The organism is Neorhizobium lilium, assembly GCF_004053875.1.
GTDB lineage: Bacteria > Pseudomonadota > Alphaproteobacteria > Rhizobiales > Rhizobiaceae > Neorhizobium > Neorhizobium lilii.
In genome coordinates, this window is sequence record NZ_SBIP01000001.1 from 1,140,460 (window position 1) to 1,255,469 (window position 115,010).

Here is a 115,010-nt window from a genome sequence, read left to right on the forward strand (position 1 = left end):
GCACAGGTTTCCTACCGATCCAAAGGTCCGGATCGGGCAAAAGCGTCGGGCTGTTTTCGCAGCATTCGCGCTGGATCTATTTCCAGGGATGAATTTGGTCGTACTTGGTTGACACAACAGCGTCACACAACCAAATGTGCAACCGCTGCATAACCGTTATCGAACGCTAGACTTTGGTTGAGCGGCTTGCAAGCGAAACTTTTCGAGTTTTTTACAAGTTTTCGCAGATGCAGCATGCAAAATCACAAACTCTAGCCACTCAAGACATTGTTTTTCATAACATATATACGATGTGAAATTTCGTGAAAAAAATTTGAGCATAGTCGAATTTGGCTAATTTGTGTGCACAACCAATAAAACTCATGGCCAACCACTATTCAACCAAGATGCAATATGGACATATGGTTGCTTCAACCATATACATTGGGTCGCATAAAAACCAAAACGACCGCCCACAAGGCGGCCGCACAATAAGCACAGTTTTCGGAGGGAAGCCGGAGCAATATCCGGCGCGTTCCATTCTGAAAATCTGGAGGAGCACCATGAACGCAGGCATCGATGTGAAAAACTCGCCCAGTTCCATAGAAGAGGTCACCCAGGCCATTCTCGGCCTTGCCGGAAACGGTGATTTCCCACCCGAACGACAGCTTGCCGAGCAGATCGGCGTCAGCCGCCATATGTTGCGCAAGGCGCTTTCAACGCTGCGCGACGAAAACAGCATTCCCGAAAACAAATCCCGCGGCCTGCCGCCATCCAAGGGCAAGGCCCGCAATACAAAACAGGCGATAGCCACCCGCGCCAATATCGCGAGCCGGACGAGCCCGGCGGAATTGTGGGAAGTCCGTCTATTGCTAGAGCCAGAGATCGCCCGACTGGCGGCGATCCGCGGCACGCCGACCGAGATTGACGACATCGTCGCTGCCCATGCGCTGTCCGAACCGACGGTCTTTGATCGCGGCAACGACAATCTTTTCCACCGGGCGATTGCGGTTGCGAGCCACAACATCCTGGCCGCCTACCTGCTCGAGCAGGTGATGGACCTCACCTGGGACGAGACGATCCGTACGCGCCTGCCGGCATACACGAACGAGACCGGCTGGCGGCACCATGAAATGATCGTCGATGCCATCCGCGGCCGCAGGGCCGCTGAGGCGGAACAGGCGACACGCGAACATCTGGTCGCGATCCTGAAATGGCTGAACGGCGGCGATACATCGACGCCTATGGCAAAATAGAAATTCACCAAACCCGAAACAAGCGTCGGAAGGCAGGTGCATGATGATGGACACGATCAAGATCGCCGGGCAGATGGATGCGCCACCCATCGACGCCCAGATTTTTCGGGCGGCGATGAAAAAGGTCGCGACGCCGGTGACGATCCTTGCCACCGGCCATGGCGATCTGCGCCATGGCATGACGGCCTCGGCGGTGTGCTCGCTCAGCGATCAGCCGCCGATGATCCTGGCATGTATCAACCGCAACAGTGCTATCCTTCCACATCTGCGCGCCAATGGCTGCTTCTCGGCAAATTTCCTTGCCGAAGGCCAGGCAGAGCTTGCCCAGTGCTTTGCCGGAATGACGAAAATCTACGGCGCCGATCGGTTTAATCTCGGCACCTGGAACACGCTTGCCACCGGCGCGCCCGTACTTGGCGACGCGCTCAGCGTCTTCGACTGCCGGCTGGAATGCGAATACGATTCTCCCACCCACGCCGTTCTGGTCGGCCGGGTGGAGGCGATCGTCAAGGAAGGCACCACACGGGCACTCGTTTATGCCAGCGGCCAGTTCGGTTTTCCGGCACCAATTTGAACGAAAAGCTTGGAATTCATAAAGACAGAAGTCGCTCTTGCGTCTTGAAAGGACACGAACCGGCGGCCCGCCTATCTACAATAGTGCAACTTTAGACACAAGTAATGGAATTCCTTCGCAGCTTTCATATGCTGCGGCAAAAGCTTAGCCTACAAACTACAGGGCCGTCAAAATACCTCCTCAGCGATATCGAAACTTAAAAATGAGGAAATATGCTGAATTAGCCTCTCAGGATCCGGCGCAAACAACGAAAAAGGCACTATCTTTGGATCTTGCCCGACGTTGCGGGGATGCAGGCTGCTCCCCGCAACCCGAGCGTTATCGTCAATCCGTCCACTTCATCCGGTTGAGGAAGAAGCTTTCATTCGGCGTCGGCGTGAATTCGAGCTTCTTGTTGGCGCCGTAGATGGCGGCCATCTGGTAGAGCGGGATGGTCGGGACCTCTGTTGCGATGAACTGGCTTACCTTCTCATAATCGGCAAGACGCGTTGCTTCGCTTGGAGACGAACCGGCCTGTTCCAGCAGGGCATCGATCTCGGGCTTCGATGTGATCGTCCAGGTGCTGCCCGAATGGAACAGCGAGTTAAGGGCGCCGTCTGCATCCTGGCAACTGCAGGAAGAGGTGCTGATCGCAAGCGTCGGGCCATCGGCCGGACCCTTCTGGATCAATTGCAGGAAGGTCGGCGTATCGACCTTGGCGATCTCCACGTAAAAACCGACATCCTGCAGTTCCTGCTGGATGGCTTCAGCCACGCGTTGATCGAAGAAGGCACCGATGGTGAACTGGAATTTCGGCGGAGCGCCAACCTTGGAAACCAGTGCCTTTGCCTTTTCCGGATCATAGGGAAGGCCGCTCACCCTGTCGCTCCAGCCGAAATGGGCCGGCGTCAGCATCTGGCCGATCGGCTTGTCGAGACCCCCGAGTATACCCTGTGTAATGCCTTCCTTGTCGATGGCATAAGCGAGCGCCTGACGTAGTTCAGGCTTGTCGAACGGCGCCTTGTTCGGATTGATGCGGACATAAGCGAGCCGTTCGGTCAGAACAGGGATGGATTTGGCATTCTGCGAAGCCTGAAGCTGTCCTGCTTGGTCTGACGTCAGAGCGCGTGCGAAATCGACCATACCGGCCTGAATGTCGGCAAGGCGCGTCGAAGAGTCCGGCACGGCGCGGAAGACGGCCGTTGCAAACGGGCCTTTCGTCGCCCAATAAGCGTCGTTGCGTGCGAGCGACACGGCGATGCCCTTGTCCCACTTGGCGAACTTGTATGGCCCGGATCCAACCGGCGACAGGTTGAAGGCGGCATTGCCGACTTGCTCGACAACATGTTTCGGCACGATCGACAGATTGGTCAGGGCCGCAAGCAGCGCCGGGTAGGGCTTTTTCAAGGTCAGGGTGACCTCATGCTCACCCGTCGCCTCTGCCTTTTCGATCTTGTTGAACTGGCTGATCTGCGGGCTTGCAAATTTCGGATCGATGATCCGGTTGACACTGAAAGCGACGTCTTCCGCCTTCAGCGCGGTGCCATCGTGGAATTTCACGTCGTCTCGAAGGGTGAAGACGATCTGGGTGTCGGAGGCATTTTTCCAGGCCGTGGCGATATGCGGCGTGATCTTGCCGCCATTATCGCGCGTGACGAGATTATCGAAAATGTTGCGATAGACGAAATAGCTGTCCGGGTTCCATTGCAGCTGCGGATCGAGACTGGACGGCTCATTGACCAGATCCACGACGAACTGCTGCTTTTCGGCGGCCAGAACCGGCGAGGTAATGGCGAGCAGGCCAAGGCTTATGCTGGCGGCCAGAGAGACGAGCGAAGGCGATTTCATTTTTCCACTCCTGAGAAACGCGTTAAAATAAGGTCGGTTAGTCTGTCGCGCGGCCCTGTCACGGCTTTTGCGAAATCAAATGGGCAAAGCCGGCACGCGCAGATGGCAGGCTGCCTGTTGCATCGGGCGAACCGGCAGCAGCGAGGGAGACGTCTCGCGGCAGATGGGCTCGGCGATTGGACATCGGGTTGAAAATCGGCACCCGGACGGAGGATTGGCGGGGCTCGGCAGATCGCCCTGCAGGATGACGCGTTGCCGCGTGCGTTGCGCCTTCGGATCCGGCAGCGGAACAGCGCTCAACAACGCTTCCGTATAAGGATGGGCCGGGTTGGAAAACACGTCCGCCGTGCGGCCGGTCTCGGCAAGCCGGCCGAGATACATGACCGCGACGCGATCGGCGAAATGTCTTACAACCGATAGGTCATGGGAAATGAACAGGTAGGAAAGCCCGAAACGCTGTTGAAGTTCGAGCAGCAGGTTGAGGATCTGTGAGCGGATCGACACATCGAGTGCCGAAACCGGCTCGTCGAGCACAAGCAGTTTCGGCTGCAACGCAATGGCGCGGGCAATGACGATCCGCTGACGCTGACCGCCGGAAAACATGTTGGGCTTGCGGTCGGCATGCTGCGGATTGAGACCGACAAGCTCCAGAAGCTCCGAGACGCGATGCCGCCGATCCTCGCGGCTTCCGACGCCGTGGATCGCCAGAGGCTCGGCAATGCTTTCGCCGACATCCATGCGCGGGTTCAGCGCCGAAACCGGATCCTGAAACACGATCTGAATGTCGCGCATGCGCCGCCTGGCGTTTGCCCTGCCGTTCCCGTACTCGTTGCCATCAAAGACGATATGCCCTGATGTCGGTTTCTGCATGCCGACGACCGCAGCCCCAAGCGTCGACTTGCCGGAGCCGGACTCACCGACGAGGGCGACGCTTTCGCCTCGCTCGATCTCCAGATCGACGCCGTCAACCGCCTTCAGCAGCCCGGAGGTATCACCGAACGAGCTCTGGCGAATGGGGAAATGAACCTTGAGATCGCGGATGCGAAGCAGGTTATCGCTCATGCCAGACCTCCGATGAGATCCTGGTGCCAGCAGGCGGCATCCCGACCGGGGCCGGACGGCGCAAGCGGTGGCATGCGGCGACACTCCTCATCCACCAGCGGACAGCGTGTCGAGAAGCGGCAGCCTTCCGGCCATTGGCCGATATCTGGCACCATGCCCTTGATCGTCGGCAGGAAGGATTTCGCATCGCTGCCGTCGAGCCGCGGAATGGTGGACAGCAGCATGCGCGTGTAGGGATGTTTCTGCTCGCGGAAAATATCGTCGACGGCGCCGTCCTCAACGATGCGCCCGGCATACATGACCGCGACCCGGTCGGCGATATCGGCGACCACGCCCATATCGTGGGTGATCAGCAGGATGGCGGTTCCGGTCTCGGTGCGAAGGCGCTTCATCAATTCGAGGATCTGCGCCTGAATGGTCACGTCGAGCGCCGTGGTTGGCTCGTCGGCGATCACCAGGCGCGGCCGGGTGATCAAGGCCATGGCGATCATCACCCGCTGGCACATGCCGCCCGATAGTTCAAACGGATATTGCCTGGCGCGTAGGGCCGGTTCAGGAATGCCGACCTCTTCGAGCATGGCGATCGCCTGCCGCTGCGCCTCTCGGCGGCCGAGCTTGCGGTGAACGAGCAGGCTCTCGGCGATCTGGCGCCCGACCGGCATCAACGGATTGAGCGAGGCCACCGGCTCCTGGAAGACCATGGACATGTCGTTGCCGCGCAGGCTTTTCAGCGCCTTCGCATTAAGCCCGTTGATTTGCCGTTCGTCCAGACGTATCGAGCCACCGGTGATCGAAGCGACCGGCGGCAGCAGGCCCATGACGGAAAATGCCGTCATCGACTTTCCGCATCCCGATTCTCCGACGAGACTGACGATCTCGCTCTCCGCGACGGAAAAGCTGACGCCATCGACGACAGGATTGCCACTGATCGCAACACGCAGATCCTCGACGCTCAGGACAGGCTTTTTCATGGCCGCCCCTCGCGAACGGCGGCCCAAGGGTTACGCGGATGCGCCATGCCCATATTGACGCCGTCCTGGCGCATCACCGCGGAGGGAACGGCGAAATTGACGGGATAGAGTGTATCTTCGACCACTTCGACGTCGAATTCGGCTGCGACCGAAGCCGCCACTTCTGCGCTGGCGGAACGGCTTACTCGAATGCCGGCTCCGCTGGCATCGATACGCGGCACCGATAGCGCCGTTTCAAGCGGCATGTCGAAGGCCAGTATGTAGGCGAGGATCTGGGCGACCGCCGGTACGATCTGTCGCCCGCCGGCAGCGCCGAGCGCCAGTTCCGGCCGGCCGTCGCGCGTAGCGATGACCGGGCTCATATTGGAAAGCGGTCGACGTCCAGCCACTAGCGAATTCGGCCGGCCGGTACGCGGATCGAACCACATGACGCCGTTGTTCAGCGCAAAACCGAGATCCGGCACGACGACTTTCGAGCCGAAACGCGACAGCAGCGTATTGGTCAACGAAACCATGGTGCCGTTGGCATCAACGACGCTGATATGGCTGGTGCAGCTCTGCCCGGCAGCATGGCCAAGGTTGCGGTAACGATGTTCGTTTGCCCGGCGCAATGCGCGCGCAAACACCAGGGCAGCCTCACCGGAAAGCGGATCTTTCGGCGTCAGGCTCGTCTCGAGTTCGGCAGCACCGACAGCAATGTCGGCCCGCCGGAAAGGCCCGGCACGGCGTGAACGAGACGGCCCCGATAGGCTTGTGTCTGGGGCGATAGCCAGCGCGGCTGATAGGAAGAAAGGTCATGACCGGAAAGCCGCGAGCCGCCCTGGCGCAGGCCCGAAACGAGCCGACCGGCAATCTCGCCCTCGTAGAAATCGCGGGCGCCGGCCTCTGCAAGCCGCTCGAGTGTTGCCGCCTTGGCGGCCATTGGAAGAAACAGCGTCTTACCGCGTTCCGGCACGCGCGGCGCGCGGCCATCGCGCAGGAAAAGCGCAGAAGAGGCGGGAAACTGCGACAGATTGTGTCCGTCGATGGCAAGCGCAAGCGCCGCATACCAATCCACCAGCAGACCACGATGCGCCTGCTCGATGGCTGGTGCAAGCGCTTGCGCCCAGGATATCGTGCCGAAGCGCGACAGTGCCTCGGCAAGGCCCGCGACCGTACCGGGAACGCAGATCGATCCGTAACCAATCAGATTGCGGTCGCCTTCGACGGCCGGCCAGCTGAACCAGTCGCCGCCATCGCCGCCGACGACTGGATAGTCTGCCGGATCAAGCGCCGCTGGCGAAACGACATTGAAATCGAGCACATCGACATCACCGGAAACGCCATCGGCCCGCAACAAAAAGCCACCGCCACCGATACCCGATAGCCAGGGTTCGACGACGCTGAGGACGAGCGCTGTGGTAACGGCCGCATCCACGGCGTTTCCGCCTTCCGAAAGGACACGCGCACCGGCCTCCGCCGCCAGCCAGTGCTGACAGGCGACAAGCCCATGGCTGCTGCGTGTCTCGGCTTTGCCGATCTGCCAATTCTCACTCATGACGAAAACCCGAAACGGCGCGGACCGATCGCGGCGGGGATATCGGATGTCACGGCAAAATGCCCGGAATTAGCCGACGCAACATGATGGCGGGCAATCTCTTCAGCGGTCGCGACCCACGCGCCGCTCTCGGCGGTAATCTCTTCCAGCAGCTTTTCGAGAAGCGCGATCCTTTGCGCACGGCCGGAAATCCAGTCATGCACCGTCAGCGTGAACAGGCCGCCGAACCGGTGCAGCGTGCGCCATTCCGCCAGCCAGTCGTCGAGAACGGCCGCGCCGGAAACCGGCGCCTGGCGATCGTTGCCGCTGCCTTCAAATTTGTAGAAGATGGCATCGTCCAGCGCCCACTGGACCGGGATCTCCACCACATCGTCGATCTCGTAAGGGTGATCAAAGCCCATCAGCGAGGAATCGTAGGAAAGCCCGAGCCGCTTCACCTCCCGCAGCATATGCGGCGTCATTTCCCAGGCAGGCGAACGAAACCCGACCGGTCGGCGGCCGGTCTGGCGCAGGAACAGATCGAGGCTCGCCTCTATTGCCGCGCTGAACTCGCGATCGTCGACATCGCGCACAAGTTCATGGAAATAGCCGTGCAGGCCGATCTCGTGGCCGGCATTCAGAAGCGCTGGCAGAAGATCCGGATCGGTTTCAGCAACGATGGCCGGCACATAGAAACTCGCCTTCACGCCATAGCGGGCAAAGAGATCCAGCAGCCGTGACAGGCCGGATCGAAGGCCGAAGCGGCGCAGTTCCAACCTTGCAAGCCGCTCCGGCAGGTGATCGCGATGCTCCCATAAGAACGGCGCTGTGGCATCGACATCGACGCTGAACAGCGCGGCACTCGTCTTGCCTTCAGGCCAGGTATAGGCAGGAAACGGTGCATAGGTGCTCTTCATCCGATCAGACATCCTTTTCGTTTCTCAGAGAGGCTGCTTTTTGGCTTGGAAGACGGCGAGCGAACCGATCGAATTGCCGCCATCGACGGTCAAGGTGGCGCCGGTCACATACGAGGCCGCATCCGACGCCAGATAGAGAACGGCATTCGCCGCATCTTCCGGCAGAGAAATGCGGCCGAGCGGGATGTTGCTCGTGACGCTGTCTATGTGTTCCTGGGTCAGGTGATTGACGTCGCTGCCCGGCGCAAAGCCCGGCTCGACGATGTTGACGCGAATGCCGAAGGCTGCAAGTTCGAGCGCCAGCCCCTTGTTCAGCCGGTCGAGCGCTGTCTTCGAAGTGCTGTAGGGCGCCGCAGTCAGTCGCATCTTGCGCGAGGCGCCGGACGAGATATTGACGATCGATCCCTTGACGCCCTTGGCGATCATCTGCTTGGCGACGCCCTGCGACAGCAGGAAAGGCGCGCGCAGGTTGATGTCGAAGATGCGGTCCCAGTCTTCGCCGGTAATGTCGAGAAGGAAGCCGGATGGATAGATACCAGCATTGTTGACCAGCACGTCGGCAGAACCCCATTGCTCGCCGACATAGGCCAGCAGCGCCTTGATATCGGCATCCGAGGTCAGATCGGCGGCATATTGCAGGTGGCTGCCATCGCCGATCTCCGCGGCTGCTGCGGCAAGCCGCCCGGGATCGACATCGGTCAGGATAAGCTTCGCACCGGCCCCGGCGAACGCCTTGGCAATCCAGCCGCCGAAAATGCCAGCGGCACCGGTGACGACGACGTGCTTATCTTCGAAATCCTCGGAAAAATCGACCATTTCAACGGCTCCTCGGATCCAGGCGGTCCCGCAGGAAATCGCCCAGAACATTGACAGACAAAACGAAAAGGAAAAGTGCGGCCCCCGGTATGACCGACAGCCACCAGGCATTCGCCACATAATTACGGCCGACCGAAAGCATCACGCCCCAGCTTGCGGTCGGCGGCTGCACGCCGAGGCCGAGGAAGGAAAGTCCCGCCTCGAACAGCACCATCAATCCGAATTCTAGCGTGACCACCACGACGATCGCGCCGGCGATATTGGGCAGGACGTGATACCTAAGGATGTGGAACCAGCCCGCCCCCATCGAACGGGACAGACGCAGATAGGACGTATTGGCGATTATGAGCGTCTGGCCATAGGCGACGCGCGCATAACGCGGCCAACGCGTCAGCACGAGCACGAACACGACGTTCTGCAGACCCGGGCCGAGCGTCGCGACGGTGATGATCGCCATCAGGATGGCCGGAATTGACAGGACGATATCGACGGCGCGCATGATCACGGTTTCGACCCAGCCGCGATAAAGGGCGGCGAGCATGCCGAGTATGCTGCCCGTAATACCCGACAGCACGACCGAGGCGAATGCGACGAGCAACGAGATCCGCGCGCCGTAGATCAGCCGGCTGAACGTGTCGCGCCCGAGTTCGTCCGAACCCAGCAGATAATGCGTGTTGCGGATGACGAAACCCGGCGGCTTCAGACGCCCGAGCAGGTTTTGCACGTTGGGATCGTAAGGCGCAATCAGCGGCGCGAAGATTGCGGCAACCAGAATCACGACCACTGTCGCGATGGCAAGGACGATCCCGATCGGCGGCCGGCCGAGCACTCGGCCGATGGAGGATAGTGCCGCGCTCATGCGTCCCTCCCCGGCAGTCGGATGCGCGGATCGATGATACTGTAAAGAAGGTCGGCAATCAGGTTGAGAAGGATCGCCGCTGCCGCACCGATGATGACCACGCCCTGCACGATCGAGAAATCGCGGGCGCTGATCGCCTGAATGGTCAGCTGGCCAAGCCCCGGCCAGGCGAAAACGGTTTCGATGATGATCGCACCGGTCAAAAGATTGGCGATTTCGAGCGCCGAGATGGTTACGATCGGAACGGCTGCGTTGCGCATGAGGTGATGGGCGATCAACCGCGACATCGAAAGCCCCTTGGCCAGACCGGTCCGCACGTAATCCTTGCTGAGTTCGTCCAGCACCGAGGTTCTCGTCACCCGCGCGAACGTCGCCATGGACAGGAAACCGAGCGCGAGCGACGGCATGATCAGGCTCTGGAAACCGTTGACGCCGGAGGGCGGCAGCCAGCGCAACCAGACCCCGAAGAACATGATGAGCAGGACCGAGGTCCAGAAAGTCGGCATGGATTGACCGATCAGAACAAGCCCGATCAGCCAGCGAGCCTCGAAGCGGTCGCGCCGGACGGCGATGAGAATGCCGATCGGCACGCCGAGGCCGATCGCAACAACCAGCGCGCCTGCAGCAAGCTCCAGCGTATAGGGAACCCGGCTTGAAATGATATCGACCACAGGAAGATTTTGGACATAGGATCGGCCGAGATCGAACCGGACCAGATCGGCAAGGAAACCGAAATATTGGATATAAAGCGGACGGTCGAAACCGAGCGCCGTACGCATCACGTCAGTATCTGCCTGTGTCGCCCCTTGCGGCACGAGAAGCAAAACCGGATCACCGGTGAGCCGCTGCAGGAAGAAGACAAGCGTGATGACGCCGAAAAGCGCGATCAACGCCTGCACCAACCGCCTGACAACAAACCCGCCCACTTGTATTACCCTTTCCAAAACCGGCGCCCGCCGAAAGGCGGCATCGGTGTCCTTCATGCCCGTCACGATGCGAACGCGGGCATGATTTTCGCTATTCGCTCCAGCTCGCCCGGTTGAGGAAGAAGCTCTCGTTTGCGGTCGGAGACCATTTCAGCTTTTCGGAAGCGCCGTAGATCACGGCTGCCTGGTAAAGCGGCAGGATGAGGGCATCCTTTGCAACCGCGGTGGCGACATCCTTGTAGGCGACGAGCCGCTTGTCCGGGTCCAGCGTGTTGCGTGCGGCTTCCAGTAGCGCATCGATCTTCGGATCGGAGAGCGCCGAAAACGAGCTGCTCGAATGAAGCAGCGGAAACGAGATGCCGTCCGCATCCTGGCAGGCGCAGGACCAGCGGCCAAAGGAAATTGCCGGCTGCTTGGTCTTTTCGCTCTGGGCACGCTGCAGATAGGTGGCGAAATCGACGCTTTCGACATTGATCTTGAAGCCGACGTCGTTGAGCTGCTGAATAAGTGCCTGAACGATGCGCTGATCGAAGGTCGGAGACGTGACGAAGGCGATCGGCTCCGCCGCCTTGGCGCCGGCTTTCTGAACGAGCTGTTTTGCCTGATCCGGGTCGAAGGGCAGGCCCTGGATACCGGCGACGTAACCCTTGTAATCCGGGGAGGCCAGCTGCGAGACCGGCTTGTCATAGCCGCCGAGCAGACCCTCGATGATCGACTGGCGATCGACCGCCTGGGCAACCGCGCGGCGCAGTTCCACATCGTCGAAGGGCGGACGGCTCGTATTCAGCTTCAGATAGGCGATGCGCTCGGTGACGGCAGTCAGAACCTTGACGCCACCCGCTCCTTCGAGCTGTGCTGCGAGATCGGGATCGAGCGTCACCGCCAGATCGGCGGTACCGGCCTTCAGGTTGGCGACGCGGGTCGCGGCATCCGGCACTGCGCGGAAATCCGCGCGCAGGAAATACCCCTTGTCACCCCAGTAATTGTCGTTGCGGACCAGAACGACATCGACGCCACGCTGCCACTTTTCGAACTTGTAAGCGCCGGAGCCGACCGGCGCGAGGTTGAAGGCATCATTGCCGACCTTTTCGACGATATGCTTCGGTACGATGGACAGCTTCACCAGTTGCGCCAGAAGAACCGGATACGGCCCGTCGGTCTTGATGGTCACTTCACTGGCACTGGACGCGGTGGCGGAAAGGATCTTGTTGAACTGGCTGAGCTGCGGACTTGCGAATTTCTTGTCGATGATGCGGTTGATGCTGAAGGCGACGTCTTCCGCCGTCAGTTTCTGTCCGTCGTGAAAGGTGACATCGTCCCGCACGGTGAAGACGATTTCCGTGTCGGACTTGTAGGCCCAGGACCTCGCAATCGACGGGATGATCTCTCCCTTGTCGTCGCGGCTTAAGAGCTGGTCGAAAATGTTGCGATAGACGAAATGGCTGTCCGGGTTCCACTGTTTATGGGGATCGAGCGACGACGGTTCGCTGACGAGGTCGATGACGACCGTTTCCTTGGCTGCAGCAAAACCGAGTGTCGGCATGACGACGCCGATCAATGCCGCGAAAGTCAAAGCGCGAAGCATTTTCATCTACAGAATCCTTTTCGACGTCGCTGGCGGATGAGTAGAGTGCACCGAGGATAGATCCTCACCGACAGCCGTTCTCTTACGTGGTTTGCGGGCAACGGGCATTTCGAGATCGGATTGAAGAAGCTGGGCCTGAGTGAAGGCTGCGAAAGCATCACCCGTCTTGCGAATGAATGCGGCGGCATCCTTGATGCGCCCTGCCTTTTTAGCGTCGATATAGACGCTCCAATCGGCCGGCTTCAGTTTCATCGGCGCGGCGGCCTCTAAGAAATTCAGATAATATTCCGACCGGTCCCAGAGGTTTGCGAGCCAGCCCGCGATCACCGGCGCCTTGATCTGCCCTGCCAGAATATCGAGAATTTCGCGCTCGTAGCGGCGAAGAAGAGAAAGCCGGTCGGCCGACATCCCCGTATGCGAAGCAATCGCCGCCTGCATATCGCAGATTGCCTCGATCCGCTCGATATCGCGCTGAAAAAGATCGACCTCCGCCAGAAGAGGCTCCAATTGCCTTCGGCCGAGCGTGATCTCTCGCAAGCCGATCGCGGTTACCGGCACAACCCTCCAGCCACTACGAGCATGGGAGATCACAAACTCCCTGTGAGACAATCGACTGAGAACGGTGCGGATAATGCCGCGGCCAAACTTGTAATTCCGGCACAATGACTGCTCCGAAAGCCGCTGACCGGGCAGCAATTTGCCAGAAACAATATCACTGAGGATTCGCTGCTCGGCGAGCGTGGCGATATCATTGGGGTTCCTCGGGAGAAATGGACTTTGGCGATCTAGCATAACATGAAACTAACATCTCAGTTCTGGCTTCTGAAGTTCCAGATATGCTATATTCCACTCGATGATTAGATTAATTTGTTCGCTCAACAATTCCGAAGCGAGTGATTTTTCCCGAGACGGAAGTTCTGTCGGGATGCGAGCCTGGCGGCGGCCGCTGCAGCGAATTACTCAATCCTGCAGCGCCCGCTTTTCACCCGAACTGCTCCGCTGGATGTGACGGCGTTCGTCATCGTCGCCAGCGCCGTGGCGCTCCTCCCATGGTTACCGGCCGGGACTTCACAAATAACCATGGCGTCCGCCGACACGGTATTAATGGTTGGATTTCTGGCGATCGGCCCCGGCATCATAGGCCAGAGCTGCTGGACTTATGCGCTCAAGAGCTTTGGCGCGGCGCGCGCCGGCGCTGACGGGTGTTGTCATCGTCAACGTCTGGGGCAGACGCCCGTAAGCCTGCTTTAGATCGATTTAGGGACAGTAACGGTGCCGCAGAAAGACCACCGATGCCGCTTGGGCGCATTGAGGGCTTCAATTTTAACCTGCGAAGCCCTCACCTTAATGCGCCTCGCGTATCAGACTTGTGCCAGACCTCCATCGACGAAGACATCGCCGTCGGTCACAGATCTGGGTCCAGCCTAGTTGATCATCCGAAATGATCCTGTACTCTTGCTGAGAGATGGTTTCGCAACATTGCGCGCCGTTCCCACAACGGAAATTTCGAATGGCCATAAAACTCAATCGAACCGATCCAAGCGCAGCTTCGCGCGTGATTGGCAGACGTAGTACGCAGTTTATAGCCAAACTTTCTAACTGAAGACCAACTTTTAGGAACCTGTTTGGCGAGTGTGCCGCCAGGCATCTGTATCGTCCATCTATCGTATAATGCTTCACATGGGCGTTAGGAAACGACGGCCTTCGAAAGGAAAAACGATTTGAGCGAGCACGTTTACAAGAAAATCGAGTTGGTGGGCACTTCAACTTCGTCGGTGACGGATGCAATCGAGAAAGCCATCGCGAAGGCCTCAATCACCATCAAAAATCTTGACTGGTTTGAAGTCGGTCAGATTAGAGGGCATATCGTAGACGGCGCTGTCGCCCACTACCAAGTCGAATTGAAAGCGGGATTCAAGGTCGACGACTGAGTGATCGTGCAAATCGGTGGTCATCAGTATGGTGTTATACTTTGCACGGCGTTTGCTGCCGTCGTTGAAACGTTCATCAGCCAAGCGCCGTGTGGAACGGATTTGGTCTATGTAATATGCCGGTTTCACGAGAACAGCAGTTAGACGTAAAAGATATGACATGAAGAAAAGAATACCCCGATGAGCATCATGACGCCCAATGCCGCGTCTGCATGGATCGCGCCTGTTTACGTCCGCATCGGAAGTGGGTCTCCAGAACGCATTCGCGGCTCTGTTGACGCTTTGAGTAGCTTGTTGCACCGCTGGCCCGCTGCAAAAGGACAGGCCCACGCTAGTGCTGTCGCGCTCTGCTCCGAATCAGAAACCCACCCTGATCGTTGCCGAGAAGCATTCGTGAAAGCTGCGATTGATGCCGAGATGTTTGATATGTGAGACGATGGCACCTTTCTCAGCATTAGTTTGAACCCTCTCTAGGATAGACAGATGACATCAAGCAATTTCAGACAGTCTGAATTTCCAGTCGACCAGCTTTTTCTTGATCGATGGTCGCCGCGCGCTTTCGACAACGTGGCTTTGCCCGAAAGCGATCTGTTGACAATTCTCGATGCTGCCCATTGGGCGCCTTCCTCCTTCAACCATCAGCCCTGGCGATTTGTTTACGCACTGCGTGAAGCGCCGCATTGGGATGAATTTCTTGGCCTGTTGATCGAGTTCAATCAGAGCTGGGTTAAAACAGCGGGTGCTCTCCTTTTCATCGTCTCGCGCACACAGTCGGGTGAGATAGGCTCGGCGGAACAGAAGGCGATCTACAGCCATTCCTTTGATGCTGGCGCAGCATGGGGGTCGCTGGCTCTGCAGGCCCAAATTCTTGGTTATCAAGCGCATGGAATGACTGGCATTCATTTCGATAAAGCCTATCAAGCTTTGCAAGTTTCCCAAGACGATTTCCGGATTGAGGCAGCGGTTGCAATAGGAAAGATCGGGGACCTCAATCAATTGCCAGAAGGTTTGCGAGAGCGTGAAACCCCAAGTCCGCGAAAACCTCTTTCCGATGTCGCGTTCAATGGGAAATTCGTTTCAAAATAAGCAGCGCGTTTCGCTCCCGATGAGCTAATCGCGTCGACCTTAAATGTGAGCCCGCTTAGAGCACGGCAAAATTGCACGTCGCAACAATGGGTGTGCTGTTGCGGAATGCGATAGCACACCGAGCGTTCTTCGACCTGTACTGAAGCCAAATCAGGTAAACTAATGACGTACGAATGGGATCACCGAAAAGCCCAGCGCGGTTATTTGATGAGACGGCTGGGCGCGGTCATCGGCGCGATAGCGGTGGCTGTTATCTTGGCATGGATCTCGTTGCCAAGGTGAGGGGATCTTAAGCTGTGCGACCGGCAGGCATCCACATTGCCCATAGACATGGTAGCCTGCTTTTATTTGGCACTGCATTTGCGGTGATCAAACTTGCGCATGACGGCGGGTCAGCAGGAACCGTCGAAAAACATCGCGACGATGAATGCCAGAAGGGCTGGCAAGCCGAATGTCATGGCCGCTGGCCCTCAAACACATTGAAAAAGTAAGTCCCGAACTGACCGAGGAAAAGTGCTCCCGAGAGGGAAGCGAGGTTCTTCGCTCGAAAGTGATGTGATTGACCGCGGTTACGGGAAGGCCGAACCTTCCGCCATGAAGAGGCCGACGACTGTTGATTCACTAAAAAACTAACCCGGTATTCCATCGAGAATTCTGCCTGGAACTCAATAGGCTGGCAGAAAGTGACATCAAAATAGCCGAAGCCACGAGGTTAAATCGCCTCTGCTAGCTGCTGCGTACGCTACGGAATGGTTTTCCTGCAAATGACCAGAAGCTGGCAAGCGCTTCCTCGATATTCTCTATGGAGTTTGTAGTCTCCTGGTAGATGCGAGGGACCATGGGCGAGACAGCAGAGAAAATTGAGGCGGACATCCTGGTCATTGGGGGCGGACCCGCGGGGTGCTGGGCAGCTTGGAATGCGGCCGCAAATGGCGCCAGCGTCGTGCTGATTGACAAGGGCTACGTCGGCACAAGCGGTGCGACAGCTGCCGGCAATACGACAACCATCTACACACGGCGCGGCACAGCCGAACGCGCCGCCACGGTGGGCCAGCGGGTCCGTCTGGGGCACGGTTTCACTGAGGCGGAGCGTGTGGAGCGTGTTCTCGATCGAACGCTTGAGAACCTCGATCTCCTCGCCAAGTGGGGCTACGACTTCCCGAGTTATGAGGACGGGCGACCCTATCGCGGGATGCTTCGCGGGCCCGACTATCTCCGTTTCATGCGCCAGAAGCTCATCAAAGCCCGTGTTAAGGTCATCGATCACTGTCCTGTGGAGCAACTACTCGTGTCGGATGGTGCCGTAGCGGGCGCAGTCGCTCGGTTCCGTCGGTCTGGCGAGACACTCGAAATCCGATCCGGCGCCGTTGTCATCGCGACGGGCGGATGCGCGTTCCTTAGCGGAGCACTTGGAACCCACAACCTGACTGGCGATGGATACCTGATGGCGGCCGAGGCAGGCGCCGTTCTTTCGGGGATGGAGTTCTCGGCGCAATACGGAATATCGCCGGCCTATTCGAGCGTGACCAAGGGCGTCGTCTATTTTTGGGGCACCTTCAGCGACGAACAGGGCAACGTCCTGACCGCGCCCGGTGATCGGCAAAGCGTCGTGGCGAGTGAACTCATCCGTGGCCCGGTCTACGCTATTCTCGACAAGGCGTCGCCACGGCTTCAGGAAGGCTTCCGACGCGGCCAGCCGAACATTTTCGTTCCCTTCGACCGCATGGGCATCGACCCGTTCAAGGAGCGATTCCCGATCACCCTTAGACATGAGGGCACTGTGCGTGGAACGGGTGGCCTCAAGATCGACCACCGATCCACAACGACAGTGCCCGGACTTTTTGCGGCCGGCGACGCTGCCACCCGGCAGGGCATGTCAGGTGCTTCGACGGGTGGCGGCGGACCGAATTCGAGCTGGGCGATGGCAACCGGGTCATGGGCTGGCGAGGACGCAGCAAGCTACGTGCGTTCGCTCGGAGCAAACTGGAGAGCGAGGGAAGCTCGCACAACCAACCAGCGTAAAACACCATCATCGCCGCCAAGTAGCGATGATCTAAACTCTGTGGTCGCCCAAACCAAACAGCAGATCTTGCCGCTGGACGGCGGGTACTTCAGAAACCAGGAGAGCCTGTCAAAAGCGTCCAGCATTCTGTCTGATCTATGGGACGACGAAGCCTGGCGATCCGGAGATCGAGCGAAGGTCCGCGAGGCCGAGGCACTGATCGCGACGTCGCGGTGGGCGACAGAGAGCGCCCTCCTGCGCAAGGAAAGCAGAGGCCTTCAGCGGCGAACGGATTTTCCCGATCCCAATCCTTTGCTCGCACGCTCGATCGATTCCGGTGGAACCGACGACATCTGGGCTTCCTTCCAACCTCAACAGAAAATGAGCGCAGCATCATGATCGAGATCGTCAGCGAGGATCGCTGCGTCAAGTGCGACCTCTGTGTGGACGCTTGCCCCGACAATGTCTTCGATGCCGTTCCCGATAGCGCTCCCGTCATTGCCCGGCAGTCAGACTGTCAAACGTGCTTCCTATGCGAACTCTTCTGTCCAACCGACGCCCTGTACGTGTCACCGCTTTCAGAAGCGATTGAGGGCTCGACCGAAACCGATCTGATCGCAAAGGGTGTCATGGGAAGCTTCCGTCGCGAAATGGGTTGGAAGAACGCAAAGCCGCGGGGGACCGCTGGCGACATGAGCTACCGGATCTTCGAGACCGGAACCATTACACCTTAACTGGAGAGACCAATGAGACGACTTCTTTCAACACTCCTGCTGGCGGCGACGGTCGCGTTGGGCGCGGCGGCCGCCAAGGCGGAAGACGCACCCGCGAACATCCGGTTCGGCGACGTCGGCTTCGGTTTTGGCACGCCATTCGGGGTTGGACTTCAGGCCATTGCGGACGCCAAGGGATTCATCGCTGGCGAGTTCAAGGGCACTCCGACGAAGGTCGAGTTCACTTACTTTACTGGAACCGGTCCCGCCATCAATGAGGCACTCTCGAACGGCCAGCTCGACTTTGCATCCTATGGCGCAGTCCCAAATATCATCGGCAAGGCGAACGGCTTGGATACGGTAATCGTGGCCTCCTATGGAGGGACGACGATCTTCGGAGCTGCGCGACCGGATCTGGAAATCAAATCTATCGCGGATCTCAAGGGTAAGAAGGTCGCGATCCAGAAGGCGACCATCATCCATTGGGGCCTCGTCACGGCGCTAAAAAACGCCGGGCTGTCCGAAAAGGACATCACGATCGTCGATCTCAAGAATGCCGATCAGCTTGCTGCGATCGCGGCCAAGAGCGTCGACGCGGTGTTCGGCGCCGACTTCCTGCTTCCGCTGGAGGACAAGGGTGTCGCCAAGATCTTCTACAAGTCATCGGACGCCGGAGCTTCTGGCGATGGCTTCGGCGCATTCCTCGTGACTGACAAGTTCCGCAAGGCGTATCCGGAAGCCACACAAAAGGTCGTGACGGGCTTCGTCAAGGCGGCTCAGTGGCTTGCAGACGACAAGAACCGGGACGAGGCCTTCAAGATCTGGTCGCGCGCCGGGTCGCCAATCGAAGTGATCAGCAAGTCGAATGCCGGGAGTTTGCTGGGCCAGAAGTACAATCCGCACCTCGACGATTTCTTCACGTCACGGTACCAAAGCGGCATTGCTTTCGACCGCGAACAGAAGCTGATCCGTCGCGATGTCGATCTCGATGCATGGGTTGACCGCTCGTACGTCGATAACGCGGTGAAGTCGCTGAACCTCCAGGCCCTGTGGCCGGATCGTTCCGCCACTGGCGCGCTTCAGAACTGAGAGGAACGTTGATGGCAACGATCGGTGCTGAAGAAGACATCCGCGTCGTTCGCAGCGCACCGGATTTGCATCTCGCAAGGCTCAAGTCGTTCTTCGTCAGCGCCGTTCTCATTTGCATAATGCCAGCGGTGCTGCTCGCATTTTGGTGGGCAGCCTCCACCAAGGGCTGGGTGTCCGCACAAGTCCTGCCGCAGCCGGACTGGGTCCTTCAGACCTTCCTCGATCTCTGCGCCAACGGCGATATCCTTGCCGCGGCAGCAGTCAGCTTCCGCCGCATCGCGGAGGGATTTTTGATCGGAGCCTCCCTGGGTTTCCTTTTCGGACTTCTCATTGGGAAGTCGAAGACAGCGGATTCCTATCTCGGGCCAACCTTCAGGGCATTGGCTGCTGTTCCTTCGCTTGGCTGGCTGCCGATACTGATCCTGCTTCTCGGCATCGAGGAAAGCCTGAAGATCGTCATTCTCGCGAAGGCCTGCTTCGTACCAATGGCGATCATCGCTGCCGAGGGCGCAAGAAACGTGCCCAAGGGCCTGACTGAAGTTGCCGATGTGCTGCGTCTTCGTGCAAGCACCCGGTTCTTCAAACTGACCATCCCAGCAATGGCGCCGTTCATTGCCAGCGGTGTCCGACTTTCGCTTAGCCAGGCGTTTGTCTCACTGATCGTGGTGGAGATGCTCGCTGGAACCGACGGGCTCGGCTACATGATGGTCTGGGGAAGAACTCTCTTTCAGCTCGACATCGTCATCGTTGGCATGACCGTCGTAGGCGTTGTTGGCTTCGCGTTGGACTTCGTCTTGAAGCGCGCTGAACTCCTCATACGTCGAGGGAGTGGCGCCAATGGCTGATCCTACTCTACGGGCAGCCAGATTTCCTCGAGGCGCCGTTCTGCCTCTGGTCGCGGCGCTCATTTGGTCTGCCGCTTCAGCCGCGGGAATTCTGTCCGGCCCCATGGCGGTAAGCCCCCTCGAAGTCGTCGTCACGCCTTTCGTCGATCCCTCCGGTCGAGAACTCTGGATGGCCCTGCTCGCGAGCATCGCCCGCGTACTCTCGGGCGGAATCCTCGGTGGCCTTATTGGTTTGGTTCTGGGTTACCTTGCCGGAATGTACAAGACCGCGGCCCTTGGGTTGGCACCGACCGTTCACACGGTTAGACAGGTCGCCCTGTTCGCGTGGATACCCCTCCTCACAGCTTGGTTCGGCAATGGTGAGAGCACAAAGCTGGTCTTCACTGCGTTGTCGACGTTCTTTCCCCTGTTTCTGGCCACGGAACAAGGTGTCAAGCAAGCTCCCTCGCCCCTGATCGAAGCGGCACACACACTCGGCCTTCGTCGATGGACCCGGGTTCGCAAGCTCTACCTGCCCGCCGCATTGCCCAGCATCTATGTCGGGCTGCAGATCGCAGTCCTCTCGGCATGGATCGGGACCATCGGTGCCGAGTATGCCATTGGGAATGGCCGAGGCCTCGGTAGCTACATCGCAAGCGCTCGCGATCAGTTCAGGATGGACATCGTGATCGTGGGTGTTTTTGCGCTCGCTGGCGGCGGCGTCGCGCTCTCCGCGGCAGTCCGGTTCATCACCGCCAAAATTTCACCATGGAGCCAGGAAGCCCGATGAACGCCTTCGCAATTGAGCACGTCAGCAAAAGCTACATCCTGGAAGGTGCCGAGCGACCGGTCCTCAAGGACATCAATCTTCAGGTCGGACACAACGAGATCGTCGCAATCGTTGGGGCGTCGGGGTGCGGCAAGTCCACGCTCCTCAGGCTGGTTGTCGGCCTCGATGCTGACTATCGCGGTACAATATCCTGGGGAAATCACGACAGGACGTCTGCATCCAAGGTTGGAATGGTGTTTCAAGACCACCGTCTCTATCCATGGCTGACCGTCCAAGGGAACGTCGATCTGGCTTTCGACAATACCCGCCTTTCGGCGGCGGAGCGTCGGGATCGAACCAGCCACTATCTTCAGCTCGTTGGTTTGGCTGATTACGCCAAGGCATACCCGCGACAGCTATCCGGTGGAATGGCCCAACGTGCGGCGATAGCCCGTGCATTGGCCCAGGAGCCCGAAGTGCTACTCATGGACGAACCATTCGGCGCACTGGATTCCATTTTACGGATGCGGCTTCAGGACGAACTACTGTCGATATGGGAAAAGAACAAGGTGTCGATCATCATCGTGACCCACGACGTCGAAGAAGCTCTCTATCTGGCGGACCGCGTTCTCGTCATGGAGCCCAATCCAGGTCGAATCCGCGACGTCGTTGAGGTCGACCTGCCTCGGCCCCGGGACCGCAGTGATCCAGCCATTGCCGAGCTCAAGAGAAGGTGCCTGGCAACACTGGTGTAAAGCCGGTGTCGGATGAAGAGCACGCGGGCGGTTATCCGCGTCGGCGGCTCCACCGAAATCGAGGTCAAGGAGAAGAAGGATCGCGTCGACGACGCACTGAATGCAACGCGCGCGGCGATCGAGGAAGGGATCGTGCCGGGTGGCGGTGTAGCCTTCTTCGCGCGAAGACCGCAGGCGTTGATACGATCTGAACCGCTAGCCGGCTTAAGCTTCTCCCGGTATCATTCAGTATTCCCCGTCGCCACTGCGTGCGGAAAACGCGAAGCTCGGAATATCGAAAGCTTCTACCCGCACGGCCTGCCCGTCCCCAAGCCTGCGGATTTCGACCAGACAGGTCTGGGCGCTGCAACCCTGCGACAGCGATGAGGCTGGAACGTCCAGCGTCAGCGCATTCGGATTGCCGTGGCGTTCGATCTGCCTGTCGCGGTCCATATCGAACCATGCGCCCGTGGAAAGCCGCAACACGCCCGGCATCATTGCCTCCGACACGACGGCTGCAGAAATCAGCCGCCCGCGTGTGTTGAAGACCTCGACAAGATCGCCGTCGGCGATGCCGCGCGCTTGTGCATCCACGGGGCTGATATGAATCGGCTCGCGACCTTCCACCTTGCCGCCCCTGCTGTGCGGGCTGGCATCCAGCTGGCTGTGCAGGCGACGCACCGGCTGATCGGAGATCATGTGCAACTGCTCCCCGGTCAGGCCGGTGGCGCCCAGCCATTCCGGCGGTTCGAACCACGTCGGATGGCCGAGACAATCGGCGAGCGAAAAGCCATCGATCGTCTCGGAAAAGATCTCGATCCGGCCGGACGGTGTCGGGACAGGGTTCGCATCGGGTGCCATGCGAAATGCCTCCAGCATGACGACCGGCTTTGCCTCGGAACCAAGATCGAACAGCCCGGTTTCCCAGAATTCATCGAAATCCGGCATGGCGATGCCTTTCGCCGAAGCATTTTCCCGGCTCACGGCATAGATGCGCCGCAGCCAGCCGTCCTCATTGAGACCTTCGGAAAAATCAATGCTAAACCGGCCGGCCAGATCCTCGAAAATATCGAAATCATTGCGGGACTGCCCGAAAGGTTCTTCCACCTTCTTCATTGCAACGATTAGATCTTCCCCACCCGCAGATGCGATATCGTTGCGCTCCAGCGGCGTGGTTATCGGCAGCACGATATCGGCAAGTTTTGCCGTCGGCGTCCAGTAGGGCTCGTTGACGACGATCGTCTCCGGCTTCTGCCATGCCTTCAGCAGCCGGTTGAGATCCTGATGGTGGTGAAACGGATTGCCGCCGGCCCAATACACGAGCCGGATATCGGGGTAGGAATAGGCTTTGCCGTTATAGGTAAAACCTTCGCCTGGATTGAGCAGCATGTCGGTGATACGCGCCACCGGAATGAAGGTCGTGACCGGGTTTGGGCCTTGCGGAAAGGCGCCGAACTTGAGGCGGACATTGTCGTGGCCAACGGAATTGAGCGCACCATAGCCGATACCGAACCCGCCGCCGGCCAAGCCGATCTGGCCCAGCATCGCAGCCAGCGTCACGGTCATCCAGAAAGGCTGCTCGCCGTGTACGGCGCGCTGCAGCGACCAGGAGACGTTGATCATCGTCCGGTTTGCGGCCATCTCCCTGGCAAGCGAGGCAATCCGGTCGGCATCGATACCGCAGATCAAAGCGGCCCAGGCCGGCGTCTTGGCGATGCCGTCCGTCTCACCCAGGAGATAAGGTCTGAACCGGTTGTAGCCGACACAGTGGCTGTTCAGAAATGTGAGGTCGGCGAGACCTTCGGCCTCCAGCACATGGGCGAGCGCCAGCATCAGCGCCACGTCCGTATTGGGACGGATTGCCAGCCATTCGCTCTCCACCGGCATGTTGTCGGAGACCGGGCTGATATTGATGAATCGCGTGCCCGCTTTCTCCATCGCCTTCATGCCGGCAATGACTCGGTGACGGCCGGCACCACCCGGCGACATCTGCGCATTCTTGACCGGCACGCCGCCGAAGGTGACGAACAGCGTCGTATTGTCAGCCATCACGTCGAAGGACGTGTGCTGGTCGAGCAGGATCTCGGTCGAGGCAACCGCATGCGGCAGGATCACCCGGCCGGCGGCTAGACTGTAATTGTCGACATGGCTGACATAGCCGCCCATCAGGTTAAGGAACCGGTGCACCTGGCTTTGTGCATGATGAAACCGTCCGGCACTTGCCCAACCGTAGGAGCCGCCGAAGATCGCCTCGTTGCCGAAGGACGTGCGGATGCGCAGGAACTCGGCCGCCAGAAGATCGAGCGCCACATCCCATTCCACCTCGACGAAAGGCTCGCGCCCGCGCATGTGCGGATTGGCGCCGGGACCCTGTTCCAGCCAGCTCTTGCGGATTGAGGGCTTGGCGACCCGTACCTGCTTCAGCGCATCGGAAGCCATATGGAGGCCGATCGGTGACGGATCGGCATCCTCGGCCGCACCGCGGATCGACAGGCTGCCATCGGTGCCGTTCTCGATCTCGTAAATGCCCCAGTGGGCAGCGGTACGGATCTTGCTATTTGAGTTTTTTGCGTGGTCCATCACTTCACCGCGGCCAATGGCACTTCGCGCCGTTGCAGCGCTTCGATAACAATCCGGGAACCATCGTCGATCGCATGTTCAATCGCGATACGGGCCGCATCCGTGCGCTTGTCGCGCAGGGCCTGCATCAGATCCTCGTAATTCTGGTGATCGCCCGACGGAGCCTCGACCTCGGGATAGAGATAGTTGAAGCCGGGGCCTGCCTTCAGCCACAGCATTTCGATGACGCCCAGAAGCGTCGGCATGCGGGCGGCGGCATAAAGCACGAAACGGAACTCCTTGTTCAGAGCCAGGGCAAGATGCTGGTCCTTTGCCGTCTTCGCCGACAGATATTTTTTCAGGACGACCTGCATCTGCGCGATCTCCTGAGCGCTGATCTGGCTTGCGGCCTTGGATGCGGCAAGGCCCTCGACCGACTTGCGTATTTCGGCAATCTCGGAATATTGCGCCACGCTCATCGTCGGAACGCGAAATGACTGTGCAGGCTCCGCAGTCAGGACGCCCGAAGCTGCAAAACGCACCAGCGCTTCCCGCACCGGGGTGATGCTCATGCCCAGAGAACCGGCGAGATCCTTGGTGACCAGTCTCGTGCCCGGCTCCAGCCTGCCCTCGATCAGGGCGGCACGGATTTCATCCTCGACATGAGTGACCAGACTTTTCCTCGGAGCCGCGTTGAACAAACTTGTACTCACCTCATCCTCATAATTGGAAAAATGCCCGTCTTTTGACAAAAATGCGCAACTGCCTATAACTTCCCCATCAAGAATATATCATATATTTTCGTTGCCAATCACCGCCCTGGAAAACTTGTCGTCAGGGTATCAGATCTGAATTTCAGAGGAAGTGAAGGCCTATGAAAAGACTTGCTGCTTTAACTCTCGCGGCATCCATGCTGATGCCGATAACCACGACGATCGCCCAAGCCACCGACCTCACCGTCGGGCGCGGCGCCTCGACCACCGCGATGGACCCCGGCTTCCTCAAGGAAAGTGCCACCATCGTCGACAACATCTTCGATACGCTGGTGATGCGTGACAAGGACATGAAGCTGGTTCCGGGTCTTGCCACCTCCTGGACGGCAATCGACGATACGACCTGGGAATTCAAGCTGCGCGAGGGCGTCAAGTTCCACAATGGCGAAGCCATGGACGCCGAAGCCGTCAAGTTCACCCTTGACCGCGTGCTCGATCCGGCCGCCAAGTCGCCGACCGTCTCCTATATCCGCACCGTCGACAGCGTCTCGGTCGTCGATCCGCTCACCGTCCGCATCAAGACCAAGGGTGCCGACCCACTGTTGCCGACCCGCATGAGCCGCTATCCGGCCTATATCGTGCCACCGAAATATGTGAAGGAAGTCGGAAACGACGTCTTCGCACGCAAGCCGGTCGGCACCGGACCTTACAAATTCGTTGAATTCATTCCTGACCAGCATGTCATTCTGGATGCCAACAAGGATTACTGGCGCGGCGCTCCATCGATCGACAAGGTCACCTGGCGCGCCATTCCGGACGGCACGGCCCGTATCACGGCCCTGCTTACCGGCGAAGTCGATCTGATCGAGAACGTTCCCGTCGACATTGCACCGATGATCAAGGACAGCCCGGATGCCGACCTCGTGCAGGTCAAGAATGGTGGCCTGACCATCTATCTCGGCCTAGTCATGAATGAAAAGCCGCTCGACAACGTAAAGGTCCGCCAGGCCCTCAACCTCGCCATTGACCGCCAGTCGATCGTTACCAACATCCTCCAGGGCATGGCATCGCCGCGCGGCACCCAGGTCGGCGCCGCCGACTTCGGCTACAAGGACCTGCCGGTGCCGGCCTTCGATCCGGCCAAGGCCAAGGCACTACTCGCGGAAGCCGGCCTGCCGGACGGTTTTTCGATCAAGATGCAGTCCACGCATCGCTACATGAAGGATGGGGAAGTCGCCCAGGCGATCGCTCAGCAGTTCGGCGATATCGGCGTCAAGATCAACCAGGAAGTTCTCGACTGGTCGGTCTACGTACAGCAGGTACCGCGCAGGGGGCCGATCTTCATGCTTGGCTGGGGTTCGACCCAGACGCTCGACGCGGATGCGGCCATCTACGCCATCTTCAAAACCGGCGAGCCCTATTCGACGGCCTCCATTCCCGAAATGGACAAGCTGCTCGACGAAAGCCGCTCGATCGTCGATCCGGCCAAGCGCGCGGCCGTCCTTTCCCAGATCCAGGATCTCGCAACCGAACAGGTTCCAGTGATCCCGCTCTACCAGGAGGATGCGCTCTACGGTAAGGCCAAGACTGTCACCTTCGAAGGTCGCCCGGATGCACGTATCCCGATCTTCGACATCAGGAAGCGATAACAAGGCAGCATGATGCGGTTCTGGAATGTCAGGCACAATGCGGATGCCATATTCGCAACGTTCCTTCTGATCACGGTTCTGGCGCTTTGCGTCCTCGTGCCACTCCTCTGGCCGATCGATCCATTGCGCGGCACACTGACCGCGACATTCAAACCGCCGCTCTCCGTTATCGCAGGAGAGTTCCACCCCTTGGGCACAGACCAGCTCGGGCGAGATCTTCTCGCCCGGCTGGGCCTCGGCACGGCGATCTCGCTGTCGATCGTTGTCGCCGCCTCGGCCATTTCCGTCTTGCTCGGCACGACGCTCGGCATGATTGCCGGATATCATCGCGGCTGGTTCGACATCATCATCATGCGCGCCGTCGACGTGCAGCTCGCCATCCCCTTCATTCTCCTGATCCTGCTGATCGTCGCAGTCATCGGCCCGAGCATGGGCAATCTCGTCGTCGTGCTCGGCGTCACCGGCTGGGCGGTCTTTGCCCGTGTGGCGCGCGCCAAGACGCTCGAGATCCGCGAGCTGGAATATATCGATGTCTCGCGTTCGATCGGTCTGTCGGACATGGTCATCATCTTCCGGCATATCCTGCCCAATATCGTCGGGCCGATAACCGTTCTGATGACGCTCGATCTGCCACGCCTGATCATTCTGGAAGCGTCCGTCGGCTTTCTCGGTCTCGGTGTGCAGCCGCCGACCCCGACGCTCGGCAACCTCATCGGCGAAGGCCGCTCCTTCATCCTGCTCGCCAACTGGCTTGTTCTCTATCCCGGCCTCGTCATCGGCGCGCTGGTGATCGGCTGCAATCTGATCGGCGACTGGCTGGTCCGCCGCGCCGACAGCAGGAATGTTTAAGCCATGAAGACATTCAGCTTCATTTCCGGCCGCGCGCTTCAGGGCATCGTCGTCATGTTCGGCGTCTCGGCCATCGTCTTCTTCGCCCTGTTTTTGACCGGCGATCCGGCCGCCCTGATGATGTCGCCCGATGCGTCTCGCGCCGAGATCGACGCATTTCGTCAGGCCATGGGCTTCAACGATCCGATCTGGGTCCAGTACGGCCGCTTTCTGGCAAGCGCCGCAACCGGGGAACTCGGAACCTCGCTGCGCTTCCAGCGTCCGGCATTCGATCTCCTGATCGAGCGCTTGCCGGCAACGGCGCTGCTTGCCAGCACCGCGCTGGTCTGGAGTTCGCTACTCGGCTTCCTGCTCGGCACGATTGCTGCCGTGCGCAAGAACAGCGCGATCGATTTCGCCATCCGCGTCATCTCGCTGCTCGGCCAGGCAATCCCTGTCTTCTGGCTGGCGCTGCTGCTGATCATCTTCTTTTCGCTCAAGATGCGCTGGCTACCGTCGAGCGGCATAGGTTCCGCCTGGCATCTGATCATGCCGTCGATTGCGCTCGGCGCCTATTACCTCAGCGCCATCACGCGGCTGGTGCGCGCCAGCCTGATTGAGGTTCTGGGCGAAAACTACATTCGCACGGCCCGTGCCAAGGGCATTTCGTCCTGGCGGATCATCGTCCACCATGCGCTGCGCAACGCGTTAATACCGGTCATCACCGTGCAGGGCATGTATTTCGCGTCGCTGCTCGGCGGGGCGCTGGTCACCGAGATCATCTTTGCATGGCCGGGTATCGGCCGGCTCGCTGTGGAAGCGATCCAAAACCGTGACTTCCCCGTCGTGCAGGCGGTGGTGCTGTTTGCCGCGGCCGTCTTTGTCATCGTCAACTTCCTTGTCGACATTGCCTATGTGTGGCTCAATCCGAGGATCAGGCTGTGATTTCGGACGCGACCTTCGATGCAGCGCTGGACCTGACGCGCCAATGGTGCGGGATCCCCTCGATTAAGGGTGACGAGCCGCAGCTCCTGCGCCAGGCGGACGCGGTCACCGAATGGCTGAAGACCGAACTCGTCGCGACGATCGTTTCCGCCGCCTCTTCCAAAAGTCGTCCGCCGGTCATCCACGCGCGCATCGACGTGGGTGCTCCAAGGACCGTCATTCTCTACAACATGTATGACGTCATGCCGGCCACATCGGAAGGCTGGTCCGTCGATCCGTTCGAGGGCGGCATCGTCGATCTGCCAGGGGTCGGACAAAGCTTCGTTGCACGCGGTGCCGAAAACAACAAGGGTCCCCTCGCCGGCATGCTTCTGGCGGTGAAGGCGCTGGCGGATGCAGGCACGCTTCGCGTCAACGTCGAATTGCTGATCGAAGGCGAAGAGGAAAGCGGCAGCCGCGCGATGCGCGATTATCTCGCCGATGCCGCCTGCCCCGTCGGGGCAAGCGTTGCGGCGATATTCCCGTCCTTCTGCGAATATGGCGGCGGGCCGCCGCGCCTCTATCTCGGCTTTTCCGGCATCGCCAAGGGTGAGGTCCGGGTCGAGGGCGGCGCGTGGGGCGGACCGAAAACGGCCATTCATTCCAGCAATGCGCCGTGGATCGCCAACCCCGCGAGCCGCCTGATCGAGGCACTTTCCCGGATCGGCAAGCCGCCGACCGGGGAACTGGCAAAAATCGCAATCGACGACGAAGCCGCCGCCATCATCGCCACGCTTGCCGCAGTCTTCGATCCCGTAGCCGAACTGCGCTTCCGCAAGACGGAAAAATTTTCGCTCGAAGGCAATGCGCAGGCCCTGCTCGAGCGCGTGCTCTCGACAGCATCCTTCAATATTTCCAGTCTCGAAAGCCTGCCGCTCGGCGCGGATGGCGTCATCCCGCATGGTGCTCGCGCCGGTTTCGAACTGCGCACCCCGCCGTCGCTCGATCCTGACGATTTCCTTGCCGCCTATAACGCTGCGCTCGCGGCGGCCCCCGGTGCGGTCCTGACCGTCGCGGACAGCTATCCGGGCTTCCGCTTTCCCGCTGATGCACCCGGCGTTGCAGCGCTGCTTGAGGCCTACCGGCAAACGGCCGATGCCGCCCCGCAGATCTGGCCCTGGGCCATCGGTGCGGCACCGGCCTTCGCTTTCGCGCCGCATGCTAAAGCCTTCCTCCTCGCTGGCGCCGGCCGTGGCGGCAACGCCCATGGCATCGACGAATTCATGACGCTCGAAGGCTTTCGGCGCTTCATCCAGTCGATCGCTCTGTGGCTGGATCTCATCGCAGACGAAACGGGTGCGGCATGAGCACGATCCGCCACCTTTCCCGCATCGGTGTCATCGAAGCCGGTGCGCTGGACTGGACAGCCGCGCTCGAGGACGTGCTTGCAACGATCAGGCTTCTGCGCAACGGCGAGGCCGGCATGGTTGCGGAAAGCGTCATGCCGCTTGGCACGCACCCCCGCAACAAGGCCTATGGCCTGCCGGCCTTCGTCGGTGGCGCTTATGACGCGGCAGGGCTGAAATGGACGCTGCACCGGGCCGAGCCGATCGGCGATATCCCCAGTATCAGCAGCACCACGATCATCAACCGGCTTTCCGACGGCGCACCCGTCGGCAGTGTCGAGAGCGCGCTTCTGACCCGGATGCGGACAGCCGCCGTTTCCGCCGCAGCAATGCGTGCATTAAAGCCGCGTGGCGTGAAGACTGCTGCGCTGCTTGGCGCCGGCGCCCATGCGCAGACCCATCTCGACATGCTGCTCAACCTTTTTCCGGATCTCGAAGCCATACATCTCTGGAACCGCACCCGTGGTCGTCTCGACCGGATGATCGAGCAAACGCCGGCCGGGACATCGACGCAGGTGCAGCCCCACGACCATCTGGACGACGCGCTGGCCGATGCCGGTGTCGTGATATGCTGCACCTCCGCGCTGCAGCCTTTTCTCGACGTCTCGGCTGTTCGGCCAGGACGGCTGATCATGCAGATCGGCTTTCATGAAGTGACGTTCGAGGCGATAGCCGCAACCGATATGGTGACTGTCGATCTCTGGGGCGAATTTGCCGAGAAAAGCGCAAAAAGCCTGTTCCAGATGTATCGTGCCGGGCAGTTTTCCCCATCCTCGGTTGCCGCCGACCTGCCGGCGCTGCTCGTCGATGGCTGGGCGCCGCCAGCCGATGCCTCGCTGTATTTCTCCAGCTTCGGCCTCAACGTCTTCGATATCGCCTTTGCCGCACGCATCCTGCGCCATGCGGCCAGACACGACATCGGCACGATGCTGCCCTCCATCTGACTGCAATGCAAGACAAGGAACCGGTCATGATCATTACCGCCGCCGAACTCATCAACGGGCTGCCGGAAGGCCGGTTCGTCCCCGTCGACGTCCGCCCGGAATCCGCATGGCGGGAAGCCACCATTCCCGGCGCGGTAAGCCTCAACGTCTATGATTATTTCATTCCCGAAAGCGACGAGGCAGGGATAACCGGAATGGCGGCCGGTGCGCGCGAGGCCTTCGAACGGCTGGGCTTCGGCGAGGATCGCATCCCCGTCTTCTTCGAAGAGCAGACAGGGATGATTTCGCCCCGCGGCCTGTGGTTCTACGAACTTGTCGGCCTCAAGGGCGGGCTCATCCTGGATGGCGGCATCAGCGCCTTCAAGGATGCCGGCGGAGAGACCACGACGGGGGTTGGCACGGCGGATGCAATCCGGCAATCCGACAGCAAAGGCGTCGTCTTCGACCGCGAGCTTGTCGCCTCGACGGATGAGGTTTTGCGGCACGAAGCGGAAATTTTCGACGTGCGCCGCGCCTCGGAATTTCAAGGCATATTCGCCCATCCGTGCTGTGCAAGGCCCGGCCGTATTCCGCATGCGCATTTCGCCTTCTACGAAGACTTTCTGATGGACGGAAAATATCGCCCGGCATCCGAAATCCGCGCGATCGCCGAAAAGGCCGGGCTTTCGCCTGAGCACGACATCATCACCTATTGCCATCGCGGCGCCCGAGCGGCCACCGCACTCTACGGCCTGCGGCTTGCAGGTTTCGACAGCGTGAAGATCTATGTCGGCTCCTGGCACGAATGGGCCGGCAATGCCGCCCTGCCGATCGAAATCGGCCCGGCTGAGGAAGTTTAGAACAGACCGCACAAGATATGCCCCGGTGCGACGACCGTACCGGGGCATATCTTGCCATTTACAAACTTTCGGTCTCAAGCCGCGGCTGCGGCATGACCCCATTCCTCGCCGAAGATCTGGACCAGATGGCCCGGCGAAACTTCCCGGTATTCGCGCTTCGGCGCCACATAGGAAAGCGGCCGGACCGGGCTTTTGATCTCGTCATTGCTCAAACCCCGGCGGATGCCGCGGCGGGCGGGATCCGGCACCGGCACCGCTGCGAGCAGGCGTTTCGTATAGGGATGCTGAGGGTTTTCGAAGATCGAACGGCGCGGGCCGATTTCCACGATCTCGCCGAGATACATCACCGCAACACGATGGCTCATCCGCTCCACCACCGCCATGTCGTGGGAAATGAACAGGTAGGCCAGCCCCATGCTCTCCTGAAGATCGAGCATCAGGTTGATCACCTGCGCCTTGATCGACACGTCGAGCGCCGATATCGCCTCGTCCGCGACGATCACCTGAGGCGCCATTGCAAGCGCACGGGCGATACAGAGGCGCTGCCGCTGGCCGCCCGAGAATTCGTGCGGAAAACGGCTCGCCATCTCCGGCTGCAGCCCAACCTTCAGCATCAACTCGGCCACCCGCGCGCTCGCATCTGCCTTGCCGGAGGCGATGCCATGCGTCAGCAGCGGTTCCGCCACCGCATCGCCGACCCGGATGCGCGGATTGAGACTTGCGAACGGATCTTGGAAGATCATCTGGATATGCCTGCGTATGTCGCGCATGCCCTGGCTGGAAAGGCCGAGTATGTCCTTTCCGTCGAGCTGTACCGAACCGGAATGGGCATCGGTCAGGCGCATGATCGTGCGGCCGGTCGTCGACTTGCCACAGCCGCTCTCGCCGACCAGTGCCAGCGTCTCGCCTGCCCTCAGATCGAGGGAAACGTTTTCCACCGCATGCACTCGGCCGGAGGTGGAACCGAGAAAACCGCCGGCGATATCGAAACGGGTGACGAGATCGCGCACCTGAAGAAGCGGCACCGGCTTTGCAGAGACCGTATCCCCGACCGTCGCCATCTCGACCGGCTCGCCGCTTACCACGTCGATCAACGGGAAACGGGCCGGGCCGGTCTTCCCGTTCATCGAGCCGAGTTTCGGGACGGCGGAAAGAAGCGCCCGCGTATAGGCGCGCTGCGGACTGGCGAAAATCTCTTCGGTGCGGCCGCGCTCGATCGCGTCGCCCTTGTACATGACGATGGTTCTGTCCGCGACTTCCGCGACCACGCCCATGTCGTGGGTGATGAAAAGGACGCCCATCCCCTCCTCTTCCTGAAGCAGCTTGATCAGTTCGAGGATCTGCGCCTGGATCGTCACGTCGAGCGCCGTGGTCGGCTCGTCGGCGATCAGTAGTTTCGGTCGGCAGGCAAGCGCCATTGCGATCATGATGCGCTGGCGCATGCCACCGGAAAGCTGGTGCGGATATTCCTTCATGCGGTTTGCGGAAGAAGGGATGCGAACCTTTTCCATCAGCCCGAACGTTTCCCGGGCCGCCTCCGTAAAGGACAGGCCGCGATGGGCGACGAGCACTTCGGAAATCTGGTCGCCGATCGTCAGCGACGGATTGAGGCTGGTCATCGGCTCCTGGAAGATCATCGCAATGCGGTTGCCGCGAATATCGCGCATCCTGCGCTCGGAAAGCTTCAGGAGATCTTCGCCCTCAAGCTTGACCTCGCCCTCGATCCGGCAGGTATCCGATGCGTAAAGCCGCATCATCGACATTGCCGTAACGCTCTTGCCTGAGCCGCTTTCGCCGACCAGCGCCACGGTCTCGCCGGCTGCGACATCGAAAGTGACATCGTGCACCACCGGCAGCCAAGCGCCCTTTCTGCGAAACGATGTCCTGAGGCTGGAAACGCTGATTACAGGTTCTGCCACGCCAAATTCCTTCGAAGTCAACAGGCGGGCGAAAGACGTCGCCCGCCTCGATATAGCGATGCCACAGATGAAAGCGGCTTGCCATCATGTCTACGGGATATATGATATATCTTCTGTGGATTTTTAGAGCAACGGTGATTTTCCGAAGCTATCGACGTAAGGACATCAGCAATGAAGCTTGAAGACATTCCGCGCCTTTCCTTGGGCTTTCTGCCAACTCCAATCGAGAAGCTGGAGCGTCTCAGCAGTGAACTGGGCATCTCGCTGTCCGTCAAGCGCGACGATTTCACCGGCTTCGGCGGTGGCGGCAACAAGGTGCGCAAGCTCGAATATCTGATGGCCGATGCGGTTTCGCAGGGCGTCAAGGTGCTGATCACCACCGGTGGGCACCAGTCGAACCACGCCCGCATGACGGCGGCTGCCGCTCGCAAATACGGCATGAAACCGATCCTCGTTCTGCGCGGCAACCGCCCGGAACTCTATCAGGGCAACCTGCTTCTCGACCACCTCTTCGGCGCCGAGATCGACTTCCTTGATCCCGATGCCTATTTCACGGAAATCAACCCGCGCATGCAGCACCATGCAGACGCAGCGCAAGCCCGTGGCGAGAAGGCCTATATCATCCCGCTCGGCGGCGCCTCCGCGCTCGGCGCAATGGGTTACGTCAACGCCGTGAAGGAACTTGCCGAGCAATATGCCGCCTCCGGCCTTCCCACGCCGGATCACATCGTGGCACCCGTGGGATCGGGCGGCACGCTCGCCGGCCTGCATGTGGGCTGTGCCATGTATATGCCGAGCACGGAAGTCGTCGGTATTGCGGTCACCGGCAGCGCCGTGCCGTTCAGCGAGCGTATCGCCGTGATGGCCAATGCCGCAGCCGAACTTCTGGGCTACGATCGCCGCTGGAGCGCCGAGGAAATCCGCATCGAGAACGATTATATCGGTCCGGGTTATTCCATCCCGTCGGAAGCCGGAAATGCGGCGATCAAGCTTGCCGGCAAGAGCGAAGGCGTTTTGCTCGATCCGGTTTACACCGGCAAGGCATTCGCCGGCATTATCGGCTGCGTCGAGAACGGCTCGATCAAAAAGGACGCCAACGTTCTGTTCATTCATTGCGGCGGATCGCCAGCGCTCTACCCCTATGCTGATCAGTTGACCAGCGACCTTCCTCCCGACACGGCGAGCTGACCCACGATATATCGTATCGTGACGTCGGCGACACGTACGTCGTTGCGCCGACGGTTCGAGCCGCTGGCTTTGTGATTTTGCACTAACGTAGGTCTTGAGGAGATTCGAACCTACGACCGGCAGGTTTAGAGGCTAGTCGACCCAGGGATTGATCACTTTCAATCCGGCGGCCTCAAATGGGCTTGTATCTCGCGTTGCGACCGCAAGGTGGTTCTCTGCTGCCGTCGCAGCAATGTATCCATCAGCCTTACCGATCGCCTTTCCGGAGACTCGGCTGTCGGCCATCAATTCCGCGTAGAATTTCGAGGTACCTACGTTAAAGGGCAGAATGCGCCCATCAAAGTGTGGAAGAACTTCACCTTCAAGGCGATCGTGGAGAATGGTCTGACGTTTCCCTGAGGGCATGGAGGCAATCGCGAAACGAAGTTCCGCAATTGAAATTGCAGAAATGAATAGCGTCTCAATGACTTGTGCATCCAACCAAGTCAGCACGGTAGTGTCAGGAGCCGGTTTCCACGGCTCAGATATTACATTGGTGTCTAGCAAGATCATTCGAAAGTCATCGGTTCAGCTGGTGTCATGTCACGCTGTTGCTGCAGCGTTTCAACGTCACTGTTTGATAATTCGGCTTCACGGCCGATAGCTGCGAGCAATGTCCCGAGTTTAACGCGTTCGGGTGGACGGACAGCGGCTTCAAGAATGTCACGAATTTCCGCTTCGGTACTACGGCCGTGGTATGCTGCTCTTGCGCGTAACGCCCGATGCGTTTCATCAGAGATGTTGCGAATGGTAACCGCCGCCATTTAAACAATCCTATCTTCCTTTGCCGTGATATCAACATAGTCGAAATGATAGCATTTTTTAAGCGCTGCTAAGAGGACCTCCGCGAGGGAGGCGACATGCGCTTGGTTTCAGTAATGAGTTGATCCGACTGTTTCGATCCACGCCTCCGCGAAAGGAATGGCAAAGATGATCCGGTTATGGCCGTGGTGGTTGGCGTGATCGAGCGCAAAACCCAGCGAGGCCAGCGTCTTGCCGCCGCCGGTCGGCACGGTGAGTGTGAAGAACCCCGGCTTTTTCGCCGCGCTAGCCCGCGTATGGGCCAGGATTTCAGCGCGCAAGGTATTCAGCGCCCGCGATTTTTCCGAGGCAGCGGGCCTCCTCCCGAACCGGGCCATGTGGGCGTCGAAGTTGTCGCGAAACTCATCCAGCAGACCGGTCAGCTCCGGCCATTGCGGATCTGCCGCCCGCTTGCCCAGAGACGCATAGAACACTTCAGTATCCTTGAAATCCGCATCTACAAGTGCCGAAAAAACCATCCGGCCCACGAAGGAAAGGTCCCTTCTTCGATGCAATGGCGCCGACAAGCGTTTGGTCACTTAGTCTCACGATTTCCGTCTCGGGTGCGGCTAGTCTCAACAATTCCGTGCCGGGGCAGACGAAAGGGAGCTAAATCGAGCGGCCCACTTCCTTTTAGCGTCCTTCCCCTATGCCTCGACAATGGAAAATGCGAGCCAGCCCGCTTTCAGCCATAGAGGACTCAGGACGCGTTTCGGTATTTTCCATCTACTACGATCATCCGCACCCTTGAAAGCCGCTGTACGGCCAACTGTGAGGGTCGAAAATTCGCCTTCCTAGTTTTTTGAGTGGTCAGGCTGTTTCTTCCGTAGGCCGATGGGGAGGAGGCCCACAGTCGTGCAGTTCCGCTTTATCTTCTTTCGGCAATAGTCGGCGGCGGCCTTTTCGATGCGGGCGATCATATCCTGTGGATCGTTCAGCAATCGGGCGACACTGATGGCCAGCGCGTGACAGGGGGTTCGACATCCTGCCAAGCCAATGGGTCGTGGGGCGGACCCTTCCGATGGATGACCGATATCGACGCCTTGTGCGAGACTATGAAGCCCATATCGATGTCTCCGAGCTATGATCTACGCCGCAATGAGCAGTTTAATCATCAGGCGAATAACGCATTGAAGTTATCAAACAGACTTTTAAGGGAGATGACGGGGAGGTTTCGGGCTTGGGACAGACTTTAGCACAAGAGGCTACAGAATTCCCCAGGCCCTGAACCGTCCCCGGCCGGTCAGCTCGCGCAAGTTCAATTCGGCAGCGATCTTCAGCGCCCCCTGCGGCGTGATCGACAAGGCCTCGGCAATCATGCCTGCCGAGACCATGGGCCGCGACAGAACGAGATCAATGAGCTGCGGGAGCCGGGACGTCTGGCGTCGGCCGACAAGCCGCCGCTGCATCTGTTGCTGGGCGAGAAGGAGCCGGTCATGCTCCTTCAGCCCGGCCTCGGCACCGGCCCGCATGGCGGCGAGATAGGCCGTAAGCCGCTGCGTTCGGGAGCGGCTGGTGCGGTCCTCGCGCGGCACGAGCTTCAGCCCGACACTGATCTCTGGAAGATGCGCCTGCGTCAGGCCTGATTGGCGCAGCAATGCGCCGACGAGAAGACGACCTAGCCAAGGCGCGTGCTGGAGCACCTGCAGAGTATTCCAGGCATCCAGCAGCAGTGCTGCGCGCAGGACGGGCGGCAAGCCTTCCGTGTCTCGCAGCATGGCCTGCCATTCTTCCAGCCTTTCGTCTTCGTCCCAGTCCGGTTCATAGAGGAAAGCGTGCCGCTCCCACCGCGAAGACGGTATGGGCGAGGATTTCGCCGCCTGGTCAAGCAATGCTTCGCTGCGGGCCAGCACGGCATCGATCGCGGACAGATGCTCCGTCAGCGCATCCTCCTCGTCCCCCGGCTGAAGCTTCGGAACTGACTTGGTTTCGAGCCCGGAGAGCGCGCCGGTCGATTGCACACCACCTTCCCTCCCCCGCAGGCTGCGCAAGCCGTCAATGCTCAGCGCCCAAGCCGGGGGATGAACAAGAATTTTCCGTCGCGTCCGAAGCACATCCAGTGCGATGTTCAGCTCATGTGTCGGGGTGCGGACACCCATGCCCGCATCGTGAAAAACCAGATCTTCGAGATGCACAAGCTCACCATCGAGCCAAAGCGAAGCGCAGGCATCGACAAAAGCTGAACGACTGGAATAGCCTTCGCGGAGAGAAGATCGGCTTAGACGTTCATCGAGGCGAACCACGGCCGCAGTCGCATCCGCGATCGGAGAAATCAAGGTCTGCAGTGAAAGTCGAGCCAGATCGTAAGCCATTGAAGCGATTATAGCTCGGGGGCCAATTGAAAGCCAGCAGCGAGTTCTGTTTCGTTACCGGGCATTAACCATAAGGGGAGAAACAGGCGCTTATCCGTTGCGCGTAGATTCAAAAGCAGCTTCACAATATTGGCGCTGCCAAAGTCGCGCAGATCAGGCTTTACAGACATGATTCTAGCGGATTTGTCGTCATCAAGGAAGCTCTAAAGCCAAACATTCACAGCCGCGAGATTTTGGAGTTGAGTCGGTTGACAGCTGTCAACAGCCCTTCCCGCTCCGTTGACAGCTGTCAACAACATGAGCCTTCTACCACCGACTTCCTCTTGCTTGACTTGCCCTTTTCCCAATCTAACTCTCGGCTTGAAATTTATTGCGGAACTTGCCACCTCATCGGCGATGATTTCCCCACCAGGAGAGTTGCGCGCTATGACAGTCGATACCGCAGAAAAACCAGTCGAGAACCATGCCTTCGAGGCCGATGTCGCCCGCCTTCTGCACATGATGGTTCATTCCGTCTATTCGGACAAGGATGTCTTTCTTCGTGAGCTGATATCGAATGCGGCGGATGCCTGCGAAAAGCTCAGGTATGAAGCAATCGCCGCACCCGAGCTTCTTGCCAGCAATCCGGACAACCGCATCATCTTGACGCTGGATGAAGAAGCACTTCGTCTGACCGTCGAGGACAATGGAATCGGCATGAACCATGACGAGCTGATAGAGGCTCTCGGCACGATTGCGCGTTCCGGCACCCGCGCCTTCATGGAGCGGATTGAGGCGGCCAAAAGCGGTGAGGGCGCTCAATTGATCGGCCAGTTCGGAGTCGGTTTCTATTCCTGCTTCATGGTTGCGGATCGGGTCGATGTTGTTTCGCGCCGGGCAGGCTCGGCAGAAGCCTGGCTCTGGTCTTCCGATGGCAAGGGCAGCTATAGCGTCACCGCCGCCGATCTCGCCGACGCTCCGGAAAGGGGCACGCGCATCACCCTCCACATCATGGAAGATGCGAAAACCTACACCTCGAAATGGACTGTCGAGCGGATCGTCAAGGAGCAGTCCGGCCATGTGCCTGTGCCGATTCTCATCGCGGAAAAACCCGGTGCCGAGCCGGCTCAGCTGACAGACGGCACGGCGCTGTGGACCAGATCCAAAAGCGACGTCACCAAGGAAGAACACACCGATTTCTACCGCAGCCTGTCTGGTCAATACGACGATCCGGCGCTGACCGTGCATTTCCGGGCTGAGGGCCGGCATGAATATACCGCCCTCGCCTATGTTCCGGGCAGCCAACCCTTCGACATGTTCGATCCTGACCGCAAGGGGCGCATGAAGCTTTATGTGAAGCGCGTCTTCATCACCGACGATGCGGAGTTGCTGCCGCGATACCTGCGCTTCGTCCGTGGCCTTGTCGATACTGCCGACTTGCCCCTGAACGTATCGCGCGAAATGATCCAGCAAAGCCCCATCCTCACGGCTATCCGCAAGGGCCTCACAAGCCGGATCCTGACGGCAATCGAGAAGCTGGCCGAAAGCGAGGCTGAGACTTTCAAGACGCTCTGGGAGAACTTCGGCGCCGTCCTCAAGGAAGGTATCTACGACGATTTCGAAAAACGCACCCAGCTTCTGGGCCTTGCCCGATTCCGCAGTACGACCTCCGGAGAAAACTGGCGCACGCTCGCCGACTATGTGAAGGATGCCAGGGAAGGCCAGGACGCGATCTACTACCTGGCTGGCACCAGTCTCGACCAGCTTAAGGCATCGCCGCATCTGGAGGGATTCCGCGCCCGTGGCATCGAGGTGCTTCTGCTCTCCGACTCCATCGACAGCTTCTGGACGATGAGCGCTCCGGAGTTCGAGGGCAAGGCATTCAAGTCGGTGACCCAGGGCGCTGCAGATTTGTCCCGCTTCGCCAAGCTGGGGGCCGAAGAGACGGCCACGCCGGAAGCGTCCGGAGAGGTTAACGACTTGTTAACTTTTGCGAAACAAGCCTTGGCCGACCAGGTGTCGGACGTGCGCGCTTCAGATCGGTTGACGGAAAGTGCGGTTTGCCTCATTGCATCCGAAAGCGGCTACGACCGGCAGATGGAGAAGATTCTTCAGAGTGCAGGGCGCATCGACGAGACCGCCAAGCCGATCCTGGAGATCAATCTGGACCATGCGATGATCCGCGCCATCGCCAAGCATGGCGACGATGTCGCTTTCAAAGAAGACGCCGTTCGGCTCCTCCTCGATCAGGCACGTATCCTCGACGGAGACAAGCCGACGGACCCTCGCGCCTTTGCAGAGCGATTGCAGCGTGTGTTCGAGCGCGCAGTTAGCTAAGCACGGCCGGTAGCGAGACACCAACCGGCGCCTGAACCTGGCGCCGGTTCTACAATCCCAAGCCCACGTTTTATCCACGTCCACGAATGGATGGGCTGAACGCCATCAGGCTGAGGATCTCGAACAGGATCTGGGCGCCGGCATGCGCCGTATTGGTGGTCGCGTCGTATTGCGGGGCTACCTCGACCACATCCCCACCGACTATATTGATACCCTTCAGCCCGCGGACGAGTTCCAGCACCTCGCGGGTGGTCAGGCCGCCGATCTCCGGCGTACCCGTGCCCGGCGCAAAGCTTGGATCCAGGCTGTCGATATCGAAAGAGACATAGGTCGGACCGTCGCCGACCACGCGCCGCGCTTTCTCGATGATGGCGGGGAGCCCAAGCCCGGTCACTTCTTCCGCATGCACCACCGTCATGCCGGATTCGTAGGAGAACTCCCACAGATATTCAGCCGCGCCGCGAATACCGATCTGGATTGTGCGCGTTGGGTCGAGCACGCCGTCCAGCACCGCATTGCGGAAGGGGCCGCCATGGTGGAACTTAGTTTCGTCGAAGAAGCCGCTTGTGTCGCAATGGGCGTCGATATGGATCATGCCCACCGGCCCATGTTTGCCGACGGCCTTCAGGATGGGATGGCTGATGGAGTGATCGCCGCCGACCGACAACGGAAGCACGCCCGCATCGACGATCTGACCGATGCGCCTTTCGATATCCTCGTGGCTCATCTCCAGCCGGTAGCGGCTGCGGAAGGCCACGTCGCCGATATCGGCCACGTTCAGCTCATAGGTCGGTGCGCATTCCAGAACATGATTGTAGGGTCCAACCCGCTCGATGGCGCGCAACGCCCGAGGGCCGAAGCGGGAGCCGGGCCGGTTGGTGACGCCGAGATCCATCGGCATGCCGATCAGCGCAACCTGCAAGTCTCCGAAGTCGGGATTTTCAGCATCCAGGGGCATATAAGCGGCGTCGAGCAGGGTAGGGATGCCGGCATAAGGTGCGACGCGGGTGCCGGCCTTGTTGAAGATCTTTTCGCCGACACGTCTGAACTTCGGGTCGAAGATTTCGCCGCCCGCATTATTCAGATATTTCGCCCGCAGTTCTTCCAGCGCCTTTACATCGAATGCCATCTGTGTCTCGCCTCGTTTCCCGTCCGGTCGAACAAAAGCATCCCACAGCCAGCAGAGAAGGGGAGCCGCCCGCATTAGCGGGCGATTCGGCGTCAAGTGCAAGGATGCGAGGGGAGGGGGCTCCCCTTTGAACATCAAGCGTTGCGGAGCGCTTCCACGAACTGCCGAGCCTTCACGGCAACGGCAGCAGCATCCATGCCCGGCTTGTAGAGCGAGCCGCCAATGCCGAAGCCGGCCGTGCCGGCGTCCAGATAGGGCCGCATGTTTTCCGGCGTCACGCCACCGACGGCAAGCACCGGGATATCCTTCGGCAGAACTGCCTTCCATGCCTTGATGACATGCGGCGGAATGCCCTCGGCCGGGAAAGCCTTGATGCCCGTGGCGCCTGCCGCGATGGCGGCAAATGCCTCCGTCGGCGTTGCGACGCCTGGAAGGCTTACCATGCCGGCCTGGCGCGTCGCCTTGATGACCTCGGGATTGGCATTGGGCGAAACGATCAGCCTGGCGCCGGTCGCCGCGACATCCGCTACCTGGGCGGGGTTAAGAACCGTGCCGGCACCGATCAGTGCCCGGTCGCCAAAGCGCTTGACCAGCGCCTCAATGCTCTTCAGCGGATCAGGCGAGTTAAGCGGCACTTCGATGAACCGCCAGCCGGCGTCGACCAGCACGTCGCAGATCGATTCAGCCTCCTCAGGCTTGATGCCGCGCAGAATGGCGACGAGGCTGCATTCCTTCAGTGCTTCTTGAAAATCCATGATAAAACTCCTTCAAACCTGTGCCGATTGCCCGGCAATCATGAGGACGCCGCGCTTGGCCGCATCCGATGGGCTCGCCTCGACCGCAAGACCGAACAGCGGCGCAATGCGGCTGTAGCGAATGTTCAAGACGTTATTGCCGACGATACCGACCGTATCGCCTGTTTTAAGCCACCCGGCGGCACGCGCCTGGCGGAATTCAGAGCCGATCACCAGGCCGGACACGTAATCCATGATGTCCCCCGGCGTCAGTTCGCCGGCTAATATTCCGGTTCGCGCGCTGAAGATCGCCGAAAAGAACGCGTCCGCGGCAAGGTTGTCGCTTGCCGCAAATTCAGCGCCGCGGTCGAAGGCGGACCAGACCGGTTCGCTGCCGGGCTGCGGTTCCTGCGCCTTGGCGATGAAGGAGTGCTTGGTCAGCAGCGAAAAGATTTCGCCCGTTGCATAGGTCTGGAAACCGGTAATGCGGCCGCCTTCGACGCGTGCCCATTTGCTATGGGTTCCGGGAAGCACAAGCGTACGGTCGCGATCGGTGCCGCAGCCGATGATCTGGGTTTCCTCGCCACGCATGACATCAGGAAAAGGCTTGGCAGCCGGATCACGCATGCCCGGCAAGAAAGTGATGGGAGCCCCATTTTCCAGTATCTGCCTGCGGGCACCGGCTGCGAGTTCACTGGCGCCAGCCGGAGCATCCACATAGGCGACTTCGACCCAGCCATTGCGGCTGGTGATCATGCCGCTCGCAAAGACGGGGAGGGGTCCGTGGGCCGAAAACCAGTCGCCGACAACCTGCATCAGGGCGTTCTCGAAGGCCCCGTCCTTGACGAACTGGATGCCGCCGCTCTGTGTTTCGCGGCTGTCGAGGGTCTCGCCCGAGGTCGAGACCAGAGCGGCACGAAGGGAGCTCGTTCCCCAGTCAAGGATGATGGAGGTGGGGGTCTGCATGAAGTATGATCCTACGGAAGAAAACTGACCCTTCGATAACGGTGCGCCACTCTCCTGTCGAGGGGCCTGAACGCCGCGGCTAGATCCTTAAATATAGAGCTTCAGGCTACGCCTTTCACCACCAATGCTGAAAATGATGAAGCGGTCCATGGCCGGAACCGACTGTGAGCCTGCCTGCTGCGGCAATGGCAGCGGCGACATAGGCCTTGGCGGCTGCCACCGCTTCCCCCGCGGCAGCGCCTTTGGCCAGTTCCGCCGCAATGGCACTCGACAATGTACAGCCCGTGCCGTGGGTGTTACGGGTTGCAGTTCGCGCACCCTCGAACCAGCGGTTGCCGTTGACATCTGTCAACACATCCGGGCTTTCATCCGCCTCCAAATGGCCACCCTTGACCAGCACCGCGGCGGCCCCAAGACCGCGCAACCTCTCGGCCTGGCCGACCATCTCCTCGCGCGTCGTCGCAAGCGGTTCGCCCAGCAGCGCTGCGGCCTCCGGCAGGTTGGGCGTAACGACCGTCGCCATCGGCATCAGCCGGTCGCGCAGCACGGATACCGCATCCTGGCTCAGAAGAGGCGAGCCACCCTTGGCGATCATCACCGGGTCCAGCACAATCGCCAGACGGCCTCTATGTGGCTCAAGCGCGTCCGCCACCACTTCCGCAATCTCCGCCGTCGCGATCATGCCGATCTTGACCGCATCGACGCGAATATCGGCAAAGATAGCCTCGATCTGCGCCGCGACGAATGCCGGCGGCACAGTTTGTACCCCGCTCACGCCTTGCGTGTTCTGGGCGGTCAGCGCGGTCAGGACCGCCATGCCATAGGTGCCGCAGGCGGCGAAGGTCTTCAGGTCGGCCTGGATGCCGGCACCACCGGACGGATCGGAACCAGCAATAGAGAGGACGTTGCGTATCCCTTGCCCACTCATCCACGGGCCCTCCTAATTTCCTCCGTCAGCTTCTCTGCGGCGGCACGTGGGTCCCGCTGGCCGCAAATTGCCGACACGACCGCCACGCCATCGGCCCCAGCCGCCAGAGCAGCAGCCACATGCTCTGCTTTCAGCCCGCCGATGGCGACGGCTGGAACAGGTGAGAGGGCCACTAGCTCGGCAAGCCCCCCGAAACCGATAGCCGGCGAATGTTCGGGCTTTGTGGACGTGGGAAACACAGGGCCAATCCCGGCATAGTCCACCAACGCAGCATCGGCGGGCCGTGCACCCATGCCGGTTTCCACGGAGAGGCCCAGGAACATCTCGCTTCCGATCCGGGCGCGAACCTCGGAAATCGTCATGTCGTCCTGGCCGACATGCACGCCGTCCGCACCGATTGCGATGGCCGCCTCCACGTCGTCGTTGACGATCAGCGGCACCCCGGTTCCGGCCAGCACCTGCTTGAGCGCAAGGCCTGTCTCGATCATCTTCGCCGTGCTGGCCCGCTTGTCGCGAAGCTGCACCATGGTTACGCCGCCCGCCACGGCAAGGCGCGCAGTTTCGACCATGCCGAGCGGCTGGCACAGATCAGGATCGAGCACGAGATAGAGCGAAAGGTCGAATTTTTTCATAGGGTTGAGATCCTCATCTGGGCATCCAGTTCCGCTCCCGTCAGGCTGGCAAGCCGGTCGAGAAAGAGTGGCTGGAAGGAGCCGGGGCCGTTTGCGGTGCGCGCCGCGTCCTCTCCGGCTGCGGCAAACAGCGCAAGGGCCGCGACCGTGGCTTCCATGGGCGCTTCGGGTCTTATCGCCGCAAAGGCGCCGACAAGGCAGGTGAGCGAGCAGCCGAGCGCGGTGATCCTCGGCATGACAGGCGAGCCGCCGAGGATGCGGACTGTCCGGCGCCCGTCCGTGACGAAATCCACCTCGCCGGTAACGGCAACAATGCAGCCTTGCTGCTGCGCCAGCGCCATGGCCGGGCCTTCGGCGGCATAGGTCGGATCGCCGCTATCGACGCCCTGGCCGCGCGGGCTGTGCCCGGCTAGCGCCATGATTTCCGAGGCATTGCCGCGGATGATGGTCGGCTTCAAGCCCAAAAGCTCGGCGGTGACCTGTCGGCGGAAACCTGTCGCGTAATGGGCGACGGGGTCCAGAACCCACGGCTTTCCCGCCCCATTGGCAGCGGCTGCGGCAGCCTTCATACCGGCGATCCAGGAGGCGGAAAGCGTGCCGATATTGACGGTCAGGGCACCGGCAATGCCTGCAAACTCGCCGGCTTCCTCCACCGCGCTGACCATGGCGGGCGATGCTCCCGCGGCCAGCATCACGTTTGCCGCTATGTTCATCGCCACGTAATTTGTGATGCACTGGACAAGCGGATTTGCCTGCCGCATCGCCTCCAGCAACTGTCCGGGAGTGTCATTCTGCGCGTTCATCAGTGCCCCTTCTTGACGGGGCAGGCGAAAAGGCGATGTCCCGCACAGGACCTTGCCTCAACGACTCCCTCCGCCAGCATGATCTGGTTCAGGTTCAAAGGGTGCTTCTCAGCCCGGCTTTCACCGGACGCCCCTGTCTGAAGTCAAACCTATACCGGCGCCCTGCATGGTTGCCAGCATTTTTTCAAAAATTCCCCTTGAACCTCCAGTGGCTAGAGGTCGTAGGTAAGCTGAAAAGAGGAATTGACGATGACAGCGGAAGATCAGGTTCGGTACAAAGTCGGCGGCATGGACTGCGCAAGTTGCGCAACCAAGATCGATACGGCGGTGCGTCGCGTTCCCGGCGTTACGGACGTATCCGTGTCGGTCGGTGCCGGCACCATGACGGTTCGCCATGATGGCTCAGCAGATCTTGGCGCCATGGAGCGGAAGGTCGCGGGCCTCGGCTATCCGCTGCGAGCTTTGGGGCGCAAAGCGCCGGCTGCGGGGGAGGATACCGGCAGCATCCATCACGACCATGATCATGATCATCACCACGACCATGGTCATGATGGTGGGCATGATCACGGAACCCACGACCATAAGCACGCTCACGAGGCGAAAATCGAGGGGCTGCATGGCCACGATCACGGACCTATGGATGGTCCGTGGTGGAAAAGCGCCAAGGGCAAGCTGACCATCCTCACCGGCATCGGTCTCGTTGCGGCCTACGGGCTCGGCCACCTCCTGCCTGCCTATCAGACCATCCTGTTTACGGCGGCCATGCTGATCGGTCTGGTGCCGATCGCCCGTCGCGCCTTCATGGCGGCCCGTGCCGGCACGCCTTTCTCCATCGAAATGCTGATGACGATCGCCGCCGTCGGCGCGGTCATCATCCATGCTTCGGAAGAGGCCGCGGCCGTCGTCTTCCTTTTCCTGGTCGGCGAGCTTCTGGAAGGCGTCGCTGCGGGCAGGGCGCGCCAAAGCATCCAGGGGCTGACGGCGCTGATGCCCAAGAATGCTCTCCTGGAACGCGACGGCAAGACTGTGGAAGTCCCTGCGGAAAAGCTTTCCGTTGGCTCCGTCATTCTCGTGCGGCCGGGCGACAGGATCTCGGCGGATGGGGTGATCATCGACGGAACGAGCGCCGTGGACCAGGCACCGGTGACGGGGGAAAGCACGCCGGTCGCCAAGGGCGTCAACGACACGGTGTTTGCCGGCACGGTCAACGGTACGGCGGCGCTGCGGGTTCGCGTCACGGCCGCTGCGGCGGACAATACGATCGCACGGATTGTGCGGATGGTCGAGGAAGCCCAGGAAACCAAGGCGCCGACGGAACGCTTCATCGATCGCTTCTCCCGCTACTATACGCCCGGCGTGGTGGTCGTCGCGGCGCTGGTGGCAATCCTGCCACCTCTGCTTGCCGGTGCGGCGTGGGGAGAATGGGTCTACAAGGGGCTTGCTATCCTGTTGATCGGCTGCCCCTGCGCGCTGGTCATCTCCACGCCGGCCGCCATCGCTGCCTCGCTGTCCTCCGGCGCCCGCCGAGGCCTGCTGATCAAGGGTGGAGCCGTGCTGGAAACTTTGGGTGGGCTTACCGCGATTGCGATGGACAAGACCGGCACGCTCACCTCCGGCAAGCCTGTCGTGACCGACATCGTTCCCTTCGGGCGCAATGCTGACGACGTGCTTCGCCTTGCCGCAGCACTCGAAACCGGGTCCAGCCATCCGCTGGCCGCCGCCATTCTCGCCAGAGCGGCGGAGGATGAGGTCGAAGTTCCATCTGCCGGAAATGCGCTGGCGCTGGCGGGCAAGGGCGTTACGGCAGATGTCGAAGGACTTTCAGTGTTCCTCGGTTCGCCCAAGGCAGCGGCCGAACTGACCAGCCTGTCGATCGCCCATACGCGACGGATCGCGGGTCTCCATGAAGAGGGCAAGACCGTCTCGGTGCTGGTGGTCGGTAGTCAGCTGGCCGGTGCCATCGCCATGCGCGACGAAGCCCGGCCGGATGCCAAGGCCGGTGTCGCGGCCTTGACCGCCGCCGGTATCAAGACTGTGATGCTGACCGGCGACAACGCCAAGACGGCAGCCGCAATCGGGCGGGATCTCGGCGTTGAGGTCAAGGCCGAGCTGATGCCGGAGGACAAGCAAAAGATCGTGCTCGATCTGAAGGCGCAGGGGTTCAAGGTCGGCAAGGTTGGCGACGGCATCAATGATGCGCCGGCACTTGCCGCAGCCGATGTCGGCATCGCCATGGGCGGTGGCACGGACGTTGCACTGGAAACGGCCGATGCCGCCATCCTCCATGGCCGGATCGGCGACATTGCCGCGATGATAAGCCTGTCACGCCGCACCATGCGCAACATCCACCAGAACATTGCAATTGCCTTAGGGCTGAAGGCCGTCTTCATCGTCACGACTGTACTCGGCATAACCGGTCTCTGGCCGGCGATCCTTGCCGATACGGGCGCAACCGTGCTGGTGACCATCAACGCGTTGCGGCTGTTGAGAGCGAGGTAATACGGCCCACGGAATCTGCACGACAATGTCTTGTCTCATGATATGGTGATGACAAAGGAAGAGGCGTTATGCGCGTGAACAAATCCATCACTCTCACTCTTGGCAAACAACAACAGGTTCTCGACTCCCTGCTCGCATCTGGCGAATACGACTCTGCCAGCGAGGCTGTGCGGGCCGCGCTCCGGGCGCTTGAACGGGAGAAAGATGCGCTGGACGAAATCATGCGCATCAAGGTGCAGGAAGCATTGAATGACCCCCGCCCCAGTATCCCGGCGGCTAAGGTATTTTCGGAGCTTCGCGCGCTTCACGCCGAACAGGTGAAAGCCGCCAAGCGTGGCATACGAGATTGAATTCCGGCCTGCGGCAATCGCCGATTTGCAGCAAATCTACCTGACGATTGCCCGGGAAGCGGGTGTAGAGCGGGCAGGGCGCTACATCGACCGGATCGAAGCTGCCTGTATGGGCCTCAAGGTGTTTCCCGAAAGAGGAACAGTGCGAAACCAAATCCATCCCGGGCTTAGGATAATAGGGTTCGAGAGAAGCGTCTCGATAGCTTTCGTTGTCGAGCCACACAGAGTGAATATCCTCCGAATTCTTCCTCGCGGCATGAACTTCCCGTCAGACTGGTTGAACGATACTTAAGCTTGAGCCTTCAAACTGCCTGCTTCAGGATCGCAAATGCCTCGTAGGGACGCAGTTGCACGACGTCCTCCAGCGCCTCTACCGGATCGTAGTTCGAGATCAGGCAGCGCCCTGCGATCTTGAGCTCGTCGGGAATGGTCAGCGGGATATTCCGCGGGCTGAAGCTGGCGATCACGATCAGCCGCTCTCCGTCCAGAGTTCGGGAATAGACCATCACGTCCGGGTGCTGATCTAACCAGGACTGATAGGTGCCGTAGACGATGACCGGATGGGCTTTGCGCAGCGCGATCAGCTTGCGGTAATGGTTCCAGACAGACTGCTTGTCCGCCATCTCCGCCTCGGCATTGATCGTGGTGTAGTTAGGATTCACCTCGATCCACGGAGTGCCGGTGGAAAAGCCGCCATAGGTCTCATTGCTCCACTGCATCGGCGTGCGGGCATTGTCGCGGCCGTTCTCATTTGCGCCCTTGATGAAGTCTTCCGGCGGTCGGCCAGCCTCCACATGCAGCCGGTGCATGTTCAGCGTCTCGATATCGCGGTATTGATCGATCCGGGTGAAAGGCATGTTGGTCATGCCGATCTCTTCACCCTGGTAGACGAAGGGCGTACCTTTCATGAGATGCAGCACGGTCGCCAGCATCTTGCCAGATTCCACCGGATGACCCTTGACGTCGCCATACTTGGAGATCGCCCGTGGGAGGTCATGGTTGCCCCAGAACAGCGCGTTCCAGCCATCGTCGGATAGCGCATATTGCCATTTGCTGAGCACGGATTTGAGCTTGACCAGATCGAACGGCCGGGAGCGCCATTTGCCGTAGGTTTCATCCCATTGCTGGGTCACATGCTCGAACTGGAACACCATGGATAGTTCCTGCCGGTCACGACCCGAATAGAGCAGGGCGGAGCCAGGCGTAGCGCTCCAGCATTCGCCCACCGTCAGCACGTCGCGGGCGCCGAAAGTCTCCCGGTTCATCTCCTGAATGTAATCATGCAGATGCGGGCCGTCGAAGATGATCTCCTGATCCACCTGCTTGCCGATATGATCGATGACATCCATGCGGAAGCCGGCAATGCCGCGTTCCAGCCACCAGTTCATCATCCTGTAGATCTCGTCGCGGACCTTCGGGTTCTCCCAGTTGAGATCCGGCTGGCGGCGGGAGAAAAGATGCAGGTAATATTCGCCGCTCTCCGTGTCGAGCGTCCATGCGGAACCGCCAAAGGACGACATCATCCCGTTGGGCGGACCGCCGTCGGGTCCGGGCTTGCGCCAGATATAGAAGTCGCGGAACGGGTTGCCGGGACCCTTGCGCGCCTCGATGAACCAGGGATGCTCATCGGAGGTGTGGTTGACGACCAGATCCAGCAGAATGCCGATGCCACGGCTTCGCGCCTCTGCGACCAGATGGTCGAAGTCTGCGAGCGTCCCGAACTCAGGCGCAATGTCCATGTAATCGGAAATGTCGTAGCCGTTGTCGTCCATGGGGGACTTGAAGATCGGTGACAGCCAGATGATGTCGATGCCGAGCGCCTGCAGATAATCGAGCTTGCCTGTAATGCCCTTGATGTCGCCAATGCCGTCGCCATTGCTGTCGGCAAAGCTGCGCGGATAGACCTGGTAGACTGTCGAACCATGCCACCATTTGCGCTCGGTCGGAAAGCGGACCGGCTGGCCGCCAGATTGCTGTTGCTCGCGAAACTGATCCATGAATTGTCTCCTGCCGCGTCCCAAGCCGGCAACGCCAGAGGGCAGGGACAGTTCCTCCGAGAACCGGCATTTGCCCGGCCGCTCCCACGCGAGGGCGGATATGAGGGCGGGTCGATGCCTTCATTCGTAAGATTGCATTTAGGTTTTGCCGGTAAGGTCCTGTTAGCAAATTGGCAGGCCCGCGCCTGACGAAATGTCCCTGATGTTGTTTTGCGTACGGGTTGTCATGCGTATTCCGGCTGTTTCAGCACTCGTCCTCGCCTGCCTGACTGTTGGGGGCTGCACCTCCGGTGCCGGCTCCGACATAGTCGTGCCGCCCGCACCCGTCGCCATGAAAACGGGCAGCATCTCGGCAGCATCGGCAGGCCCCATGCCGGCCGCCGATATCGGCGAGATGCAGGCTGCCGCCCGCCCGCCCGTCCGGCCGCAGCCGGCGGCTCTCGCCTGGGAAGGGCCTGCGTCGCAATCTCACGCCTTCGACGGAATGGAGACGACCGTCGGCATGCCCATGCCGGCCGAGCGTCCCGTGGCAGCGCTGCGTCCCACCATGTCGGAGACCCGAGGCGAGCGAACGCAGATCTACGGTCACCGCTTCCGCGATGCCAAACCGATGAATTTCGGACGGGTTTCGCCGCGCAGCCTTGCCGTCCACGGCGTGGACGTCTCGCGCTGGCAGGGCGATATCGACTGGCTGAGGCTGAGAACACAAGGGGCGAACTTCGCCTATATCAAAGCCACCGATGGTGGCGACCATGTCGATCCCATGTTCGGCACGAATTGGCGCAAGGCCAAGGAATCCGGCGTCAAACGCGGCGCCTACCACTTCTTCTACTGGTGCCGCACGGCAGGCGAACAGGCCGAATGGTTCATCCGCAACGTGCCGCGAGACCCCGATGCCCTGCCGCCGGTGATCGACGTGGAATATAACCACCAATCCAACTGCAAGATGCGCCTGTCGCGGGCGAAGATCCTGGAGAAGATGCAGGTCTTCATGGACAAGCTGGAGCGCCACTACGGCAAGCGGCCGATCATCTATACGGCACCGGATTTCTATGCGGACAATCTGGACGGCGAATTTATGGAATACCCGTTCTGGCTGCGCTCGGTAGCCGCGCACCCCACCAAGATCTATCCCGGCCGCCGGTGGGTCTTCTGGCAGTATTCCGGCTCAGGCCTTACCCAGGGCGTCGAGGGCAAGATCGACCTTAACGTCTTCCATGGCAGCGAAAGCGACTGGCATAACTGGGTCGCTCAAGCGAATTGACGCTTAAATAAATCACAGTGGAAAACGTGACGTGAAGAGCCCCGCGCCAGGGGCTGAACATGGCGCGGGGCCTTCCTGTCCGGAGCTTTGAGAAGAGGAAGCAGCTGGGGCGGGCTACTTGCTCTCCGCTCCCGCAACCCGCGTGCTGCCGCCTTGTGCAAGATCAACATTTGCAACGACCGACATGCCCGGGACGAGCCTGTCGATCAGCGGCTGCTGCGGGTCTATGGAGATCCGGACGGGAATACGTTGTGCGATCTTGGTGAAATTGCCGGTCGCATTGTCGGACTTGATCACCGAGAACTCGGAGCCCGTAGCGGGCGCAAAACGCTCGATGCTGCCGGTGAAGGACTGGTGCCCAAGCGCATCCACCGTGAAGGTAACCTTCTGGCCGGGCTCCATGCCGTGCAACTGGCCTTCCTTGAAATTGGCAACCACCCAGACACGATCCGGAACGAGCGAGGCGATCTGCGTGCCCGACGAGACATATTGTCCGATCCTCCCCGTGACTTCGCCGAGCGTACCGTCCTGTGGCGCTACCAGACGCGTGTTCTGCAGGTCGATGTCGGCCAGCTCGACGGAAGCGCGAGCGCTATCGACCGTGGCCTCCAGCGAACGGCGGCTGACGACGATGGTATTCAGGTCCTCTTGCGCCACAAGCACCGCCGCCTGCGCCTGGTGAACCGCCGCCTGCGCCTGATCATAGCTGGCCTGCGATTTTTCGGATTCGCTCTGCGTCGCGATATTGCTCTTCAGCAGCGACTCCGTGCGTTCCTGTGACGTCTTGGCGGCATTGAAGACGGCCTCTGCGCTTTCCACAGCGGCCTTGGCGGAAACGATCTTGGCTTCCGCGGACTTGCGGCTCTGTTCGGAATTGGCCAGCGAGGCTTGCGCGGTCGCCAGCGTCGCCTTGGCCTGCTCGACCTTCTGCCGGTAAATGCGGTCATCAATGCGGACGATGAGATCGCCCTTCTTGATCTTCTGGTAGTCCTGGACGGGAACCTCAACGAGATAACCAGCAAGCTGCGGGCTCATCAGAGTGACCTGGCCGCGGACATAGGCGTCGTTCGTCATTTCGGCCGAACCGCGGAATGGAGGCAGGTTCCAGGCATAGAGGATCACGAGAACGCCGGCGATGCCGACGGCAAGAGCGATATAGGTTGCGAGAGAGCGAAACACGGAATTCATTGTCTTTCATTCGTTCTGCTGGGCGTCGATGCCGTCAGGCGGCTTCGGGACGCGGATGGGAAGCAAAGAGGCGGTTACGGTTGTTCCAGGCGACGTTGGCAAGCAGCATGCAGATGGCTGCAACGGCCAGGAGGAAGATGACGAAGAAGGCATCGTTATAGGCAAGCACATAGGCCTGCTGCTGCACCTGCTTGGCAAACAGGCTGGTGCCCTGGATGGTGCGCTGGCTGATGTCGGCGGTCGCGCGACTGTAGCTGCCGATATATTGCTGCAGCCTGGTCGCCACCAGCGGATCGGTCGGCAGGAGACGCGAGGTGAGTATGGTCGAGTGATACTGCTCCCGCCATGTCACGAAGGTCCCGAACAGGGCACTGCCGATAAAGGCGCCCACTTTCTGGGTGAACATAAAGACGGCCAAAAAGCTCATGATGTAAGGCAAGCCCTTCTTCAGCGCGGCGGCGAAACCCACAGCCATCGCAGGCGGTAGAAACAATCCGCTGCCGAAGGCAATGAGAGCCTGGCTCACATACATCTGCTCCGGCCGGGTAAGGACGGTTGCCTGGCTGTCCATGAAGCTGCCGATCGCCATCAGCACGAGGGCGCCGAGATGGATCGCCCATTCCCAGCCGGGCTTCATGATCATCGCGCAGAACAGGCCTGACAGGACCGAACCGACAAGGATGATCCAGTAGAGGCCGGTTAATTGCTCGTTGAAAAGCCCGAGCTGCTTGAAGAGGTTGATGGCGCCGGTGGATTGCTCGGTCAGGAGCATGCGGAAGACCAGCAGCACGCCGGCGAAATGCACGATCTCCCAGGAACTGATCCAGCGGATGTCGATGAGGTTGTTCTTGCGGTTGAGTTCGATCACCGCAACCGCGCAGCCGCTGACGACCGCAACGATGAGGAGCCAGCCGAGCCAATCCGCTTCCAGCCACCAGTAAAGCCGGCCCATGGTGAAGACGATGGCAAGGCACCCCATGCAGATCGCCAGCAGGCCGTAGCTGACGAAATCCATGGCCTTGATCACGTTTGCGCGCGGCGGCGAGGTGAGCGGCAGCGCGTAAATGAAGCCGAAGGTGATAAGCGCCAGGCCGAACTCAAGAAGATAGAGCGACTGCAGGTCGTTGATATCGAGTAGAGAGGGGGACACCAGGCCCGCAATTGGAGTAGAGAGGGCCAACCCGATCAATGCCCCGCAGAGGCCAAGATTGAGCTTCTTTTCCGGCGGGAAAATCTCCAGCATGTAGAGGAAGGCCACCGAAGAGACCGGCGCTGCTGCTGCACCCGCGAAGAAGCGAAGCGCGAGACCGACGCTGAGATCGTTCACCCAGATATGGGCAAGGCTGATCAGCACGTAAGGGATGATGGCGATCTCGCAGAAATTGCGGAGGCCATACTGCGTGCGTACCTTGAAGAGAAAGATGCCCAGGCTGACATTCGGAAAGAGATAGGCGGCCATCAGCCAGGAGGCTTCGTTCTGCGTTGCCTCAAGCGGGCCGGCAATCTGCGCGAGGTTGACGGATATAAGGCTTGTGCCGAGCCCCTGCATGACAGCAGCCGTCAGGGAGGCGATCGCGTACAGCAGCCGGAGCGGCATCGGCTTCGGGACATAAACGGGCGGACTTACTGGAACGGGCGTAGAGGGCACGGGTGCTGCGGCCTCCACGATGCGCTCGATCCCAGCCTCATCGTCCGGCTGAACAGCGCTCGACCGTGCGGCAGCGTCACGCGGGGACATGGACATCCTCCAGATCCGCCAGGTTGGCGGTAATGCGTTCCAGCACGCTGATGGCCTGCTGCAACTCGCTGATGTCCACCCCTTCGAAGATCTGATCGCGGATCTGATCGGCGATCGAACGAACGAAAGCCGCCTGTTCTTCACCGTGCGGCGTCAGAGCCACCAGCTTGGCGCGCCGGTCTCGGAGATCGGGCTGGCGCTTGATCAAACCATTCTCCTCCATGCGATCAAGCAGCCGAACCAAGGTTGCCTGCTCGAGTTCCAGTTCGTAGGCAAGCTCCGTCTGGGTCATGTTCTGCTTCTTCGTGAGGCGGAACAGGGTTCGCGCTCGCGGATAGGTGAGACCGTGCGCGGTGACCTGTTGATTGAACGCTGTGCGCACGCGCCGGCTGACCTTGGTCAGGACTTCGAGAAATTCGGAGGCGACGACATCGCGTTTCATGGCAGGCTCAATGTTAGTGCGCTAAGTTTATCGTCCACATTAGTTAGCATGCAAAGGGTTATTCTTCAAGAGCGGGTTACGCTGTGGGAGGCAGCTGATTTATAGCGTTTTCACAAGCCTGCCATGCGACCGCTGAATGGATCTATCGCGGCAAAACGGCTGCGCCCAGGCGTCAGGTCAGACCACGTCAGGCCAATTCATCCGTCTTCAACAAGTTGACGCCCGCTTCCGCGAACTGCGCATTGTAACGCAGGATGATCGAAGACGCCGTCTCATTGGGGAGATCGACGGTGCTATGGGCATCCGACACGACAGTCACTTTCAACCCTTGGGACAGGGCGCCGTTGACAGTGGCGGCGACGCAGAAATCTGTTTGTGCCCCGACCAGTACGACCTCCTGGGCGTCAAGCTTCTCGACCCAGACGATAAGTTGAGGATTGCTGAAGGCGTCGCCGACAGATTTTCCGAATGTGGGTTCGTCGTCCCTCTGCGCGAACGCAGGAAATATCGGCCATCCCGGGGAGCCTGGCGCAAAGGCATCGCCCTCCGGACCGTCATGGCGAATGAAGGCAACCGGTCTGCCGGTCGCGCGCGCCCAATCGAGGACGTCTCCAACCCGGCCGGTCAGCGTATCTGCGTCGTGCAAAGGCGGCTCGACCAGGCCGTCGAACATGGCATTCTGAAGGTCGATGACGATAAGGGGAGCAGTCGCAGAGGGGAAGCGGGCGGACATTGCGAGGCTCCGATTGCATGGCGTCCGCGCAAGCTATCCTGTGCCCTGTCAGTCTTCAACGCTCTTGAGCGGGCATACTTGGCAGAAGAGGCGACGGCACTTGGCCGCCGCCTGGTCGGTTAGCGGCAGACGCGCGTTTCCTTGACGATCATCTGGCCGTGGCGGAAGGTCTTGACCTTCTTCACGCGGCAGTCGCGACGCATGCGCTCATGGGTGTAACGTGGCTGCATATGGCGCGGTGCCGAGCGCTCAGTGGTTGTCACCGTGACGCTGGCAGCCTGCGACTGCGACGTGACCGAGAACAACGAAGCGACAGCCATAACCGAGGCAAGTACGAGATTTTTCATGGGATTACCCTTTTTGATTTTGCGAGCCAGTAACGCGGCTGCTCCATCGGGGTTCCGCGGCATCTCGATCTGCTGACATTTTTTTAGCGCAGCAAGCCCTGGCCGCCGTCCACATAGATGGGCGTACCGGTTACATGGCGGGAGCGGTCGGAGGCGAGGAAGAGGATGACGTCGGCGACCTCGTCGCTGTGACCGGGCTTGCCACCGGTGATCGGGATCTCCCCTTCGGGGAATTCCACCGGAACCTCCGTTTCGTCCGCCCCGCGGATCTTCGTGTTGTCGTCTATCTTCGTATCGATCGCGCCTGGGCAGACTGCGTTCACCCGAATGCGATGCTTGCCGAGTTCAAGGGCAAGCTGCTGGACCATCGCCACCTGCGCGGCCTTGGTTGCCGAGTAGGCGGTCGCGCCCGGCGTGGTGAAGGTGCGGTTGCCGTTGATGGATGAGACGACGACGATCGAGCCACCCTCCTTCTTCAGATGCGGCACGGTGATGTTGAAGGTGAGGTAGGTGCCGCGCAGGTTGATGTGGATCGTCGCATCCCATTCATCCGGTTTCAGGTCGTCGATCGGCGCCCACACACCGTTGACACCTGCATTGGCGACGACGATATCCAGGCGGCCGAACTCGCTCACCAGCCGCTCCACCGCGCCCCGCATTTCGTTCTCGTCCGCCACATCGGCCTTGAGGACAATGGCCCGGCCACCAGCTTGCGTGATTTCCTCTGCCGTTTCCTCGATTTCGCTGACCGTGCGCCCGAGAACGCCGACGGCGGCACCCTCCCGGCCAAGTGCCAGAGCCGATGCCTTGCCAATGCCCGAGCCCGCACCCGTGACCAAAGCTACCCGTGCCTCAAGTTCCATATGCCGCTCCTGGAATTTGCAGCGGCACCATCTGCCGCTGCAGGTTGGAACGGCAGATCGTGGCCAAGGTTCCCGAGGAAGGCCGGGGTGCCAATTCAGCTCAGCATAACTTCGCCGTCGTCCTCACCATCCCAGTAGTGGATACGCTCGGCATGAACCTTGATCATCGCAATACCAGGGGTATCAATGCCGTCCTCAAACCAATTGTCGAGATCTGGCGTCCAGTGCTGTTCGAACTGCGCCTTGTCGCGAATGATCTCGCCCTTGCCTTCGACAGCGACTGCAAATTGCTTTGAACCCTGAAACGTCAGCGATACCGTCGGCTGGCGCTCGATGTCGAGCACCATACGAGCCTGCTCCCATGTGAAGTAATAGGAATCGCCGTCGTAGGTGACGTCCCGGTTATTGCTCATCGGCCGCGCCGCGATGGCTCCGCCATCTGTCAACGTGCACAACATGGCAATGTCGATATCTCGCATCTTTTCCGCGACGTCAGAAAGGCTCATTTCATTCATCAGATCACTCCCATTGGTTTCAATCAGAACCGCAGGGAGAGCCGTTCGTTCCGTCAACGGATATTGAGAGCAGTGCGAATCTCGTCGTCGCTGTCCATTGTCTGGACGACGACGCCGTGCCACCCCAGCCCATCGTAATCCTCGTAACCCAGCGTCCTGGCATAGGCGACGATATGGCCCTGGTTGTCGTAATAGCTGCCTGAGGCTTGGCCGTTCTGGCTTGCCAGGGCAAAATGGGTGAAGAGCAGGGCAGGGTTGGTCGTGGCGATGACCCGGCTCTTGCCGTCCAGCAGCATCACGGTCGTCTTGTCGGCGACATGTGGAGGCAGGTTCGCTTCCTTGTCGACGATTGCCTGCCCCTGGTTCTGCCAGTCGAAATAGACGCCGAGCATGCCCAAGAGCTTGCCGTCCTGCTTGCCGCCTTCGCGAATGCCGGTCGCGTAGACAAGGACGTTCTGGTTGTCATGCGGCGGAGAGGGCTTGACCTCATCGACGATATAGTCGTCGCCCGACGCCGTGCGCCGGGCCGCCGCCACCCATGGCTCGGCCGCCAGCGAAGTGCCGATCATCTTCCGCTGGAATTTGGGATTGGCCGAGGCAATCACGGTTCCGGTAAGATCGGTCATGACCAGATCGAGATAGACCGTGTAGAACCGGTTGATGACGCCCAGTCTCTCCGACGCGAAGGTGCGACGGGCCGCATCGGGTTCCTCCAGCGCCTGCCAGAGGGCCGTATCCGTCGCCCACCAGCGTACATCAGCCGTGCGCTCGAAGAGATTGCGGACGATCAACTGCACCAGTGTCTGTGCAAGATCGGTGAGCCTGACGCCTTCCATCTGACTTACCAGCGAATCCGCCATGGCGCGCGTCAGGCCGATCCGGCTCAGCACATTGCTTTCGAATTTCGACGCGATTTCGGTTGCGACCTGCGCCAGGCGCTGCACCTCGTTGGCGACGACCGCGAAACCCTTGCCGGTTTCGCCTGCCCGCGCCGCTTCGATCAGCGCATTGATCGCCAGAAGCTTGATCTGCTTGACGACATGCGTGTTGTCGGCGCTGAAATGTTCCAGATCCTGGCCGATCCCTTCCGTGATCACTCGCATGGATCGTGGAGTGGCGGCATGCTGCTGCTTTTCTGCCTTGGCGGGAATCATGGGATCGTCCTGAAATGAGTGACTGCAAAAGGTATTAGGTTCCGAAGTTTTGCATGCGATGGTTTGCGCTTCGTTAACCGAAAAGGTTCCACGGGCGAAAATCCCCTGTTTTGCAGGGCTTTTGCTGCTCTCAGGAACCTTCGGCGGCTAAAGAAGTTTGATGGCGGATCATCTCAAACCTTCCGGAGTCGCTCCATGCGCGCCCTGCTTCTCTCTGCTCTTCTCTCTTCCCTTTGCATGCCGGCACTCGTATCGGCGGCGGAAGGCGATTTCCTGAGGCCACTGGCCGGCCAGTGGAAGGGCAGCGGCATGGTTCTGACGCGCATCGGAGCCAAGCCGATCAATGTCACATGTGGCTTCGATATCGGCTCGGGCGCGACGAACCTCTCCATGAAAGGCAATTGCCGGGGCCTGCTTGTCGTGCGCCGGAGCGTCAACGCCGATATTCGCGCGAACGGACAAAGCTATAGCGGCACCTATACCGGCCCGTCCGGGATACCCTCGGCGCTTTCGGGCAGCCGCAAGGGCAACGCCATCAACCTCGCCGTCCGCTGGGCGCGAGACATCAATGGCGACCGGTCGGCCAACATGGTGCTGGAAAAAGTGGCGGACAACCGTCTGCTACTTCAGACGATCGACAAGGACCCGGCAACGGGCAAATCCGTGGTGACCAGCCGGATCGACCTCAGCCGATAGGTCGGGCCCTCGCGACTAGCTGAACTTTTCAGATCCAGCGGCGTTGAAGGCCCGACATCATCATCGGGAGACTTCTCTTGGATATCATCCGCATTCTGCTTGCCTTCATCCTGCCGCCACTGGGCGTATTCTTCCAGGTCGGGATCGGCCTCCAGTTCTGGTTGAACATCTTGCTCACCCTGTGCGGCTGGTTGCCCGGCATCGTCCACGCGCTGTGGGTCATCCTGCGGAAATAGCCTTGGTCTTGAGCCGCCGCCGTGTGCCACTCGGGCTTTCGCTGAAGCTCGAGCGGTAACTGCGCGAAAAGGCCGAAGCGGAGTTGAAACCGGTTTCGGTCGCGATATCGGCAAAGCTTGCGCGCGTTTCGATCACCTTGCGCCGGGCGGCGTTCAGCCTCAGCGCCAGATAATGCTCGTGGGGCGCAACACCCATGATCTCGCGAAAGAGGTGCTGCAGGCGCCTGGCGCTCACGCCGGATCGTTTGGCGAGACGGGCCAGCGACAGCGGCGCCTCCACCGTATCCTCCATCAGTTTTACCGCCGCTTGAACCCGAGCGTCGAGTATCCGCATATTGCCGACCGACGGCATCTGAAGAAGATCCGCGCGGGTGCGCTCCTGTTCGTAGATAAAGAGGCGCGACACTTCGAGCGCTAGCGAATAGCCGTGCGCGCGCCGGATCAGTTCCAGCATCAGGTCGAGTGTCGGCAGGGAGCCGCCCGTGGTGATGCGCTTCCGGTCGATGACGAAGCGCTCACGGACCGTGTCGATCTGCGGATAGGTCCGCGAGAAATCCTCGAAATCCTCCCAGTGGGTCGTGGCTGAGAAGCCGTCGAGCAGACTGGTATCCGCGAGGATGAAGGACCCCGCCTCGATGCCAGCGATCAGCGAGCGGTGACGTGCCGTCTGCGAAAGCTGGAATTTCAGTTCGCGAGTGGCGTGGCGTTTCCAGTTATAGCTGGCCAGCACAAATAGCGGGTCGGTTTCCCGGCCTGGACGGAAGGCACCGGCGACCGGCACCGGTATGCCGCTCTTCGTCTCGATCGTCCCGCCATCCGGCGAATGCAACGTCCAGCGATAGAGTTCGCGGCCGGCAATCCGGTTGGCGGCCCGTAGCGGCTCGATCACCGACGCGACGAGAATAAGGTTGATCTCCGGCAGGACGAGAATGTCGAAATGCTGGTCGCCCGTTTCCATCCGGCATCACCTCTTCTACTTCCGATAATGTATAGTTTTTATCCGATTATGAAAAGCATTCTCTTCCTCTCCGGGTCGTAATGAGTGCAACAAGAAGGAGAGGGGACCATGCCGCTCGAGATGAACCGCGACGTCTTCATCACCTGTGCCGTGACCGGCGCAGGTGATACCACCGCAAAATCCACGCATGTGCCGATCACGCCCAAACAGATCGCCGATTCCGCTATCGACGCCGCCAAGGCTGGCGCGGCCGTCGTCCATTGCCATGTGCGCAATCCGGAAACCGGGGCGGCAGCACGTAACCTGGACCTCTACCGGGAAGTGACCGACCGCATCCGCTCAGCCGATGTCGATGTCGTCCTCAACCTGACCGCCGGCATGGGCGGCGACCTGGTGTTCGGCAATGTCGAGGCGCCTTTCCCGCTGAACGAGGCTGCAACCGACATGGCCGGCGCCACCGAGCGTGTCGCGCATGTGGCCGATTGCCTGCCGGAAATCTGCACGCTCGACTGCGGCACGATGAACTTCTCGCTCGGCGATTATGTGATGACCAACACGCCCTCCATGCTGCGCGAAATGGCGCGGCAGATGACGGCGCTCGGCGTTCGGCCGGAGATCGAAGCCTTCGACACCGGCCATCTGTGGTTCGCCAAGCAGCTGGCCGAAGAGGGTCTGATCGAAGACCCAGTGCTGATCCAGCTCTGCATGGGCATTCCGTGGGGGGCGCCGGACGACCTCAACACTTTCATGGCCATGGTCAACAACGTGCCGAAACACTGGACGTTTTCGGCCTTCTCGATCGGCCGCAACGCGATGGCCTATCCGGCCGCGGCCGTGCTTGCCGGCGGCAATGTCCGCGTCGGGCTGGAAGACAATCTCTATGTCGGCAAGGGCCAGCTCGCCACCAATGCGCAGCTCGTCGAAAAGGCCGTCGGCGTGATCGAGGGCATGGGCGCAAGGATCATCGGACCGCAGCAGGTGCGCGAGAAGCTGAAGCTGACGAAGCGGTAAGGGAGAATTGCCCCTCACCAACTTCGGCCAAGGCTCGCACGCTTGCCCGGCCTTCGTATCCTCTCCCACGAGGGGAGAGGTCCGGTGCCACAAGCCCCCCCGGCCTTGCGGGGCAAGAGGGCCGCAGCAGGTTTCCCTCTCCCCTTGTGGGAGAGGATAGCAAGCCCACACGAAGCATAGCTGAGTGTCTGGGCGCGCTTGGTGAGGGGTCAGCCGATGCTAAGACAGGCTTAGAAGATTTGAAGAGGTAGAGACAACATGACCGGCATTCAAAAGGCAGCCTGTATCGGCGGCGGCGTCATCGGCGGGGCCTGGGCGGCGAGGTTCCTGCTCGGCGGCATAGACGTGTCCATGTACGATCCGCATCCGCAAGCGGAGCGGATCGTCGGCGAAGTGCTGGCCAATGCCGAACGGGCCTATGCCATGCTGACCACGGCGCCGCTGCCGCCGAAAGGAAAGCTCACCTTCTACAAGACGATCGAAGAGGCCGTTCACGGTGCCGACTGGATCCAGGAAAGCGTGCCGGAGCGGGTTGACCTCAAGCGAGGCGTGCTGACCCAGATCGATGCGGCAGCCGATCCCAAGGCGCTGATCGGCTCGTCCACGTCAGGCATCATGCCGACCGAGCTACAGCGCGACATGAAGCATCCGGAGCGGATGTTCGTCGCACACCCCTATAATCCGGTCTATCTCCTGCCGCTTGCCGAACTGGTGGGCGGCACGAAGACCAGCCCGGAGACGCTGGAACTCGCCAAGGCCCGGCTTGCCCCAATCGGCATGATCGGCGTCATCCTCAAGAAGGAGATCGAGGCTTTCGTCGGCGACCGCCTTCTGGAAGCCGTGTGGCGGGAAGGCCTCTGGCTGATCCATGACGACATCTGCGATACCGAGACGCTGGACGACGTGATCCGCTATTCCTTCGGCATTCGCTGGGCGCAGATGGGCATGTTCGAAACCTACCGGATTGCCGGTGGCGAAGCAGGCATGCGTCATTTCCTGGCGCAGTTCGGCCCCTGCCTTTCCTGGCCCTGGACCAAGCTCACCGATGTGGTGGATCTGGACGACGCCCTCGTGGACAAGATCGCCGGTCAGTCCGATGCCCAGTCGGGAGCGCGCGGCATTCGCGAGCTGGAGCGCATTCGCGACGAAAACCTGGTCGGCATCATGCAGGCGCTGAAAGGTGCCGATGGCGGCAAGGGCTGGGGTGCCGGGAAGATCCTCGGCGATTTCGAGAAGCATCTCTGGGCGAAAGGCGGCGCCAAAAAGGATCATCTCGACCCTTCCGCACCGTTGCGGCTCATCGACACCAAGGTCAGCCCCGCCTGGGTGGACTATAACGGCCACATGACCGAGCACCGGTATCTGCAGGTGTTCGGAGATACATCCGACGCGCTTCTGCGGTTGATCGGGGTCGATTTCGCCTATGTGGAGGCGGGCCACAGCTATTATACGGTCGAGACCCATATCCGGCATCTCGGCGAAGCCAAGCTCGGGACGAAGCTCTACGCGACGCTGCAGCTGCTCTCGACGGACGATAAGCGCATCCGTTTCTTCACCACCATTCACGATGCCGAAACCGGCGACGCGCTTGCCACGGCCGAACAGCTGATGCTGCATGTGGACAGCAAGGCAGGCAAATCCGTTGCAGCACCGGCCGACGTGCTGGCCAGGCTCGCGCCGATTGCGCAGGCACACGCCGCGCTGCCTGTCCCGGAAGGGGTCGGGCGCTCCGTCGGGCAGAAGAGATAAGGCGGCAGGCCGCGACACCGCTACGGAGGGAGACACATGAATTTCGGACTGACGAGCGAGCAGGAGATGATCGTCAATACCGTCCGCGATTTCGTGGAGACGGAGATCTATCCTTACGAGAACGAGGTGGAGCGGAGCGGCCACGTGCCGCCGGAACTCGGGCAGGACATCGCCGCCAAATGCCGGGAGATCGGCTTCTTCGCCTGCAATTTCCCGGAAGAGGTGGGTGGCGCCGGCCTCGACCACACATCCTTCACCCTGGTGGAACGGGAACTCGGCCGCGGCTCGATGGCGCTGACCGTGTTCTTCGGTCGGCCCTCGGGCATTCTCATGGCCTGCGAGGGCGATCAGCGAGAGAAATATCTCCTGCCAGCAGTCCGGGGCGAGAAATTCGATGCGCTGGCCATGACCGAGCCGGATGCGGGATCGGACGTGCGCGGCATGAAGTGCTTTGCCCGCCGGGACGGCGATGACTGGGTGGTCAACGGCACCAAGCATTTCATCAGCCACGCAAACATCGCGGATTTCGTCATCGTCTTCATCGCGACGGGCGAAGAGGAGACGGCGCGCGGCCCGAAGAAGCTCATCACCTGCTTTCTCGTTGACCGCGGCACGCCCGGCTTCGAGATCCGAGAAGGGTATAGCTCGGTCTCGCATCGCGGCTACAAGAACTGCATCCTCACCTTCGACGATTGCCGGCTGCCGTCCTCGCAGATCCTCGGCGAACTCCACAAGGGCTTCGACATCGCCAATGACTGGCTCTACGCCACCCGCCTGACGGTCGCCGCAACCTCTGTCGGCCGCGCACGCCGTGTCTTCGACTATGCGGTCAATTACGCGGCCGAACGCAAGCAGTTCGGCAAGCCGATCGGCGCCAACCAGGGCATTTCCTTCAAGCTCGCCGACATGATCACGGAAATCGACGCGGCCGACCTGTTGACACTCTCCGCCGCATGGAGGCTCGACCAGGGCCTGCCCGCCAATCGCGAAATCGCCTCCGCCAAGCTCTATGCTACTGAGATGCTGGCGCGGGTGACGGACGAAGCGATCCAGATCTATGGCGGCATGGGGCTGATGGACGACCTGCCGCTTGCCCGCTTCTGGCGCGACGCCCGCGTCGAGCGCATCTGGGACGGCACCTCCGAGATCCAGCGGCACATCATCAGCCGCGAACTTCTGCGGCCATTGGGAGCGTAGTAATGTCAGGTATCCGCAGGCAAACCCCCCTCTGCCCTGCCGGGCATCTCCCCCTCAAGGGGGGAGATTGGCTGACCACTTGCTCCGTAGCCTCTCTCGAACGTTTGCTTGATTTGAGGCGGAATATGGGAGCAAGACAGCACCACATCCGATCTCCCCACCTGTGGGGGAGATGCCCGGCAGGGCAGAGGGGGGCTGGCAGGGCACCGTGCTCATGACAAACAAGAGAACCCTCGATCGGCTGACCCGACCGAAGACCATTGCCGTATTCGGTGGCAAGGAAGCGCGGAGGGTCATCGAGCAATGCGACAAGATGGGCTTTGACGGCGAGATCTGGCCCGTCCATCCGAAGAGCGACGACATACTCGGGCGCAAGTGCTTCCGTTCCGTGGCCGAACTGCCGGGAGCGCCTGATGCCTCATTCGTCGGCGTCAACCGGCAGCTGACCGTCGAGATTATCCGTGAGCTTTCGGCGCGGGGCGCTGGCGGCGCCGTCTGCTACGCCTCTGGATTTCGCGAGGCTGTGAGCGAGCTTACCGATGGCGACGAACTGCAAACAGCGCTGGTGGAGGCGGCCGGCGACATGCCCATCCTCGGGCCGAACTGCTACGGCTTCATCAATATGCTGGACGGTGCGCTGCTGTGGCCCGACCAGCACGGCATGCTACGGGTGGAACGCGGCGTGGCGGTGCTGACGCAATCCTCCAACATTGCCTGCAACATTTCCATGCAGGCGCGTGGTCTACCGCTTGCCTACCTGATGACTGCCGGCAACCAGGCGCAGACCGGACTTGCAGATCTCGCCTGCACCGTAATCCAGGACCCGCGGGTGACGGCAGTCGGCCTGCATGTGGAGGGTTTCGACAGCCTCGATGCGCTTCAACAATTGGCCGAACTCTCCCGGCAGCTGAAAAAGCCGGTCGCCATGTTGAAGGTCGGCAGGTCGGAAGCGGCGCAGCTCGCAACCATCTCCCACACGGCCTCTCTGGCCGGCAATGACCGCGTCTCCTCCGCGCTTCTGGCACGGCTCGGCATCGCGCGCGTCGAGACCTTGCCGGAGCTACTGGAGACGCTGAAGCTGCTGCATCTCTACGGACCGCTGCCTAGCAACGAAATCTCCTCCATGAGCTGTTCCGGGGGCGAGGCTTCGCTGATGGCTGACGCCGGCGTGAAGCGGAAGATCGTCTACCGGGCTCTGCGTGACGAGCAACTGATACCGCTCCGCGAAACCCTTGGGCCCATGGTGACGCTCGCCAACCCGCTCGACTATCACACCTTCGTCTGGGGCAATGGCGAGAAGCAGACGACTGCTTTCATGGCCATGATGCAAGGCGGCTATGCTCTCAATCTGGTGGTGTTGGACTTCCCGCGGCAGGACCGTTGCGATGCGAGCGACTGGTTGACAACTGTCAACGCGCTAATCGCCGCCCGAGTCGCGACCGGCGCCAATGCCGCAATTGTGGCAAGCATGGCCGAAAATCTGCCTGAAAACATTGCCGACAGACTGATCCGCAATGGCGTGGTCCCGCTCTATGGCATCGAGGAAGCGCTGGCCGCCGCAGAGGCTGCGGCCTTCATCGGGTCGGCCTGGGCAAAGCCCACACCCGAGCCGCTTCTGACAACTCCCGCCGGGGCAGGCGACGCGGTGACCCTCACCGAGGACGAAGCCAAACGCGAGCTTGCGGCTTTCGGCCTGCCCGTGCCGGAAGGTCTGGTGGAGATGGAGCCGGAAGACACCGGCCCAGCGGCGGAAAAGCTTGGCTTTCCCGTTGCACTTAAGGCCCGGGGCATTGCCCACAAGACGGAAGCAGGCGCAGTGAAGCTGAACCTGCAAAGCAGCGACGAGGTGGTGGCCGCTGCCCATGCCATGGCAGGCGTTGCGAACGGCTACCTGGTCGAGAAGATGGCACCCCGGCCGGTTGCCGAAATCATCATCGGCGCACTGCGCGACCCCGTGGCGGGGCTGGTTCTGACGGTTGGCGCGGGGGGTATTCTTGTCGAGCTGCTGGAGGATTCGGCGGTTCTGACACTGCCGGCATCGGCGAAAGCCATTAGCGCTGCCGTTTCCGGGCTCAGGATCAGGAAACTGCTGGATGGTTATCGCGGCGGGCGAAAAGGCGATATCGCAGCGCTGGAACACGCGATTGCCGCTGTCGCAGCCTATCTGCTGGCCAATGCCGCGGATATAGAGGAACTCGACATCAACCCGATCATGGTTTTGCCGGAAGGCGAAGGCGTCGTCGCGGTGGATGCGCTGATCAGGAGGAGGATCGTATGAGTGACGCACCGATCAGGACCCGTCGCGAAGGCGGCATTCTGGAAGTGACGATCGACCGGCCCAAAGCGAATGCGATCGATCTTGTCACCTCGCGGATCATGGGCCAGATCTTCCGCGATTTCCGCGACGACCCAAGCCTTCGGGTCGCGATCGTCACCGGGGCGGGTGAAAAATTCTTCTGCCCCGGCTGGGACCTGAAGGCGGCAGCAGCGGGCGATGCAGTGGACGGAGATTACGGCGTCGGCGGTTTCGGCGGCATGCAGGAATTGCGCGACCTCAACAAGCCGATCATCGCCGCCGTCAACGGCATTTGCTGCGGAGGCGGGCTGGAGATCGCGCTGTCGACCGACCTTATCCTTGCGGCTGAACACGCAACTTTCGCGCTACCGGAGATCAGGTCCGGGACGGTGGCGGACGCCGCTTCGATCAAGCTGCCGAAGCGCATTCCATATCATATCGCCATGGACATGCTGCTAACGGGCCGCTGGCTGGACGTCCAGGAGGCGCATCGCTGGGGCTTCGTCAACGAGATCCTGGCCCCGGAAAAGCTGATGGACCGGGCCTGGGAACTGGCCCGACTGCTGGAAAGCGGCCCGCCGCTGGTCTATGCCGCCATCAAGGAAGTGGTTCGCGAGGCGGAAGGCGAAGCCTTCCAGACCACCATGAACAGGGTCACCCGCCGCCAGTTGCCGACGGTGGACGTGCTCTATGGCAGCGAGGACCAGTTGGAAGGCGCGCGCGCCTTTGCCGAAAAACGCGATCCGGTCTGGAAGGGAAAATAAGCTTCAGGCCGCGATGTCGGCAATCTCTCCCGACTGCCAGATGACCTTGGGGTCGGACATGTCGCCGCTTTCCATGTCCACCTGAACGGAATAGGCAGCAACGCCGACGAACCGTTCCGCCATGGCGCGGGCGATCTTTTCCGCTGAAGCGGCGTTGGACGCTGCGCGCATTTCACCCGGCACGACATTTCCCCTGACCTTCTTGAACGGCAGGACGATGAACTTCTCGGCGCGGGACATAGGGACTTCCTTGTTTGCAGCCACTGTCTGGAAATGGGCGTGGAAGTCAACAGCAGAGGCGGAATAGGACCTTCCTGTCTCACGCCCGGCTGATCTCGTCCAGATACCATTGGATATAGCGCAGCTCGTTCTGTTCCATCGGGGCGATCGGTCCGGGCACGAAGAAACGCGAGACGACGCCGCGGGCCGTGTGCTCGATGATTGCCTTGTCCTCGTCGGTCGTGACCTTCCAGAGCCAGGTGAGCTTTTCGAGATCGTAGTCGCGGCCTTCCTGGGCTTTCTCGTCCACCAGCCAGATCAATTCCATCTCGCAGGTGCCGACCGTTTTCGGGATGAAGCGATAGATCATTCCGTGATCCGCGTAACACACGAGGAAGCTCGTGCCGCCGAGATGGATGGAGGTGACACCGCCGTCGAAGTCCGGGAAGCGGCCCATCAGCGGCGCCAAGGGCTGCCCATCTTTACTGCCGGTCTTCACGCCGTCATAAAGCGCATAGCGGAAGGCGTGGATCGCCTCGCGGCCGTTATTGGAATTCTGCCAGTGGTTGCCGGAGCCGACCTCGATGCCAAGCGCGCAGGTACGCTCTTCCATCTTCGCGTTCAGCGCCTCGATCATGTGCAGCGGCTGTTCGAGCGCATGCGTTTCGGAATATTCGGGATGTGCGGGGCCGCAATGATAGCACTCGACATAGTTCTCGACCGCGAGCTTCCAGTTAGCATCAAGCGGATAGCTCTGGCGGTGTGCCACTTTGGCGGAGGCCCACCCATACTGGCCGCAGGTGGCGTGCAGCAGGTTTTCCACCTCGGAGAAATCCAGCGGTTGTTCGGCAAACGAGATAAAGACGAGACCTTCGACCACCCGGACATGCAGTTTCCTCAGCCCGTGGTCTTCCCGCTTGAAATCCTTGGGCATCAGGCGGGCCGCCTTCAGGCGCCCGTCATTGGCAAAGGTCCAGGCATGATAGGGGCAGACGAAGGCCTTGGCATTGCCTTTGGCTTGCGTGCAGACCTCGGCACCGCGATGCCGGCAGACATTGAGCATGGCATGCACCGTACCGTCGCCGGCGCGGGTAAGGATCACCTGCTCGGCGCCGAGCTTGAAGAGCTCGAAATCGTTCAGGTTCGGGATGACGCTTTCATGTGCAAGACAGTGCCAGTGCCGGAAGAAGACACGGGCCATGTCCCGCTCGAAGATCTCGGGATCGAAGTAGAAGGGCCGCGTCAGGCCATGGCCCGACTTGTGCTCGGCAATCAGCCTGTCGATGCGGTCGCCATCGATCCGTTCTTCGGTCAGTTCGGATGGGAGCATGATTTTTGGTCTCCGCTGGCCGGCGATGACACCGGCATGTTGGTTGAGAGCAGGCTTGGCCATTGGCTCCCCCTCTCTTCTCCCCTCGGGGAGAAGATGCCCGAAGGGCAGATGAGGGGGTAACTGCGCAACAAATTCAATTCACGCTATTCTGCATTACCCCCTCATCCGGCTGCCGCCACCTTCTCCCCGATGGGGAGAAGAAAACTGCCGCATCGTCTCCTTACATCCGAACCCTCGTCGCCTTCGGATCATACATCGGCAAAAGTGATGCCTCAGCCTTCACCCGCTGCCCGGCAATCTCGATCTCATAATTCGAGGCCAGGACGTCCGCCGCGCTCTCGCCCCGACACGGCACATAACCGAGGCCTATCGCGCCGCCGAGGAAATGGCCGTAATTGCCGGAGGTGATGGTGCCGACGATCTTGCCGTCGCGCACCACCGCCTCGTTGTGGAAAAGCAATGGCTGTGGATCGGTAAGCCGGAACTGCACCAGCCGGCGGTCGAGGCCCGTCTCATGCTTGCGCAGCACCGCATCGCGGCCGATGAAATCGCCCTTGTCCGTCTTCACCGCAAAACCAAGGCCTGCTTCCAGCACATGGTCCTCGTCGGTGATGTCATGGCCGAAATGGCGGAACGCCTTTTCGATGCGGCATGAATCCAGCGTATGCAGGCCGCAAAGCGTCAGGCCCATGTCGGTGCCGGCTTCTTCCAGGGCTTCGAAGACATGCGCCGCCTGGTCGGAGGAAACGTAAAGCTCCCAACCGAGCTCGCCGACATAGGTGACCCGGTGAGCGCGGGCGAGGCCCATGCCGATCTCGATCTCCTGCGCCGTGCCAAACGGATGTGCCTCGTTGGAGAAGTCGTTGGGGGAGAGGCGCTGGATCAGTTCGCGCGATTTCGGCCCCATCAGGCAGAACACGCTTTCGGCAGCGGTGACATCGGTGATAACGGCAAACTCGTCCCCCAAGTTCTTCCGCAACCAGGCGAGGTCGCGCTGCAGGGTCGCGCCCGGCACGACGAGCAGGAAGGCGGTTTCGGAGAGCCTCGTGACGGTAAGGTCGCTTTCGATCCCGCCTTTTCGGTTCAGCATCTGCGTATAGACGATGCGGCCGTTGGGGCCGTCGATCTGGTTGGCGCAGAGACGATTGAGGAAACGACAAGCGTCGCGCCCCTCGACGCGGATCTTGCCGAACGAGGTCATGTCGAACAGGCCGACGCCGGTCCTGACCGCCATATGCTCGTCGTGCTGGTTGTCGAACCAGTTCTGTCGGTTCCAGCTATAGCGGTATTGCCGCTCCTGTCCCTCTCTGGCAAACCAGTTGGCGCGTTCCCAGCCGGCCACTTCTCCGAAGACTGCGCCGCGTGCCTTTAGATGTTCGTGGATAGGCGAGCGCCGCACGCCACGAGCGGTCGCCATCTGGCGGTAAGGGAAATGATCGGCATAAAGCAGGCCGAGCGTTTCGGTAACCCGGTTCTTGAGATAGAGTCGGTTCTTCTGGAACGGCTGGGCGCGGCGGATATCCACTTCCCAGAGATCGAAGGGCGGCTCGCCATCGTTCATCCATTGCGCCAGCGCCATGCCGGCGCCGCCGGACGAGACGATGCCGATCGAATTGTAGCCGGCCGCCACCCAGTAACCTTTGATCTCAGGCGCCTCGCCGAGATAGTAGCGGTCGTCGGGTGTAAAACTTTCAGGACCGTTAAAGAAGGTATGGATGCCGGCGGTTTCCAGCATGGGCATGCGGTTGATCGCCATTTCCAGGATCGGCTGGAAATGGTCGAAATCCTCCGGCAGCTGGTCGAAGCAGAAATCCTCGCTGATTTTTTCACCCTTCGGCGGCCAGGGTTTGGCCTGAAGCTCGAAGGCCCCCACCAGCATCTTGCCGGCATCCTCCTTGTAATAGGTGCATTCATCCGGCACGCGCAGCACCGGCAGCTGTTTCAACCCGGCAATCGGCTCGGTGACGATGTAGAAATGCTCGCAGGCATGCAGCGGCACCGTTACGCCGGATCGGGCGGCGAGGTCGCGGCCCCACATGCCGGCACAGTTGACGACGTTCTCCGTCTCGATCGTGACGCGCTCGCCAGCCTGCTCGCAGACGACGCCGGTGACTTTGCCGTCTTTCGTCAAAACCTCGATGACCTTGACGCCTTCGATGATCGTCGCGCCATTCTGCCGCGCGCCTTTCGCCAAAGCCATGGCGATATTGGCCGGATCGCATTGACCATCGAGCGGGAGATGCACCGCGGCCTTGACGTCGCCGATATTGAGATGCGGATACATTGCCTTCGCCTCATCGGGCGAAATTTCGCGGACATCGACGTTGAAGGCGCGGGCAAGCGAGGCCTGGCGGTAGATTTCCTCTTTGCGTTCTTCTGTCAGGGCGACGGTCATGGAACCGTTCTGCTTCATGCCGGTGCCGATGCCCGTTTCAGCCTCCAGCTTGACGTAGAGATCGGCCGAATATTTGGCGAGCCGGGTCATGTTCTGGCTCGCCCGCAGCTGGCCGATCAGCCCGGCCGCATGCCAGGTCGTGCCCGACGTCAGTTGCTTGCGTTCGAGCAGGACGACATCGGTCCATCCAAGTTTTGCCAGATGGTAGGCGACCGAACAGCCGGAAACGCCGCCGCCGATGATGACCGCCCGAGCTTTTGCAGGGATCGTTTTCTTGGCGTTGAGCGTATTCATGTTATCGGTGCTCATGCGCGGATCCTCGCGTTCTGCGGATCCCACAACGGCCCGTCGGGCTGAACGACGGCCTTGAAGCGGTCGCCGAAGATTTCGACCTCCAGCTCCGTGCCCGGCTCGGTCAGGTCGGCGCGCAGCATGCCCAGTGCAATCGATTTGCCGACACGGTGACCCCAGTTCCCGGAGGTCGTCTCTCCGACAACTTGACCGTCATGCCAGAGCGTCGACATGTAGGGCGCGTCGCAATCGCCCGCGTCGACGGTCAGCGTGACGAAGCGTTTTGAAACGCCCCGCTGCTTTTCGGCAGCCAGTGCCGCCTTGCCCTTGAAGTCCGGCTTGGTCCAGTCGACGAAGCGTTCCAACCCGCCCTGCAGCACGGTGTAATCGGTGGACAGGTCACCCTTCCAGGCGCGGTAGCCCTTTTCGATCCGCAGGCTGTCCAGCGCCTCCATGCCGAAAGGCTTGAGGCCGTGTTTCTCACCCGCCTGCCAGACGGCGTCGAAGATTTCGGCCGTATCATCGAGCCTGGTGTGGATTTCCCAACCAAGTTCGCCGGCGAAGGACACGCGCACCAGCTGGCACCAGCGGCCGGCAACCTGCGCCGACTGGTGGGTGAGCCAACCCTTGGACAGGTCGGCGTCAGTGACTTCGGCCAGAATATCGCGGCTCTTCGGGCCGGTGAGGATCTGGCAGGAAAACTCGTCGGTGACGTCGTCGATGGTGAAGGCGGCATTGGCCGGCAGGTGCTTCGTCAGCCAGCCGAGGTCGTGCCACTGAGCGGCAGCGGCGGTGATGAGGAAGAAGAAATCCTCGTCCAGCATCATCACCGACATTTCGGTAACGATGCGGCCCTTGTCGTCAACGAAATAGGCAAGCCCGATGCGGCCAGGTTTCGGCACCCTGCCGGTAGTGAGCGACGAGAGCCATTCGCTGGCGCCCGGACCTTTGACGCGGTAGCGGGAAAAACCGGGCAGGTCGAGAATGCCGGCGGCATCGCGAACCGCGAGACATTCCTCCTCGATGCGTGAGCTCCATGGTCCTTGGCGGCTCCAGGTCTGGGTGGCCTCCTCGGTCGTGTCGTCGCCGGGCTTGGCGTACCACATGGCCCGTTCCCAGCCGTTGAACGGCTTGAACTGAGCACCAAGTGCCGCGATCCGGTCGTGGATCGGCGAAAACTTCTGCCCGTGACCGGCTGGCCAGTAATGTTTCGGAAAATGCATGGCGTATTCGTGGCCGTAGATCTCCATGCCCTTCTCGACGCAGTAATCCTTGTCGGAAGCGAATGACGTGTAGCGGCGCGGATCGCAGGACCACATGTCCCATTCGGTCTCGCCTTCCGTCACCCATTCGGCCAGCACCTTGCCGGCGCCGCCCGCCTGGCAGATGCCGAATGTGAAGACGCAGGCTTCGAACGCGTTCGGCACGCCTGGCATCGGACCGATCAGCGGATTGCCGTCCGGCGCGTAAGGGATGGGACCGTTGATCATCTTCGACAGGCCGGCGGTGCCGAGGATCGGCACCCGCTCGATCGCGTCGTTCAGATACCATTCCAACCGGTCGAGATCGTCCGGGAAGAGCTGGAAGGAAAAGTCCTCCGGCATCGGATCATCAGGCGTCGCCCAATGGGCGCGGCAGTTCTTCTCGTAAGGACCAAGATTCATGCCGTATTTCTCCTGGCGGAGATAATAGGAACTGTCGACATCGCGCAGCAGCGGCAGCTTATGGCCGGCCTCCTTCGACCAGGCGGCGAGTTCCGGGATCTCATCGAACAGCATATATTGATGGCTCATCACCATCATCGGCACGTCGCGGCCGAACAGTTTTCCCACCTCGCGAGCATAATAACCGGCGGCGTTGACAACGTATTCGCAGGCGATCTCACCCTTTGGCGTGCTGAGTATCCACTCGTCCTTCTCCCGGCGCGCAGCTGTCACCGGACAGAAACGAATGATTCTCGCGCCCATATCGCGGGCGCCCTTTGCCAGTGCCTGGGTCAGCTGGGCCGGGTCGATGTCGCCGTCGTAAGGGTCATAGAGCGCGCCGGTCAGGTCGTGGGTTTCGAGAAAAGGGTATTTCGATTTGATCTCATCAGGCGACAGAATGTCGAGATCCATGCCCTGATAGCGGCCCATGCCGACGACGCGCTTGAACTCGCGCAGTCGCTCGTTCGAATGGCCAAGCCGGATCGAGCCGGTGACGTGGTAGTTCATCGGGTAATCGACCAGCGCCCCCAATTCGCGATAAAGCGAGGCGGAATATCGCTGCATGTTCATGATCGACCAGGAAGACGAAAAGGTCGGCACGTTTCCGGCCGCATGCCAGGTAGAGCCGGCAGTAAGCTCGTTCTTTTCGAGAAGCACACAATCCGTCCAGCAGGCCTTGGCGAGATGGTAGAGCGAGGACGCTCCGACCGCTCCGCCGCCGATGATGACCACACGCGCCCGTTCCGGCAATTCCGACATCTGCGTTCCCTGCAATTTTCTCTCAGATTTGCAGGAGGTGCGATCTTCATCAAGCGCGCAGAAACCGCTTTATTGATCGAGATCATCGATTAGTTTGGTCGAATGCAAATCGACCTGATCGAAACCTTCCTTGACCTGATGGAAACACGCAGCTTCAACCGCACGGCGGAAAGGCTGGATGTGACGCAATCCACCGTTTCCCACCGCGTCAACGCTCTGGAAGCCGCCTTCAACCGCAAGCTTTTCGTGCGGGGCAAGGGCGGTACTGTACCAACGGTGGCGGGCCTTCGACTGCTCGACCATGCCAAGGCGCTGCAGAGCCAATGGCACGAGGCAGTTCGCTCGGTGGAGGCGGCGGGCACCTATGAGCGGTCGATGCGCATCGGCATACAGCACGACGTCGCGGAAATGATCGGCGGACGCTTCCTGAAAGCCATACGGGAGGAGATGCCGGGCACCTCAACTTATCTGGAGGCGGATTATTCCATCCAGATGAACCGGGATCTCGGCGCTGGCGATCTGGACCTCGCGGTTCTTTATACGCCGCACCACCTGCCGGACCTGCATTACGAGCGGATCGGTGAAATCGCCTATGTGCTCGTATCCACCTCTGCGGTGAGCCTCGCCGAGATCCGGCCACAAGACTATATCTACGCCAATTACTCGCCGGCCTTCGACCGGGCGCACCGGATGGCGCTGCCGCAATTTGCAGCTTCGGCCGTCGCTGCGGGCCGAAACCTTATCCTCGGCGACCTTGTCGCAACGCTTGGCGGCGCCACCTATGTGACGCAGAAAACGGCTGAAACACTGGTGTCGGAAAAAAGTGTCCGTCGGGTTGCCGATGCACCGGTCATCCCGCAAATCATCCACGCCGCGACCAATATTCGCTCCCGTCATTCTCACCAGCACAGGAAACTGATCGCGATACTGTGCGATCTTCTTTCGGAACCCTGATTTGAGACCTGAAAACGGTGAAATTTCCTGCCAATTTCTCATGCACAAGAAATCACAGTCATTGTTTTTACTATTTAATATCGGGTCGATAAATCGTTTCCCGGGACAAGCAACTTTTCAAATTCTACTTCGCGGCTATTCTGTCGGAGCGAAATGATTCGCAATAAACCGCTCTTGATCTAGCGAGGCTGCTTTGAATAGCCAAAGCCCTTACAGTGAAGATATGTCTTCGATTGAGCAGTGGGCTATGAACCGGGCTCATCAGATCGTCGTCCATCAAGGCATGAGCCTGGTCGAGGCCGCCCAGTGTCTGGACCGTAAACGCATGACGGCCAATACTTATGCCCTGCGCAATGCCATCATGGATTGCCTAGTCGAAGCGCTTCAGGAAGGGCAGCAGGCGCGAAGAGTAGCGGCTGAATAGGTCCATCACCGAAAGTTGAAGCTTCGGGCAACTGCGACAGTCGCCCTCCAGTCGCACTGTGTTACAGTTTTAATACTCTAACGCAGTGGTTGGGTTGGCTATGCTTACGACACTCGCAATACTGATCGGCCTTACCAGTGCTGCGGCGCCGGTATCGGCACGATCGGGAGAAGGAGAGGTGGATGTCGAGCTGGTGCTCGCAGTCGATACCTCCCGCTCCATGGATTACGAAGAGGTCCGCATCCAGCGCGAGGGCTATGTCGAGGCGCTGCGGCACAAGGAATTCATCAACGCCGTGAAAACGGGGCTGATCGGCCGGATCGCCATCACCTATTTCGAATGGGCCGGCGATGTCGTGCCCGATTCCGTGATGGACTGGACGATCATCGAAACGGAGCAGGATGCGCTTGCCTTCGCGGGGAAGCTCGAGGCGAGACCCATCGACACACAGCGCCGCACCTCGATCTCCGCCGCGATTGCCCAGGGCGCGACGATGATCGTCTCCAACGCCTATCGCGGCACGCGCCAGGTGATCGACATTTCGGGAGACGGGCCGAACAACTCCGGCAATCCGGTGGAGCCGGCGCGCGACAAGGCGGTGGAGGCCGGGATCACCATCAACGGCCTTGCCATCATGCTTCGCCCTTCCGGTACACCGGGCGGTCTCGACACATATTACGGCGACTGCGTAACTGGTGGGCCTGGTTCCTTCGTGCTGCCGGTGCACGAGATCGAGGATTTTGCCACCGCCGTGCGCCGCAAGCTGCTCATGGAAATCAGCGACCTGACGCCGCCTGCCAAGGTCCAGCGCATCGCCAGCAACGCGCCCCGCAGCGACTGCCTTATCGGGGAAAAGCAGTGGCAGGATCTGTTCGACCGCTAGGAAATCCTGGAAATCCGCTTCAACGCTGCCGCTGGTCAAACGTGGACAGCCTCCTATCTTGCTGCCGAAGGGGAAGTTTCCCATTCGGGCTTGGACGGAGCAGCATGGCGGGGGCGGAAAACGTAGTAGGGAGTAGGTCGCAGGCGAATCGCGAATTGCGGCGATTCCTGCTTGGGCTCGGCCGAGGTGCGGCCGGCGCCATGCTGTTCGGTATTCCCATGCTGATGACCATGGAGTTCTGGGCGCTCGGCTTCTCGATGGACCGATGGCGCCTGCTCCTGATGCTGCTCGCCAATATTCCCATGCTGATCCTGCTCGCCGACCTGATCGGTTTCGAGCATACCACCACATGGCAGCAGGCGCTGCGGGATGCGACCATCGCCTATGGCCTCGGCATTGCAATAAGCGGCGCAATCCTCGTCATGCTCGGCATTATTAAAGCGGACATGTCGCTGTCCGAGATCCTCGGCAAGACTGCGATCCAGGCGATACCGGCCAGCATCGGCGCCATGCTGGGACGCTCGCAGCTAGGCGGGCAGGACGATGACGAGGAGAAGGACGGCGAAGACGGTGGCGCGGTTCCGGATCACTTGTCTACCCATTATGTGCAGGAGCTTTTCCTGATGGCCGTGGGGGCGCTGTTCCTCAACCTCAATGTCGCGCCGACGGAGGAGGTGATCCTGATCTCCTACAAGATGACGCCGTGGCACGCGCTGGCTGCGATCCTTGCGTCGATCGCCATCATGCACGCTTTCGTCTATGCCGTCGCCTTCAAGGGCACCCATGCCATACCGGAAGGCATTCCCTGGTGGCATGCCTTCCTGCGCTTCACCCTTCCGGGCTATGTCATCGCCATGGGCATCAGCATCTACGTGCTTTGGACCTTCGGCCGGCTCGACGACATGGCTTTCACGCAGATGCTGATGTCGGCCATCGTCCTGAGCTTTCCAGGGTCGATCGGCGCCGCCTCCGCCCGCCTCATCCTATAGCGAGTACGCCGATGACGAACATAATCGACAACCGCCCGAGCGAAGCCGACAATCCCGGCTGGATAGAGTGGGCTACCGGCCTTCTGGCGGCGGTCCTCGTCATCGGCATGCTTGTCTGGGTCACCTGGGAAGCCCTGACCCAGGAGAACAGGCCGCCGGAATTCACCGTCACCATAACCGGCAGGCAGATGGTGCAAGGCAACTACCGGGTCAGTTTCGATATTGCCAATACCGCGCCGCAAACCGCCTCTGCGGTCGCCGTCCGTGGCGAGATCATTCAAGACGGCAAAGCCGTGGAGGAAGTCGAGGTAACCTTCGACTATGTGCCCGCGCAATCCCAGGCAGCCGGTGCAGTTCTCTTCTCGCGCGATCCGGGACAGGACGAGGTCCGCGTCCGCGCGGTTGGCTATACGACGCCTTGATCTGCAGACATCGCGCCGGTTCTTAGTCGGCTCAGTAGGGAAGCCCGACATAGTTTTCGGCAAGAGCAGTCGAGGCTGCCTGCGAACTTACGAGGTAATCCAGTTCCGCTTCCTGGATCTTCTGGCCGAACTCCCCGGTGTCGGGGAAGCGGTGCATCATCACCGTCATCGACCATGAAAAGCGAACGGCCCGCCAGACCCGCTTCAGCGCGCGGGCCGAATAGTTGTCGATGCCGGCCGTCGATCTGTCGGCATAATAGTCTCGCAGCCCTTCGAACAGATAATGCACGTCGCTGGCCGCGAGGTTCAGGCCCTTGGCGCCCGTCGGCGGCACGATATGAGCCGCGTCTCCCACCAGAAAAAGCGTGCCGAAACGCATGGGCTCGGCAACGAAGGACCGCAGGGGGGCGATCGACTTCTCGAAGGAAGGCCCGGTCACCAGGTTCTCGGCATGCTCCGCCGGCAGGCGCCGGCGCAACTCGTCATAGAAGCGGTCGTCGGACCAGTTCTCGATCTTTTCGTCCAACGGACACTGGATGTAATACCGGCTGCGGGTCTGCGAGCGCATGGAGCACAGTGCAAAGCCACGTGGATGGTTGGCATAGATCAGCTCGTGGCTGACCGGGGGTATATCAGCAAGAATACCGAGCCAGCCGAAGGGATAGACGCGCTCGAAGGTCTTCAAGGCATCCTGCGGCACGGAACGCCGGCTCACGCCATGGTATCCGTCGCATCCGGCGATGAAGTCGCAGTCGATGCGGTGGGTCGTTCCTCCCTTGTCATAAGTGACATAAGGAGACGAGGTGTCAAATCCATGCGGCGCAATACTGGCCGCTTCGTAGATGGTCAGTCCGCCGGTCGCCTCGCGCCGCTCCATCAGATCGGAGGTCACCTCCGTCTGGCCATAGACCATGACGCGCTTGGCTGTGAGACCGTAGAGGTCGATCCGGTGATCGCGACCGTCGAAGGCGAGCGAAAATCCGTCATGCGGCAGGCCTTCCCTGTCCATCCGGTCGGCGGCGCCGGCAGCCCTCAGCAGGCCAACCATACCCTCTTCCAGTACACCGGCGCGAACGCGGCCAAGAATATAGTGCTTGCCGACCCGGTCCAGGATGACATTGTCGATGCCGGCGCCGGTCAGGAGCTGGCCGAGCAGCAGCCCGGACGGACCGGAGCCGATGATGACGACTTGAGTGCGCATGATTTTCCTCCTCATACGCCACCATCGTAAACGTCAACCTGCCATCCGGGGCAATGGGTATTTCCAGACTCTTGTAGGACAAACAAAGCGCTGTTGCCTCCGCGACCCCGTGCCTGACGACTGCACCTTGCTCACGGGCAATACGGCTTTGTGACAATTCGTGTGCCGAAGAAGGGATCGATACCATATCCATTGCGTTACTATGCGCTGCCGCGGCTTTCCCGAGAGCGGTAAAAAATTAAAAGGAGTACAGGGATGAAAAAGTTTGTTGCCGCGGCCATTGCCGTTCTGCCCGTTATTGCCAGCGCCAGCGCGGCCTATTCGGCCGACATGATCGGCCGCCGCGACCGGGTGCCTGCTTACGAGGAGCAGGACCAGCGCAACGGCGTCCGGATCGGCTATCTCGACTGCTCGATCAGCGGTGGCGTCGGCTATGTTCTTGGATCCGCCAAGGAAGCCGATTGCGCCTTCACCTCGACCATGGGCGGAGAGCCGCGCGACCATTATGCAGGCGTCGTCCGTAAGATGGGTGTCGATCTGGGCTTCACCACCCGCTCGCGTCTGATCTGGGCCGTTTTCGCACCGACCGCAGGCTATCACCATGGTTCGCTGGCCGGCCTCTATCAGGGCGCCAGCGCCGAAGCCACCGTGGGTGCGGGTATCGGAGCCAATATCTTGGTTGGCGGCACATCCGGCTCGATCCATCTGCAGACCATCAGCGTGACCGGCCAGCTCGGCCTCAATGTGGCCGCGACCGGCACCTCCGTAACGCTGTCTCCCGTCGAGTAAAACGTATAGATCTTGCCTCTCCCGAAGCGGAGGGGCAAGATCCGCATTATCCCGCCATCCTCGGACAATCCCTGCCACATCGTACGCGCGCTCGAAACAATCATCCGTGTGGCTGGTTGGGAAAGATCTTGAAGCTGCGGTTTCGGGATCATACCTTGAGAAAAGGGCAATCGGGTGCGCAGAGACGGGAGCTCGCGGGCCGGGCAGGTCAGTGGGAATGCAGCATGGACATCGAAAAAATCATGCGTTCGGTCGTGGCCGTTCGCGCCTCCATTCCGGAGGATGCTTTTACCGCCGAAACTCTCGGTACACGGCGTGAAGGCAGCGGCGTCGTCATTCGCGAAAACGGTTTAGTGCTGACGATCGGTTATCTGCTGACGGAGGCAGACGAAGTCTGGCTGACGCGCCATGACGGGCGCGTCGTGCCCGGCCATGCGCTGGCCTATGACCAGCAGAGCGGGTTCGGTCTGGTGCAGGCCCTCGCTCCACTCGATCTGCCGGCCCTGCCAATCGGCGATTCCGATACCGCCTCCGTGGGCGAAGCGATCGTCTTTGCAGATGGGGAAGGGCAGTTTGTGCGCGGCACCATCGTCGCGAAGCAGGAATTTGCCGGCTATTGGGAATATCTTCTCGAAGAAGCGATCTTCATCACCCCCGCTCATCCTTCATGGGGCGGCGCGGCTTTGGTCGATAGCGAGGGGCAGCTTATTGGTATCGGCTCGCTACGGCTGCAGATGAGCCGCAGCGGCGAGGTGACGGATATCAACATGGTGGTGCCGATCAATCTCCTGCGCCCCATCCTCGACGGCCTGCTTCACCAGGGCGAATTCAGCCCGCCGCCGCGCCCTTGGCTGGGCGCCTATTCAGCGGAAGCCAATGGCGACGTCGTGGTGATGAGCGTGACCGAGAATGGCCCGGCCGCGAAGGCAGGACTGCGGCGTGGCGACATCATTTCGGAAATCCGCGATGGCGAGGTGGAGGGCCTGGCGGACTTCTATCGTAAGGTCTGGGACAGCGGCCCGCCCGGCGCGGAAATACCGATGCGGGTGCTTCGCGACGGACGCGAGGCGTGGCTACGGATCCGCTCCGCCGACCGCAACGACTTCCTGCGCAAGCCTCAGCTGCAGTAGCCGCGACAGGCTTGAGACATTCGCTCAGCGGATGAGAATGGCCCGGAAATCATTGACATTGGTTCCGGTCGGACCGGTCTCGAACAGGTCGCCCAGAGCCGAAAAAGCCTCGAAGCTGTTGTTGGTGTCCAGCAGTTTGCGGCCATCCAGGCCTGCAGCCCTAAGCCGGCGCGCCGTGGTTCCATCGACATAGGCGCCGGCATTGGTTTCCGAGCCGTCGATCCCGTCCGTATCGGCTGCCAGCGCCACGATCTCGTGACCGTCAATGGCAAGCGCCAGCGCGAGAGCGAACTCGCCGTTGCGCCCGCCTTTTCCGCCTTTGCTTTTCAGCGTCACGGTGGTCTCGCCGCCGGACAAAAGTACGGTCGGGCGAGCGAATGGGCGGTCTCGCTGTGCCACCTCACGGGCAATTGCCGCATGGACCAGGGCCACATCCCGCGCTTCGCCCTCGATCGCGTCAGAGAGGATATGCGGTGTCACACCATGGGCACGGGCAATCTCCGCCGCTGCCTCCAGAGAAACCCCGGCCGAAGCGATGATGTGATGTTCATGGCGCTCGAAGATCGGATCGTGCGGGTGAGGGGCGTCCGCCGCCGGCGAAAGAAGATGGTTCATCATCGCCGGGGGCAGGGCAAGGCCATATTGTTCGACAATGCCGAGTGCATCGTGCCGCGTCGTATGATCCGGGATGGTAGGACCTGAGGCAACGAATGCCGGATTGTCTCCCGGAATGTCGGACACGATCATGCTCACCACACGCGCCCTGGTCGCAGCCGCGAGCCTGCCGCCCTTGATGGTCGATAGATGCTTGCGCACGATGTTCATGGCCGCGATCGGCGCGCCGGAGGCCAGAAGCTGTTCGTTCAGGGCGATCTCGTCGGCCAGCGTCATCCCCTGAGGCGGTGCGGGAAGAAGCGCCGAGCCTCCGCCACAGACAAGCGCAATGACCAGATCGTCTTCCGTCAATTCCGAAACGTCCTCGACCAGGCGCTGCGCGCCGGCCAGGCCTGCCTTGTCCGGCACGGGATGGGCCGCCTCCAGAACCTCGATGGAACGGGTTTCGCAGCCATAGCCGTAGCGGGTAACGACGACGCCGGTGAGCGGGCGATCCGGATAGGTTTCCTCCCAGAGCCGCTCCAGAGCCGCCGCCATCTGTGCTGCGCCTTTTCCAGCACCGACGACGATTGTGCGGCCATCGGCGGGGGCCTGCGGCAGGTATGTGCGAAGACCGGTCGATGGATCGGCTGACCGAACGGCAGCCGAAAACATCGCCGCCAAGAGATCCCTGTCCTTCAAATGCGGCCTCCCTGCCTGCAAAAGCTCCGTTCGATCATGCCGCATATCGTGCGTCAACCGAGCGGATCCGCATAGGGGAAGCCGGCACGGGCACCACCCCTGTTTACAGGGCATATCAGTACCTCGTCGTCACTTAATCATGGAAGGGGACTAAACCATTGCGTCGATGTGCTCTATTTATGAACCAGACTTGACACAGATCAACGTCGGCGCTGAGCCAGCGCCCGAATGGCGGGACAATATGAAGCAGTTCTTTTCGCTCTACAGCCACGACTTCGTGCGGATCGCGTCCTGCGTCCCGCCGGCACAGGTCGCAGATCCGGAATTCGCCACACAGGAAACGCTTCGGCTTGCTTCGAAAGGTGCAGATGACGACTGCGCGATCATGCTGTTCCCGGAGCTCGGCATCTCCTCCTACGCAATCGACGACCTGTTCTTCCAGGACCCCCTGCTCGATGCGGTGGAAGCAGGATTGCGCTCGATCATCGAGGCCTCCAGGGATTTGTACCCCGTTCTGGTCGTTGGCGCGCCGCTGCGGCATGAAGGTGCTCTCTTCAACACGGCCGTGGTCATCCATCGTGGCGCGGTGCTCGGCGTGGTGCCGAAGTCCTATCTTCCGAACTATCGGGAATTCTACGAGCGCCGTTATTTCTCGCCGGGAACGGGCGTAACGGGTCGCATGATCGACGTCGCAGGATTGACGGTTCCTTTCGGCACAGACCTGCTTTTCCGCTCGAAGGGCGAGGTGTCCTTCACCTTCGCAGTGGAGATCTGTGAGGATGTCTGGGTCCCCGTGCCGCCTTCTACCCGTGCCGCCATGGCGGGGGCCGAAATCCTGCTCAACCTTTCGGCCAGCAATATCACCATCGGCAAGGCGGATACGCGCCGGCTTCTCTGCGCCAGCCACTCGGCCCGAACCGTCTCGGCCTATGCCTATTCAGCCGCGGGACCTGGCGAATCCACCACCGACCTCGCCTGGGACGGCCATGCCGCCATCTTCGAATATGGCGATCTTCTGGGTGAAACGCCCCGTTTCCCCGATGGCGGTACTTTCGTGACGGCCGATATCGACCTCGGCCGGCTGAGGCAGGAGCGGATGCGCCTCAACAGCTTCGGAGACTGTACGCGCCAGGAGCTGGACGGTCACCCGCCTTTCCGCATGATCGGGTTTTCCATTGCCAAGCCTGACAAGCCGGTGCCGCTGCGTCGCACTGTCGAGCGCTTTCCTTATGTGCCCGCAAATCCGGCCCGTCTTCGCGAGGATTGCTACGAAGCGTATAACATCCAGGTGCAGGGCCTTGCCAAGCGCCTGTCCGCCACCGGCCTCAAGCATGCCGTTATCGGCGTTTCCGGCGGCTTGGATTCGACGCAGGCGCTGATCGTCACCACACGCGCCATGGACCTGATCGGGCTCGACCGGAAGAACGTGCTTGCCTATACGCTGCCGGGCTTCGCCACGTCCGACAACACCAAGGCCAATGCCTGGGCGCTGATCAACGCGCTCGGCGTGACGGGCGCAGAAATCGACATCCGCCCCTCCGCCCGACAGATGCTTGCCGACCTCGGCCACCCTTTCGGGCGCGGCGAGCCGGTTTACGACGTGACCTTCGAAAACGTTCAGGCGGGGCTCCGAACCGACTATCTCTTCCGGCTCGCCAACCAGAATGGCGGGCTGGTGGTCGGTACGGGCGATCTTTCGGAACTGGCGCTCGGCTGGTGCACGTACGGCGTCGGCGACCACATGTCCCATTACAACGTCAACGCTTCCGTTTCGAAGACGCTGATCCAGCACCTCATCCGCTTCGTGGCCGGATCTGGCGATGTCAGCGAGGAAACCGCCCGTATCCTCTCCGATATTCTGGCGACGGAAATCTCGCCGGAACTGGTGCCGCCGGGCGAGGGCGGCGCGCTGCAGTCCACGCAGGACATCGTCGGCCCCTATCCGCTGCAGGACTTCACTCTCTACTATCTCAACCGCTACGGCTTCCGCCCGTCGAAGATCGCCTTCCTCGCCCATCATGCCTGGAGCGAGGTCGAACGGGGCGCCTGGCCGGTCGATCTGCCGGATGCCGATCGCCGCGCCTATTCGCTTGCCGATATCCGCCACTGGATGGAGGTTTTCCTGAAGCGGTTCTTCTCCAGCCAGTTCAAGCGCTCGACCCTGCCCAATGGCCCGAAGATCTCCTCCGGCGGCTCGCTCTCGCCCCGTGGCGACTGGCGGGCGCCGTCCGACAGCAGCGCCAAGGTCTGGCTAAAGGAACTGGCGGAGAACGTGCCGGAAGCCTAAAGCCGGTCACGCTTACCTCAGGGACATGCACTCCTCGGCGATCATCTGCTCCTCATCCGTCGGCACGACCCAGATGGAAATGCGGCTTGCCGGCGTGCTGATCCTGAGAGCGTTTTGCCGGTTGGCATTATCGTCCAGTTCAGCGCCCAACCACAGCAGGCGCTCCGCCACCTCGGCCCGTATTTCAGGCTGATGCTCACCGATGCCGGCGGTGAAGACCAGCGCATCCAGGCCACCAAGCGTGCTGGCCAGCCGGCAGATTTCGCCTGCGATCCGAAAGGTGAAGAGCTCGATCGCCTGACGCGCCTCCTCTCGCCTGTCTTTGAGAAGTTCGCGCGTATCGGCGCTGAGGCCGGAGACGCCCAGCAGGCCGGACTGGTGGTAGAGCATGTCCTCCACCTCATCGACAGTTTTTCCGAGCGGCCCAAGCAGGTGGAGCAGCACGCCGGGATCGAGCCACCCCGGCCGTGTGCCCATGGGAATGCCGTCCAGCGTGGAAAAACCCATGCTGGTATCCCGGCTCTGGCCTTCGTTGATGGCGCAGAGGCTGGCGCCGCTGCCCAAATGGGCGATCACGACCTTGCCTTGAGCGATCTCAGGCGCCTGCTCGGCCAGAGCGCGGGCTACATAGCGGTAGGAAATGCCGTGGAAGCCGTAGCGCTTGATACCGCGATCGTGCAGGGCGCGGGGGATGGCGAGGCGACGGACGAGATCCGACTGGGTGACATGGAAGGTCGTATCGAAAGAGCCGGTCTGGAACAGCTGCGGGCGCAGATGCTTCACCGCCCGGATCAGACGCAGCGCCTGCGGCTGGTGCAGGGGCGCAAGATCGGTCAGCGAGTGCACCTGCTCGATGGTTTCATCGGTGAGCCAGACCGGACCGTCGAAAAGCTCGCCACCATGCACGATCCGGTGGCCGGCGGCGATAACGGCATCGAGTGCGAAATGCGTGCCGAGTTCCCGGAACACCTCGTCCAAGAGCTTGGCAAGGTCGTCATCGCGCTCAGCCTTCAGCGGAAGGTCGAACTTTGCCGGCCCCTCTGTCAGGTGCAGCATCAGCGGCCGATCCGAGAAATCGACCAGAGCTTTGCCGATGCGTTCCGGCTTGCTGCCGCTGACTTCGAAAATTCCGATCTTGACGCTGGACGAGCCCGCGTTGAACGTCAGAAGAAGCTTGTCTGTCATGCAATACCCCTGATCGAGCTAAGCTCCTGTTCCGGAACCAGCAGGATATCGGCTTCGCCCGCCATCTGCGATGGTGATCGACTTGGCGCGCGTGGCCTTAATGCTGCCTATACAGGCACTTCGAAAACTTCGCCCGGAGACATGGGGCGGAAGCGGTCGCGATCGATTCCATTGGAATCCAGCGCCACACGCAAAGCCCTGACTGGGTCGTCCACCGCCTCGTCCGTCAGCTTCACCGTGCCCCAGTGATGGCCAACCGCGTAGGCGGCATTGCAGAGCAGCATGCCCTGAACCGCCTCCTCCGGATTCTGGTGCTGCGCCTTCATGAACCATCGCGGCTCGTAGGCGCCAATCGGCAGAACGGCAAGGCGGAAGTGCCCGTGCTTTTCCTGTGCCGCCCGGTAGTTCAGGCCATCATGGAAGCCGGTGTCGCCGATATGGTAGATCTTGCCGGCGGGTGTTTCGAAGACGAAAGCGGCCCAGAGCGCCATGCGCCGGTCGCCCATGCCGCGCGCCGACCAATGGTGGCACGGCTCGCAATGCAGGACGACATCCGCGCCGAGCGCCAAGCTGGCGCCCCAATCCATGACGCTGATCCGCGCATCCGAGACGCCGGCGCGGATGATAACGTCGTTGCCGAGGGGCGTCACGAATTGCGGTTTGTCGCGCTGCTGCAGGAGCCGTAGCGTCGGCAGGTCCAGATGATCGTAGTGATTATGCGTGACGAGCACGACGTCGATCGGCGGCAGGTCGGGAAAGCGGATACCGGGCGGGTTTACCCGTTTCGGCCCTGCAAACGAGAATGGACTGGTCCGCTCGCTCCACACGGGATCGGCAAGAATGTTGAGACCGCCAAGCTGGAGCAGCAGGGAGGCGTGCCCCACCATGGTGACCACAAGGCGCTCGGCGGCGAGGCGTTTTTCCGGCACGGCGGGCGGAAAAGGGCTCTTATAGGCATTGGGCCAGGGCCTGTTGTCGCTGTTCTTGCCGAACTTCCAGCGGATGACCTCGGCAAGGCCGGCCGGCTCCTCTCCGCCCGGGTTAAAGAAGCGGGTGCCGTCGAAATGGTCGGAAACGGGACCCGAGTAATACCTGTTGCCAGCCATGGCACCTCGTTGCGGCAGGTCATCAGCCCATGCGTCATCGCTGCCGTGATTCAGGCAAGCTTCTAGCACGCTTTTCGCCAGCCGGGAGATGGGATCTCTCCGAAGCGGCAAAAGCCGCTCCTTGTCTATCGCGACAAGAAGCGGCCTTCCCCTCCCAACCCATTGACTTAGAGCAGGCGGCCAATGCGATGATAGAGGTTAGAATATTTCGCCCAGTCCGGCTTGCCCTGGTTCTGTTGCAGATACTGGCTGACCGCCGTGCGGATCAGCTCGAAATCTTCCTGGCAAAACACGGCGCGGGAGCGCTCCGGCTGCGATGGCTTGAAGCCCTGGGTCGATGTGGTCTGCGTGGTTTCCAACATGGTATTTTCCTCCTTTGATGCGGGGGAAGCTTCACTTCCCGCGCTGCTGGATATGAATTCGTGGTCAGGCTGCTTGTTCACGCTCAAGCTGCGAACTGGTTCACGGGTTAGGCCGCGAACTGGTTCATGGTATTGTGCTCGCCGCTGGCCTTGAGTGCGGCTTCGCCTGCGAAATATTCCTTATGGTCGTCGCCGAGATCGGAGCCGGCCATGTTCTGATGCTTCACGCAGGCGATGCCCTGGCGAATCTCCTGCCGCTGCACGTTGGCGACATAACCGAGCATGCCCTGCTCACCGAAATACTCGCGCGCCAGATTGTCCGTCGACAACGCCGCCGTGTGGTAGGTCGGCAGGGTGATCAGGTGGTGGAAAATACCCGCCCGCGCTGCTGCGTCGCGCTGGAAGGTGCGTATTCTCTCATCCGCTTCGATGCCGAGTTCGGTGCCGTCGTAAGCCGCACCCATCAGCTTGGCCCGGTCATAGGACGAGACATCCTTGCCCTGCTGCTGCCAGACATCGAAGACCTGCTGGCGGAAATTCAACGTCCAGTTGAAGGAAGGCGAGTTGTTATAGACCAGCTTGGCATTGGGAACGACGTCCCGGATGCGATCGACCATGCTGGCGATCTGTTCGATATGCGGCTTTTCCGTCTCGATCCACAGAAGGTCGGCGCCGTTCTGCAGCGCATTGACGCAATCGAGAACGCATCGATCGGCGCCTGTGCCGGGTCGGAACTGGAAGAGGTTCGACGGCAGGCGCTTCGGGCGCACCAGCCTGCCGTCTCGACTGATGACGACATCCCCGTTCAGCCGGCTCGTGTCGGCGACTTCCTCGCAGTCGAGGAAAGAGTTGTAAAGGTCGCCGATGTCCCCGGGTTCGCTGCTGAAAGCGATCTGCTTAGTCAAACCTGCCCCGAGCGAATCCGTTCTTGCGACAATAATGCCGTCATCGATGCCGAGTTCGAGGAAAGCGTAGCGCAAGGCGCGGATCTTGGCGACGAATTCCTCGTGCGGAACCGTGACCTTGCCGTCCTGATGACCGCATTGCTTTTCGTCCGAAACCTGGTTTTCGATCTGCAGCGCGCAGGCGCCCGCCTCGATCATCTTCTTGGCCAGTAAATAGGTCGCCTCCGCATTGCCGAAGCCGGCATCGATGTCGGCGATGATCGGAACGACATGCGTCTGGTAATTATCGACGGCCTGGACCAATTGTTCCTCGCGAATGCGGTCGCCGGCAGCGCGGGCCGCGTCGATATCGCGAAACAGCATGCCGAGCTCGCGGGCGTCGGCCTGGCGCAGGAAGGTATAGAGTTCCTGGATCAGCGCCGGAACGCTGGTCTTTTCGTGCATGGACTGGTCCGGCAAGGGGCCGAACTCGGAGCGTAGCGCGGCGACCATCCAGCCGGAGAGATAAAGATAACGCCGCTCGGTCGTGCCGAAATGCTTCTTGATCGCAACCATCTTCTGCTGGCCGATGAAGCCGTGCCAGCAGCCGAGCGATTGCGTGTATTGCGACGGATCAGCGTCATAGGCGGCCATGTCGCGGCGCATGATCGCCGCGGTATAGCGGGCGATATCGAGCCCGGTGCGGAACCTGTTCTGCAGCCGCATGCGAGCGGCGGCCTCGACGCTGATGCCCTTCCAGTTGTCGTTGGAGCTGATCGTGCCGTTCAGATCGCGAATGCTGTCCTTGTACTGCATCTGTCTCTTCCTCCGTGAGCGATGTCCCTTGGTAGCTCTGCGCAACCGCATCCGCGAGAGAGAACGGTGTGCACTTGTCAAACTTTACAAGAACTGCTTGTAATGTTGTGCAGGATGTGGAGGACGACTTGGCGGAGAGGGCAACCTATCTTGGACCGCGGATCCGGCGGCTTCGGCGGGACATGGGGCTGACCCAGGCCGACATGGCGAACGATCTGGAAATCTCGCCGTCCTATATCGCGCTCATGGAACGCAACCAGCGTCCGGTGACGGCAGAAATCCTGCTGCGCCTGGCCAAGGCCTACAAGATCGACTTTTCCGATTTTCACGAAGGATCCGGGCCTGACGCAGCGGCCCGTCTGCAGGCGGTGCTGCGCGATCCTCTGCTGGCGGATATCGAGTTCGGGCCGCTGGAGGTGGCCGATGTCGCCTATAGCTTCCCCGGTTTTGCGGAAGCGCTTCTGAGGCTCCATACCGCCTATAAGGAGGAGCAGTTCGCGCTCGCGGACCGAAGACAGGACATGGGTGACGAAGGCCCGGTTTCGAGCAGCGATCCGGTGGCGGCGATCCGCAGTTTCCTTGCTGCCCGCCGCAACTGCTTCCCGCTTCTCGATACCGCATCCGAAAGGCTCGCCGTAAGGGTAGGGGAGGCGGGCGGCCTCGCCGCCTACCTCAAACAACATCATAACCTGCGGGTGCGGCGGCTACCTGCTGAGGTGATGGCCGGATCCGTGCGGCGGCTCGACTGGCACCGCAAGGATCTGCTGCTGGACGAGACGCTGGATTTCGCCAGCCAGAGCTTCCAGCTGGCCCAGCAGCTCGCCTATCTTGAGTTTGCCGAGCAGCTCGACGCAGTCGTGGAGGAAGGCAAGTTCGACAGCGACAATGCCCGCCGCCTGGCACACCGCAGCCTTGCCGCCTATTGCGCGGCTGCCCTCCTTATGCCCTACGCCGCTTTCGCCAAGGCGGTCGAGGCGCGGCATTACGATATCGAACTCCTGTCTCGGCAATTCGGAACCAGCTTCGAGCAGACCGCGCACCGCATGACCACGCTTCAAAAGCCGGGGCAGGAGCGCATTCCTTTCTTCTTCATCCGGGTGGACACGGCCGGCAATGTCTCGAAGAGACTGAATAGCGGGAGTTTTCCCTTTGCGCGTCACGGCGGCGGCTGTCCCTTATGGACCATCCATCAGGTCTTTCAGACGCCGGGACAGGTGGTCCCGCAATGGCTGGAACTGCCGGAGGGACAGCGATACTTCTCGATCGCCAGAACCGTACGCTCGGGCGGCGGCGGTTTCGGCGCCCCGGGCGTAGAGCGCGCAATTGCGCTCGTCTGTGAGGCAAACCAGGCGGATCGGCTCGTCTATAGCCGTGGTCATCCGCAGGTGCCGACGCCTATCGGGATCGCCTGCCGGCTGTGTCACCGGGTTGCCTGCACCGCCCGGTCCGAACCGCCGATCGGCCGCCAGATCCTCTCCGACAATTACCGGCGGACCGAAGCGCCCTTCGGCTTTTCGGACGCTTAAAGCGGTTTAGGGCCAATCGACTTTCGTTCAGTCCGGCTGAGTTTGAGCGGACGCCATGATCCGCGGCTGCAAGGCCTCGGCCGCCGGGGCAGGGGCCGGATGCTGTTCCTGCTCCTTGGGTTTGCGCCCGATGATCTGCCGGTATCCGCGGGCGGAGAAGGGCTGCACCAACTGGCCTAGAAAGGTGCTGGCGACCTGTCCGGTAATGCCGATCTCAGTGGAGGAGGGGCGCGGTGGACTGTAGTAGGTTCCAAGGATCTGATCCCACAACACCAGGTTCTCGCCGTAATTGGTGTTGCCTTCCGCGAGCACGCGCGAGTGGTGCCACCGGTGAAGGCGCGGAGTGCTGAAGATCCAGTCTAGGGGACCGGTACGCACATCGATGTTGCAATGGGTCAGAAGGCCGATAAAGGCGGTTACGGCACCGATCCAGAGGAAGACTGGAAGGGGGGCGCCCACCAGGTAGAGCGGGATCTGGCTGAGCGCGATCTTGATCAGCGAGTCCATGAAGTGGAAGCGGCCGGTATTGATGACCCAAAGACGCTGGACGCTGTGATGCAGCGCGTGAAAGCGCCAGAGCGACAAATGTTCATGGGCGAGCCGATGGGCCATGTAGAGCCCGAATTCGGCAATGATCAGCCCAAGCACCACTTGGAAGAAGAGAGCCCAATGATCCGGCCACAGATGCACCGGCGATACGAATGCGGGTTGGGCGAAGATGGCGACGGCGATGGGAAAAGATGCGCCGATAGCGGCCGCTATCTGCACGCCACCCTTGTTCAACAGGCTATGGGCGACGTCGTTGAAAGTTTCGCCATCCGTTGCCAGCCAACTCTCTTCATAGGGCATCAGGCGTTCGAAGAGAGCTATGACGGCAACGACCGAGAAGTACACCACGTTGAACCAGAGCAGATGATCCCCCGAGTTGAAGGCGAAATAGGCGCCCGTCAAGCCGGCGCAGAACACCCCCGGCCAGATGATCCAGGAGATAAAAGGGTAGAGAAGAGAATTACGGTAACCCGTCATGATATTGCCTGATCTAAAATGGCGCCGATAATCGATTGGTGAGCTTAGGCGCCGGAGATTGCCCAGCGGACCGGCAGGCGTCAATAGATCGGCGACACCAAATCTGCCTGGTCCGGCCAGCGGCAGCTCCGTACGGTCAGCCGTTCATCCAGCGATAGCAAATGCTTGCGGGACATGCTACCCACCTTGACCAGAGTCGTTCCAGAAGTGTGGGGACTGGATGAGGCTGAAGCTTGTGGCGGTTGCGGTGGCCGCCCTCGCACCGGTTGTGGGGATGCTCGCGTATAGCGAGATCGCGATGCGACAGCAGCGCAGCGAGGAAGTGCGCGCAGCCGCGGCCCAGGCATCCCGCCTGGCATCCTCCGAGGTGGAGCGCATCATCGAAGGTCTGCACAGCCTTCTGATCGCCGTATCGGCCATACCTTCGGTCCAGCAGCTGGACGGCCAGGCCTGCGGTGAAGCTCTCAAATCCGTTGCCGTCAATGTCTCGAACATCCGCACGATCTTCGTTCTGGATCTACAAGGCAAGACCGTCTGCGGCACCCTTGAGCAAGGCGAGGATATCAGCCTGGCGGACCGGGACTATTTCAAGGATGCCCTGTCGCAGAACGGCTTCGTGGTCGGCACCTATACGAGAAGCCGGCTTTCGGGAGGTTCCGTGCTGCCGGTCGCTATGCCGATCACCCATGACGGCAAGACGGTGGGGGTGGTTGCGACAGGCATTCTGCTCGGTTGGCTCCAGGAAAAAATCACCGAGCGGGATGTGGCAAGCGGTAACGCCATCACCATCGCGGACCGGAATGGGACGATCCTTGCGCGCGTACCCTATCCTGAAAAATTCGTCGGAACGGTCATCCCCGATACCTTCCAGCGTCTGATACATTCGGATAATCCGGGCACTCTCGAAATCCAAAGCCAGGACGGCACGGAACGGGTCCTCGGTTACCGGCCGATCAAGCTGCCGCGAGAACCGCTTTACGTCAGCGCAGGGTTTTCCAAGACAGAGGCCTTTGCCTCTATAAACCGGTCCACGCTGATCAATTCCCTGTCTATTCTGGGCGGCGTCCTGCTCGCCTTCCTGGCCTCCATTCTCATCGGCAACCGCTTCATCCTCTCGCCGGTGGCCCGCATTGCCGACGTCATGGAGCGGTGGCGCAATGGCGAAACGGATGCCCGGACCGGCATGGGAGACCACGGTGACGAGCTTGCCACCGTGGGCGCAACGCTTGACCGTCTGCTGGACGAGCTGGATTGCCGCAGACGAAGAAACGAGCAGGCGGAGGAGGAGAGATCGCTTCTTGCGCGCGAACTGGCGCACCGGGTCAAGAACAGCTTCTCCCTGGTCCAAGCCATCGCCCGCCAGACATTCCGCCGCAGCGATCCACAAGTTTACGCCATCTTTTCCGACCGGTTGGAAATGCTTGCGGGCGCCTTCGACCTGCTGCTCAATCGCGAAATGCAGGCCGCCCCCATGGCCGAAACCATCACCAAGGCGCTGCAGGCTCATGGCGGACGAGATGCGGATCGCTTCGATCTGGATGGACCTGACATCACCCTGCCGGCCGATCTTGCGCTCTCGCTGTCCCTCGTCATTCACGAGCTTTCCACCAACGCGGCCAAATATGGGGCGCTGAGCGTGAGAATGGGCGGGTCGCTGTCGGCTGGACGGTCGCCAATGATCGGGTAGTGCTAACTTGGCGGGAAAGCGGAGGCCCGCTCGTCTCGCCGCCGACCGCCAAGGGCTTCGGATCGGTGCTGATAGAACGCGCCTTTCCGGCGGCGGCTGGTGCGTGCTCGCACTTCGAATTCAGGCCGGAGGGCCTGGTTTTTGAAGTGTCGTTCGACATTGCCGGAAAACCCTGATCACCGTCCGCCGGTCGATCCCGATCCTCTCGCTCAACCAGTCGTGCTTAACATCTGCTTAAGCTTGTTTGTTCACTCTCTTTAAGATGAACAGGTTGATGCGATTCTCCTTTCCTCTTCTGGCGGTTGCGGCGCTCTTCGCCTGCGCAGGGCGGGCAGCGGATGCAGGCGAGAACCAACCCTGGACCGATACCGCCATGCCTCTGGTCGTCGATGCCTATGAGCTGAACGCGATCGACTGGCAATCGCTTCTCACGGATAAGCGGATCGCCGGCTTTATTCACAAGGCCTCCGACGGCCTGCCGGAAAGCTTCACCTGCACCGACAAGCACGCCGGAGACAGTTTTGCCCATTGCAAGACCATGTGGCGCAAATACGCGGTCAGCCGCGAACTCTACCAGACCCGCAGGCTGGTGGCGCGCGGTGCCGGCCTGCTTTGGGGTGCCTACCATCTGGCCCGGCCCGGTAACCCGATCGATCAGGCGAACCACTTCCTCGATTACGCCCAGCCTGCCGATGACGATCTCATGGTGCTCGATATCGAGGATCTCGGCGACAAATTCATGTCGCTGGAGGATGCCGAACTCTTTGTGCGGCATGTGAAGACGAGGACCGGACGCTATCCGATCCTTTACACGAACCACAACGTCGCGCGCTATGTGGCCGCGAGGAGCAAAGACTATCCTCTGCTCTCGCGCTTGCCTATCTGGTATGCGCGATATCGACCGGATGTGGCAGGTGTCTTTCCGATCGGCAGCTGGTCCAACTATTTTCTATGGCAGTTTTCGTCCGCAGTGAACTGTTCGATGCGCAAATGTCCCTATCGAGTTCCCGGGACCGCGACCGATATCGACGTCAATGTTGCAGGTGTCGGCCTTGAGGAACTGAAGAAGGTCTGGGCGCAAGGCACGCTGCTACCGTCAAACTCCCCCGGGCCGTCCATGATCGCCGACGCCGCGACCTCCTACAGGCCCTTTTGAACAAAGGCCGATAAGGGAACCTGACAGCGATATGCTGTAGCAAGCCATGAGTGTTTGCCAGCGGTACACGCCAAACCGCGTTCATTCGTCCAAGATTCCCAACCCGGCTCGGCCGCATGTACGGCTGCAAACCTATCCGAAGGGAAATCCCACATGTCCAGCAAGCTCGAAGTCCTCACACCCCAGAACAGCCAGCTCATCTTCATCGACCAGCAGCCGCAGATGGCATTCGGCGTCCAGTCGATCGACCGCCAGGTTCTGAAGAACAATGTCGTCGGCCTCGCCAAGGCTGCCAGGATCTTCAACATCCCGACCACGATCACGACAGTCGAGACCCTGTCTTTCTCCGGGCACACCTTCCCGGAACTGCTCGCGGTCTTCCCGGAAACCGATATCCTCGAGCGGACCTCGATGAACTCCTGGGACGACCAGAATGTCCGGGATGCCTTGGCGAAGAACGCTGCCGCCGGCCGCAAGAAGGTCGTCGTCGCTGGCCTATGGACCGAGGTCTGCAACACGACCTTCGCGCTTTCCTGCATGCACGACACGGACTACGAGATTTACATGGTCGCGGACGCCTCTGGCGGCACATCATCGGATGGGCACAAATATGCCATGGACCGGATGGTGCAGGCAGGCGTCGTACCCGTGACATGGCAGCAGGTTCTGCTCGAATGGCAGCGTGACTGGGCTCGCAAGGAAACCTATGACGCGGTCACGTCGCTGGCCAAGGAGCATTCCGGCGCCTACGGCATGGGCATCGATTACGCCTATACCATGGTTCACAAGGCGGACGAGCGGGTCCCCCATGGCAAGCGCATCGGCCCAAACCCGGCAAAGTAATCCGGCCAACACCAGTCGGCGCAGCGCAAGAGCCAAGCTCTAGCTCCGATCTCTCGCGACGACATCAAGGCCATTCCTCCTCGGAGACGGCGGACGCTTCGGCTATCCGCCGTCTCCGGCATTCCGGAGCAACTTAAAGACCGTGGCTCCGGTCATAGCCGTTGACGGCAGGCGCTTTCCAGCCTTCCGGCACGCCCTCCGGCTTGTAGATCTCGACGACCATCGGATAGCAGGCGGCCGTATCGGAGGAGTGCTCCGACGAGCAATCGCCGCCGGGGCAGGCCGACATGCAGCCGAGCAGGTCGATTTCCGCAAAGAACTCGAGATAGTCCCCAGGCCGGACAGGGCTCGCCTTCATGAAATACTGCCCGGTATCGCGGGTGAAACCGGTGCACATGAAGACGTTGAGCACATCGTGGATGTAGCCTTCCGCCTCGTGTAACGGCATGTCCGTCGCATGGGCGAAGGCGCGGGTCAGGTTGGAATGGCAGCAGTGGTGATACTGACCGCCATGGCTGAGCAGGTTGTGGGTGTATGGGTCGCAACGCGTGCCGATCACGTCATGGACCGCCCCGCCGAACGCATCGAAACCGTACCAGTCCAGCGTATCATGGGTGATGGTCGCCATCGGTCGAAGATATGGGAAGTTCGAGAAAAGCTGGTCGCCAGTGCCCACATGCGTACCGTTCAGCGCCCGCGTCTTGCCGGTGTAGAGCCGCTCCTTCAGGTCATGCGCGTTGAACAGGTTGAGATCTCCCACTTGCGAGCCTTCGCTGCAGATGATGCGGCAGAAATGGCCTTGCGGCACGCTCCATGTGGCCGCATCGCGTGGCGGCACCGTAACCGTCTGGACAAGCTCAAGATCATCCCTCAGCGCCCGGTATGCCGACAGATCCGGCCGCGGCAGATCTTCCACGGGATAGCAAATCACCGGTTTCGACGCCTTGCGGGCAGCAGCGTCTGCAGGGGCCGTGGTCATAGCTTCGTGTTTCATCATGATCTCTGTCTGTTGTGGACCGTTGGCCGGACGTTGCTGGGACGGCTGCTTTTCATTGTCTTTGCCTGCCGGTTTCGAAAAGGCTGGGCGGGCGGGACGATTGTTTCTTCCTTTACGCCGAAATTAGCATAGCGTCCTGCGCTGAAGAAACGTCGAACGCGTAGAACAATCGCAGACATCAGTTACAAGAGGGACGTCGATGAACTTCAGAATATTGGCAAGCATTGCGGCTTTGGCCATGGTCGGGCTGGCGATGCCGGCACAGGCGCAGGCAGTCAAGATTGGCAGCAAGAACTTCACGGAACAGTTCGTGGTGGCCGAGATCTATGCGCAGGCACTTGAAAAGGCCGGGATTCCGGTGGAACGTCGCCTGAACCTCGGCGCAACGCTGGTTGCGCATACGGCGCTGACCAATGGCGAAATCGATCTCTACCCGGAATATACGGGCACGGCGCTTGCAGCGGTCGTCAAGGGTGATCTCTCCGGCAGCGCGGAAAAGATCTATGGCGAGGTCAAGGACTATTACGAGAAGAACCTGAAGCTGACGCTGCTTGAACCGACCAAGATCAACAACGGCTATGCGATCATCACGCTTCCGGAAACCGCCGAGAAATACAAGCTGAAGACACTGTCGGACTTGGGTCCTGTTTCCAAGGACCTCACCTTCGGCGCCGAAGCCGGTTTCGGCGACCGCAAGGACGGCCTGCCCGGCCTGAAGCAGGTCTACGGCATCCAGTTCAAGGAGTTCAAGATCTTCGCCAAGCTCGGCATTCGCTACAGCGCGCTGACCAGCAAGGATCTGGACGTCTCCTACGGCTTTGCGACCGACTGGCAGATCTCCGACAACAAGCTGGTCGTGCTCGCGGACGACAAGAACCTCTTCCCGCCCTATTACCTCGTGCCGGTCGTCCGTCAGGACACGCTCGCCAAGAACCCGAAGATCGCCGATGTGCTCAACAAGATCAGCCCGCTGCTGAACAACGAGAACATGCGCACGCTGAATGCCAAGGTCGATCGCGACAAGGAAGAACCCGCCGATGTCGCGGCAGAGTTCCTGAAGTCGCAAGGCATCTGATAGGCTCTGACAAGTCGGCACATTGCGGAACGGATAAGGATGCGGCAGGGCTCAAGCTCGGCCGCATCCTTGCTTTGCCAATCATCACTGCTTGCGAGAAAGTCTCTGTTCGTTGAAGTGGGCTCCCAAACACATTCCGGAAATTGCGCTCGCCGTCTGGCAGCATCTGGTCCTGTCGATTTCGGCAGTGCTGATCGGGCTCGCCATCGCGCTGGTGGTCGGCATATTCTGCGCCCGGCGCCCAAGAGCCTATGCGGTGGCGCTGACGGTCGCCAACATCATCTTCGTCATCCCGAGCCTTGCGCTGTTTGCGCTGCTGATACCGCTGGTCGGGCTCGGCATGGAGCCGGCGCTGATCGGGCTATCCTCCTATTGCCTGCTGATCCTGCTGCGCAATATCGTGACCGGCATTCGCGGCGTCCCGGCAGATGTGCTGGATGCCGCCGACGGCATGGGCTACGGCCGCTGGCAGCGCCTGTTCCGGATCGAGCTGCCGCTTGCCGCACCGCTGATCCTGTCCGGCGCCCGCATTGCGCTGGTGACGACCATCGGCATCGCGACGGTGGCGGCCTTCATCGACGGCGGCGGTCTCGGCACGATCATCCTGATCGGCATAGACCAGGAATACCCGGAAAAGATCCTCGTGGGCGGCATATTGACTGCCCTGCTTGCCATCACCTTCGATCTGGCGCTGAGCTGGGCCGAACGGGCGCTGGTCCGGTGGCAGTGAGGGCAAAATCATGTTGAACAAGGCGCTTTCCTGGATTGCCGACCATCCCGACACCTTCCTGAGGGCGCTCGGCCAGCATCTGCTGATGTCCGGCATTTCCCTTGCCATCGCGCTGGCGGTCGCCCTGCCGCTGGCGGTCGCCATCGTCAATCACGGCCGATTCGCCTTCGGCGTCATCAACACGATCAACGGGCTCCGCACGGTTCCAAGCCTCGCGATCCTTGCCATCATGATGCCGCTGCTCGGCATCGGCCTTATGCCGTCCATCGTCGCGCTGACCGTGCTGGCGCTGCCGCCGATCCTGCTCAATGCCTATGTGGGACTGCGCGATGTGGATGCCGATGCCGTAGAGGCTGCGATCGGCATGGGCATGAGCCGCAGTCAGGTGCTGCGCAAGATCCGCATTCCGCTGGCTGCACCCGCCATGTTCGCCGGCGCCAGAACCGCTGCCGTTCAAGTGCTGGCGGGAGCAACGCTCGCGCCCTTCATCGGCGGCGGTGGCCTCGGCGATTTCATCGCCGGCGGCATCAGCATGATGGACATGTCCCGCCTGCTGGTCGGCGCCGTGCCCATCGCCATTCTCGCGCTTGGCACCGAGTTCACCCTCGGCCTCATCGAAAAGCGACTGTTTGCAGAAAGAACATCCGCATGATCCGCATGGAGAACGTCACCAAGCGCTATGCCGAAGACGGCCCACCCTCGGTGGACAATCTGACGCTCGACGTGCCGGAAGGATCGACCGTCGCGCTGATCGGACCCTCGGGCTGCGGCAAGACGACGACCATGCGGATGATCAATCAGTTGATCAAGCCGACGGAAGGCCGAATTTTCGTCAATGGAGAGGACGTAACGCATGCCGATCCAGTGCTGCTGCGCCGCCAGATCGGCTATGTCATCCAGAATGTCGGGTTGTTTCCGCATATGACCATTGCGGAAAATATTGCCGCGGTTCCGAACCTGCTCGGCTGGGACCAGCCGCGCATCACGCGGCGCACCAAGGAACTGCTCGATCTGGTCGGGCTGGACCCGCAGGAAATGCTGAACCGCTATCCTCGCCAGCTGTCTGGCGGCCAGCGGCAGCGCATCGGCGTCGCCCGCGCGCTTGCCGCCGATCCGGCCGTTCTGCTGATGGACGAACCCTTCGGCGCCATCGATCCGATTGCCCGCACCCGGCTGCAGGACGAGTTCCGCCAGATCCTCAAGCGCGTGCGCAAGACGGTGGTTCTGGTGACGCATGATCTGGATGAAGCGATCCGGCTCGGCGACAAGATCGCCCTGATGCGGACCGGCCGCATCGTCCAGTACGACACGCCGGACGCCATCCTATCCAGGCCAGCCGATGAGTTCGTCGCGAATTTCGTCGGCGTCGATCGTGCGATCAAGCGGCTCAGCCTATTTTCCGTCAGCGACGCGGCACTTGCCGGTCCTCCCACAGCCGCAAATGCCGCCATCCCAGCATCCGCGAACCTTCGCGACGCCCTGTCCGTGATGGTTGCCGGCAATACCGACGTGCTGGCCGTGACATCCGAAGATGGCGCTGTCAGCGGCCATCTGACGCGCGATGCGATCTTTTCGATCTGAAGGGCGACGTGATGATACTCGGATATTCGCTCACACCCTTCGGTCATCATCCAGCCGCCTGGCAGCAGGCAGGGGACACGCAGAACTTGAGCTTCGGGTCATTGCTCCGGCAGGCGGCGTCGGCAGAGGAGGCAGGCTTCGATTTCATCCTTCTGGCCGATCGGCTCGGGCAGCGCCCGGCGCAAGACCTGTCATCCGTCGCCGTTCCGTTCGAGCCGAGCCTTCTGGCATCGGCGCTTGCCACCAGAACCAGCCGCATCGGCATCGTCGTGGCAGCCGCGACCCGCCAGCACGAGCCCTATAATCTCGCGCGCCGCTTTGCTTCCCTCGACTGGATCAGCAAGGGCCGCGGCGGCTGGCTCGTCGTTCCCACACCAGAGGACGAGACCCGTGACCTGGAATATGTCGATGTGGTGAGCGCGCTCTGGGACAGCTGGGAGGACGACGCCTTCCTCTATGACAAGGCCGCCGGGCGTTTCTTCGATCCGGCAAAGATGCACGTGCTCAATCATAACGGCCCGCATTTTTCCGTGCGCGGACCGCTCAACGTCAACCGTTCGCCGCAGGGGAAGCCTGTTGTCGCATCGATGCCGGGCGACGGTGGCTGGGAGTTGGCGGCAAAAGCCGGAGAGCTGCTGCTTCTGCAGGCCAAAACGCCGGAAGAGCTTGTCGATCAAGCGGGGATCATGCTGCAGGCTCTCCAAGCGGCGGGGCGAGACCGTCAGGCTGTCCGGCTTGTCGCCGATATCGTTCCCGTCATTGGCGATACGGCAGGCACGCAGCCGACGGCGGCATTGCATCTTGCCGGCACGCCTGCTGCAATTGCCGACCGGATGCAGGAACTGGCTGCCGCTGCATCGCTCGACGGCTTCACCATCCTGCCGCCGACGCTCGACATGGCCGCACGCTTCGTCTTGGAGGTGGTGCCGGAGCTGAAACGACGCGGCCTTTTAGGGGGGCAGGGCACGACCTTGCGTGAAAGGCTCGGGCTTGCGCGTCCCGCCCATCCGGCGGCCAGAAGGGAGACTGCGCGATGAGCAGAGGCCAGATGAAACTCGGCGCCTTCCTGATGGCGGGCGGCCACCACGTCGCGGCCTGGCGGCACCCTGACGCGCACGCGCCGGCCGGGACGGATATCGATCACTTCATCGGGCTGGCGCAGCTTGCCGAGCGCGGCAAGTTCGACATGATCTTCGTGGAAGACGCAGCAGCGATCCGCGAACGCAATCCCGAGATGGCGAGCCAGGCGGGACGTTCGACGTCCTTCGAACCGCTCAGCCTCTTGGCAGCACTTGCCGTCAACACCACCCATATCGGCCTCGTGGCAACCGCGTCTACCACCTATACGGAACCCTACGGCCTTGCCCGCGCCTTCGCCACGCTGGACCAGCTCAGTGGCGGACGAGCCGGATGGAACCTCGTTACCTCCGCCAGCGAACTGGAAGCGGAGAACTTTGCCAGCAGCGGGCTGCGGCCCCATTCCGAACGCTATGAGCGCGCGCAGGAATTTGCCGATGCGGCCCTTGCCCTATGGGACGGGGTGGAGGAGGGCGCCTATCTTCCGGCAGGCGGCGACAGCTTTGCAGATCGCTCGAAGCTGCATCCCCTCCATCATCAGGGCAAGCATTTTGCCGTCGAAGGCATTCTGGAAAGCCCGCGCTCGCCGCAAGGTAGGCCGATCATGGTCCAGGCCGGCGCATCCGATGTGGGCAAGGAGCTTGCGGCCCGCACCGCCGATGTGGTGTTCGCAGCCTCCCAGACAAAGGCAGAGGCGCAAGCCTATTATGCCGATGTGAAGGCGAGGCTCGGTAAGTACGGTCGCTCGACCGACGACCTGAAGGTCATGCCCGGCATTTCCCCTATCGTCGCTGCGACGGAAGACGAAGCGAAGGCAAAGCAGCGGGCGCTGCAGGAGCTGATCCCGGACGCGGTCGGGGTGGCGCTGCTTGCAAGTTATCTCAGCATCCAGGATCTTTCCGCATATCCGCTTGACGGGCCTCTGCCGGACATGCCGCCGACCAATCTTATCCAGAGCCGCCAGCAGCTGATCATCGATCTCGGACGACGCGAAAACCTCTCGATCCGCGAGCTTGCGCGCCATTTCGCTGGCGCCCGTGGACATTGGCAGGTGGTGGGAACCCCAGTACAGATTGCCGACGCGATGGAAGAGCGGTTCCTCGACGGCGCCGCCGATGGCTTCAATGTCATGGCGCCGATCTTTCCGTCAGGGCTGGAAGATTTCGTAACCCTGGTCGTTCCGGAGCTTCGCCGCCGCGGGCTCTTCCGCTCCGACTACGAAGGCAAGACCCTGCGTGACAATCTCGGCGTTGCGGCGCTGACCTGACGATAATGTGAGCAGACCATGGACCCGATCTATATCGACTACCTCAATGCCTTCGATATCGAGGCGCTCGACCTCGGCAATGATGAAATCCTGAAAGCCATCGAAACCTCGCTTGGCGCACAAGGCCGCGGCGAAACGGTGATAGAGCCCCGCGTGCATCTGGAGCCGGACCCGAGCTTCCACGGACACTTCAACGTGCTGCGTGGCTATGTGGCGCCGCTCGGTCTCGCCGGGATCAAGGTGGTCGGCGACTATGTGGACAATTACAAGCTCGGCTATCCGTCCGAATTCGGCGTGCTGAACCTGTTCGACCCGCGCACCGGCGTGCCGAAGGCAATTCTGGATGCCACCGTGATCACCGACATGCGGACCGGAGCGGTGACCGCTATGGGCGCAAAACATCTCGCGCGAAAGGGTTCGAAGGTGCTCGGCCATATCGGCGCCCGCGGCACGGCCTATTGGAACGTGCGGCTGCTCGATCACCTGTTCGATTTCGACGAGATCCGCGTTCACTCCCGCCGTCCCGAAAGCCGCGACGCCTTCGGCACCAAACTGGAGCAGGACCTCGGCAAGAAGATCATCGTCACCGACAACTGGCGCGACTGCGTCGAAGGTGCGGACATCGTGGTCGAGGCATCTCGGCTTTCCGCGCCGGAGCCCATGCTGAAGACGGAATGGATCAAGAAGGGTGCCTTCGTGGTGCCTTATGGCACGATGAGCGCAATCGAGCTGTCGCTGACGGACATCATGGACAAGCTGGTGGTGGATGATTGGGGGCAGTGCAAAGGCGGGAAGTTCGGCTCGCTGCGCGCGCATGTGGAGGCGGGCAAGCTTTCGGAAGATACACTGCATGCGGAGCTCGGCCAGATCGTCGCCGGCTTGAAGCCCGGGCGCCAATCGGACGAGGAAACCATCCTTCTCTGGCATCGCGGCCTGTCGTTGAGCGACATCGCGCTGGGCTCCGCGCTGCTGGACAAGGCGAAGGCCAGCAATATCGGGCAAAGGCTACGCTTTGCATGACGACAGTTACGCTGCAGGGCGCCGGCATCACGATTGACGACATTGCCGCGGTATCGCGCCAGGATGCCCCGCTCGCCGCAGGCGACCAGGTTCTTGATCGCCTCGCAAACGCGCGGCTGGTGCTGGAACGGGCGGCGGCCTCGGGCCAGCCAATCTACGGCATGAATACCGGCCTCGGGGCCAATCTCAAAACCACTGTCACGGATGATCTCGCCGCCTTCCAGCTGCAGCTCATCCGCGGCCGCAGCGTTGCGATGAGCGAGCCCATGCCGCGAGACGTGACGCGGGCGGTCATCGCCGCGCGCCTCGCCATGCTCTCGGTCGGCGGGTCGGGCATCTCGCCCGGCACATTCGAGGCGCTGCTGGCCATGCTGAATGCGGGCGTTCATCCCGTCATGACCGCGACCGGTTCGATCGGCGCCGGCGATCTGGTGCTGCTTTCGGCCATGGCGCTCGCCCTTGTGGGGGAAGGCGAAGCCGAGTTCGAAGGACGCATCCATCCGGCTCGTGAGGCTTTGGCGCTGGCGGGATTGAAGCCGGCGGAGCTGAAGCCGAAGGACGGAATTTCGCTGATCAACGCCTCGGCGGTCTCAACCGGGGAGGGGGCTTTGGCCCTTTATGATGCGCGCCGCCTGATGGACTGCCAACGTCAGGCGGTTGCACTGAGTTTCGAAGGACTGGGCGCCAATCCGCTGATCCTTGAACCGGCCATCCAGGCGGCACGTCCCGCAGCCCATCAAGCCTCCGAAGCTGCCTGGTTGCGGGACGCGCTGGAGGGATCGTCACTCCACGAAACGAAAAGTGCAATCCAGGACCCCTTGAGCGTCAGGTGTGTTGCGTCGATCCACGGCGCCACAGCCGAAGCGCTGGGGCGGGCCGTCCATGCGGTCGAGATCGAGCTTAATTCGGCGGCCGACAATCCGTTGGTCATCGCTGAGGAAGACCGCGTGCTGTCGACCGGCAATTTCCATACGCCCACTTTGGCGCTTGCCATGGAAACCCTCGGACTTGCGATCGCTCAGGCCGCATCTGCTTCGGCGGCACGTTTCATCCAGCTGACAGGCTCGGCGCGCAACGGTTTGCCGCGCTATCTCTCGCCGGTCGGCGGCTCCTCGGCCGGCTTCGTGCCCATGCAGAAGACGGTGACGGCGCTCGCGGCGGCGATCCGCCACAAGGCGAACCCGGTCATGCTGGATTTCCTCGCCGTATCGGAGGGCGTGGAGGATCATGCTACGCAGACGTTACTGACGGTGCGCAAGCTGCGAGACATGCTGGAGCTTTGGCGCGGCCTGATTGCCTGCGAAATGCTGGCAGCCGCCCAGGCCGTCGATCTGCGGCCGGGGCATCGTTGCGGAGGCGGCAGCGCCGATGTTCACGCCTTCGTTCGTGGCGTGGCTGATAAACTTCAGGAAGACCGGCCGCTCGGGATCGATCTCGTGGCGCTGTCCGCTCGTCTGGCCTGACCGCACCAAGTTCTTAAGCCCTCCAGCCCCTTGTCTTTGATCAGCTCCGTGGCAATGTGCCGGCACTATGATTGGATGAGGGAAAGCAATGGATCATGCGTTTCTGCGGCGAACCGAGCTGCCTCGGCCCGATGTGACGGCGGAGGATTCCGCGGCATTGTTCGCCTCTCACTACCGGCTCTCCGGGCCGGTCATGGAGCTCGGCAGCCAGCAGGACCGCAACTACCGCATAGACGCGCCGGAGGGCCGTTTCGTGCTGAAGATCTGCCGTGCGGATTACGCGATGATCGAGCTTGAAGCACAGAACGCGGCGTTGCGGCATATTGCAAACAGGCCCGGCGCACCTTCCGTGCCCCGCGTCCTCTCGTCATCGGACGGGCTTGAGATCGTTCCCGTGCAATTGCGCGGTGAGGACTATCAGCTGCGCCTGCTGGATTTCATCGAAGGTGAGCAATTGACGCGGCGCAAGCATTTGCCGGCCGTCACTGTGGCCGCGCTTGGCTCGCTGGGCGGACGGCTGGCCGCGGCCCTCTCGGATTTCGATCATCCCGGCCTTACGCGTGACCTTCAGTGGGATCTGCGCCGCGCCCAGCCGGTCGTGCATCATCTGCTTTCGGCGGTGCAGGACCAGAGGCAGAAGACGCGGATCGCCGAAGCCGTGGACGCTGCCATGGCGCGGCTGGAGCCGTTGATGGCGGATCTCCGTCTGCAGGCCATCCACCATGACGTGACGGACGACAATGTCGTCAGCCACCTTACAGAAGGCGGACAATTCCTGCCGTTCGGCGTGATCGATTTCGGCGACGTCGTCCATGGCTGGCTTGTCGCCGACCTCGCCGTCACCTGCGCCTCGCTGCTTCACCACGCAGATGGCGACCCCTTTGTCATTTTGCCGGCAGTCCAGGCCTTCCATGAGGTGTTTCCGCTCAACAGGGCGGAGTTGCGGGCTCTCTGGCCGCTGGTCGTCGCCCGCGCCGCCGTGCTGGTCGCCAGCAGCGAACAGCAGCTCGCGCTCGATCCGGACAACACCTATGTCAGCGGCAATATCGGCCATGAGCGCATGATCCTCGATGTGGCCCTGTCGGTGCCATTCTCACTGATGGAAACGGCAATCGTCCAGGCGACCGGCCAGGCGGTGGAGGCAGCAATTGCAGGAGGGCCACTTTTTCCGGGCGTCAATTCCGGGGATTTTGCCGTTATTGCACTCGATCCGCAAAGCGCGCTGTTCGACGGCAAGGGCTTACCTAGGCCGGATATCGAAGACGCTTTGCTTCGGGAAGCGGCTTTTGGAAGAGCGACCGCCACCCGCTACGGCGAATATCGCCTGACGCGCACGATCTCTCCGTCGCCACGGCCGCCAGAGAGCCTCGCGCTGTTCGTGGATCTCCTGTTGCCGGCTGGGACCGAAGTGGCCGCGCCGTTCGACGGTGTCGTAGCGATCCGTGAAGGACACCTATGCCTGAAGGGTAAAAAGGCCACGCTTCATCTTGACGGCCTGCAAGTGCCATTGGACTTCCCGGAGCCCGTTCGGCAGGGCGAGGCTATAGGCATCGTCGGCGATATATCAGCGGGCGCAGGCAGGTCCCGACTGCGCGTGCAGCTCTGCCGCGACCCGGACATTCTGCCACCCCTCTTTGCCCGTCCCGATCACGCGGCGGCCTGGGCCGCCCTCTGCCCATCGCCGAAAAAGCTGCTCGGCTTCGACTGCGACGCACCCGCCGCGGAAAGTGCGGCGCTTCTTCAGCGCCGCCAGGCGCATTTCGCCCGGCCTCAGAAGAACTACTATGCGGAGCCACCGCAGATCGAGCGCGGCTGGCGGGAATTTCTGGTGGATGTCGAGGGGCGGACCTATCTCGACATGGTCAACAACGTCACCATTCTTGGCCACGGGCACCCGCGGCTTGCCGAGGCCGTGCATCGGCAGTGGCAGCGCCTCAACACCAATTCGCGCTTCCACTATGCGGCAGTGGCAGAGTTCTCCGAACGCCTCGCCGCCCTGGCGCCTGACGGGCTGGACACGGTTTTCCTGGTCAATAGCGGCTCGGAGGCCAACGACCTTGCGCTGCGTCTCGCCTGGGCGGCGAGCGACGCCCGCAACATGCTCTGCCTGCTCGAGGGCTATCATGGCTGGTCGGTTGCCAGCGACGCGGTTTCCACCTCGATTGCCGACAATCCACGGGCGCTGACGACCCGGCCGGACTGGGTGCATCCCGTCATGTCGCCAAACACCTATCGCGGCCCCTTCCGTGGACCCGGGTCCACCAGGGACTATGTGGCCGCAGTAGCGCCTGTTCTGGAAGATCTGGATGCGAAAGGGCAGGGCCTGGCCGGATTCATCTGCGAATGCGTCTATGGCAATGCGGGCGGTATTCCTCTGCCGCCCGGTTATCTGCAGCAAGTATACGCCATGGTTCGAGCACGCGGCGGCCTCTGCATCGCTGACGAGGTGCAGGTCGGCTATGGACGGCTCGGCCATCATTTCTGGGGGTTCGAGCAGCAGCAGGTGGTTCCCGACATCATCACCATTGCCAAAGGCATGGGCAATGGCCATCCGCTGGGCGCCGTCATTACCACCCGGGCCATCGCCGACGCGCTGGAGAAGGAAGGCTATTTCTTCTCCTCGGCCGGCGGCAGTCCCGTCAGTTGCGTCGTCGGCATGACGGTACTCGACATCATGCAGGACGAGAGGCTGCAGGAAAACGCGTGCGTGGTCGGCGACCATCTGAAGCGCCGGCTGGAGGCGCTCGGCCAGCGCTTTCCCCTGGTCGGCGCCGTGCATGGCATGGGCCTCTATCTCGGGCTTGAATTCGTACGCGACCGAGAAACGCTCGTGCCGGCGACCGAGGAAACCGCTGCCATATGCGACCGGCTGCTGCAGCTCGGCGTGATCATGCAGCCGACTGGGGATTACCTCAACGTGTTGAAGATCAAGCCGCCATTATGCCTTTCCCGGGAAAACGCCGATTTCTTTGTCGATATGCTGGAAAGAGTCCTGTCCGAAGGCTGGTAAGGGCCTTCCGAGTTGCCGAAGCGGGTTGCTCGAGCCGATGAACACGCGCCTGCCCGCCGATGTTTGGCACCATTGGAACAAGCGGCCCCTTCTCGCTTTAAGATTGCGAGATAATCGTAATGGAGGAAAGGGCATGGCCAATATAACAGAACCCGCAGAACAGCCAACGGAGCTCAAGAGGGTCATGGGACCGGGCCTTCTCCTGCTCTTCATCATAGGCGATATCCTCGGCACCGGCATCTATGCCTTGACTGGGCAGGTAGCGGCGAAGGTCGGCGGTGTTGTCTGGCTGCCATTTCTGATCGCCTTTGCGGTCGCCATGCTCACCGCTTGCAGCTATCTCGAACTCGTCACCAAATATCCCCGCGCCGCAGGTGCCGCCCTTTACACGCACAAGGCCTTCGGGGTCCACTTCATCACCTTCCTCGTCGCCTTCGCCGTCATGTCGTCCGGCATAACTTCGGCAGCCACGGCATCCCGAGCCTTTGCCTCGAACTTTGCCACATCCGCCGGGATCGACATGGGCGCCTGGGGCGTGCCTCTGATCGCCGTGGCGTTCATCGCGCTCGTCGCTGCGATCAACTTCCGTGGCGTCGGTGAAAGCGTGAAGCTGAACGTCGTGCTGACGATGGTCGAACTTAGCGGCCTCCTCCTCATCATCGGCATCGGCCTGTGGGCAATCGCCGGCGGCCAGGGCGACGTATCGCGGGCGTGGACCTTCGCGACGCCGGAAGGAAGCGGCGTGTTCTGGCCAGTGGTGGCGGCAACCACACTCGCCTTCTTCGCCATGGTCGGCTTCGAGGATTCGGTCAATATGGCGGAGGAATGCAAGGAGCCGAGCAGGCTCTTTCCAAAAGTGCTGATCACCGGGCTGCTGATCACCGGCGCGATCTATGTTCTGGTTGCCATCTCCGCTATCACGCTGGTGCCCGCAGAGCAGCTGGGCGAGGGCGAGACACCTCTCCTGAAGGTGATCCAGGCAGGTGCGCCAGCCTTTCCGATCAGCGTCTTTGCCGTAATCACCATGTTTGCGGTCGCCAATTCGGCATTGATCAACATGATGATGGCGAGCCGGCTGATCTATGGCATGGCGCGAGAAGGCGTGGTGCCCGAAGTCCTCGGCCGGGTCCATGAAGCACGGCGCACCCCTTATATCGCAGTCGTCTTCACTTCGCTGCTCGCGGTCGCGCTGATCCTGTTTGCCGGCGGTGTCCCGGCGCTCGGCGGCACAACCTCGCTCCTGCTTCTGTGCGTCTTTGCCGTCGTCAATGTTGCCGTTCTCGTGTTGCGCAAGGACAAGGTGGCGCACGAGCACTTCCGCACGCCGACGCCGATTGCAATCCTCGGAGCGATCTCCTGCGTCTTTCTCGCAGGCCCCTGGGCCGGCCGCGATCCCATTCAATATGCGATCGCCGCCTGCCTGATCGGGCTGGGTATATTACTCTGGTTCGCAACCGTGCGGCTGATGAAGTCGGCCGCCGCCTGAGCCGCCGACACCTAATCGCCGCCGGCAGCAGATTGGTCGGCGGCAGCGATGCCCGGCAGGCTGATCTCGACCACGGCCCCCCTCGCATCGCTTCGGTTGGCGATGGAGATCGCGCCGCCATGCGCTGCGACGATCGACCGGCACATGGCGAGGCCTAGGCCCATGCCGTTCTCCTTCGTGGTGTTGAAGGCGCGGAACAGACTTTCGCCCGAATTGTCGCCGAGACCCGGTCCGCTGTCGCTGATCCTGATCACGATATCCGACGCTCCGGGAATGGACTCGATCGACAGGGTGCGGCCCTCAGGTTCGACGGCATCCATGGCCTGCATGGCATTGGTGATGATGTTCAGGAAGGCCTGTTGCAGCAGGATGCGGTCCCCCTGGATAAGCGGAATGCGACGTGAAAGATCGAGGCTGAGCTTCGTCCCGTGGGAACTGAGATCGGCGCGCTTCAGGCGAACCGCATCGAGGATGGCCGTTTCGATGTCGATCTCTGCCGTATCCGACTTCGCCTTGCCGAGCAGCATCCGCACGCGTTTGACGACATCGGCGGAATGTTCGGTAGAGACAAGGGCGCGCTGAATGGCTTTCTTCGTTTCGTCCAGATCCGGCTCTTCCCTGTCCATCCAGCGAAGGGCCGCCTGCAGATAGTTCATGGTGGCCGACAGGGGTTGATTGACCTCATGGGCAATGGAAGCCGAGATCTCGCCGATCATGGCTGCACGCGAGGCATGCTCCAGTTCGCGGCGCGAAGCCTCGATTGCTTCCTGGAAGGCAAGCCGCTCGGTGATATCTACGATGCTTCCCTGAATCCGCTCCAGACCCTGGCCGTCCGCTGGAAAATTCAACGCGACAATAACCGGGATCAACCGTCCATGGCGGTTGCGGAGTTTGGTTTCAGATTGAAAACTGAGGCGCCCCTCATCGAGCGCGATCAGGCACTTGGCGAAGCTCTGGTCCATCTCCCACAGAAACATGTCGAGGTTGGCGAAGAACTCCTTCTTGCTGGCCACGCCCATAAGCTTGAGGGCCGTCTGGTTCACATTGGTGATGCGCGCCAGCTTGCGCAACTTCACGACAAATTCCGGATGATCGGCGATGTACTGCCGGAGGTCGCGGATACCCTGCTGGCGGAGCGTCTGAAGTTCTCGCTTCACGTCCGTGAAATCATGCTCCCAGATAGCGACGGCCAGCGTGTCGAAGATGATCTTATAGCGGTGCTCACTGGCATTCAGGCTTGCTTCTGCTGCCCGGCGGTTTTCGATCTCCACCTCGCGCCGCAGAAGGATTGCGGTGGTGACGCCGTTGGCTGCCAGGCTGAAGATCAATCTCAAGAGTGCCTGCGTCTCCGGATGGGCGCCATGAACGAGTGCGAACGCCACCATGGTCGCAATCGCGCAGACAAAGGACACCTTCTTGATGACGAGACTTCCGCCGAGTTGGCTCGCCATGACGATCACCAGCACGTACAGCACCGCCACCGCGCTGCCGAGCAAGGTGAAGCTGTCGATGACGAAGATCGCGAGACCTAGGAGCACGCATGCCGCAACGTAGCGTGCTTCCCCCGGGATGGCGGATGCTTCGTCTCGAACTTTCGGTCGATCCGTGGGTTCCATGTCTAACCTGAGGTCCATGGCTGGAAATTCCCCACATTCTTGCCTGATCGGTCAGGCCATGATGAAGCATACCACCTTGTCATTCTTGAACATTGGTCTCCACCTTGTTCTGTTTTGAGCGAAATCACCCATAACTCTAGCCCGTTAGGGGAAAACCAATTGGCGCAAGCCAAAATAGGCTTTAGGGTGAGGACCTATATTCACATATTGCTCGTCTAAAGGATGTTTCATGGATGAGCCACGACTTTGGTCCGGCTGATCCGATCTGCGGGAGGCGGATTTGTATTTCGACGCTGACTATGCTGAAGGTGTTGGCCGATATTTCGGCATACCCGCAGCGCCGGTTCTGAAGGCTGTGCCGATTCGCTCGGCTGGCTTTTCCGTCACCCGGATCGATCGGGACGTGGCGCCTGGCAATGTACAGGAAATCGTGTTTCCCGCATCCGAAGCCTATTTCATGATGCTCTATCTGGAAACGGTATCGCATGCTGATATCATCGATGGCAAATCCCAACCAGTCTGCAGTTTTCCTGCCGGTACGATCTGCCTTGTGGACCTGCAGGAAGGAGCGTCCATCGCGCTCCATTCCAGTCTCCATTCCCTCGCGTTCACACTTCCGAGATCACTGCTCGATGAAGTCGCTTGGCTCTCGCCAGAGCGGCCTCTGCGCGGCCTGCGTTGCGTCCGCGGCTATTGTGATCCCGTCATCAGCAATATCGGCATGGCGCTGGTGCCGCTCTTCGCCTACCCGCAAGCATCCGCGGAGGCCATCCTGCAACACATTGCGGTTGCCCTTTGCGACCACCTGATGACCGGCTACACCGAAGAGACGGAGGCCTTCCGTAATCGCCCACCAGGCGTAAAGACGCTAGCGGTCTGGCAACAGAGAACCGCCAAAACGTTCATGCAGGATAACATGGAAGCTGGCGTCACTGTCGCCATGGTCGCAGATTCCGTCGGCCTTTCACCCAACCATTTCTCTCGTCTTTTCCGGGCCGCGATGGGCGTGACCGCCCACCAATGGCTGATACGGACCCGTCTGGAGCGCGCAAAGGACTTACTGCGCGACCCGTCCTTGTCGCTGAAGGAAATCGCGCAGACCTGCGGTTTCAGCGATCATAGTTATTTCAGCAAAGTCTTCGCCAAGTACACGGGACTGCGTCCTGCAGATTGGCGCCGCGTCCGTTCACATTAAGGCAACGGAAGACTTCTGATAAAAAATGGTTGGAATTTACCACTGATCGCCTATAGACATGCGAGCTTACCGCACTGAGCTGGACTGGATCGATCGCGTGGAAAACACCTCGGAGGATTCCGAATCCGACGCTGAGCTCGTCCATCAGTCGATCACGCGTGGACCGGTGCAGATCGTTCGGTTGAGCTATAACGGGTACGACCTGCCACCACGGGCATCGAACCCCAAAGCCGAGGCCTTCGGCATCATCTCGCAACTGATTGATTTCAAGAAGCATCGTCTTTGGCGCGGAGGCTCTCTGGTCTATGAAGGCGGACATCCGAAAGCGTCCCTTGCCATAACCGATCTACGGGACGAATGGAGCTGCCACCATCTGTCCCCCTTCGACAATGTCAGGTTTGTTATTCCTTCGTCCTATATTCGCGATTTCGCGCGGGACGTGGGCAGGCCGGAATTTCATGATCTGCGCTGCCCCGCCGGCACGCAGGATACGGTGGTGCTTGGTCTGGCGACTGCTTTGCTTCCGGTGCTGGGCAATCCGCAATCGGGCACTACGCTATTTGTCGAGCAGATCATTCTCGCCATGATGACCCATCTTGCGCAGAGCTATGGCGGCCTGCATTTTCCTTCCCGGCTGAAGGGCACTTTGGCTCCCTGGCAGGAAAAAAGGGCGATCGACTTCCTGTCGGCCCACATGACCGGCGATTTCTCCATCGATGACGTTGCCAAAGCCTGCGAACTTTCGCGCAGCTACTTCATCAAGGCTTTCAAGGAAACTTTCGGCAAGACGCCTTATCGCTGGCTCATTGAATATCGGGTTGCCCGCGCCAAGGACCTCCTCACCAGCGAAATGTCCCTGGCCGAAATCGCGACGGCCTGCGGCTTTGCCGACCAAAGCCATATGACCCGGATCTTTTCCCAGGTTCTCGGAACCGCGCCCGGACATCTGCGTCGTTTCATGCAGAGGAAGTAGGCGCGGCGAGCTCGCCCCAACCTCTTCCTCCTCCACGGGTGGTCTGGCTCGATAGGGCAGGCGAAATGTCCAAAGCCCGGATTCTACGGCAAGCCCGATCAGGGCAGCTCCTCCATAGTGGCCATCTTACATGACATGACTCCGTTCCAGGAGGGAGCATGACCGCCGCAGATTCCGCTGTTCAGGTATTTTCCGCTGTCGTAACGAGTTTTTCCCATGAATATCTATCTTCTATCGCTCGGCGCCGGCCTCCTTGTCGGACTCGTCTATAGTCTCCTCAAGGTGCGCTCCCCGGCGCCCCCGGTCGTGGCTTTGATTGGCCTTCTCGGAATTCTGGCTGGCGAGCAGATCCTTCCGTTGGCGAAATCTATCTGGGCCAGAGAGCAGACAGGGCTTTCCCTGTCTGCAGAACCGGAACCGGTCGCCGACTCGTTCGCCAAGAGCCAAGGCTAGAAAATTCGGCACACCATTTTTCTACCCAAGATTCCATGATCTTAATTCTGGAGATCCTCCATGACCGCTGACCTCATTTTGCACCACGGGCTGATCACGACCCTTGACCGCACCAATCCCACCGCAAGCGCCGTCGCCATCAAGGATGGCGCTTTCCTCGCCGTCGGCCATGATCGCGATATCATGGCGCTGGCCGGACCGCAGACGAAGATCGTCGATCTGAAGGGCAAGCGGGTTCTTCCCGGTTTGATCGACAACCACACTCACGTGATCCGCGGCGGCTTGAACTTCAACATGGAGCTTCGCTGGGATGGTGTCCGATCGCTGGCGGATGCGATGGACATGCTGAAGCGGCAGGTGGCGATCACCCCGCCACCCCAATGGGTACGGGTGGTCGGCGGCTTCACGGAGCACCAGTTCGCCGAAAAGCGCCTGCCCACCATAGACGAGATCAACGCTGTCGCGCCGGATACCCCGGTCTTCCTGCTTCATCTCTACGACCGGGCCTTGCTGAACGGCGCAGCGCTCCGGGCCGTCGGCTATACCAAAGACACCCCGAACCCGCCCGGCGGCGAGATCACTCGCGACGCCGCAGGAAACCCGACGGGCCTCTTGCTCGCTCGGCCGAATGCCGGAATTCTCTATTCGACGCTGGCGAAAGGCCCGAAACTGCCCTTCGACTACCAGGTCAACTCCACCCGGCATTTCATGCGCGAGCTAAACCGTCTCGGGGTGACGGGCGTGATAGATGCCGGCGGCGGTTTCCAGAACTATCCCGACGATTATGCCGTCATCCAGAAGCTCTCCGATGAGGGCCAGATGACCGTTCGGCTTGCCTACAACCTGTTTACCCAGAAGCCAAAGGAAGAGAAGCAGGATTTCCTCAACTGGACGTCGTCCGTCAAATACAAGCAGGGTGACGATTACTTCCGCCACAATGGAGCCGGCGAAATGCTGGTGTTTTCCGCCGCCGACTTCGAGGATTTCCGCGAGCCCCGGCCGGAGATGGCCCCGGAAATGGAAGGCGAACTCGAGGAAGTAGTGCGCGTGCTTGCGGAAAACCGCTGGCCGTGGCGCATGCACGCCACCTATGACGAGACGATCAGCCCCGCGCTCGACGTCTTCGAGAAGGTCAATCAGGACATCCCGCTCGAAGGGCTGAACTGGTTCTTCGATCATGCAGAAACCATTTCCGACCGTTCGATCGACCGGATTGCCGCCCTCGGCGGCGGCATCGCCGTCCAGCACCGCATGGCCTATCAGGGTGAGTATTTCGTCGAGCGCTACGGCTACGGCGCTGCGGAGGCGACACCGCCTATCGCGAAGATGCTGGATAAGGGAGTGCATGTCTCAGGCGGTACGGATGCCACCCGCGTTGCCTCCTACAATCCTTGGGTCTCGCTTGCCTGGATGGTGACCGGCAAGACGGTCGGCGGCATGCAGCTTTACCCGCGCGCCAACTGCCTCGACCGTGAAACGGCGCTCAGGATGTGGACGGAGAATGTCACCTGGTTTTCCAATGAAGAGGGCAAGAAGGGACGTATCGAGAAGGGCCAGCTTGCCGATCTCATCGTGCCGGACAAGGACTTCCTCTCTTGCGCTGAAGATGAGATCTCCTTCCTGACGTCGGAGCTGACGATGGTCGGCGGCAGGATCGTCTATGGTGCCGGTGACTTCGCCAAATACGACGAGAGCGATGTTCCTCCGGCCATGCCTGACTGGTCTCCGGTGCGCGCCTTCGGGGGCTATGCAGCCTGGGGCGAACCGCAAGGTGCAGGCCAGCGAAGCCTCCGCCGCACGGCTATCTCCTCTTGCGCCTGCGCCACCGACTGCAATGTGCATGGCCACGACCATGCCGGCGCCTGGACGTCGAAGCTCCCGATCGCTGATCTCAAGGGCTTCTTCGGCGCACTTGGCTGCGCCTGCTGGGCTGTTTGATCGGGGAGAAAGACAATGACGGTTCTGGATAACAAAGCCGGGAAGGCTGCTCCTCCCTGGAAAGGTACAGCGGCGGTGAGGTGGCTGGCACTTCTGGCGCTCTGCGCGGCGTATCTTCAGGGCAGCCTGATGAAGCTGTTCGACTTCAATTCGGCCATTTCGGAAATGGACCATTTTGGCCTGTCTCCCGCGGCGCCCATGGCTGCGGGCCTGATTGCTTTCGAACTGGTCTGCAGCACCCTTATCCTGACCGGCTTCTACAGATGGGCCGGAGCGCTGGCGCTGGCAGTCTTCACGCTAGCGGCAACCTATGTGGCGCTACGGTTCTGGGAGATGCCCGCCGGCATGGACCGAACCATGGCGACCAACTCCTTCTTCGAGCATCTGGGCCTTGCCGG

The 115,010-nt window shown here is 60.8% G+C and carries 104 protein-coding genes, 2 pseudogenes and 1 riboswitch (1 of these 107 running past the window's edge); of the genes and pseudogenes, 59 read left to right on the forward strand and 47 right to left on the reverse strand.

Translation table 11 applies throughout. The features are described from left to right. The first annotated feature begins 542 nt into the window (after positions 1–542). Both EPK99_RS05295 and EPK99_RS05300 read left to right on the forward strand, forming a co-directional pair. Entirely contained in the window at positions 543–1,235 is a 693-nt protein-coding gene (locus tag EPK99_RS05295; RefSeq protein ID WP_164901704.1) for a FadR/GntR family transcriptional regulator, read from the forward strand. A gap of 46 nt (positions 1,236–1,281) precedes the next feature. Beyond that, positions 1,282–1,809 (forward strand): flavin reductase family protein, encoded by a 528-nt coding sequence (locus EPK99_RS05300; RefSeq protein ID WP_205909053.1) that lies wholly within the window; start codon positions 1,282–1,284, stop codon positions 1,807–1,809. A 324-nt stretch (positions 1,810–2,133) separates the two neighbouring features. On the opposite strand, the gene EPK99_RS05305 is transcribed toward EPK99_RS05300, so the two are convergent. The 11 genes from EPK99_RS05305 to EPK99_RS05350 all read right to left on the reverse strand — a co-directional run bounded on the left by EPK99_RS05305 (position 2,134) and on the right by EPK99_RS05350 (position 13,080). Next, positions 2,134–3,636, reverse strand: a complete 1,503-nt coding sequence (locus EPK99_RS05305) for an ABC transporter substrate-binding protein (RefSeq protein ID WP_128441757.1) — start codon at positions 3,634–3,636, stop codon at positions 2,134–2,136. Positions 3,637–3,711: 75 nt separating this feature from the next. Beyond that, positions 3,712–4,698: an ABC transporter ATP-binding protein gene (locus tag EPK99_RS05310; RefSeq protein WP_128441759.1), complete on the reverse strand. Its 987-nt coding sequence runs from the start codon at positions 4,696–4,698 to the stop codon at positions 3,712–3,714. Further along, positions 4,695–5,669, reverse strand: coding sequence for an ABC transporter ATP-binding protein (locus tag EPK99_RS05315; protein WP_128441761.1), 975 nt, complete (start codon positions 5,667–5,669; stop codon positions 4,695–4,697). Before EPK99_RS05315 ends, EPK99_RS05310 begins: the two co-directional genes overlap by 4 nt. Further along, positions 5,666–6,295, reverse strand: a complete 630-nt coding sequence (locus EPK99_RS25670) for a gamma-glutamyltransferase (RefSeq protein WP_245455685.1) — start codon at positions 6,293–6,295, stop codon at positions 5,666–5,668. The genes EPK99_RS05315 and EPK99_RS25670 overlap by 4 nt, the downstream gene beginning before the upstream one ends. Positions 6,296–6,330: 35 nt before the next feature. Further along, positions 6,331–7,206: a gamma-glutamyltransferase gene (locus EPK99_RS25675; RefSeq protein ID WP_245455687.1), complete on the reverse strand. Its 876-nt coding sequence runs from the start codon at positions 7,204–7,206 to the stop codon at positions 6,331–6,333. Next, complete coding sequence (locus EPK99_RS05325) at positions 7,203–8,102, reverse strand: polysaccharide deacetylase family protein (protein ID WP_245455689.1); 900 nt, start codon at positions 8,100–8,102, stop codon at positions 7,203–7,205. Before EPK99_RS05325 ends, EPK99_RS25675 begins: the two co-directional genes overlap by 4 nt. Before the next feature lie 24 nt (positions 8,103–8,126). After that, positions 8,127–8,918: an SDR family NAD(P)-dependent oxidoreductase gene (locus EPK99_RS05330; protein ID WP_128441765.1), complete on the reverse strand. Its 792-nt coding sequence runs from the start codon at positions 8,916–8,918 to the stop codon at positions 8,127–8,129. Position 8,919: 1 nt separating this feature from the next. Further along, positions 8,920–9,777, reverse strand: a complete 858-nt coding sequence (locus tag EPK99_RS05335) for an ABC transporter permease (protein WP_128441767.1) — start codon at positions 9,775–9,777, stop codon at positions 8,920–8,922. Then, positions 9,774–10,703: an ABC transporter permease gene (locus tag EPK99_RS05340; protein ID WP_128441770.1), complete on the reverse strand. Its 930-nt coding sequence runs from the start codon at positions 10,701–10,703 to the stop codon at positions 9,774–9,776. Before EPK99_RS05340 ends, EPK99_RS05335 begins: the two co-directional genes overlap by 4 nt. Before the next feature lie 91 nt (positions 10,704–10,794). Then, a complete protein-coding gene (locus EPK99_RS05345) occupies positions 10,795–12,294 on the reverse strand; it encodes an ABC transporter substrate-binding protein (RefSeq protein WP_128441772.1) in 1,500 nt (499 codons plus the stop codon). Continuing rightward, positions 12,295–13,080 (reverse strand): GntR family transcriptional regulator, encoded by a 786-nt coding sequence (locus EPK99_RS05350; RefSeq protein WP_128441775.1) that lies wholly within the window; start codon positions 13,078–13,080, stop codon positions 12,295–12,297. It abuts the gene before it with no gap. Positions 13,081–13,221: 141 nt separating this feature from the next. Between EPK99_RS05350 and EPK99_RS05355 the strand changes: the two are divergent. The 11 genes and pseudogenes from EPK99_RS05355 to EPK99_RS05405 all read left to right on the forward strand — a co-directional run. Then, positions 13,222–13,482 (forward strand): annotated as a pseudogene (locus EPK99_RS05355) (EamA family transporter); the annotation flags it as partial. 527 nt (positions 13,483–14,009) lie between these two features. Beyond that, positions 14,010–14,219 (forward strand): dodecin, encoded by a 210-nt coding sequence (locus tag EPK99_RS05360; RefSeq protein WP_128441777.1) that lies wholly within the window; start codon positions 14,010–14,012, stop codon positions 14,217–14,219. A gap of 180 nt (positions 14,220–14,399) precedes the next feature. Next, the gene (locus EPK99_RS05365) at positions 14,400–14,651 is read left to right on the forward strand and encodes a DUF982 domain-containing protein (protein WP_128441779.1); all 252 of its coding nucleotides are present in this window, start codon (positions 14,400–14,402) and stop codon (positions 14,649–14,651) included. Positions 14,652–14,702: 51 nt separating this feature from the next. After that, entirely contained in the window at positions 14,703–15,305 is a 603-nt protein-coding gene (locus EPK99_RS05370) for a nitroreductase family protein (protein ID WP_128441781.1), read from the forward strand. 838 nt (positions 15,306–16,143) lie between these two features. Next, positions 16,144–17,706, forward strand: coding sequence for an FAD-dependent oxidoreductase (locus EPK99_RS05375; protein ID WP_128441783.1), 1,563 nt, complete (start codon positions 16,144–16,146; stop codon positions 17,704–17,706). Further along, complete coding sequence (locus EPK99_RS05380) at positions 17,703–18,041, forward strand: 4Fe-4S dicluster domain-containing protein (protein WP_128441785.1); 339 nt, start codon at positions 17,703–17,705, stop codon at positions 18,039–18,041. Before EPK99_RS05375 ends, EPK99_RS05380 begins: the two co-directional genes overlap by 4 nt. A 12-nt stretch (positions 18,042–18,053) precedes the next feature. Beyond that, positions 18,054–19,109, forward strand: a complete 1,056-nt coding sequence (locus EPK99_RS05385; RefSeq protein ID WP_128441787.1) for an ABC transporter substrate-binding protein — start codon at positions 18,054–18,056, stop codon at positions 19,107–19,109. A gap of 11 nt (positions 19,110–19,120) precedes the next feature. Then, entirely contained in the window at positions 19,121–19,954 is an 834-nt protein-coding gene (locus EPK99_RS05390; RefSeq protein ID WP_128441789.1) for an ABC transporter permease, read from the forward strand. Then, positions 19,947–20,723 (forward strand): ABC transporter permease, encoded by a 777-nt coding sequence (locus EPK99_RS05395; RefSeq protein ID WP_128441791.1) that lies wholly within the window; start codon positions 19,947–19,949, stop codon positions 20,721–20,723. Before EPK99_RS05390 ends, EPK99_RS05395 begins: the two co-directional genes overlap by 8 nt. Next, complete coding sequence (locus EPK99_RS05400) at positions 20,720–21,457, forward strand: ABC transporter ATP-binding protein (RefSeq protein WP_128441794.1); 738 nt, start codon at positions 20,720–20,722, stop codon at positions 21,455–21,457. Before EPK99_RS05395 ends, EPK99_RS05400 begins: the two co-directional genes overlap by 4 nt. Before the next feature lie 27 nt (positions 21,458–21,484). Then, positions 21,485–21,649 (forward strand): annotated as a pseudogene (locus EPK99_RS05405) (TCP-1/cpn60 chaperonin family protein); the annotation flags it as partial. Between the two features lie 33 nt (positions 21,650–21,682). Here the strand turns inward: EPK99_RS05405 and EPK99_RS05410 are convergent. Next, complete coding sequence (locus EPK99_RS05410) at positions 21,683–24,016, reverse strand: molybdopterin guanine dinucleotide-containing S/N-oxide reductase (RefSeq protein ID WP_128441796.1); 2,334 nt, start codon at positions 24,014–24,016, stop codon at positions 21,683–21,685. After that, positions 24,016–24,708 carry an FCD domain-containing protein gene (locus EPK99_RS05415; protein WP_205909054.1) on the reverse strand — a complete coding sequence of 231 codons (693 nt, stop codon included), beginning with the start codon at positions 24,706–24,708 and terminating at the stop codon, positions 24,016–24,018. Before EPK99_RS05415 ends, EPK99_RS05410 begins: the two co-directional genes overlap by 1 nt. 161 nt (positions 24,709–24,869) lie before the next feature. Here EPK99_RS05415 and EPK99_RS05420 point away from each other — a divergent pair, with 161 nt between their 5' ends. The 6 genes from EPK99_RS05420 to EPK99_RS05445 are packed head-to-tail and all read left to right on the forward strand — an operon-like array spanning position 24,870 to position 31,298. Beyond that, on the forward strand, positions 24,870–26,357 hold the full coding sequence (locus tag EPK99_RS05420) for an ABC transporter substrate-binding protein (protein ID WP_128441797.1): 1,488 nt from the start codon (positions 24,870–24,872) through the stop codon (positions 26,355–26,357). 12 nt (positions 26,358–26,369) lie between these two features. Then, positions 26,370–27,206: an ABC transporter permease gene (locus EPK99_RS05425; protein ID WP_245455693.1), complete on the forward strand. Its 837-nt coding sequence runs from the start codon at positions 26,370–26,372 to the stop codon at positions 27,204–27,206. A gap of 3 nt (positions 27,207–27,209) precedes the next feature. Next, a complete protein-coding gene (locus EPK99_RS05430) occupies positions 27,210–28,130 on the forward strand; it encodes an ABC transporter permease (protein ID WP_128441801.1) in 921 nt (306 codons plus the stop codon). After that, positions 28,127–29,476 (forward strand): M20 family metallopeptidase, encoded by a 1,350-nt coding sequence (locus EPK99_RS05435; protein WP_128441803.1) that lies wholly within the window; start codon positions 28,127–28,129, stop codon positions 29,474–29,476. The genes EPK99_RS05430 and EPK99_RS05435 overlap by 4 nt, the downstream gene beginning before the upstream one ends. After that, positions 29,473–30,459 (forward strand): ornithine cyclodeaminase, encoded by a 987-nt coding sequence (locus EPK99_RS05440; RefSeq protein WP_128441805.1) that lies wholly within the window; start codon positions 29,473–29,475, stop codon positions 30,457–30,459. Before EPK99_RS05435 ends, EPK99_RS05440 begins: the two co-directional genes overlap by 4 nt. 26 nt (positions 30,460–30,485) lie before the next feature. Beyond that, a complete protein-coding gene (locus tag EPK99_RS05445) occupies positions 30,486–31,298 on the forward strand; it encodes a sulfurtransferase (protein ID WP_205909055.1) in 813 nt (270 codons plus the stop codon). A 74-nt stretch (positions 31,299–31,372) separates the two neighbouring features. Here EPK99_RS05445 and EPK99_RS05450 read toward each other — a convergent pair whose 3' ends face one another. Next, positions 31,373–33,217, reverse strand: a complete 1,845-nt coding sequence (locus tag EPK99_RS05450) for an ABC transporter ATP-binding protein (RefSeq protein ID WP_128441809.1) — start codon at positions 33,215–33,217, stop codon at positions 31,373–31,375. Positions 33,218–33,388: 171 nt separating this feature from the next. Between EPK99_RS05450 and EPK99_RS05455 the strand changes: the two genes are divergently transcribed. Next, complete coding sequence (locus EPK99_RS05455) at positions 33,389–34,405, forward strand: 1-aminocyclopropane-1-carboxylate deaminase/D-cysteine desulfhydrase (protein WP_128441812.1); 1,017 nt, start codon at positions 33,389–33,391, stop codon at positions 34,403–34,405. Between the two features lie 132 nt (positions 34,406–34,537). Here EPK99_RS05455 and EPK99_RS05460 read toward each other — a convergent pair whose 3' ends face one another. The 4 genes from EPK99_RS05460 to EPK99_RS05475 form a co-directional block, all read right to left on the reverse strand. Then, positions 34,538–34,957: a type II toxin-antitoxin system VapC family toxin gene (locus EPK99_RS05460; protein ID WP_128441814.1), complete on the reverse strand. Its 420-nt coding sequence runs from the start codon at positions 34,955–34,957 to the stop codon at positions 34,538–34,540. Continuing rightward, positions 34,954–35,208 carry a FitA-like ribbon-helix-helix domain-containing protein gene (locus tag EPK99_RS05465; protein ID WP_128441816.1) on the reverse strand — a complete coding sequence of 85 codons (255 nt, stop codon included), beginning with the start codon at positions 35,206–35,208 and terminating at the stop codon, positions 34,954–34,956. Before EPK99_RS05465 ends, EPK99_RS05460 begins: the two co-directional genes overlap by 4 nt. Before the next feature lie 108 nt (positions 35,209–35,316). Further along, complete coding sequence (locus EPK99_RS05470) at positions 35,317–35,679, reverse strand: hypothetical protein (protein ID WP_128441818.1); 363 nt, start codon at positions 35,677–35,679, stop codon at positions 35,317–35,319. A gap of 771 nt (positions 35,680–36,450) precedes the next feature. After that, a complete protein-coding gene (locus tag EPK99_RS05475) occupies positions 36,451–37,557 on the reverse strand; it encodes an RHE_PE00001 family protein (RefSeq protein WP_128441820.1) in 1,107 nt (368 codons plus the stop codon). A gap of 426 nt (positions 37,558–37,983) precedes the next feature. Here EPK99_RS05475 and htpG point away from each other — a divergent pair, with 426 nt between their 5' ends. After that, a complete protein-coding gene (gene htpG, locus EPK99_RS05480) occupies positions 37,984–39,873 on the forward strand; it encodes a molecular chaperone HtpG (protein WP_128441822.1) in 1,890 nt (629 codons plus the stop codon). A 70-nt stretch (positions 39,874–39,943) separates the two neighbouring features. Here htpG and speB read toward each other — a convergent pair whose 3' ends face one another. From speB to thiM, 6 genes are all read right to left on the reverse strand, one after another. Beyond that, positions 39,944–41,002: an agmatinase gene (speB, locus tag EPK99_RS05485; RefSeq protein WP_128441824.1), complete on the reverse strand. Its 1,059-nt coding sequence runs from the start codon at positions 41,000–41,002 to the stop codon at positions 39,944–39,946. Positions 41,003–41,136: 134 nt separating this feature from the next. Next, the gene (locus tag EPK99_RS05490; protein WP_128441826.1) at positions 41,137–41,757 is read right to left on the reverse strand and encodes a 2-dehydro-3-deoxy-6-phosphogalactonate aldolase; all 621 of its coding nucleotides are present in this window, start codon (positions 41,755–41,757) and stop codon (positions 41,137–41,139) included. Positions 41,758–41,769: 12 nt separating this feature from the next. After that, positions 41,770–42,702 carry a 2-dehydro-3-deoxygalactonokinase gene (locus EPK99_RS05495; protein ID WP_128441828.1) on the reverse strand — a complete coding sequence of 311 codons (933 nt, stop codon included), beginning with the start codon at positions 42,700–42,702 and terminating at the stop codon, positions 41,770–41,772. Positions 42,703–42,817: 115 nt separating this feature from the next. Next, positions 42,818–43,630: a bifunctional hydroxymethylpyrimidine kinase/phosphomethylpyrimidine kinase gene (gene thiD, locus EPK99_RS05500; protein ID WP_128441830.1), complete on the reverse strand. Its 813-nt coding sequence runs from the start codon at positions 43,628–43,630 to the stop codon at positions 42,818–42,820. Further along, positions 43,627–44,262: a thiamine phosphate synthase gene (gene thiE, locus EPK99_RS05505; protein WP_128441832.1), complete on the reverse strand. Its 636-nt coding sequence runs from the start codon at positions 44,260–44,262 to the stop codon at positions 43,627–43,629. The genes thiD and thiE overlap by 4 nt, the downstream gene beginning before the upstream one ends. Next, a complete protein-coding gene (gene thiM, locus EPK99_RS05510; RefSeq protein ID WP_128441834.1) occupies positions 44,259–45,065 on the reverse strand; it encodes a hydroxyethylthiazole kinase in 807 nt (268 codons plus the stop codon). The genes thiE and thiM overlap by 4 nt, the downstream gene beginning before the upstream one ends. 48 nt (positions 45,066–45,113) lie before the next feature. Continuing rightward, a riboswitch (TPP riboswitch) is annotated at positions 45,114–45,210 on the reverse strand. Between the two features lie 104 nt (positions 45,211–45,314). On the opposite strand from thiM, the gene EPK99_RS05515 reads away from it, so the two are divergent. From EPK99_RS05515 to EPK99_RS05525, 3 genes are all read left to right on the forward strand, one after another. After that, a complete protein-coding gene (locus EPK99_RS05515) occupies positions 45,315–47,564 on the forward strand; it encodes a heavy metal translocating P-type ATPase (RefSeq protein WP_128441836.1) in 2,250 nt (749 codons plus the stop codon). 68 nt (positions 47,565–47,632) lie between these two features. Continuing rightward, positions 47,633–47,914 (forward strand): ribbon-helix-helix domain-containing protein, encoded by a 282-nt coding sequence (locus EPK99_RS05520; protein ID WP_128441839.1) that lies wholly within the window; start codon positions 47,633–47,635, stop codon positions 47,912–47,914. Further along, a complete protein-coding gene (locus EPK99_RS05525; protein ID WP_128441842.1) occupies positions 47,898–48,206 on the forward strand; it encodes a type II toxin-antitoxin system RelE/ParE family toxin in 309 nt (102 codons plus the stop codon). Before EPK99_RS05520 ends, EPK99_RS05525 begins: the two co-directional genes overlap by 17 nt. Positions 48,207–48,216: 10 nt before the next feature. On the opposite strand, the gene EPK99_RS05530 is transcribed toward EPK99_RS05525, so the two are convergent. Continuing rightward, positions 48,217–49,911: a glycoside hydrolase family 13 protein gene (locus EPK99_RS05530; RefSeq protein WP_128441844.1), complete on the reverse strand. Its 1,695-nt coding sequence runs from the start codon at positions 49,909–49,911 to the stop codon at positions 48,217–48,219. 226 nt (positions 49,912–50,137) lie between these two features. On the opposite strand from EPK99_RS05530, the gene EPK99_RS05535 reads away from it, so the two are divergent. Beyond that, the gene (locus EPK99_RS05535) at positions 50,138–51,175 is read left to right on the forward strand and encodes a glycoside hydrolase family 25 protein (protein ID WP_128441847.1); all 1,038 of its coding nucleotides are present in this window, start codon (positions 50,138–50,140) and stop codon (positions 51,173–51,175) included. Between the two features lie 114 nt (positions 51,176–51,289). Here EPK99_RS05535 and EPK99_RS05540 read toward each other — a convergent pair whose 3' ends face one another. The 8 genes from EPK99_RS05540 to EPK99_RS05575 all read right to left on the reverse strand — a co-directional run bounded on the left by EPK99_RS05540 (position 51,290) and on the right by EPK99_RS05575 (position 58,155). Next, a complete protein-coding gene (locus EPK99_RS05540; protein WP_128441849.1) occupies positions 51,290–52,363 on the reverse strand; it encodes an HlyD family secretion protein in 1,074 nt (357 codons plus the stop codon). A gap of 34 nt (positions 52,364–52,397) precedes the next feature. Then, positions 52,398–54,101, reverse strand: a complete 1,704-nt coding sequence (locus EPK99_RS05545) for an efflux MFS transporter permease (protein ID WP_128441852.1) — start codon at positions 54,099–54,101, stop codon at positions 52,398–52,400. Then, complete coding sequence (locus EPK99_RS05550) at positions 54,088–54,543, reverse strand: MarR family winged helix-turn-helix transcriptional regulator (RefSeq protein WP_128441854.1); 456 nt, start codon at positions 54,541–54,543, stop codon at positions 54,088–54,090. Before EPK99_RS05550 ends, EPK99_RS05545 begins: the two co-directional genes overlap by 14 nt. Before the next feature lie 187 nt (positions 54,544–54,730). Continuing rightward, entirely contained in the window at positions 54,731–55,276 is a 546-nt protein-coding gene (locus EPK99_RS05555) for a cysteine hydrolase family protein (protein ID WP_128441856.1), read from the reverse strand. A 119-nt stretch (positions 55,277–55,395) separates the two neighbouring features. Continuing rightward, a complete protein-coding gene (locus EPK99_RS05560) occupies positions 55,396–55,623 on the reverse strand; it encodes a hypothetical protein (protein ID WP_128441858.1) in 228 nt (75 codons plus the stop codon). Between the two features lie 83 nt (positions 55,624–55,706). After that, positions 55,707–56,486 carry an SDR family oxidoreductase gene (locus tag EPK99_RS05565; RefSeq protein WP_128441860.1) on the reverse strand — a complete coding sequence of 260 codons (780 nt, stop codon included), beginning with the start codon at positions 56,484–56,486 and terminating at the stop codon, positions 55,707–55,709. 95 nt (positions 56,487–56,581) lie between these two features. Then, complete coding sequence (locus EPK99_RS05570; protein ID WP_128441862.1) at positions 56,582–57,001, reverse strand: pyridoxamine 5'-phosphate oxidase family protein; 420 nt, start codon at positions 56,999–57,001, stop codon at positions 56,582–56,584. A 53-nt stretch (positions 57,002–57,054) separates the two neighbouring features. Then, complete coding sequence (locus EPK99_RS05575; RefSeq protein ID WP_128441864.1) at positions 57,055–58,155, reverse strand: methyl-accepting chemotaxis protein; 1,101 nt, start codon at positions 58,153–58,155, stop codon at positions 57,055–57,057. A gap of 195 nt (positions 58,156–58,350) precedes the next feature. Between EPK99_RS05575 and EPK99_RS05580 the strand changes: the two genes are divergently transcribed. Both EPK99_RS05580 and EPK99_RS05585 read left to right on the forward strand, forming a co-directional pair. Beyond that, positions 58,351–58,851, forward strand: coding sequence for a hypothetical protein (locus EPK99_RS05580; protein ID WP_128441866.1), 501 nt, complete (start codon positions 58,351–58,353; stop codon positions 58,849–58,851). 77 nt (positions 58,852–58,928) lie between these two features. After that, complete coding sequence (locus tag EPK99_RS05585) at positions 58,929–59,087, forward strand: YqaE/Pmp3 family membrane protein (RefSeq protein ID WP_128441868.1); 159 nt, start codon at positions 58,929–58,931, stop codon at positions 59,085–59,087. On the opposite strand, the gene EPK99_RS05590 is transcribed toward EPK99_RS05585, so the two are convergent. Next, positions 59,071–60,045, reverse strand: a complete 975-nt coding sequence (locus EPK99_RS05590; RefSeq protein ID WP_128441870.1) for a GlxA family transcriptional regulator — start codon at positions 60,043–60,045, stop codon at positions 59,071–59,073. The genes EPK99_RS05585 and EPK99_RS05590 overlap by 17 nt on opposite strands. A gap of 108 nt (positions 60,046–60,153) precedes the next feature. Between EPK99_RS05590 and bcoG the strand changes: the two genes are divergently transcribed. The 5 genes from bcoG to EPK99_RS05620 all read left to right on the forward strand — a co-directional run bounded on the left by bcoG (position 60,154) and on the right by EPK99_RS05620 (position 67,062). Further along, the gene (bcoG, locus tag EPK99_RS05595; protein WP_128441872.1) at positions 60,154–61,056 is read left to right on the forward strand and encodes a 3-dehydrocarnitine:acetyl-CoA trimethylamine transferase BcoG; all 903 of its coding nucleotides are present in this window, start codon (positions 60,154–60,156) and stop codon (positions 61,054–61,056) included. A 258-nt stretch (positions 61,057–61,314) separates the two neighbouring features. Beyond that, positions 61,315–62,805 carry a carnitine 3-dehydrogenase gene (locus EPK99_RS05600; RefSeq protein ID WP_128441874.1) on the forward strand — a complete coding sequence of 497 codons (1,491 nt, stop codon included), beginning with the start codon at positions 61,315–61,317 and terminating at the stop codon, positions 62,803–62,805. A gap of 36 nt (positions 62,806–62,841) precedes the next feature. Further along, positions 62,842–64,002: an acyl-CoA dehydrogenase family protein gene (locus tag EPK99_RS05605; RefSeq protein WP_128441877.1), complete on the forward strand. Its 1,161-nt coding sequence runs from the start codon at positions 62,842–62,844 to the stop codon at positions 64,000–64,002. 214 nt (positions 64,003–64,216) lie between these two features. Beyond that, complete coding sequence (locus EPK99_RS05615) at positions 64,217–66,280, forward strand: acetate--CoA ligase family protein (protein ID WP_128442178.1); 2,064 nt, start codon at positions 64,217–64,219, stop codon at positions 66,278–66,280. After that, positions 66,277–67,062 carry a carnitinyl-CoA dehydratase gene (locus EPK99_RS05620; RefSeq protein ID WP_128441879.1) on the forward strand — a complete coding sequence of 262 codons (786 nt, stop codon included), beginning with the start codon at positions 66,277–66,279 and terminating at the stop codon, positions 67,060–67,062. Before EPK99_RS05615 ends, EPK99_RS05620 begins: the two co-directional genes overlap by 4 nt. A 3-nt stretch (positions 67,063–67,065) precedes the next feature. Here EPK99_RS05620 and EPK99_RS05625 read toward each other — a convergent pair whose 3' ends face one another. The 4 genes from EPK99_RS05625 to EPK99_RS05640 form a co-directional block, all read right to left on the reverse strand. Beyond that, a complete protein-coding gene (locus tag EPK99_RS05625) occupies positions 67,066–67,302 on the reverse strand; it encodes a hypothetical protein (protein ID WP_128441881.1) in 237 nt (78 codons plus the stop codon). 79 nt (positions 67,303–67,381) lie between these two features. Continuing rightward, a complete protein-coding gene (locus tag EPK99_RS05630; RefSeq protein ID WP_128442179.1) occupies positions 67,382–68,611 on the reverse strand; it encodes an aromatic ring-hydroxylating oxygenase subunit alpha in 1,230 nt (409 codons plus the stop codon). A 223-nt stretch (positions 68,612–68,834) separates the two neighbouring features. Next, positions 68,835–71,318 carry a GcvT family protein gene (locus tag EPK99_RS05635; protein WP_245455695.1) on the reverse strand — a complete coding sequence of 828 codons (2,484 nt, stop codon included), beginning with the start codon at positions 71,316–71,318 and terminating at the stop codon, positions 68,835–68,837. Next, entirely contained in the window at positions 71,315–73,765 is a 2,451-nt protein-coding gene (locus EPK99_RS05640; protein ID WP_128441883.1) for a GcvT family protein, read from the reverse strand. The genes EPK99_RS05635 and EPK99_RS05640 overlap by 4 nt, the downstream gene beginning before the upstream one ends. A gap of 102 nt (positions 73,766–73,867) precedes the next feature. Between EPK99_RS05640 and EPK99_RS05645 the strand changes: the two genes are divergently transcribed. From EPK99_RS05645 to EPK99_RS05665, 5 genes are all read left to right on the forward strand, one after another. Continuing rightward, positions 73,868–74,719, forward strand: a complete 852-nt coding sequence (locus EPK99_RS05645) for a LysR family transcriptional regulator (RefSeq protein WP_128441885.1) — start codon at positions 73,868–73,870, stop codon at positions 74,717–74,719. A gap of 247 nt (positions 74,720–74,966) precedes the next feature. After that, positions 74,967–75,143 (forward strand): hypothetical protein, encoded by a 177-nt coding sequence (locus EPK99_RS05650; protein WP_425374169.1) that lies wholly within the window; start codon positions 74,967–74,969, stop codon positions 75,141–75,143. Positions 75,144–75,243: 100 nt separating this feature from the next. After that, on the forward strand, positions 75,244–76,026 hold the full coding sequence (locus tag EPK99_RS05655) for a DUF1194 domain-containing protein (protein WP_128441889.1): 783 nt from the start codon (positions 75,244–75,246) through the stop codon (positions 76,024–76,026). A gap of 104 nt (positions 76,027–76,130) precedes the next feature. Further along, positions 76,131–77,015, forward strand: a complete 885-nt coding sequence (locus EPK99_RS05660) for a TIGR02587 family membrane protein (protein ID WP_128441891.1) — start codon at positions 76,131–76,133, stop codon at positions 77,013–77,015. 11 nt (positions 77,016–77,026) lie between these two features. After that, positions 77,027–77,437, forward strand: coding sequence for a TIGR02588 family protein (locus EPK99_RS05665; RefSeq protein WP_128441893.1), 411 nt, complete (start codon positions 77,027–77,029; stop codon positions 77,435–77,437). A gap of 31 nt (positions 77,438–77,468) precedes the next feature. On the opposite strand, the gene pobA is transcribed toward EPK99_RS05665, so the two are convergent. Then, complete coding sequence (pobA, locus tag EPK99_RS05670; protein WP_128441895.1) at positions 77,469–78,638, reverse strand: 4-hydroxybenzoate 3-monooxygenase; 1,170 nt, start codon at positions 78,636–78,638, stop codon at positions 77,469–77,471. A gap of 255 nt (positions 78,639–78,893) precedes the next feature. On the opposite strand from pobA, the gene EPK99_RS05675 reads away from it, so the two are divergent. Beyond that, positions 78,894–79,427 (forward strand): DUF992 domain-containing protein, encoded by a 534-nt coding sequence (locus EPK99_RS05675; protein ID WP_128441897.1) that lies wholly within the window; start codon positions 78,894–78,896, stop codon positions 79,425–79,427. Positions 79,428–79,651: 224 nt separating this feature from the next. Next, positions 79,652–80,557: a S1C family serine protease gene (locus EPK99_RS05680; RefSeq protein WP_128441899.1), complete on the forward strand. Its 906-nt coding sequence runs from the start codon at positions 79,652–79,654 to the stop codon at positions 80,555–80,557. Positions 80,558–80,581: 24 nt separating this feature from the next. On the opposite strand, the gene EPK99_RS05685 is transcribed toward EPK99_RS05680, so the two are convergent. Further along, the gene (locus EPK99_RS05685; RefSeq protein WP_245455746.1) at positions 80,582–81,826 is read right to left on the reverse strand and encodes a glycerate kinase type-2 family protein; all 1,245 of its coding nucleotides are present in this window, start codon (positions 81,824–81,826) and stop codon (positions 80,582–80,584) included. Between the two features lie 268 nt (positions 81,827–82,094). On the opposite strand from EPK99_RS05685, the gene EPK99_RS05690 reads away from it, so the two are divergent. After that, positions 82,095–84,140: an NAD(+) synthase gene (locus EPK99_RS05690; protein WP_128442182.1), complete on the forward strand. Its 2,046-nt coding sequence runs from the start codon at positions 82,095–82,097 to the stop codon at positions 84,138–84,140. 12 nt (positions 84,141–84,152) lie between these two features. Here the strand turns inward: EPK99_RS05690 and EPK99_RS05695 are convergent, their stop codons facing one another. The 4 genes from EPK99_RS05695 to EPK99_RS05710 form a co-directional block, all read right to left on the reverse strand. After that, on the reverse strand, positions 84,153–85,325 hold the full coding sequence (locus EPK99_RS05695; RefSeq protein WP_128441901.1) for an acetate/propionate family kinase: 1,173 nt from the start codon (positions 85,323–85,325) through the stop codon (positions 84,153–84,155). A gap of 107 nt (positions 85,326–85,432) precedes the next feature. Further along, positions 85,433–86,431, reverse strand: coding sequence for an MBL fold metallo-hydrolase (locus EPK99_RS05700; RefSeq protein WP_128441904.1), 999 nt, complete (start codon positions 86,429–86,431; stop codon positions 85,433–85,435). Between the two features lie 167 nt (positions 86,432–86,598). Then, positions 86,599–86,793, reverse strand: coding sequence for a hypothetical protein (locus EPK99_RS05705; RefSeq protein ID WP_128441906.1), 195 nt, complete (start codon positions 86,791–86,793; stop codon positions 86,599–86,601). Positions 86,794–86,900: 107 nt separating this feature from the next. After that, positions 86,901–88,493: an isocitrate lyase gene (locus EPK99_RS05710; protein ID WP_128441908.1), complete on the reverse strand. Its 1,593-nt coding sequence runs from the start codon at positions 88,491–88,493 to the stop codon at positions 86,901–86,903. A 128-nt stretch (positions 88,494–88,621) separates the two neighbouring features. Between EPK99_RS05710 and EPK99_RS05715 the strand changes: the two genes are divergently transcribed. Beyond that, positions 88,622–90,019 (forward strand): helix-turn-helix domain-containing protein, encoded by a 1,398-nt coding sequence (locus tag EPK99_RS05715; protein WP_128441910.1) that lies wholly within the window; start codon positions 88,622–88,624, stop codon positions 90,017–90,019. Between the two features lie 27 nt (positions 90,020–90,046). Here EPK99_RS05715 and olsE read toward each other — a convergent pair whose 3' ends face one another. Continuing rightward, a complete protein-coding gene (olsE, locus tag EPK99_RS05720) occupies positions 90,047–91,045 on the reverse strand; it encodes an ornithine lipid hydroxylase OlsE (protein WP_128441912.1) in 999 nt (332 codons plus the stop codon). A 220-nt stretch (positions 91,046–91,265) separates the two neighbouring features. On the opposite strand from olsE, the gene EPK99_RS05725 reads away from it, so the two are divergent. The 3 genes from EPK99_RS05725 to EPK99_RS05735 all read left to right on the forward strand — a co-directional run bounded on the left by EPK99_RS05725 (position 91,266) and on the right by EPK99_RS05735 (position 94,731). Then, entirely contained in the window at positions 91,266–92,732 is a 1,467-nt protein-coding gene (locus EPK99_RS05725) for a sensor histidine kinase (RefSeq protein ID WP_342633730.1), read from the forward strand. A 274-nt stretch (positions 92,733–93,006) separates the two neighbouring features. Continuing rightward, the gene (locus EPK99_RS05730) at positions 93,007–93,888 is read left to right on the forward strand and encodes a glycoside hydrolase family 25 protein (RefSeq protein ID WP_128441914.1); all 882 of its coding nucleotides are present in this window, start codon (positions 93,007–93,009) and stop codon (positions 93,886–93,888) included. A 153-nt stretch (positions 93,889–94,041) separates the two neighbouring features. Further along, a complete protein-coding gene (locus EPK99_RS05735) occupies positions 94,042–94,731 on the forward strand; it encodes a hydrolase (protein WP_128441916.1) in 690 nt (229 codons plus the stop codon). Positions 94,732–94,864: 133 nt separating this feature from the next. Here the strand turns inward: EPK99_RS05735 and EPK99_RS05740 are convergent, their stop codons facing one another. Continuing rightward, positions 94,865–95,725 carry an urea carboxylase-associated family protein gene (locus tag EPK99_RS05740; protein ID WP_128441918.1) on the reverse strand — a complete coding sequence of 287 codons (861 nt, stop codon included), beginning with the start codon at positions 95,723–95,725 and terminating at the stop codon, positions 94,865–94,867. Positions 95,726–95,927: 202 nt separating this feature from the next. On the opposite strand from EPK99_RS05740, the gene EPK99_RS05745 reads away from it, so the two are divergent. The 10 genes from EPK99_RS05745 to EPK99_RS05790 all read left to right on the forward strand — a co-directional run bounded on the left by EPK99_RS05745 (position 95,928) and on the right by EPK99_RS05790 (position 108,437). Continuing rightward, entirely contained in the window at positions 95,928–96,803 is an 876-nt protein-coding gene (locus EPK99_RS05745; RefSeq protein WP_128441920.1) for a glycine betaine ABC transporter substrate-binding protein, read from the forward strand. A gap of 112 nt (positions 96,804–96,915) precedes the next feature. Further along, entirely contained in the window at positions 96,916–97,533 is a 618-nt protein-coding gene (locus EPK99_RS05750; RefSeq protein WP_128441922.1) for an ABC transporter permease, read from the forward strand. A 10-nt stretch (positions 97,534–97,543) separates the two neighbouring features. Then, entirely contained in the window at positions 97,544–98,185 is a 642-nt protein-coding gene (locus tag EPK99_RS05755; protein WP_128441925.1) for an ABC transporter permease, read from the forward strand. Continuing rightward, positions 98,182–99,114, forward strand: a complete 933-nt coding sequence (locus tag EPK99_RS05760) for an ABC transporter ATP-binding protein (protein WP_128441927.1) — start codon at positions 98,182–98,184, stop codon at positions 99,112–99,114. Before EPK99_RS05755 ends, EPK99_RS05760 begins: the two co-directional genes overlap by 4 nt. An 11-nt stretch (positions 99,115–99,125) precedes the next feature. Then, positions 99,126–100,151 (forward strand): LLM class flavin-dependent oxidoreductase, encoded by a 1,026-nt coding sequence (locus EPK99_RS05765; RefSeq protein WP_128442183.1) that lies wholly within the window; start codon positions 99,126–99,128, stop codon positions 100,149–100,151. After that, on the forward strand, positions 100,148–101,458 hold the full coding sequence (locus EPK99_RS05770) for an LLM class flavin-dependent oxidoreductase (protein WP_128441930.1): 1,311 nt from the start codon (positions 100,148–100,150) through the stop codon (positions 101,456–101,458). Before EPK99_RS05765 ends, EPK99_RS05770 begins: the two co-directional genes overlap by 4 nt. 18 nt (positions 101,459–101,476) lie before the next feature. Continuing rightward, positions 101,477–102,478: an ornithine cyclodeaminase family protein gene (locus EPK99_RS05775; protein ID WP_128441932.1), complete on the forward strand. Its 1,002-nt coding sequence runs from the start codon at positions 101,477–101,479 to the stop codon at positions 102,476–102,478. Beyond that, the gene (locus EPK99_RS05780; RefSeq protein WP_128441934.1) at positions 102,475–103,941 is read left to right on the forward strand and encodes an HAL/PAL/TAL family ammonia-lyase; all 1,467 of its coding nucleotides are present in this window, start codon (positions 102,475–102,477) and stop codon (positions 103,939–103,941) included. Before EPK99_RS05775 ends, EPK99_RS05780 begins: the two co-directional genes overlap by 4 nt. An 88-nt stretch (positions 103,942–104,029) precedes the next feature. Beyond that, positions 104,030–106,951 carry an aminotransferase gene (locus tag EPK99_RS05785; protein WP_128441936.1) on the forward strand — a complete coding sequence of 974 codons (2,922 nt, stop codon included), beginning with the start codon at positions 104,030–104,032 and terminating at the stop codon, positions 106,949–106,951. Positions 106,952–107,084: 133 nt separating this feature from the next. After that, a complete protein-coding gene (locus EPK99_RS05790) occupies positions 107,085–108,437 on the forward strand; it encodes an APC family permease (protein WP_128441938.1) in 1,353 nt (450 codons plus the stop codon). 11 nt (positions 108,438–108,448) lie between these two features. Here the strand turns inward: EPK99_RS05790 and EPK99_RS05795 are convergent, their stop codons facing one another. Then, positions 108,449–110,071 carry a PAS domain-containing sensor histidine kinase gene (locus tag EPK99_RS05795; RefSeq protein WP_128441940.1) on the reverse strand — a complete coding sequence of 541 codons (1,623 nt, stop codon included), beginning with the start codon at positions 110,069–110,071 and terminating at the stop codon, positions 108,449–108,451. Between the two features lie 262 nt (positions 110,072–110,333). Here EPK99_RS05795 and EPK99_RS05800 point away from each other — a divergent pair, with 262 nt between their 5' ends. The 5 genes from EPK99_RS05800 to EPK99_RS05820 form a co-directional block, all read left to right on the forward strand. Next, positions 110,334–111,248, forward strand: a complete 915-nt coding sequence (locus tag EPK99_RS05800) for a helix-turn-helix transcriptional regulator (RefSeq protein WP_128441943.1) — start codon at positions 110,334–110,336, stop codon at positions 111,246–111,248. 97 nt (positions 111,249–111,345) lie between these two features. Beyond that, positions 111,346–112,221, forward strand: coding sequence for an AraC family transcriptional regulator (locus EPK99_RS05805; RefSeq protein ID WP_245455697.1), 876 nt, complete (start codon positions 111,346–111,348; stop codon positions 112,219–112,221). Positions 112,222–112,437: 216 nt separating this feature from the next. Beyond that, positions 112,438–112,674, forward strand: a complete 237-nt coding sequence (locus tag EPK99_RS05810; RefSeq protein ID WP_128441948.1) for a DUF1427 family protein — start codon at positions 112,438–112,440, stop codon at positions 112,672–112,674. A gap of 60 nt (positions 112,675–112,734) precedes the next feature. Next, positions 112,735–114,612, forward strand: coding sequence for an amidohydrolase (locus tag EPK99_RS05815; RefSeq protein ID WP_128441950.1), 1,878 nt, complete (start codon positions 112,735–112,737; stop codon positions 114,610–114,612). A 15-nt stretch (positions 114,613–114,627) separates the two neighbouring features. Further along, a protein-coding gene (locus EPK99_RS05820; RefSeq protein WP_128441952.1) for a DoxX family protein crosses the window boundary here: on the forward strand, positions 114,628–115,010 show its 5' portion. It continues 46 nt past the right edge of the window; the window shows 383 of its 429 coding nt (coding positions 1–383); the start codon lies at positions 114,628–114,630; its stop codon lies beyond the right edge, outside the window.

Bases quoted from the DNA above. Each gene is read 5' to 3' on its own strand.
- EPK99_RS05295 (WP_164901704.1), top strand. From the start codon at position 543: ATGAACGCAGGCATCGATGTGAAAAACTCGCCCAGTTCCATAGAAGAG.
- EPK99_RS05300 (WP_205909053.1), top strand. From the start codon at position 1,282: ATGGACACGATCAAGATCGCCGGGCAGATGGATGCGCCACCCATCGAC.
- EPK99_RS05305 (WP_128441757.1), bottom strand. From the start codon at position 3,636: ATGAAATCGCCTTCGCTCGTCTCTCTGGCCGCCAGCATAAGCCTTGGC.
- EPK99_RS05310 (WP_128441759.1), bottom strand. From the start codon at position 4,698: ATGAGCGATAACCTGCTTCGCATCCGCGATCTCAAGGTTCATTTCCCC.
- EPK99_RS05315 (WP_128441761.1), bottom strand. From the start codon at position 5,669: ATGAAAAAGCCTGTCCTGAGCGTCGAGGATCTGCGTGTTGCGATCAGT.
- EPK99_RS25675 (WP_245455687.1), bottom strand. From the start codon at position 7,206: ATGAGTGAGAATTGGCAGATCGGCAAAGCCGAGACACGCAGCAGCCAT.
- EPK99_RS05325 (WP_245455689.1), bottom strand. From the start codon at position 8,102: ATGAAGAGCACCTATGCACCGTTTCCTGCCTATACCTGGCCTGAAGGC.
- EPK99_RS05330 (WP_128441765.1), bottom strand. From the start codon at position 8,918: ATGGTCGATTTTTCCGAGGATTTCGAAGATAAGCACGTCGTCGTCACC.
- EPK99_RS05335 (WP_128441767.1), bottom strand. From the start codon at position 9,777: ATGAGCGCGGCACTATCCTCCATCGGCCGAGTGCTCGGCCGGCCGCCG.
- EPK99_RS05345 (WP_128441772.1), bottom strand. From the start codon at position 12,294: ATGAAAATGCTTCGCGCTTTGACTTTCGCGGCATTGATCGGCGTCGTC.
- EPK99_RS05350 (WP_128441775.1), bottom strand. From the start codon at position 13,080: ATGCTAGATCGCCAAAGTCCATTTCTCCCGAGGAACCCCAATGATATC.
- EPK99_RS05365 (WP_128441779.1), top strand. From the start codon at position 14,400: ATGAGCATCATGACGCCCAATGCCGCGTCTGCATGGATCGCGCCTGTT.
- EPK99_RS05370 (WP_128441781.1), top strand. From the start codon at position 14,703: ATGACATCAAGCAATTTCAGACAGTCTGAATTTCCAGTCGACCAGCTT.
- EPK99_RS05375 (WP_128441783.1), top strand. From the start codon at position 16,144: ATGGGCGAGACAGCAGAGAAAATTGAGGCGGACATCCTGGTCATTGGG.
- EPK99_RS05380 (WP_128441785.1), top strand. From the start codon at position 17,703: ATGATCGAGATCGTCAGCGAGGATCGCTGCGTCAAGTGCGACCTCTGT.
- EPK99_RS05385 (WP_128441787.1), top strand. From the start codon at position 18,054: ATGAGACGACTTCTTTCAACACTCCTGCTGGCGGCGACGGTCGCGTTG.
- EPK99_RS05390 (WP_128441789.1), top strand. From the start codon at position 19,121: ATGGCAACGATCGGTGCTGAAGAAGACATCCGCGTCGTTCGCAGCGCA.
- EPK99_RS05395 (WP_128441791.1), top strand. From the start codon at position 19,947: ATGGCTGATCCTACTCTACGGGCAGCCAGATTTCCTCGAGGCGCCGTT.
- EPK99_RS05400 (WP_128441794.1), top strand. From the start codon at position 20,720: ATGAACGCCTTCGCAATTGAGCACGTCAGCAAAAGCTACATCCTGGAA.
- EPK99_RS05410 (WP_128441796.1), bottom strand. From the start codon at position 24,016: ATGGACCACGCAAAAAACTCAAATAGCAAGATCCGTACCGCTGCCCAC.
- EPK99_RS05420 (WP_128441797.1), top strand. From the start codon at position 24,870: ATGAAAAGACTTGCTGCTTTAACTCTCGCGGCATCCATGCTGATGCCG.
- EPK99_RS05425 (WP_245455693.1), top strand. From the start codon at position 26,370: ATGCGGTTCTGGAATGTCAGGCACAATGCGGATGCCATATTCGCAACG.
- EPK99_RS05430 (WP_128441801.1), top strand. From the start codon at position 27,210: ATGAAGACATTCAGCTTCATTTCCGGCCGCGCGCTTCAGGGCATCGTC.
- EPK99_RS05440 (WP_128441805.1), top strand. From the start codon at position 29,473: ATGAGCACGATCCGCCACCTTTCCCGCATCGGTGTCATCGAAGCCGGT.
- EPK99_RS05445 (WP_205909055.1), top strand. From the start codon at position 30,486: ATGATCATTACCGCCGCCGAACTCATCAACGGGCTGCCGGAAGGCCGG.
- EPK99_RS05455 (WP_128441812.1), top strand. From the start codon at position 33,389: ATGAAGCTTGAAGACATTCCGCGCCTTTCCTTGGGCTTTCTGCCAACT.
- EPK99_RS05460 (WP_128441814.1), bottom strand. From the start codon at position 34,957: ATGATCTTGCTAGACACCAATGTAATATCTGAGCCGTGGAAACCGGCT.
- EPK99_RS05465 (WP_128441816.1), bottom strand. From the start codon at position 35,208: ATGGCGGCGGTTACCATTCGCAACATCTCTGATGAAACGCATCGGGCG.
- EPK99_RS05475 (WP_128441820.1), bottom strand. From the start codon at position 37,557: ATGGCTTACGATCTGGCTCGACTTTCACTGCAGACCTTGATTTCTCCG.
- htpG (WP_128441822.1), top strand. From the start codon at position 37,984: ATGACAGTCGATACCGCAGAAAAACCAGTCGAGAACCATGCCTTCGAG.
- speB (WP_128441824.1), bottom strand. From the start codon at position 41,002: ATGGCATTCGATGTAAAGGCGCTGGAAGAACTGCGGGCGAAATATCTG.
- EPK99_RS05490 (WP_128441826.1), bottom strand. From the start codon at position 41,757: ATGGATTTTCAAGAAGCACTGAAGGAATGCAGCCTCGTCGCCATTCTG.
- EPK99_RS05495 (WP_128441828.1), bottom strand. From the start codon at position 42,702: ATGCAGACCCCCACCTCCATCATCCTTGACTGGGGAACGAGCTCCCTT.
- thiD (WP_128441830.1), bottom strand. From the start codon at position 43,630: ATGAGTGGGCAAGGGATACGCAACGTCCTCTCTATTGCTGGTTCCGAT.
- thiE (WP_128441832.1), bottom strand. From the start codon at position 44,262: ATGAAAAAATTCGACCTTTCGCTCTATCTCGTGCTCGATCCTGATCTG.
- thiM (WP_128441834.1), bottom strand. From the start codon at position 45,065: ATGAACGCGCAGAATGACACTCCCGGACAGTTGCTGGAGGCGATGCGG.
- EPK99_RS05515 (WP_128441836.1), top strand. From the start codon at position 45,315: ATGACAGCGGAAGATCAGGTTCGGTACAAAGTCGGCGGCATGGACTGC.
- EPK99_RS05520 (WP_128441839.1), top strand. From the start codon at position 47,633: ATGCGCGTGAACAAATCCATCACTCTCACTCTTGGCAAACAACAACAG.
- EPK99_RS05530 (WP_128441844.1), bottom strand. From the start codon at position 49,911: ATGGATCAGTTTCGCGAGCAACAGCAATCTGGCGGCCAGCCGGTCCGC.
- EPK99_RS05535 (WP_128441847.1), top strand. From the start codon at position 50,138: ATGCGTATTCCGGCTGTTTCAGCACTCGTCCTCGCCTGCCTGACTGTT.
- EPK99_RS05540 (WP_128441849.1), bottom strand. From the start codon at position 52,363: ATGAATTCCGTGTTTCGCTCTCTCGCAACCTATATCGCTCTTGCCGTC.
- EPK99_RS05545 (WP_128441852.1), bottom strand. From the start codon at position 54,101: ATGTCCCCGCGTGACGCTGCCGCACGGTCGAGCGCTGTTCAGCCGGAC.
- EPK99_RS05550 (WP_128441854.1), bottom strand. From the start codon at position 54,543: ATGAAACGCGATGTCGTCGCCTCCGAATTTCTCGAAGTCCTGACCAAG.
- EPK99_RS05555 (WP_128441856.1), bottom strand. From the start codon at position 55,276: ATGTCCGCCCGCTTCCCCTCTGCGACTGCTCCCCTTATCGTCATCGAC.
- EPK99_RS05560 (WP_128441858.1), bottom strand. From the start codon at position 55,623: ATGAAAAATCTCGTACTTGCCTCGGTTATGGCTGTCGCTTCGTTGTTC.
- EPK99_RS05565 (WP_128441860.1), bottom strand. From the start codon at position 56,486: ATGGAACTTGAGGCACGGGTAGCTTTGGTCACGGGTGCGGGCTCGGGC.
- EPK99_RS05570 (WP_128441862.1), bottom strand. From the start codon at position 57,001: ATGAATGAAATGAGCCTTTCTGACGTCGCGGAAAAGATGCGAGATATC.
- EPK99_RS05575 (WP_128441864.1), bottom strand. From the start codon at position 58,155: ATGATTCCCGCCAAGGCAGAAAAGCAGCAGCATGCCGCCACTCCACGA.
- EPK99_RS05580 (WP_128441866.1), top strand. From the start codon at position 58,351: ATGCGCGCCCTGCTTCTCTCTGCTCTTCTCTCTTCCCTTTGCATGCCG.
- EPK99_RS05590 (WP_128441870.1), bottom strand. From the start codon at position 60,045: ATGGAAACGGGCGACCAGCATTTCGACATTCTCGTCCTGCCGGAGATC.
- bcoG (WP_128441872.1), top strand. From the start codon at position 60,154: ATGCCGCTCGAGATGAACCGCGACGTCTTCATCACCTGTGCCGTGACC.
- EPK99_RS05600 (WP_128441874.1), top strand. From the start codon at position 61,315: ATGACCGGCATTCAAAAGGCAGCCTGTATCGGCGGCGGCGTCATCGGC.
- EPK99_RS05605 (WP_128441877.1), top strand. From the start codon at position 62,842: ATGAATTTCGGACTGACGAGCGAGCAGGAGATGATCGTCAATACCGTC.
- EPK99_RS05615 (WP_128442178.1), top strand. From the start codon at position 64,217: ATGACAAACAAGAGAACCCTCGATCGGCTGACCCGACCGAAGACCATT.
- EPK99_RS05620 (WP_128441879.1), top strand. From the start codon at position 66,277: ATGAGTGACGCACCGATCAGGACCCGTCGCGAAGGCGGCATTCTGGAA.
- EPK99_RS05625 (WP_128441881.1), bottom strand. From the start codon at position 67,302: ATGTCCCGCGCCGAGAAGTTCATCGTCCTGCCGTTCAAGAAGGTCAGG.
- EPK99_RS05630 (WP_128442179.1), bottom strand. From the start codon at position 68,611: ATGCTCCCATCCGAACTGACCGAAGAACGGATCGATGGCGACCGCATC.
- EPK99_RS05635 (WP_245455695.1), bottom strand. From the start codon at position 71,318: ATGAGCACCGATAACATGAATACGCTCAACGCCAAGAAAACGATCCCT.
- EPK99_RS05640 (WP_128441883.1), bottom strand. From the start codon at position 73,765: ATGTCGGAATTGCCGGAACGGGCGCGTGTGGTCATCATCGGCGGCGGA.
- EPK99_RS05645 (WP_128441885.1), top strand. From the start codon at position 73,868: ATGCAAATCGACCTGATCGAAACCTTCCTTGACCTGATGGAAACACGC.
- EPK99_RS05650 (WP_425374169.1), top strand. From the start codon at position 74,967: ATGAACCGGGCTCATCAGATCGTCGTCCATCAAGGCATGAGCCTGGTC.
- EPK99_RS05655 (WP_128441889.1), top strand. From the start codon at position 75,244: ATGCTTACGACACTCGCAATACTGATCGGCCTTACCAGTGCTGCGGCG.
- EPK99_RS05660 (WP_128441891.1), top strand. From the start codon at position 76,131: ATGGCGGGGGCGGAAAACGTAGTAGGGAGTAGGTCGCAGGCGAATCGC.
- EPK99_RS05665 (WP_128441893.1), top strand. From the start codon at position 77,027: ATGACGAACATAATCGACAACCGCCCGAGCGAAGCCGACAATCCCGGC.
- pobA (WP_128441895.1), bottom strand. From the start codon at position 78,638: ATGCGCACTCAAGTCGTCATCATCGGCTCCGGTCCGTCCGGGCTGCTG.
- EPK99_RS05675 (WP_128441897.1), top strand. From the start codon at position 78,894: ATGAAAAAGTTTGTTGCCGCGGCCATTGCCGTTCTGCCCGTTATTGCC.
- EPK99_RS05680 (WP_128441899.1), top strand. From the start codon at position 79,652: ATGGACATCGAAAAAATCATGCGTTCGGTCGTGGCCGTTCGCGCCTCC.
- EPK99_RS05685 (WP_245455746.1), bottom strand. From the start codon at position 81,826: ATGTTTTCGGCTGCCGTTCGGTCAGCCGATCCATCGACCGGTCTTCGC.
- EPK99_RS05690 (WP_128442182.1), top strand. From the start codon at position 82,095: ATGAAGCAGTTCTTTTCGCTCTACAGCCACGACTTCGTGCGGATCGCG.
- EPK99_RS05695 (WP_128441901.1), bottom strand. From the start codon at position 85,325: ATGACAGACAAGCTTCTTCTGACGTTCAACGCGGGCTCGTCCAGCGTC.
- EPK99_RS05700 (WP_128441904.1), bottom strand. From the start codon at position 86,431: ATGGCTGGCAACAGGTATTACTCGGGTCCCGTTTCCGACCATTTCGAC.
- EPK99_RS05705 (WP_128441906.1), bottom strand. From the start codon at position 86,793: ATGTTGGAAACCACGCAGACCACATCGACCCAGGGCTTCAAGCCATCG.
- EPK99_RS05710 (WP_128441908.1), bottom strand. From the start codon at position 88,493: ATGCAGTACAAGGACAGCATTCGCGATCTGAACGGCACGATCAGCTCC.
- olsE (WP_128441912.1), bottom strand. From the start codon at position 91,045: ATGACGGGTTACCGTAATTCTCTTCTCTACCCTTTTATCTCCTGGATC.
- EPK99_RS05725 (WP_342633730.1), top strand. From the start codon at position 91,266: ATGAGGCTGAAGCTTGTGGCGGTTGCGGTGGCCGCCCTCGCACCGGTT.
- EPK99_RS05730 (WP_128441914.1), top strand. From the start codon at position 93,007: ATGCGATTCTCCTTTCCTCTTCTGGCGGTTGCGGCGCTCTTCGCCTGC.
- EPK99_RS05735 (WP_128441916.1), top strand. From the start codon at position 94,042: ATGTCCAGCAAGCTCGAAGTCCTCACACCCCAGAACAGCCAGCTCATC.
- EPK99_RS05740 (WP_128441918.1), bottom strand. From the start codon at position 95,725: ATGAAACACGAAGCTATGACCACGGCCCCTGCAGACGCTGCTGCCCGC.
- EPK99_RS05745 (WP_128441920.1), top strand. From the start codon at position 95,928: ATGAACTTCAGAATATTGGCAAGCATTGCGGCTTTGGCCATGGTCGGG.
- EPK99_RS05755 (WP_128441925.1), top strand. From the start codon at position 97,544: ATGTTGAACAAGGCGCTTTCCTGGATTGCCGACCATCCCGACACCTTC.
- EPK99_RS05760 (WP_128441927.1), top strand. From the start codon at position 98,182: ATGATCCGCATGGAGAACGTCACCAAGCGCTATGCCGAAGACGGCCCA.
- EPK99_RS05765 (WP_128442183.1), top strand. From the start codon at position 99,126: ATGATACTCGGATATTCGCTCACACCCTTCGGTCATCATCCAGCCGCC.
- EPK99_RS05770 (WP_128441930.1), top strand. From the start codon at position 100,148: ATGAGCAGAGGCCAGATGAAACTCGGCGCCTTCCTGATGGCGGGCGGC.
- EPK99_RS05775 (WP_128441932.1), top strand. From the start codon at position 101,477: ATGGACCCGATCTATATCGACTACCTCAATGCCTTCGATATCGAGGCG.
- EPK99_RS05780 (WP_128441934.1), top strand. From the start codon at position 102,475: ATGACGACAGTTACGCTGCAGGGCGCCGGCATCACGATTGACGACATT.
- EPK99_RS05785 (WP_128441936.1), top strand. From the start codon at position 104,030: ATGGATCATGCGTTTCTGCGGCGAACCGAGCTGCCTCGGCCCGATGTG.
- EPK99_RS05790 (WP_128441938.1), top strand. From the start codon at position 107,085: ATGGCCAATATAACAGAACCCGCAGAACAGCCAACGGAGCTCAAGAGG.
- EPK99_RS05795 (WP_128441940.1), bottom strand. From the start codon at position 110,071: ATGGACCTCAGGTTAGACATGGAACCCACGGATCGACCGAAAGTTCGA.
- EPK99_RS05810 (WP_128441948.1), top strand. From the start codon at position 112,438: ATGAATATCTATCTTCTATCGCTCGGCGCCGGCCTCCTTGTCGGACTC.
- EPK99_RS05815 (WP_128441950.1), top strand. From the start codon at position 112,735: ATGACCGCTGACCTCATTTTGCACCACGGGCTGATCACGACCCTTGAC.